The organism is Paramagnetospirillum kuznetsovii, from assembly GCF_003284725.1.
GTDB lineage: Bacteria > Pseudomonadota > Alphaproteobacteria > Rhodospirillales > Magnetospirillaceae > Phaeospirillum > Phaeospirillum kuznetsovii.
In genome coordinates this window covers 1-85,250 of record NZ_PGTO01000016.1, presented here as the reverse complement: position 1 = coordinate 85,250, position 85,250 = coordinate 1, and the positions used below count along the sequence as shown (strand labels likewise).

The following is an 85,250-nucleotide window of genomic DNA, read 5'->3' as shown; positions in this document are numbered from 1 at the left end:
GCATTATGTCTGCCCCTCACCGGGCGCGGCCCTCCGGCCGCTTGGCCGCGGCCTCAATGGCCGCTGATCGCGACGCGTCTGATTTGACGCACGCCGCTCTAAGCTCTACCTCGGAAGGGGAATAGCGCATCCTTTGTCCATGGCGCATACTCCGTGGCGTTGAGGCGTCATGCCCGCCGCCACCCGGACATGATGCGACCGTGAGGAGCCTGCAAGACCATGACCGACAAGGTTGCATTATTTCTCGCCCATGCCGTGGCGATGGAACAGGAAGCGGCGGACCGCTACGAGGAACTCGCCGATACCATGGACGTGCACAACAACGCCGAAGTGGCCGGCCTGTTTCGCCAAATGGCTAAATATTCAAGCCTCCATGGCGCTACGGTGATCGAGCGAGCCAAGCCCTATACCCTGCCCAAACTGAAATCCTGGCAGTTCCGCTGGAACATGCCCGAGCCGCCCGAAGTGGGTGACTTCCTGGGCGGCCATTATCTGATGACGCCTTATCACGCCCTGGAATTCGCCCTGGACAACGAGCGGCGCGGCCATCAGTTCTATGCCAGCGAGGCCTCCCGCAACGATGACCAGACCGTGCGCGCCATGGCCGCCGAAATGGCCGCCGAGGAAGTGGAGCACGTCTCGGAACTGGAAGCGTGGCTGGCCCGCACGCCCAAACCCGAAGCCGACTGGGCCGAAGACACGGACGACGCGGTCGTGGTGGATTGACCACCGTCAATCCCGCTGACATCAGCAAATCATAATATATCCTTCGCCGACTTGGGTCGGCGAAGGAGACCGCCTCATGCCCTTGTCGCCCGCGCTCGACCCCGAAGGCTATCTGACCGACCCCGCCGATTGGAGCGAGGAGGTGGCCGGGCATTTGGCCGCCACCGAAGGCATCACCCTGACCGAGGAACATTGGATCGCCATCCGCTTCATGCGGGCTTGGCTGGATGATCGCCAGGTGGCTCCCGACGTCCGCCACGTGATCAAGCACCTCACCGAGACCACCGGGGCTGGCCGCAACCGCCTGTTCGAGCTGTTCCCCTACGGATATGTGCAGCAGGCCTGCAAGATCGCCGGCATGCGGCGCCCCCGCTCGTGGAGCACGGGATAATCCACCCCGGCGATCGAGGGACAAACCTGGGACCAAGCGACGCTCAGGCTGATAGGCCAAGACATGGGCCACAGATGGGCACAGATCCCGCTACGCGGGACACAGATAAAAAATCTCTCAATTCATCTGTGCTTATCTGCGTGCATCTTTGGCAAAATTTTCTACCGAACAGATATTCCGGCCAGAAATCAGCCGCATTCCCCGAATGCCGATACAACCTATTTCCCAATGATCTTGCCGAGGAAGCGCCGGGTGCGCTCGTTGGCGGGGGAATCGAAGAATTGCGACGGCGGCGCGATCTCCACCACCCTGCCCTCGTCCATGAACACCATGGTGTCGGCCACGGCGCGGGCGAAGGCCATCTCGTGGGTGACGCAGATCATGGTCATTCCCTCGGCCGCCAGCGACGACATGACGTCGAGCACCTCGCCCACCATTTCCGGGTCCAGCGCCGAGGTCGGCTCGTCGAACAGCATGACCGCCGGTTTCAGGCACAGGGCGCGGGCGATGGCGACCCGCTGCTGCTGGCCGCCCGAGAGCTGACCGGGAAATTTGGACGCCTGCTCGGGGATGCGCACCCGTTCCAACAGAGCCATGGCGGTGGCCTGGGCATCCTTAGGCGCGATGCCCGCCACCTTGACGGGGGCCAGGGTCAGGTTTTCCAGCACGGTGAGATGAGGAAACAGATTGAAGCTCTGGAACACCATGCCCACTCGGCGGCGCACGGCGTCGATGGCCTTCAGATCGTCGCCCAACGCGATGCCGTCGACCACGATGCGGCCGGATTGATGCTCTTCCAGCCGATTGATACAGCGGATCATGGTGGACTTTCCCGAGCCGGAAGGGCCGCAGACAACGACCTTTTCCCCCTTGGCGACCTCCAGGGTCACGTCCTTCAGCACATGGAATTCGCCGTACCACTTGTTGACGTCGCGAAGCTCGATGATGGGGGCGGCTGCGGTCATCTCGATCCCTTGGCCAGTTCGCGCTCCAGCCACTGACTGTAGCGCGACATGAAGAAGCAGAAGCAGAAATACACCAGCGCCGCCGCCAGATAGCCTTCCACGAAGAACGGCCGCCACGCGGGGTCGTTGAGCGAGGCCTTGGTGGCCGCCAGCAGGTCGTAAAGCCCGACGATGGTGACCAGCGAGGTGTCCTTGAAGCAGGTAATGAACTGGTTGACGATGGGCGGAATCACCAGCCGCAGCGCCTGGGGCAGGATGATCAGGCGCATGGTCTGCCAATAGCCCAGGCCCAGGGCGTCGGCGGCCTCGAACTGGCCCTTGGGGATGGCTTGCAGACCGCCGCGCACCGCCTCGGCCAGATAGGCGGCGGTGAACAGGGTCATGCCCACCAGGGCGCGCAACGCCTTGTCGATGGTGATTCCCTCGGGCAGGAACAGGGGAAACATCACCGAGGCCATGAACAGCACGCTGACCAGCGGCAGTCCGCGCACCAGCTCGATATAGCCCACCGACACCGCCTTGATGGCGGGCAGTTGCGAGCGGCGGCCCAGGGCCAGCACGATGGACATGGGAAAGGCGATGACGATGGCGAGAACGGCAATGACCAAGGTCAGCGGCAATCCGCCCCACTGCGCCGTCTCCACAGTGGCCAGTCCCAGCACGCCGCCCCACATCAGCACGCCGATCAGGACCACGGCCGCCGCCCAGAGAGCCCCCAGCCAGGGGCGCCAGCAGCGCCGCTGGGAACTGATGGCAAGCAAGGCGACGAATAGCAGCATGGCCAGGAACGGCCGCCAATGCTGCTCATAAGGATAAAGACCGAACAGCATCAGCCGATGGCGCTCGGCGAGCAGGGTCCAGCAGGCGCCGCCCGCCTGCCGACAGCTCTCGGGCGTTCCCGCCCCCCAACTGGCATGGATCAGCGCCCAGCCGACGAAGGGCGGCACCACCTGCCACAGCAAGGCCAGCCCCAGCAGGGTCAGCACCGTATTGGCGGGCGAGCCGAACAGGTTTTTCTTCGCCCAGGCGGCAGCCGTGGTCATTTCGTCACCAGCGCGACGCGCTTGTTGTACCAGTTCATCAGCGCCGACAGGCCCAGGCTGATGCACAGGAAGACCCCCATCACCAGGGCGACGCCTTCGACCGCCTGGCCGGTCTGGTTGATGGCGGTATTGGACACCGCCACCAGATCGGGATAGCCGATGGCGATGGCCAGGGGCGAATTCTTGCAGATGTTGAGATACTGACTGGTCAGCGGCGGCACGATGACCCGCAGCGCCTGGGGCAGCACCACGAGGCGCAGGATCTGCCCCCGCGACAGCCCCAGCGACAGGGCGGCCTCCACCTGGCCCTTGGGCACCGACAAGATGCCTGCCCGCACGATCTCGGCGATGAAGGCGGCGGTATAGAAGGTCAGTCCGGCCAGCAAGGCGGCGAATTCCGGCGACAGGGTCAGGCCGCCGGTGAAATTGAACCCCGCCAGATGGGGACTGTCCAGCAGCGGCCAGCCATGGCTCCAATCCAGGGCCGGGATCACCAGTCCGCGATTGCTGAGAAAGACCCCCGGCAGCGGATTGAGCGCCTGTCGGGCGCCCGGCAGCGCGGTGACCAGGCCGTACCAGACGAACAGCTGCAACAGCAGCGGCACGTTGCGGATGGACTCCACATACAGGGTCGCCAGCCGCCCCAGCAGCCAGTTGCCCGACAGCCGAACCACCCCGACCACCGTTCCCAGGACGGTGGCCAGAACGATGCCCAGCGCCGAGACAAGCAGGGTGTTCAGCAGCCCCACCACCAGGGCGCGGCTATAGGTATCGGCGGGGGTAAAGGCGATGAGGCTTTCCGAGATATCGAATCCGGCCTCGCGGCCCAGGAAGCCGAAGCCGGTGGCGATGCCGCGAATTTCCAGATTGGTCAGGGTGTTGCGCAACAGCCAGGAGCCCAGCGCCACCACGCCGCCGATCACCAGCGCCTGATACAGCACCCCGCGAAAGCGAGCGCTGCCCCACAGGCCGGTGACGCGCATCCTTACCTCACCGAGGCGGCATGGCGTACATCAATCCGCCATTGGTGTAGAGCGCGTTCAGCCCGCGATCCAGCTTCAGGCGGGACTCCTTGCCCACGTTGCGTTCAAAGCTTTCGCCGTAATTGCCCACCTGCATGATGATATTGAAGGCCCATTTCTCGTCGATGCCCAGCGCCTTGCCGTTGCCGACGGTAACGCCCAGCAGGCGTTGCAGATCGGGATCGGGCGACTTTTGCGCCACGGTCACCGTCTTCGAGGTCACTCCCTTCTCTTCCGCATAGACCATGACGTATTGCGACCAGCGCACCAGATCGGTCCATTGGGAATCGCCCTGGCGCACCGCGGGAGTCAGCGGCTCCTTGGAGATCAGTTCCGGCAGAATGACGTAATCGTCGGGATTGGCCGCCTGACCGGCGCGCACCCCGGCCAATTGCGAGGCGTCAGAGGTCAAGGCATCGCAGCGTCCCGAGAAAAAGGCGCTGTTCAATTCCTCGTTCTTCTCGATCACCACCGGCTTATAGGTCATCTTGGCGGCACGGAAGTAATCGGCGAGATTCTGTTCGGTGGTGGTTCCCGGCAGCACGCAGACGGTGGCGCCGTTCAGTTCCTTGACCGATTTGACCCCGATCTTCCTGGCCACCATGAAGCCCTGGCCGTCGAAATAGTTAGGGGTGGTGAAGTCCAATCCGTTGGCGGTGTCGCGAGTCAGCGTCCAGGTGGTGTTGCGGGCCAGCAGGTCCACCTCGCCCGCCTGGAGCGCGGGCAAGCGCTGCTGCGCCGATAGCGGCGTGTACTTGACCTTATTGGCGTCGGCGAACAAGGCGGCGGCGATGGCGCGGCAAACATCCACGTCAAGCCCGGTCCAGTTCCCCTTGTCGTCCGGCGCCGAAAAGCCGTAAAGCCCCAGATTGACGCCGCATTGAACGAAGCCCTTGGCCTTCACCGCGTCCATGGTGGCTCCGGCACGGGCGGGTGGGGCCGCCCCCATCAATGCCAAGGCGGCGACGGCGCCGATCGCGTGGGTAAGCTTCATGGGACATCTCCCCAGATCGTCCATCCGTCGGCAAGCGTGATGCCAGCCGCCAAGACGACGTTCAGTGACGGAACAAATGGCTGCGGCCGACCAGCAGCCGCCCAATATGCCGCCCGACCACCTTCATCAGGGAGAAAGTCGGCCGGACGAATTCGATGGCGACCCAATCTTCCTTGGAGGCGCGGACGACGGCGATGCCCTTGGCCAGGGGATTGGGATCCTCGTAGGCCGAGCGAAGTTCGAAGGAGAATCGACGCCCAGGAGCCAGATCGAACGGCGGCCGCTTGAACTTCAGGCCGCCGACCGAAATATCGACCACTTCGACCAGATTATTCTCGAACACCATGAACAGGCCCTCGCCCTCATGGCGGTCATCGACGCGTCGATCGTTATTGGAGCTCTTGCGACCCGGCACCTGACAATTCCCTGTCCATGAATGGTAAGAAACAGTCTATGCGGAACCTTGATTGAAGCCAAGGGCAAGTGGCCGCGCACCACCACTTATTGTCAGCGGTCCGATCCTGGGCCATCCTATTGTCCAGGTAGAGGAACTGGAGCGGCGGATGACCCTGGTGCATGTGCTGAAGCGAACCGCCGGTCTGGGCGACGTGCTGATGCTGCAACCGGTGGCAAGGGCGCTCAAGGCCCGCGACGGTGGCGAAACCGTCATCGCCACCGACACCAAGATCATCCGAAGCCTGGACGGTCCGCCGCTGCCGGAGATCGACCGATTGGTCGACGCCGAACACCTGGATCGTTTCATCGCCGAGCGCGGAGACGGCGTGCGGGTGCACGACATGAACCATCCCCGCCACTCGCTGCAAAGGGGCCACCAGATCGATTCGTTCCTGGCCGCGCTGGACTTTGATCCCGCCGCTTGCGACAAGTCCATCCGGCTTCCCGCCAACCCGAAGGCGCAGGCCATGGTGGACTTCTACCTGGACGAGGCCCCCGAGCCAGAGCATCCGATAGGCCGGGTATTGCTGCATCCGGCCTCGGGCGCCATGAACCGCACATGGCCACAAGCCAAGTGGCAGGGGCTGGCCGACCGGCTGAGCGCGGCGCAAGTCCAGGTCTTCGTCATCGGCAACCGCTCGGCCGCCACCGGCAAGGGCGCCTTTGCCCTGGAGGTGGATTCGCGCCTGGACGTGGTGGACAAGTTCGGATTTTGGGAAACCATCGAATTGATGCGCCTGTCCGACTGCCTCGTCAGCACCGACAGCGCCCCGGTGCAAATGGCCGCCGCCACCGCCATCCGTATCGCGGGGATCTACTCCATCACTCGCGGCGAATGGCGGCTGCCTTTCCGGGCGGAGGGCGTGGCCAAGGCCATCGAGCCCAGCTGCCGCTTCTTTCCCTGTTACCCCCTGATGTACGAACCCGAGCATTTGGGCAAGGCCCGCGCCCATTTCGACGCCATCCGCGTCCCCCAGCAGAACATGCTCTATGAATGGTGCTGCGACGACTATTCCTATGACTGCCTGAACCGGGACATGGCGGTGGACGCGGTGTTCGAGGCGGTGATGTCGCTGCTGCCGTCCCCGGTGAGCCCATGAGCGGCTATGCGGACATCCTGGCGGCGGCCAACGCCGCCCTGGGCCGCGACCCGGCCGACGAAGCCGCCGCCCATGCCATGGCCCAGGCCCTGGTGATGCTGGGACGCGCCGCCGACCTCCATCGCCTCGCCGAGCATCTCAATATCGCCGCCGGTCCCGGCAAGGGCTGGGTGGTCCTGGCCACCGCCCTGCACGGATTGCTGGCCGAGCGGCGCTACGACGCATTGATCGCCCTGTGCGAGTCTTCGCCTCCCGACACCCCCGGCTATATCCTGACCGCCTATTACGGCGGTTGCTCGTCGATGATGGACGGCGACATGGAAGCGGCCATCGCCCGGTTCGACTGGTTCCGCCGTCATGTCCGTTTCTATGCCGGACACATCGCCTTCGTGTCGCATCCGCTGCTCAGCATGATCTATCGCCAAGGCCGGATGGTGGCGGCCCCCGACGAAATCGATCATCGCCTTGCCGCCCCAGTCGTCCTCCCGGCCTTGGAGACCTTGGGCGAATTGTCGGCGGCGGCCGACGGCGAGGCCGCCATCTTCACCTGCCTGGACGATCAGTACTTCAAGCTGTTCGGCGAAAGCTTCGTCGCGGCCAATCTCGGCCTCAATCCCACCATGCCGCTGATTCTCCACGTCATCGGCCCCGGTGACGAGACGCGGGGAGAACTGCTGGACCTGACCCGGCGCTGGCCCGGCCGCTTCGCCGCCACGGTGGAGGCCAAGCCGCTGTTCACCACCGTGACCTATTACGCCTCCGCCCGCTTTTTCGTGGTGGACCAGATGACAGAACGGTTCGGCCGCCCCATGATCTCCCTGGACGGCGAGTTGCAGGTGCCGGTGGAAAGGCTGAATTTGGCGGCGGCCTGCCGCGCCCAGGATTTCGCCTGCTTCGGCACCGGCCGCGACGAGCCGGGCTCGGTGTGGCAGGCGTCGGTCATGTGGTTCGGCCAAGGTGCGGGCACCGGTCGGCTCACCCGTGCCCTACGGGCCTATTGCCAGCCCGAGCTCAACCATCCCAGCCTGATGACATGGCAATTGGATCAGGCGGCCCTGCTGGCCTGCCGTCACTATTTCGAGATGCGCGGCCCGCCGCTGGCCTTCGCCGATTTGCGCGACCTGCTGGGCCTCGGCCTCGCGGATGTGGCCAGCGACGTCCCCAAGGCCGAAGCCAAGGAAAGCAATAAGCATGGCAAGATGACAGGCGAAGTGCAGATCCTCGGTCCGCGCCTGGGCGATCTCTACGCCAGTCTCTAGAAAGCCCGAAGGGACGTCGACTTGCGCCGACGTCCCTTCATTGTGTATCCAGAAAGTGGAAACGCCGCACTGTGCGGGCGGCGTCTCCCTGCCGAAGGAGGGTGGGGATGGGCGGGAAGGCCCCCCTTAGCAGATTTCCCGGATCCGGATGGGGAGGCAGCGCCTCCGTCCGTTTCACAGTTAATAGACTAGCAAAGTATTTCTGAAATTTAAACAGGAAGATCACCCGCTCAATTTTATGAAAATGAAGCATCAACTATATGTTTATTTAACAGCGTATTTTTATAAAATTTTATGGAAATCCAACGAATTTAGGAATTCAGCGCCTTCCAGCGGGGAAGGATGGCCACAGCCAATGGGAGCCATCCCCCGGAATATGCAGGAAAGCGAACAACCCCGGAAACAGCACGCCTGATTTTTTTCCTATATTTCTTCCGCTTTGAATTTTTCAACGACAGAGCGCACCATATGAGAATTATAAAAAGGAACGTTCCGATGGCCCTTCGAGTCTACTTCTCCATAATCGCGATCATGGCTTTGACTATGTCGGCTGCCCTGGCCGACGGCGTCACCTTCGGATGGACCAAGCTGGAGGTGATAACCTCCGACGCCAAACATCATATGTTCAAGGTGGAGTTGGCCGAGACGCAGGACCAGTTGTCCCAAGGGTTGATGTTCCGCAAGACCTTGGCGGCGGATACCGGCATGCTGTTCAACTTCGCCCGTGCGCGGCCGGTATCCATGTGGATGAAGAACACCCTGATCCCGCTGGACATGCTGTTCATCGACCGGGCCGGACTGGTGATCCATGTGGAGGAATTCGCCGTGCCCGGCACCTTGGAGCCGCGCGGCCCGTCACAGCCCGTTCTCGGCGTGCTTGAACTACCGGCGGGCACCTCTCGGCGATTGGGAATCCGCCCCGGCGACCGGGTGGACCACGCCATCTTCACCCCGCGCCCCTAGAGACTTGTCAATTCCGCGGAAACCCCTTAGTTTCCGGCCGACGGGGTGTAGCTCAGCCTGGTAGAGCGCCAGCTTTGGGAGCTGGATGTCGGAGGTTCGAATCCTCTCGCCCCGACCAATTCAGACATCTTGTCGCATCCCAGGGACGTCACCGGTCAGGGGCCGAACTTGGCCACTTTGACGTAGATGCTGATGTTAAGCAGGGCCGCGACGCCCAGCAGCAGGAAGAATGCCCACCATTTGCCGATCACCGGCGGCCGTCTGTCTTCCATGTCCATTCATCCTCACGGGAAGGCCCCCGCCTCGCCCTCACGGGCGAGGCGGGTAAGCTTTAGCGGGCGTAGTCGTAGGGCGTCCATTCCTTGGCCACTTCCGGATCCTGGCCGGGGAAGTTGCCGGGGCCGGGCGGGCTGGGGGCATGGGTCCATTCCAGCGACTTGGAGCGCCAGTGGTTTTCCGCCGCCTTGGGGCCGCGAATGGCCCCGTTGATCCAGCTGTAGAAGGTCAGCAGCATGCCGACCACCACCACCATGGCCCCCAGGGTCGCCATCTGGTGATAGGGCTCGAACTGCGGGAACTGCTCATAGGTGGCATAGCGCCGGGGCATGCCCTGCATGCCGATGATGAACAACGGCGTGAAGGTCATGGTGACGCCGACGAAGTTCAGCCAGAAGCCGATCAAGGCCGGTTTGGAATCCGCCACCCGACCGGTCATCTTGGGGAACCAGAAATAGATGCCGGAGAAGATGGAGAAGGTGGCGAACAGCGCCATCACGAAGTGGAAGTGGGCGTGGATGAAGGCCGTCTCGCCCAAATGCAGATCCAGCACCGTCATGGCCAGCGGAATGCCGGTCAGACCGCCCACCAGCAGCAGGAACAGGCAGGCGCAGGCATAGTGCATGGCCACATTATAGGTGATGGCGGCACGATACAGCGTGCCCCACAGCGATATGACCATCAGTCCCACCGGCACCGAGATCAGCAGGGTGGTGACCATCTGGCCGGTCCGCAGCCAATTGGGCATGCCCGCCACATAGAGATGGTGAACCCACACCTCGCCGGACAGCAAAATCAGTCCGAAAACGCCGCCATAGACGCAGGCCTTGTAGTTGAACACCCGGTTCTTGGCCATGGTCGAGATCACCTCGAACAACACGCCCATGGCCGGCAACAGGATCACATAGACCGCCGGGTGCGAGTAGAACCAGAATAGATTCTGGTACAGCAGAACGTCGCCGCCGCCGGTGGGATCGAAGAAGTGGGTGCCGAGATACTTGTCGAACAGCAGCATGGTCACGGCCGAGGCCAGCACCGGGATGAAGATCAGTTGCAGCACGAAGGCGCCCAGCACCGTCCAGACGAAGATGTTCATCTGGTTGAAGCCCATGCCCTTGGCCCGCATGTAGAGGATGGTGACCAGGAAGTTCACCGCGCCCAGGATGGACGAGAAACCCAGCAGATGAACGGTGAACACATAAAAGGCGGTATTGCCGACGGTGGTCACCGAATAGGGCGGATAGCCGGTCCACATGACGTCGGGACCGTCCGATACCATCAGGCTGATCAGCGCCAGGACGATGGCGGCGAAGAACAGCCAGACCGAGAAGGCGTTGATGCGGGGAAAGGCCACGTCGCGGGCGCCGATCATCAGCGGCACCAGATAATTGGCGAAGAAGCCGGTCAGTCCGGGAATCAGGAAGGCCAGGATCATGGCCGCGCCGTGGAAATAAAGCGCGATGTTGTAGTTCTGCGGGTCCGAGAACAGCCCGCCGCTGGGGCTTAGCTGATTGAGCCGGATATAGACGGCGGCGCAGCCTGCCACGCCGAACGCGGCCAGGGAGCCGATGAGATAGAGGATGCCCACCCGCTTATGGTCGGTGGTGAAGATCCATTCCGTGAGTTTGAAGTCAGACATGGTCGATCCCCCTAGCCCCTGCTGCTGTCGGTGGTGGCCCGCGCTTGGCGAACCTTCGATTCCATCCAGGCGTGGAACTCGGAGGCGGGAACCGCCACCACGTCGGAATACATCTTCGAATGGGCCAAGCCGCAATACATGGTGCAGGTGGCCACGGTCTTGCCCGGCTTGTCGGCGACGAACCACAGCCAGCTGACCCGGCCCGGCATGAGGTCTTCCTTGACCCGATATTCGGCGAGGCCGAAGGAATGGATCACGTCGGGCGACGTCATGCGCAACACCACCGGCTTGCCCACCGGAACCTTCAATTCCTGGGTCACGACACCGTTGCCGTAATCGAATTCCCAGTACCACTGATAGCCGGTGACCTTGATCTCCATGGCATCGGCGGGAGCGCTGCGATAGACCGTGAACAGCGACCAGCCCTTGGCGGCCAGGAAGAAGTCGTCGGCCATGAAGATCGCCGCGGGCAGCAAGGCCCAACCGATGGCCTGGGCCTTGGTCAATTTGGGACCGGTTCCCACGTCGTCGGGACTCTTGGCCCGGTAGCGGAACATCATCCACAGGGCGCCGAGGCCGAACACCACCCCGATCACCACCAGATCGAGCAGGACATGGCCCCACAGATGATCCCACTGGCTGTGCGGCGTGCCGCCGTTGGCCATGGCCGGAGCGGCGGCCATGGCCATGGGCACGGCCACCGCCATTAATCTGCGCAAGCTTGGCATGGTAGATCCTCCCCCTTCGGACGCCCGTTCGGACGATGGATGCGGCGGCGATAGACGGCCACCGAGATGATGAAAAGAATCACTCCCACGCCCAGCGAGGCGAAGCCGAAGAACATGGGAAGGTTCAGCTTGTAGCGCCCGTCCTTGAAGCTGTAGCTGTAGCAAAGGCTGAGGGCGAAATTGAGAATCTGGGCCGGACGGATCTGGTCACCCAGGGCGTCGGTCAAGGCCAGCTCCACGTCGCGGGGTTCCGTATTGGTGCTGTAGAGAAAGCGCACCACCCGCCCCTGGGGCGACAGGAAGACATAGAGCCCGGGATGCAGGAAGGCCCGATCCTGGGCCGACCAGAAATACTTGAACCCCACCGAATCGGCCAGACGCCTCGCATCGGTGGAATTGCCCGCCAGGGCGAAGCGCCAGCCCTCCGGCGCGCCCTTGGGCAGATCCAGGGTCTTGCGGAACTTCGCCAGGGTTTCCGGGCCTTCCTCGGCATTGAAGCTGACCGTCAGCACCGAATAATCCGCGCCCAGGCGCCACTGCTCGACCTGGGCCAACTGGGCGGCCAGATCGGCATTCACCACCGAACAGGTGCCGTCGCAATTGTAATAGGACAGCACCAGAATGACCGGCTTGCCGCCGCCATAGGCCCCCAGGGTGGTGGGCGCCCCGGTCTCGTCGCGCAACGGCGTGGCGGGGTCGGGCTTCACCCCCAGGAACTTGGCTTCCTCCACCCGGAACAGGCCGGTATCCACCTCGGAGAACGGCACCCGCCCATACTCGGCCCAAGCCTCGGCGGTGGCCAGGACCACCAAAAGACTGGCGAGCACAAGGCTGCGCATGAGGTGAAGCCGTCCCGTATCCACGCGGCCGACTACCAGAAATAAATCTGCGAGACGACAAAGAACCAGATCACATCCACGAAATGCCAGTAGATCGAAACGCATTTCAGGAAGGTGGTGCTGGTCCGTCCCTTCAACGCTGGCAGCAGCACCGCCACGAAGGCCGCCAGCCCCAGGAAGACGTGCGAGGCATGGAAGCCGGTGACGGTGAAGAAGATCATGCCGAAGGAATTGGTCCCCGGCGTGAAATGATGGGCGAACAGGTGGCTGTACTCATAGACGGTGCAGCCGAGAAACAGGCCGCCCAGCACCAGGGTCTGGACCAAGGGCTTGATGAAGCCCTTGGTGTCGCCGTGCTCCAGCTTCTCCTCGGCGAAATGAATGGTCACCGAGGATGAGACCAGCAGGACGGTCATGATCAGCGGCAATCCCACCGGCATGTCGGGAGACCCCGCTGGCGGCCAAGCCTCGGTGGTCAGGCGGGTCAGCCAGTAGGTGGCGAACAGGGCCAGGAAGATGAAGGCTTCCGACACGATGAAGACCGGCATGGCGATCAGGGAAAGACCGGGCACCAGCGGGGCATGGGTCAGCCCCTCGGTCGTCCAGCGGGCGACGCCGAACACCAGCAGCGGCACGCCGATGCCCAGCAAGGCGATGGTCAGCAAGGTGTTCTGGTAGACGAAATACGCGGAAAAACCCAAGGGCAGCGCCAGGAAAATTCCTGCCACCACAGCGAACGGCGCGACGGACGTTTCCCAGTGATGGGCATGCGACGTCTGCGTGAGCGAGACCTGGACACTCATGCGAATTCCCCCCTTGACCGAGCAACCGACTTTACATTCGTAAATTTTTGCGGGTTCAATTGACAGGAGTCAACGATTGAATAATGATTCTAAAAAACGCGCTAAATATTGTAAACTTCTTATATTGCGCCGCCGCATGATGATTTCAGGCGAAATTCATCGGCTTCGGCTCCATGATGAGCAAGCAACTGCAAGGGAGGACACGATGACGATGCCAAACGGAGCGAACCCGCCGACCATTCGGCGGCTCACCTCGGATCAGGCATCGGGCTGGCTCGCCGCCGGATGGCGGGACATGGCGCGAAATCCGGGCTTGAGCCTGGGATTCGGAGCCGTCTTCGCCGTGATCGGCCTCGTCATGGCCTATGGCCTTGAACGGGAAGGGCTGGGATCGCTGTTGTTGCCGGCCTGCGCCGGTTTCGTGTTGATCGGCCCGCTGTCGGCGGTCTTCTTCTACGAGATCAGCCGCCGCAACGAGATGGGCGAGCCGGTCTCGCTGTCCCTGGTGGTGTCGTCGGTCTTGGCGCGTTTCGGCCAGATCGCCCAATTGGGCATGGTGCTGGTGCTGTTCATGATGGCCTGGCTGCTGTCGGGCCTGGTGATCTTCGCGATGTTCTTTCAAGGCGCCCCGCCGCCCTTGGAGAACTTCGTCATGGATATCCTGTTCGGCAGCGGGTCGCGGATCTTCCTGGTGGTCGGCATGGTGGTGGGCGGCCTCCTGGCCGCCATCGCGTTCTCCATCAGCGTCTTCGCCATGCCCATGCTGCTGGACCGCGATGTCGGCGCCTTCACCGCCATGGTCTACTCGGTGCGCGCCGTGCGGCTTAATCAGGCCAGCATGATCGGCTGGGGCGCCACCATCGCCATCATCACCTTCTTCGGCATGGGCTTCGCCTTTGTGGGGCTCGTCGTGTCGCTGCCGCTGGTGGCCCATGCCAGCTGGCACGCCTATCGCGACGTCAGCCGGGGATGAATGCCGTTCGGGTGTTGGGAACGCTGTCGGCGGCGGCTGTCGCCTTCGGCTTGCTAGGGCTGTTTTTCGGCAGGCCAAGCCAGGATCAACCGCCGCCGCCGGGCGTTGCGGCGATTCCCGCAGGTGAACGGGCAGCGATTCGCCCCTTCAGCATGATCGACGGCGATGGAGGTTCCGTTGCCTTCGCCGACCTGCGCGGAAAGCCGATGCTGATCCATTTCTGGGCCACATGGTGCGGCCCCTGTGTCGCCGAGATGCCCCAGATCGACGCCTTGCAGCGCCGCTTCAAATCCAGTGGATTCAAGGTTCTGACCATTTCGGTGGACCGCGGCGGCCCCGACGTGGTGAAGCGCTATATGAAGAACGCCGCCCTGACCAATCTGCCGGTATTGCTGGCGAGCGAGGACACGCCGCAGCCGCCGGTGGTGCCGACCTCCTTGCTGGTGGACAAGACCGGGCGCGTCGTCACCACCATAATCGGCCCCGGGCAATGGGATCGGGCGGAGACGAATGCATCCATCGCCGCCCTACTTGCCGAATAGCAACAATAACACTGTTCGGCCGATGGAGAAAGCGGCCGGGACGGCAGCGCTCCGAGTATAGCGCGCCGTTTGGAGCGCGGGCGTCTCGCCCGCCTTGCGGGCCTATTTCACCTTGTTGAGATCGGCCCAGACCGGCTCGGCGTCACTGGCAGAGAACTCGATGGCGGCGCGCCGCACGCCCAGACTCTGGCGCGAGCCCAGATCGGCGGAGACGCGATATTCGCCGGGTGGGAAGGTGCCGACCGCGAAGCGGGCGATGGAGGCCCCCACCGCCGTGTCATGGCGGAAGACGCCCCAGGCGCTGATCTCCTTGCGCACATTGCCCTGGCCGTCGATCACCTTGACCACCGCCTTGGCCATGGTCTCTTCCGAGGAATCGGGGCGGCGGAAATGCAACACCATGACGCTGTCGCGCGATGCCGCATTGACGCCCGCGAAGGACTGGTGGAAGGCCAGGATCTCTTCCTGGGGAGCGGCGGCGACCGGGGCCTCCGCCTTGGGGGCCGGACGGTTGGCCAGCCAGCGCTTGGGCGCCTCCAGATCGCCGAACCGCAACCAGGTGGATATTCCCGCCACCACGATGAACAGCAGGATCAGCGACAATTTGCGGATGATGGACACCTGTCCTCCAGCATTTCTAGATCACCGGCGGAACAAGACTGCCACAGAGCCAGAAGATTCCGCGAGCGATAATGGCGCCGCCGTTATATCATTGTTTGCTGATCGACGGGGAGATTGACCCATGAAACGCCTGCTTGTCCTGACCGTCCTTTTGGCCTGGAGCACCATCGCCACCGCCCACGAGACCAAGATGGGCGACGACGGGCTGCATAAGCAGGACTGGTTCCTCAACAGTTTCCTCGACCTCAAGGACGACCTCGCCGAAGCCACCAAATCGGGCAAGCGCTTCGCTATCGTCTGGGAGCAAAAGGGCTGCCCCTATTGCGCCGACATGCATGTGATCAACTTCGCCGACGACAAGCTCCGCACCTGGATCAAGGACCATTACGTCGTTCTGCAACTGAATCTGTGGGGCTCGCGCGAGGTTACCGATTTCGACGGCCAGGTGCTGCCGGAAAAGGAGCTGGCGCGCAAATACCGCATCACCTTCACCCCCACCGTGCAGTACTTCCCCGAAAGCGTGGCCGAGATGGCGGGAAAGAAGGGCGCCGACGGCGAGGTCGCCCGCCTGCCCGGCTATTTCCGCAACGGCCATTTCCTCGGCATGTTCGAATATGTCTGGGACAAGCGCTACGCCAAGGGCCAGGACTTCCAGCGCTATATCATCGAGAAGTCGGAGGCGCGTCAGCCCAGCCGCTGAAACGCCGGGACGGTTTCCATCAGCCACTGCCCCACCTCGTTGAGGCGGCCCAGCATGATCAATGCGCCGGTGGCGATCAGCAGACCGCCGATTCCCATTTCCACCATGCGCATGTAACGGCGGAACCGGGTCAGGAATCCCATGAACGGCCGCGCCGCCAAGGCGGCCAGCAGGAACGGCACCCCCAGCCCGGCGGCATAGGCCGACAGCAACGCCACCCCCTCGCCCACCGAATCCTTGCCCGCCGCGATCATCAGGATGGTGGCCAGGATGGGACCGACGCAGGGCGTCCAGCCGAAGGCGAAGGCCAGACCCAGCACATAGGCGCCGAGCAGTCCGGCCGGCCGCGCCTCCACCTGCACCCGCTTGTCGTAATTCAGGAAGGACAGCCGGATGGCGCCCATATAGTGCAGGCCGAAGATGATGATCACCACGCCCGCGACCATGGACAGCCAGGTCATATTGTCGGTGATCAGGCGATTCAGCGCCGAGGCGGTGGCCCCCATGGCGATGAACACGGTGGAAAATCCGGCCACGAAGGCCAGGGCGGCCGGAATCACCCGCCGCCCCGCCCCGGCGCGGACCTCGTCGAGGCCGACCCCGCCGAGAAAGCACAGATAGGCCGGAATCAGCGGCAGCACGCAGGGGCTGAGGAAGCTGAGCGCCCCCGCCATCACCGCCCCGGCGTAGGAAATCTCGAAGGGGTTCATGTCATCCCTCTTCCGCTGTCATCCCGAGCGAAGCATTCCATGGTTTCTTACTCTCCGTCATAGCCGGGCTTGAGCCGCGGCTGTCCGGTTTAATTCCTGGCGGGCGGCTTGGTGGTTGGCGCCGACGATTCACCACCAAGGCACCAAGGACACCAAGAGGATTTTTCCTTGTTCTCGTCATGCGCGGGCTCGTCCCGCGTATCCACGCGGCACCGCCCGAACGCCGCATGACTCAATGAATTCGTCTGATCGGCGTGGATGCCCGTGACAAGCACGGGCATGACGGAGAGCAAGAAACCGTGTCGGCTCCTTGGTGTCCTTGGTGCCTTGGTGGTGAATCCACCGCTTAAACCGGACATCTGCGGCTGATGGCGAACGAGCGCATGCCTCACCCGCCGACCACCTTGACGCTCCGGTTCTCCGGCAGGTTGACCTCACCATGCTTGGCCAGATGGCCCATCACCACGTCCCATACCGGCGGCCCCTGGGTGTCGGGATTGACGCTGGCCCAGCCGCTGACCACGTAGCTCTTGGCCGCATCCAGCTTTTCGCCGGTCTTGATCAGCCGCATGTCGGAGATGCGTTCGCCCACCGGCTTGGCGGGGTCGATGGCATAGCTCATGCCGCCGACCCGGACCATGTCGCCGCCCTGCTGGTAATAGGGATCGGGATGCAAAAGGTTGTCGGCCACGTCCTCCATGATGTCCTTCATCATGGCGCCGGTCATCTCGGACCGGTAGGCATTGGGATAGGTGATGGCCGTCTGGTTATAGACGTCCTCCACCGTGATGTCCTGGCCCGGCAGCAGCGACGAACCCCAGCGGAATCCCGGCGACAGGGCGATCTGGGCGTCGCGCTCGGACAGCAGGGCGTCGCAGATCAGGTCGTCGAAGGTTCCGTTGAAATTGCCCCGGCGGTAGAGCAGCCCCTTGGTGCGGCCAACCACCCGGCCCAATTCGGCCGCGTGGGGGGCGCGGATGCGCTCGATCAGGGCCGCCATCTCGGCATCGGGACGGATGGCGTCGGAGAACACCGGGATCAGGCGGAAGGAATGGGCGGTCACCTTCTTGCCCTTGACCTCGAGATCGAGGCGGCCAAGGAACTTGCCGTGGGAGCCCGAGGCCACCAGCAGGGTATCGCCGACCCGGATCAATTCGGGAATGGCGTCATGGGTATGGCCGGTCAGCATGACGTCGATGCCCTTGACGCGGGACGCCATCTTGCGATCCACGTCAAAGCCGTTATGGCTGGCCACCACCACCAGATCGGCGCCCTTGGCGCGGGCGTCGTTGACCCGCTTCTGCATGTCCTCCTCGCGGATGCCAAAGCTCCATTTGGGCATCATCCAGCGGGGATTGGCGACGGGGGTATAGGGGAAGGCCTGCCCGATCACCGCGATCTTGACGCCGCCGCGCTCGAACGCGGCGGTATGGGCGAAGGCGTCTTCCTCCCACTCGTTGTCCTTCACATTGCCGCACAGGAAGGGGAATTTCAGCTTCTCGACCAGTTCCTTGACCCGGGCCTCGCCATAGGTGAATTCCCAATGGGCGGTCATGGCCTCGACGCCCAGCAGGTTCATGGCGTCCACCATGTCCTCGCCGCCGGTCTTGAGCGCGGTGTAGGAGCCCTGCCAGGTATCGCCGGAATCGATCAGCAGGGTCTTGCCCGGCCGCTCGGCGCGGATGGCCTTGACCAGGGTGGCCATGCGGTCGAGACCGCCCACCTTGCCGTAGGTCTTGCCCAGTTGGGAGAAGTCCTCCGAGGTCAGGGCATAGGCCTCCGCCCCGCCGCCCTTGAGGCCGAACCGCTTGAGGAAGTCCTTGCCGGTCAGATGCGGCGGCAGCCCCTTGGCGGCGCCGACTCCCAGATTGACGCTGGGCTCGCGGAAATACAGCGGCTTCAACTGGGCATGGATATCGGTGAAGGCCAGCAGGGTCACCTGCCCTACCGGCTTGAAGCGCAGCAGGGAGTCCTGGGTGATGGTCTGGGCGGCGGCGGCCTGACCGAGAGGCGCCCCGGTCATGGCGGCGGCGGCGGCGGCCACCTGCAGGAAGTCGCGGCGGGTCAGCATCTCTTCAGACTCCTTATTTGCGGACCGAAGGCGTCTCCACCTGCAACCCTTGAGCACGCCACGCCAGATACAGTTCCAGATCCACGTATTCCCGCGATCCCAGCGGATAGGGCTCGGCGCGGATTTCCTCGTTGCAGCCCGCCAAACGACGGTGCAGCGAGCCAAGCTTCTGCCATTTCAGGCGATAGGTGGGAAAGCCGTTGGTCATGCCCTGGGACAGCAATTCGGTCCGCACATGATTGCCCCAGTTGTCCTCGTGGCAATGCTTGCAGGCGAGATCGTTCATGCCGCGCCGCTCGTAGTAGAAACGGCGGCCATTCTCGAAATAGGACACGGCGGGGCCGTCGATCTGCACCTGCACCGGCATGCCGCGCGACTGCATCTTGACGAAGGTGGTCATGGCCAGCAGCGGCTCGGATTCATACTTCCACGGCGTCGCCGCCATGTGCTTCTCGCGGCACATATTGATGCGCTGTTCCAGGTTGATCACGGTGCCGGCATGGATGTCGTATTTGGGATAGACCGAGCCGACGCCCTTCATGTTGTCCTCGGCCTTGCCGTGGCAGGACGAGCAGGAACGGTTGGCCTTGCCGTCGGGCTTGGTCCACAGGGCCTCGCCCTTTTCCACCCAAAGCGAAGCGGGATTGAGGAACTCGTCGTCCTGCATGGCGCGGGTCTCGGGCTCGGCGAAGGTGTAGCCGGACCGCTTATCGCCCGAGATATAGGGCGCCATCTTCGGATCCTTGGGATCGAAGGGCGGGTCGGCCTGGGCGGCCGAGCCGGCCAGGGCCACGAACAAAGCGGCAAGCGCGATCAGCGACGTCTTCATGGCCCCTCCCCTTCGCCGTCAGTTGACGGTCAGCTGGCGGCTGATGGCATAGACCGAACCGTCATCATCGAACCACTTGAACTCCATGGTCCCGCTTTCGGTGGCGGTAATGAAGAAATTGGTGGCCGGATTGGCCGAGACGGCGCCATGCATTTCCGCATGGAACAGTTCCTTGCCGTTCAGCGTGCAAATGAACTTGTTGACGATCTTGCGCGGGATGAGCTTGCCGTCCTTGTCCTTGCGCTGACCCGATTCCATGTCATGGTCGATCATGGTCTTGATTTCGAGGATTTCGCCCTTGGCGGCGGTCTCGTTGAATTTGACCTTGGGTGTCGGCATGTCTCTCTCCTTGTTCCCTTTTAGCCCCTCAAGCGGCGGGCGGGATTCTCCGAATCCCTCGCCTCCCGCGCCACGAGGCGCGCGACCGCCTTGCGGTCGTTCAGCCGCCGCAGCCGCCGATGGTGACCTTGACTTCCTTCTTGCCCTCCCAGGCGCTGCCGTCGGACAGAACCGCCACGGCGCGCACATCCTGGGTCTTGGCCAGCCGCATGCGGCCATAGACCTCGGCCTTGCCGGTGGGCTGTAGGAAGTAGCTGACCACGCCGGGAGCGGGATTGCCCTCGGCCATCACATGGATGGCCTTGACGTAGTTGGCCTCGGTCATGGGATTGTCCACCACCACGGTGAAGGGGACCGTATTGCCGTTCTCGGCGATTTCGGGAAGCTTCAACGTCACCTTGCCCGCCTGCGGCTTGGCGCCGCCGGTCAGCTTGGCGAAGGCGTCGTTGGCCTCCTCGCGGGTGGCGTGCGCCACGGACGGCATCAAGGCCAAGGCGGCGGCGCCAGCCCCCATGCCCAACAGCACGCCGCGGCGCGACAAATCGGAATTCACGTCCTGGGACATCCCAAATCCTCCGTTACTTCAGCGTCGACAGATAAGCGACAACATCCTCCACCTCCTGGGCCTCCAGGAAGGTGGTGCCTTCAAGCCCCTTGGCCACGCGGTTGAGCGTGCTTTTGTAGAAGGACGGCATGATGGTGTCGGGATTGAGCACCTTGGGATCGACCACCCGCATGCGCAGTTCGGCCGGCGTATAGCGCGAGCCCACGGTGGCCAGGGGTGGCCCGATATCGCCATGGTCGGCTTCCTCGGGGATGGGCATCACATGGCAGGTCAGACAACTGCCTTTCTTGATGACGATCACCCGGCCACGGACCGGATCGCCCTTGACCTCGGTCAGGGGGGCGCGGCGGGTCGGCTCCCAAATGGAGGGATCGGCGGGCTTTTTCCGCTGGGCGGCATCGGCGGCGCCGACGACAGCCACGGTCAGCGCAAGCGCCAAAACGGCGCGCGGCAAGGACGTCCCCATCATGTGACCTCCCGGGTCATTCTTGTGCCGATCATTATTCGACCGATCCTCTTTATAGTTAATCAAACTCGAATATAAGGCAAGCCTTCATGAGGGCATACTCATGCATCGAGGCCTATGCCGAGGGCATTAATACGTTCATAGAGCGAAGCCGTGGAAATTCCCAGCCTCCAGATGGGACGCGACCATGGCCTTGGTGGTGATCGCCGCCCACTATCGGGCCGGTTTGGTCTAATATGGACGCGAAGAACGGCGGCGGACCAACGTCGCCTCGGATCGGCAATCAATGCCGACGCGCCATCCTGGGAGGATTCCGACCATGCCGCTCATCAATCACCCCTTTCTCGGCTCTGGCCGTAATCAGGCGCGGGGCAAGGTGGTCACCGCCGAGGCGGCGGTGCAACTGATCCGCGACGGCGACACCGTCGCCACCGGCGGCTTCGTCGGCATCGGTTTTGCCGAGGGCATCGCCGTGGCGCTGGAAGAGCGCTTCATGACCACCGGCGCCCCGCGTGATCTCACCTTGGTCTATGCCGCGGGCCAAGGCGACGGCAAGGAGCGCGGATTGAACCATCTCGGGCACGAGGGGCTGCTGAAAAAAGTCATCGGCGGCCATTGGGGCCTGGTTCCCAAGATCCAGAAGCTGGCCATGGATGGCAAGATCGACGCCTACAACCTGCCCCAGGGCGTCATCACCCATCTGTTCCGCGACATCGCCGCCCACAAGCCGGGGCATCTGTCCCGAGTCGGGCTGGGCACCTTCGTCGATCCCCGCTTCGGCGGCGGCAAGATCAACGAGCGCACCACCGAGGATCTGGTCCGCCTGATGCCCATCGATGGCGAGGAGTATCTGTTCTACAAGACCTTCCCCATCCATGTGGCCATGGTGCGCGGCACCACCGCCGATCCCGACGGCAACATCACCATGGAGCGCGAAGCCCTGACCCTGGAGGCGCTGGCCATCGCCATGGCGGCGCGCAATTCCGGCGGCGTGGTCATCGTCCAGGTGGAGCGGCTGGCCGAGCGCGGCTCGCTCCACCCCCGCCACGTGAAGATTCCCGGCATCCTGGTGGACTGCGTGGTGGTGGCCAAGCCGGAACACCACTGGCAGACCTTCGCCGAACCCTATAGCGCCGCCTTCAGCGCCGAGCTGAAGGTTCCCATGACCTCCATCGAGCCCATGGAAATGAGCGAGCGCAAGATCATCGCGCGCCGCGCCGCCATGGAATTGGAGGTCAACGCCACCGTCAATCTGGGCATCGGCATGCCCGAGGGCGTCGCCGCCGTGGCCGCCGAGGAGAAGGTCATCGACCTGCTGACTCTCACCGCCGAGCCCGGCGTGGTGGGCGGCATTCCCGCCGGGGGCCTGAATTTCGGCGCCGCCGTCAACCCCCAGGCCATCATCGACCAGCCCTATCAGTTCGACTTCTACGACGGCGGCGGCCTCGACATCGCCTTCCTGGGCCTTGCCCAGGCCGACCGCGAGGGCAATCTCAACGTCAGCAAATTCGGCCCCCGGCTGGCCGGTGCGGGCGGCTTCATCAATATCAGCCAGAACGCCAAGAAGGTTGTGTTCGTCGGAACCTTCACCGCCGGTGACCTCCAGATATCATTAGGCGACGGCAAGCTTTCCATCCTTAACGAGGGCGGCTGCGTCAAATTCGTCGATCAGGTCCAGCACCGCACGTTCTCCGGCTCCCTGGCGGCCAAGGCGGGGCGGCCGGTGCTGTTCATCACCGAGCGTTGCGTCTTCCGCCTGGTGACCGGCGGCCTGGAATTGATCGAGGTGGCGCCGGGCATCGACCCCGAGCGCGACATCTTCCCCCATATGGCGTTCCGCCCGGCCATCAGCCCGCATCTCGCCCCCATGGACGAGCGCATCTTCCGGGCCGAGCCCATGGGCTTGCGCGACGATCTGCTGAGCGTGCCCATGGACAGCCGCTTCACCCTGGATCTGGAGCGCGGCATCATCTTCATCAACTTCGAACGTCTCAGCGTGCGCACGCTCAAGGACGTGGAAGCCATCCACCGTCAGGTCGAGGCTAAATTACAGCCGCTGGGGCGCAAGGTGATGGCCATCGTCAATTACGACGAATTCGTCCTCGCCCCCGAGGTCGAGGCGGAATACCTGGACATGGTGCGCGACGTGGTCAGCCGCTTTTACACCCACGTCACCCGCTACACGACCAGCGCCTTCCTGCGCATGAAGCTGGGCGACGCTTTGTCGCGGCGCGGGGTCTCCCCACATATTTTCGAGACCGTCGACCAAGCGACCGAGCATTTGGAATGATCCACCTCGGGCGGACTCTCTTTTACGGCTTCTTCTTGGTGCCGTATTGGAGCACTTGGACCTTTTCCAAGGTAACCAGTCCGCTGCCGATCATGCCGTCCAGCAAGGGCAGGAAGCTATCGATCTTGTCTTGGGTATCGACGATCTCGATCACCACCGGCAGATCGGCGGACAGATCGAGGATCTTGGCGGTGTGGATGCGGGTGGAATGGCCAAAGCCCAACGGCCCCCGCAGCACGGTGGCCCCCGCCATCTGCATCTCGCGTGCCTTCATCACCACCGCCTCGTAAAGCGGCTTATGACCGCACTTTTCCTGTTCGCCGACGAAGATTCGCAGCAGCACCGCGTCCCGAGGCAATTCCATGGCGGTCCTCCTAATCGTTCAGAAGCATGGCCCCGGCATGGCCGAGCCAGACGCCGAACAGGCAAAGGGCGACGGATAGCAGGATATTGATCCCCGCCCACAGCCATTCGCCGTCCTGCACCAGAGTCAGGGTCTGAAGACTGAAGGAGGAAAAGGTGGTATAGCCGCCGCAGACCCCCACCATGAAGAATTGGCGCCATTCGCCGGGAACGAACACCCGCCCCTCCGGCCCGGTCAGGGTTCCGAACAGCCCGATGGCGAGCGAACCGGTGACGTTGATCACCAATGTCCCCCAAGGAAAGCTCTGCCCCACCCAGACCGCGATCATACCGGACAGCCAATAGCGCAGCGTCCCGCCCAGAGCGCTCCCCATGGCCACCAGAAGATAGGTCATCGCGTCCCCTAAACTCATCCCGACAGCGACGCGTTCGCGCGCTTCCATGCTCCATCGGGCGCAAAACTCTAGGCTGTCGGGCATTGACGGTCAAGAACGCCCCCGGTCGGAACAGGCTCCGCTCTATTCCGGTTCGACGCCCAGACGGTCGCATTCGATCTTGGGGCAGCGGTCCATCACCACCGTCAGCCCCGCCGCCTCGGCGCGGGCGGCCGCCTCGTCGTTGCGCACTCCCAACTGCGTCCACAGCACCTTGGCGCCGATGGCCACCGCCTCGTCGGCAACCGCCCCCACCTGATCGGAATGACGGAAGACATCGACCATATCCACCGGCTCGGCGATTTCGGCCAGACTGGCCCGCACCGTCTCCCCCAGAATCTCCTGCCCGGCGGCGGCGGGATTGACGGGAATGACCCGGTAGCCCTTGGCCTGAAGATATTCCATCACCATGTGGCTGGGGCGGTTGGATTTGGAGCTGGCTCCCACCATGGCGATGGTCCGCGTATGAGCGAGAATGCGCCGCAGCAGGGCGTCGCTGTAAACGAGTGGGGGGCTGTCGGTCATGGGAGGTCTCTCACTGGTGCCGAGGAAATCGGCAATACCATAGCACGGCGTCTCGCCGATAACCCCCATCTCGGACGCGCCGAATGGACATGGCGACCATCTGGCGGCGGCGGCTTTTCCCCTGGTCGAGGAAATAGCGCGGACCATCCGTAAGTTCATGACGAGGGACCGGAGCGAATGCTATACAGCGACCCCAGAATTGATCAACCGATGCCTTCGTTTGTGCCAGCAAAGAGAAACCGCCGATGCTGATCGTCTTGACCTTTCCCTTGTGGATGCAAGCATTGCTCACCATCGGCGGCGCCCTGGCGGTAACGTTCACGCTGCGGCTGACGATATCTCGCCTACCGGTCGGCCCCCGCCTTGATCGCGCCCGTGACGCCGCCAGCGCCCTGCGTCAGCCCGCCACCGCCTTTGTCGCCCTGACCCTGGCCATGAGCGGCGTCGAGGTTATCAACGAATATCACCGTGCTGGGGCCGATGCCGGTCGCGAGGCCGGAGTACTCGAGCGACTGTATCGGGACTCCGAGGCCTACGGCGGAGCCGAGGCGTCCGCGTTCAGCACCGCGCTGGTGACCTATGTCCGGGCGGTCATCGACGACGAATGGGCCGCCATGCAGGAGATGCATGAACACCCCGGGACCAAAGCGCTGTTCGACCAGTTGTTCGCCACCTCGCACCAGATGCATGCCGCGGATTCCCGCGAGCAGATCTGGTTGAACGATATCATCGGCCAGCTCAACCTGGCCGCCGATCTCCGCCGTGCCCGCATTTCCCACGCCCAAGCCAATATGCCGTGGATCTTTTACATGGTCGCCATCGGCGGTTCGATGGTGGTGCTGTGTTATGCGTCGTTGTTGCCGCCCGGCCCTGGCGCCGAACCGGTCCTGGCGGGCTATGCCCTGGTCATCGGCTTGACCATCCTACTGGTGGTCAGTCTGGACCTTCCCTTCAGCGGCACGCACGGTGTCAAGGCCGACGACTTCAAGGCGGTGCTAGAGAACATATGTCTAAAAACAAGCTGTTAGATTCAGCCCGCGCCCAGGCTCGTCTTGCCGCCCCACATTGTCCCTATGCGGATTCTTCCAGCAAGAGCGCCATGCGGACCAAGGCCGACAGGCTTTCCGCCCCCATCTTATCCATCACCCGTGCCCGATGGATTTCCACCGTCCGGACGCTGATATTCAACTCCGCCGCCGCCGCCTTGTTGGAGAGGCCGCGCACGATGAGCGCCATCACCTCGCGCTCTCTTGGAGTCAATTCGCCCACACGCATGTCGATATCGTCGCGCCGCTGACGATCGCGAAACGCCCGCTGCCCCCGGTTCAGGGCGTCGCGAACATTGGCCAGGAACAGCGAATCGTCGAACGGCTTTTCGATGAAATCAGCGGCGCCCCCTTTCAAGGCCTGCACCGCCATGGCCACATCGGCATGCCCCGTGATGATGATCACCGGCAATTCCGGCGCCCGATCCCGAAGAACTCTCAATAGATCCAGCCCACTCATGCCCGGCATGCGCACATCGGCCACCACGCATCCCGGATCGGACAGGTCCGCCCCGGCGAGAAAGCTCTCGGCGCTGGAAAAAGAGCGCACCGCCAGACCGGCGGAATCCAGCAGCATGGCGAGGGAATCACGCACGCCCTGATCATCGTCGATCAAATGAACCATGACTTCGGCCATCACACCTCCCCACTGGCTATGGCAATCTTCGGAAACGCAAAGCGAAACACGCAACCATCCGCGCTGCTGGCCGCAAGCCAGAGCCTTCCCCCATGAGCCTCAACAATAGTACGACTGATTGAAAGCCCCAAGCCCATACCCGTCGATTTTGTCGTGGTGAACGGCTGATACAGGCGTGAGAGCTGATCCTTATCCATTCCGGGACCGCTGTCGGCCACTTCCATCAACACCTCGCCCTCGGGGGTGACCAAGGCCGACAGGACAATCCGGCGGCGCGGAGAATCCGCCGCGACAATGGCATCGACAGCGTTGCGCACAAGATTGACCAAGACCTGCTGGATCTGGATAGGGTCCACATTGACCATGGGAAGCTGCTTGTCGAGCATCACCTCGATGTCGATCCCGGCCGCCAAGCATTCCGGCGCCACCAGTCCGATGGAATCGTTGAACAGGCTACCCACGGATTGCGGACGAATATCGAGTTCGCCTTGACCGATGAATTCGCGCAGCGTGCGGATGATCATTCCCGCCCGCTCGGCCTGGGCCGCGGCCCCGTCCATGGCGGCGCGGACCTTGTCCTTGTCCATGTCAGGCTTCGACAACAGCCGCTGGGCCGCCCGCGTATAGTTGACGGTGGCCGCCAGCGGCTGGTTGAGCTCGTGAGCCAAGGCCGCCGCCATTTCACCCGCGGTGGATAGCCGAGAGGTCCGCGCCAATTGATCCTGCTTGATCCGCAGTTCTTCCTCGGCGCGGCGCCGCTGGCTCACGGCCGATCCCAGGAACAGGGTGGAGATGGTCAGAGACAGCATTCGGTATTGATAGGCCATCACCGCCTGGGGATCGGTGACCACCACCATAAAGGCCACCGCGATGGAACATTGCATCAGCACATTGATGGCCGCCGCGCCGCGCAGGCCGAAACGGGCCGCCACCCAGATCCCCGGCAGGAACATCAGATAGAATAGCTGCAAGCCTCCGCTGGACATGCGGCCGAAGTTCAACCCCAGGACAACCGCCGTCACCGCGATCTGAAGCGCGATTTCGATCAGGGATCGCGGCGACGGGTTGCCCCACCCACGCCGCAGGACCAGGACAAGTGGGGTCACCACCATCACTCCGATCATGTCACCGACCCAACTACGGGCGATTTCACGTCCGACCGCCTGCCCTTGGGGATTGTCGGCCCACATATGGGCCAGCACATGACCGCCCGCTTCCACCATCGCCGCCATGGCGACCACGACGATCATGACGAACAAATCGTACTGATTGGTAAGCCGCAGATTCACATGCCGCCTTAGAAAGGCGGCGGCCGCCGCCCAAATGGTGGCAACGATCAATGGCTCCACCAAGGGAACAAGGCCGACAGTGTCCTGGAACACCAAATCGCCGACCTCGCCCATGAAGACCAGAGGCAGGAACTTCATTCCTCCCAATAAGAGGGCGGCGAAGGCTAGGCCGATGAAGGGATCCCACGGCGCGCCAGAAGTGCTGCCATGGGCATGGGTATAGCCGCCCCATTCGGCCATGCCGTAGGCAATCAACAGACCCAAGGCCATCAGCAATATATTTTGGTTTTTCATCCGCGCTTTTGCGACATCAGTTGGGCCAGTTCCACCGCCGTCCTGACTCCCATCTTCTCGAACACATGGGCGCGATGAACCTCCACCGTGCGCATGGTGATTCCAAGATCGTCGGCGATCACCTTGTTGAGCTTGCCCGCCAAGACGAGGTCCATCACCTGGCGCTCGCGCAGGGTCAGACTGGCCTCGCGGGCGGCGACCGACGCGGCGCCCGCCTCGCTTTCCCTCTGCTTGGCGTCCCAGGACAGGGCATCGATGACGCGATCGACCAGATCATTGTCGTTGAACGGCTTTTCGACGAAGTCGCGGGCACCCTTCTTCAATGCCTGTACCGCCATGGGCACATCGCCGTGACCGGTCAGGAAGATCACCTGCAAGCGCGAGCCCAGTTCCAGCAAACGGTCGAACAGTTCCAACCCGGTCATGCCGCCCATGCGGATGTCGAGCACCAGACAGCCGCGCCGCTGAGCATTCCAGCCCGAGAGAAAGTCTTCGGCCGAGGCGAAGCTTTCCGCGACGATGCCGCGCGATTGAAAGAGCCAGCTCAGGGCGTCCCTGATGGCGTCATCGTCATCGACGATATAGACCGATCCCACCGTCATGACGAACTCTCCGGCAAGGTGAACAAAAAGACCGCACCGCCATCGGGATTGGGCTCGAACCACAGCCGTCCGCGATGGGATTCGATGATGGACCGGCAGATATTCAACCCCATTCCCATGCCTTCGGCCTTGGTGGTGAAGAAGGGGGTGAACAGGCTTTCCGCCACGTCCACCGGGATACCGGGGCCGTGATCGGCGAAGCGCACATGGGCGATGCCATCGCGCGATTCCACCGAGACGCTCAGCAATCGGTTGGACCTGGAGGACTGCCCCATGGCCTCCATGGCGTTGCGGGCGAGGTTGAGGACCACTTGCTCGATCAAGATCCGGTCGGCATCGACCTTGGGAGAGGCCGGGTCCAGAGCCAGATCAACCCGAATGGAGCGCTTGCGCGCCTCGGCCTCCAGGAAGCCGATGGCGCCTTCGACCACGTCGTTGATGGCGCACGGCGCCACCAGGGGGTCGCTCTTGCGCACGAAGTCGTGGATGCGCCGGATGATATGCCCCGCGCGTTGCGCCTGCACGCCCAACTTGGTCAGCGGCGTGGTCAGTTCATCCACCTGGGCATCACCCGCGGCAAGGCGATTGAGGCAGCCGGTCGCATAGCTGGCGATGGCCGAAAGCGGCTGGTTCAATTCATGCGCCAAGGTCGAGGCCATCTCGCCCATGGTGATCAGCCGCGATGTCCGTTGCAGCTTCTCCTGATGCTGGCGCCCGAGTTCTTCGGCCCGCTTGCGTTCGGTGACGTCGAGAACCGAGGCCATCCAGCCGGTATGGCTGCCGTCGGCGTCGATCAGCGGCGCTTCGTAGATCAGGGCGTTGAAGCGCTCGCCGTTCTCGCGCTGGAACACCATCTCGAAGCCGTCAGGTGGCGCGTCGCCCCGCAGCACCGCCTGATGCAGCGCGAAAGCCTGCTCGATATCCTCGGGAACCCAATAGGGCATGGGCGGCAATCGCCCCACCAAATCCTCGGCCTTCCACCCCACCATGCGGCAAAAGGCGGGATTGACATAGGTGATGCGACCAGCCAGGTCGCGGGCGCGCATGCCCACGGTCAGCGAGTCCTCCATGGCCTTGCGGAAGGCATGTTCCGCCCGCAGGGCCTGTTCCGCCGCCAGACGTCGCCGCAGATGCCGCCGGACCGCCCACAGGCTCCATACCGCCGACAGCGCCAGGGCGAGAATGGCCGCCGCCAGGATATTGCGCAGCAGATGGGGATCGCTGCGCTGGACGGTGGCGACCAGGGTCAGCCCCTGGCCCGGCGGCTCGAAGCGAAGCGAATGCGACTGGCCGGTCTCGGCGGCCTGAACTTTCGACCTGCCCGCCAGGATGGCGCCGTTGCCGTCCATGACCTCCAACTGATAGGTCTGGGCGAACCACCACGGCACATGGTGGGCCAACAGCGCATCCAGCGAGAAGACGCCGACGACCGCGCCGACGAACTGCCCCCCCCGGAATACCGGAACCTGGGCCTCGAACAAAGTGCCACGCCCCTCGTTGAGATAGGGCGATCCAAAGACCTCGCGGCCCAAAGTCCTGATCAGGGTGAAGGTATTGCGCCATTCCGGATCGGTTCCCTTGTCGGGATCGCCGTCGCCGGGCGGCACCGTCCGGAATGCCGCCCCGTCGGCCTGACGCAGAATGATCCTTTCCAGTTCCGGGCTGTTACCCAAAAGACTGCGGGCCTGAAACCCGAAGGAATCGGCGCCGAACCCTTCCCGTCCGGCCAATTCCGCCAATTGCCCCAGACGCTCCACATCGGATTCCAGGTTGAAGTGCAGGTTCTGCTCCACCCACAGAATATCCTGGATCAGGGCGCGGTATTCGTCCTCCATCTCGTTGTGATGCAGCAGCCACAGCAAGACGCCCAGCAGCATGACCACCAGGCCCATGGCGATCAGCGGCATGATCTGAATGGCGTCCCGGCCACGGAAAGGCTGGAGCGATATCATCGAAATCCCATCTGCGCGCCCCTAGCCAAAAGCCCCAATGGCGACGATATGAGAATCATATATAGTTGGGGAAAATAAGCCAAACTGGATAATCTGGGAGGAGTCCACAATGAAGCGAAGCACTTTCCTTGCCTGCCTTACCGCCGCCCTCATGTTAAGCGGCACGGCCATGGCACAGCAGGCCCCGCCCATCGTCATCAAGTTCAGCCACGTGGTGGCCCCCGACACCCCCAAGGGCAAGGCCGCCGAGTTCTTCAGGAAATTGGCCGAGGAACGGACCAAGGGCCGCGTCAAGGTCGAGGTCTATCCCAATAGCCAGCTTTACAAGGACAAGGAAGAGATGGAGGCCCTGCAACTGGGCGCCGTCCAGATGCTGGCCCCGTCCCTGGCCAAGTTCGGCCCGCTGGGCGTCAAGGAATTCGAGGTCTTCGACCTGCCCTATATCTTCCCGTCCAAGGACGTGCTGCGCGCCGTCACCGAAGGCCCGCTGGGCCTTAGCCTGCTGAAAAAGCTGGAAGGCAAGGGCATCATCGGCCTGGCCTATTGGGACAACGGCTTCAAGATCATGAGCGCCAACAAGCCGCTGAAGAAGCCCGACGACTTCAAGGGCGTCAAGATGCGCATCCAGTCCTCCAAGGTTCTGGATGCCGAAATGCGTTCGCTGGGCGCCCTGCCGCAGGTGATGGCCTTCTCCGAGGTCTATCAGGCCCTGCAGACCGGCGTGGTCGACGGCACCGAGAACCCGCCGTCGAACATGTTCACCCAGAAGATGCACGAAGTGCAGAAATACGCCACCATCTCCAACCATGGCTATCTCGGCTATGCGGTGATCGTGAACAAGAAGTTCTGGGAAGGATTGCCGTCGGATATCCGCGCCACCCTGGAAGGGGCCATGAACGAAGCCTCCCGCTTCGCCAACGCCATCGCCCAGACCGAGAACGACGACGCCTTGAAGGCCATGCAGGCCTCTGGCAAGACCGAGTTCTACACCCTGACCGCCGACGAGGCGGCGGCGTGGCGCAAGGCCATGCTGCCGGTCCATGCCGACATGGAAAAGCGGGTCGGCAAGGAGCTGATCGACGCCTTCTACAAGGAAGCCGCCAAGCTGGGCTTCAAGAACTGACGAGAAGAAGCGGCCCGAAAGGGCCGCTTCCCGCCGGTCATGTTCAGTCCACTCGCCTTGGGAGGGGCCCGTGCTGAAAGTTCTCGATCACCTCGAGGAATGGTTGATCGCCTTCCTCATGGCGACGGCGACGGCCATCATCTTCGTGGCCGTCCTGCAACGCTACGCCGCGGGCACATCCCTCCTTTACCCCTTGGTCGGACACTGGGATTTTTCCTGGGCGCAGGAACTGTGCATCATCATGTTCGTATGGATGGCCAAATTCGGCGCCGCCTACGGCGTGCGCACCGGCATCCATGTGGGCGTCGACGTGGTCATCAACCGGCTGTCCACTCCCTGGCGATTCAAGTTCATCGTCTTCGGCCTGCTGGCTGGGGCGCTCTTTACCGGAATCGTCGCCACCATGGGCGGATCCTTCGTGTGGGAAAACGGCGCCCATTACGCCTTCGTCAAAGCCTTTGGGCTGCCCATCGGTGATCTGTATGAAGGCCCCATCACGCCGGACATGGAAGCCCCCACCTGGATCGTCTATTCCGCCATTCCGCTGGGTTCCGCCCTGATGTGCTTTCGCTTTCTCCAGGTCTGCGTCGCCTTCGTGCGCACCGGCGAGTTGCCCCACCATGACCACGGTCATGTGGAGGGGCTGGAGGAGGATCACGACGATCCCCAGCGCGCCGCCCAGGATATCAACTGGTTCGAGATGGCCGACAACCTGCACCCCAGAGGCTTGACCGACGAGGGCGGCGATCCATCGCTGGGAGAGGGTGACGGCGCCAGGGCGGGTAAGAGCCGCCGCCCCATGGAAGGCGGCGACGCCTCCGCCAAATCCGGGGAGGACTGCAAATGAACGCCGCCATCATCTTCGGCTTGCTGACGGTGCTGATGCTGACCGGCATGCCCATTTCCATCTCGCTGGGCCTGACGGTGCTGACCTTCTTGTTCACCATGACCCAGGTTCCCATCGAATCCGTGGCCTTGAAGCTGTTCACCGGCATCGAGAAGTTCGAGATCATGGCGATCCCGTTCTTCATCCTGGCCGGCAACTTCCTGACCCATGGCGGCGTGGCGCGGCGTATGATCAATTTCGCCTCCGCCATGGTGGGACATTGGCACGGCGGCCTTGGCTTGGCGGGCGTCATGGCCTGCGCCCTGTTCGCCGCCGTCTCGGGATCGAGTCCGGCGACGGTGGTGGCCATCGGCTCCATCATCCTGCCCGCCATGGTCCGCCAGGGCTTCCCCAACCGGTTCGGCGCCGGAGTCATCACCACCTCGGGCGCCCTGGGTATCCTGATCCCACCCTCGCTGGTGATGGTCATGTATGCGGTGGCCACCAACACCTCGGTGGGCGCCCTGTTCATCGCCGGAATCATTCCCGGCCTGATGCTGGCCACCGTGCTCGGCGCCGTGACCTGGTACCTTGCCTGGCGCAATGACTATCCACGTCTGAAGCCCGCCAGTTGGACGGAGCGCATCCGCACCTTCCGCGAGGCCATCTGGGGACTGGCGCTGATCATCATCGTCATCGGCGGCATCTATAGCGGCATCTTCACCCCCACCGAAGCCGCCGCCATGAGCGCGGTCTACGCCTTCTTCATCGCGGTCTTCGTCTACAAGGACATGCCGCTGAAGGGCGTGCCCAAGATTTTGCTGTCCTCGGCCTCCATGTCGGCCATGCTGCTCTACATCATCACCAACGCCGTGCTGTTTTCCTTCGTGCTGGCCAACGAGAACATTCCCCACGCCATCGCCGATTGGATCGTCGGCAAGGATCTCGGAATCGTCGCCTTCCTGCTGGTGGTCAATGTGCTGCTGTTGATGGCGGGCAATTTCATGGAGCCCAGCTCCATCGTCCTGATCATGGCCCCCATCCTGTTCCCGGTGGCCATGAAGCTGGGGATCGACCCGGTGCATTTCGGCATCCTGATCGTGGTCAACATGGAAGTGGGCATGTGCCACCCGCCGGTCGGCCTTAATCTCTATGTGGCGTCCGGCATCACCAAGATGGGCATCACGGAATTGACCATGGCGGTCTGGCCATGGCTGCTGGCCATGCTGGGCTTCTTGTTGATGATCACCTATATCCCCATCATCTCCATCTGGCTGCCCAAGACCCTGGGCGTGATGTAGCGCTTGCCCCCCGGCTTCGGCCGGGGGTCATTTCTTTCGCAGATGCTTTTCCATCTGGGCGCAAGGCTCCTCGCGCGCGGCCTTGCCGGTGAACCAGACCGCGTCGAACGGCGCGGCTTGTCCGTCGAAGCGGGACGCCGCCGCCGCGTCGGTCTCCGTGTCGTCCACCTCCAGGAACGCCACCGCCAGAATCCGAATACTGGGAACCATGTCGCGCAGCCGCGCCGGAGCCCCCCGATCGGACCGAACATGGCCGGACCCCGCGATCAGCACCACCGGCCCCACCTCGGGCCTTGTGGCCTGCATGGCGACCGCCTCTGCCAGGGCGGCGTCGCGGGCCCGCTGCACCCTGACCATGGGGGCCACGGAATCCTCGGGCAGCAGGTTGCAATGGCCGTCGCGAATCTCCTTGGCCATGGCCGCCTGGACGGCGGCGGAGGGAGCCTCGTCGAGGCCGTAGCGCGCCCTGGTGTCGGCACTGTCCTTGCCCTTGGCGATGTCGCGGGTGGTCGCCAGCGGCAGATTAGCCGCCACCAGACCGCCACCACCGCCCAGGATCGCCTCGGCGATGGGCCGATAGAGCGACCAGTCGGGCCAGCCGCGCTTTTCCCAATCCAGGGCTGTACCCAGCACCGCCAAGTCTCCGGAATTGGCGTCCAGATCACCCTGCCGGTCGGTATCGACCATTTCGAAGGCGGCGACGGGGCGCCGTCCGGCGGCGACGAGGCGGCGGACCACCCAGGCCTGAAGGGCATGGTGGTCGGGATTGTCGTGGCTTTCCCCCAAGGCCACGATTCCCGCCGACAACGCCTTGGCGGCCAGTTCCTCGGCGCTGACCATGCGACGTTCCTTGGGCAGCCAGATTCGTCCCGCCAGGGGCGACGCGCTTGTCAGACCGGGAGCGGGCGGAGGCTCCGCCGCCGCGAGGGCAAGGGGAAACAGGCACAACAGAGCCGACGCGATGAATCGAACAAGCGTTCGCGTCGGCTGGTCAATCGGATGGGCTTGCGTTATGGTCATACCAAACCCTTCTAAAGAAGGACACTATCCTTGGGAGGATACATGAACAGGTTCGCACTCGCGGCGATTCTCGCCGTCTCCGTCGTACTGCCCGCCAAAGCCGAGCAGTTCGTCAACATCCTGACCGGCGGTACCAGCGGCGTCTACTACCCCATGGGCAATGCCCTGTCGTCCATCTACGGCAAGGCCATTCCCGATGCCCGCGTCACGGTCCAAGCCACCAAGGCCTCGGTGGAGAATCTCAACCTGCTTCAAGCCGGTCGTGGTGAACTGGCCTTCACCTTGGGCGATTCCCTGACCCAGGCCTGGGAGGGCGTCGAGGAAGCGGGCTACAAGACACCGCTGAAGAAGCTGCGGACCATGGCGGCCATCTATCCCAATTACATCCAAATCGTCGCCACCGCCGATTCCGGCATCAAGACCCTGGCCGATCTCAAGGGCAAGCGGGTGTCGGTCGGCGCCCCGAAATCGGGGACCGAACTGAACGCACGCGCCATCTTCAAGGCGGCCGGCATGAGCTATGCCGACATGAAGGTGCAGTACCTGCCCTTCGGCGAATCGGTGGAACTGTTGAAGAACAAGCAGTTGGACGCCACCTTGCAATCGGCCGGTCTCGGCGTTTCCTCGCTGCGCGACCTCGCCAGCGGCGAGGACATCGTCATCGTTCCCATCCCCGCCGACACCATCGCCAAGACGGGCGATCCCGCCTATATCGCCTCGGTGGTTCCCGCCAATACCTATCGCGGCCAGACCGCCGACGTGCCCACCGCCGCCGTGCGCAATTTCCTGGTCACCCACGAGGGCGTTCCTGACGCCGTGGTCTATGCCATGACCAAATCCATGTTCGCCAACATGGCGGAATTGCAGTCGGCCCATGCGGCGGCCCGCGAAATCATACCCGATCAGGCCGCCAAGTCGCCCATTCCGCTCCATCCGGGCGCGGCAAAGTACTACCGCGAGGCGGGACTGTTGAAGTAGGCCAAGCAGCGGACAGGGGGAGAGGGCGACGTGAACAGCACCGACGACGTCATCGATGCGGCTGAGATCGACACCAAGGGCGAAGTCTTTGGGCACGGCGTGGAAAGCCGGGCCATGTTCTGGATCGCCATCGTCTTCTCCACCTTCCAGATCATCACGGCGGCCTATGCGCCGCTGTCGAGCCTGCCGGTGCGCTCCATCCATGTGGGCTTCCTGGTTCTGATGGTCTTCGCGCTTTATGCCGCCAAGGAACGCGACCAGCCGTTGAAGGCAGCCTGGAGCTGGCTGCTGGGCGCCACGGCGGCCGCCACTTCGCTCTATCACCTGATGTTCGAGGGCGATCTGGTTCAGCGCTCGGGCGATCCCTCGACCGCCGATCTGGTGGTCGGCGCCGTCGTCATCGCCCTGGTCTTCGAGGCGGCGCGGCGCCTGATGGGCCTTGCCCTGCCGCTGCTGTGCGGCGGCTTCGTGCTCTATGCCATGCTGGGGCAATACCTGCCCGCCCCGCTGAACCACCGGGGCTTCGGCTTCGATCAGATCATCAACCAGTACTTCCTGGGGACCGAGGGCATTTACGGCATCCCGTGCTATGTCTCGGCCACCTATATCTTCCTGTTCATCCTGTTCGGCAGCTTCCTGGAACAGGCGGGTATGATCCGGCTCTTCACCGACGTGGCGCTGGGCACCGTCGGCCATACCAAGGGCGGCCCCGCCAAGGTGGCGGTGATCACCTCGGGCCTGATGGGCACCATCAACGGATCGGGCATCGCCAATGTGGTGACCACCGGCCAATTGACCATTCCATTGATGAAGCGTTTCGGCTATCGCGCCGAATTCGCGGGCGCGGTGGAGGCCACCGCCAGCATGGGCGGCCAGATCATGCCGCCGGTCATGGGCGCCGTCGCCTTCATCATGGCCGAGACTCTGAACATCTCCTATGCCGAGGTCTGCAAGGCCGCCGCCATCCCTGCCCTGCTCTACTATGCATCGGCCATCTGGATGGTCCATCTGGAAGCGGGCATCGCCGGACTGCACGGCATTCCCAAGGACCAATGCCCCAGCGCGACGGCCGCCCTGAAGCGCCAGTGGTATCTGGTGGTGCCCATGGCGGCGCTGGTCTATCTGCTGCTGGCCGGGTTCACGCCCATGTATTCGGGCACCGTCGGCTTGGCGCTGACCGCCATCGTCATCCTGGGCAGCTCGGTGGCGGCCAATATCGGCGGCATGGCCGGTCGCTTCATCTTCTGGGGCGTACTGGGCGTTGCCTGTTCCATGTTCTTCAAGCAGGGCATCAACGCGGTGGTGCTCACCGTCGCCCTGCTGGTCGCCGTCAACTTCTTCGTCAAGGGCGGCCGCGAGACGGTGGGAATGACCGTGCGCGGGCTGGTGGAAGGTGCCCGCAGCGCCGTTCCGGTGGGCGTCGCCTGCGCCCTGGTCGGCACCATCATCGGCACCATGACGCTGACCGGCATCGCCGGAAGCTTCACCCAGGGGCTGGTCAGCCTGTCGGGCGGCTCGCTGTTCCTGACCTTGATCTTGACCATGATCGCCTCGCTGATCCTGGGGATGGGCATTCCCACCATCCCCACCTATATCATCACCTCGTCGCTGGTGGCCCCCATGCTGTTGAAGATGGGCGTGCCGCTGGTGGTGTCGCATATGTATGTGTTCTATTTCGGCATCCTGGCCGATCTGACGCCGCCGGTCGGCCTTGCCGCCTTCGCCGCCGCCTCCATCGCCCGCGCCCAGTTCTTCACCACCGGCTGGTGGGCGGTGCGAGTCGCCATGGCAGGCTTCGTGGTGCCGTTCATGGCCGTCTACGACCCCTCGCTGATGATGGTCACCGGCAGCCTTGGCGACACCGCCTATATGGTGGTCAAGGCGCTGGTCGCCATCGGGCTGTGGGGCGCCGCCACCATCGGATTCCTGCGGGAGCGTCTTGCCCTATGGGAGCGCGCCATCGCCGTGACGGCGGCCTTCCTTCTGGTGGCGGCAATCCCCTGGACCGACGAGTTGGGATTCGCCCTGGCGGCGGCATTTGCCGCCTGGCATTGGTGGCGGACCAAGGCGGCGTGAGCGGCCTGTGCGCCATCCTGGCGGGCGGCTTGGCGGTTCTGACGGCCTCGGACTCGTTTCAACTGGCGTGGAACCACTCCGTCGAGAAGGTGGAGTGGCGCGAGGACTGGCGGATCGAAGGCGGCATGCTGCGGCTTGAACAAGCCTCGGTCATGGGATCAGGCGCGGGCATGGAACCGCCGCCCGAGGCCCACCGGCATGGGAACCGCTGGGTCTGGTCCCCCAAGGTCGAGCAAAGCGAGATCCTGCTGGCCCTGTCGGACTTCACCGCCGATTGGCGGCTTTGCGCCGACGGGTCATGCCGCGCGTTGCGCGGGCTCATGGCCGGGGAAACGGCGCGGCTGGTGGCGTGCCCCTAATGATACGGCTCGCCCTTCAAACCGATGCTCCCTGTCATCCCGAGCAAAAGCGAGGGATCTCCGCTTGAGATGGCGGTTCAGTATTGGAAAAGCCTTGCCAGAACGAGACCCCTCCTCCCGATGGTCGTCGGGATGACGGGTCATTTCGTAGGCGGCTTCCGCCTCTAAAGTCCCCGCTCGAAATCGGCGGGCGCGCGCAGATAGGCGTTGAAGATGTCGGGCAGCTTCTTGCGCAGATCCTCGTCGGGATCCTCGGCATCCAGCTTGGCGACCTTGATCTTCTCGCAGAACATCTTGATCAGCTTGTTATTGCCGGGAATGCCGAAGATCTCGGCGAATTTCTCCTCGCCCAGCCTCTCGCTGCCCACTTCGAGGATGATAGGGATCTGGCTGAACTGTAAAAAGCGGACGAACTGGTTGATGGATTCGCCCGACAGGATGTGGAGATGCGACGCCATCTGTTCCAGATCCTTGGCGTTCTGGACCTCCATGGCTTCCAGGCGTTCGCAATCGACGCACATTTCCCAGAATTTCTCGCCCATCTTGTCATAGACGGTGCCGTGCAGATAGTCGTAGCGGTCCTTGCCCAGGAAGGCGACACCCTTGGCGGCCAGCGGCTGGGTATCGAGCATTTCGCGCATCATATCGTCGGACAGGATGCGCTTGGCGGAATCCATGCTCTGGCGGCCGATATCGGCCAGGGCGGCGATGCCCTCGGCGGTGCGCAGCGTTGTCACGCCACGCCCCATCTCGCGGATCAGCTTCACCGGCAATTCAGCGAAACAGGGAATCAGCGGCACCTGCCAGTCGAAATCCAGGTAGTCCTTGATGGCGTCATAGAAGGTATCGGCATGGGTCGGCGACGGCTTTGGGACTTCCATGTCGCCCCATTTTCCCGAGACCAGGGCCGATATCTTTTCCAAGATGGTCTTGGGCTCGGATTTGACCGGAGCGGCCTTGGCCTTGGCGGCTTCGGCATCCGCCGGAGCATAGCGCTTGGTGGCATAGGCCTTGGCACCGGACCGGACCACCATGGAGATGATCTGATCGACGCTGCGGCCGCAACGCAGCGGCTTGTCGTCCTCGGGCACCAGATTGCCCGCTTCGTCCACCAGGAACTCGGCGAACATGTCGCGCCGCGTCTTGACCAACTGCATGCAGGCATACAGCAGATCGGGCGTCGCCAGCACCGAGTTGTAGGGATTGGGAAAAGCGGCCAGCGCCGGGATCAGCTTGGTGACCTTTTCGGTGATGGGCCCCTTGATGGTGGTAATGATCTCCTTGCGGAGCGCCGCATCCTTATCGACGGGCTTCGCAGCCTTCTCCCCCGGCTTGGCAGCCTTTGGGTTCGTTGCCATCGTTGTCTTTCCCTCCCGCCCGCTCACTCGCCCAATTCGGTGCCGGGAAGCTGGTTCATCTTCGCCAGCAGATATTCAAGATCGTCGTTCTCGAACTCGACGCCAAGGTCACCATACTGGGTCAGAATTCGTTCGATCATCCGCCGCGAGAACCGCTCCCGATCATTGGGGCGGCCGTCATACTCCATCTGATAGGAGACGTCGATGGCGGCGCGCATGGCGGCGTAGAACGCCTTGGGCAGGCTGGCCTTCTCGAACAGGGCCTCGAAGCCGCGCTTACCGGCGTCATGGATGAGAGTGCGGCAGTTTTCCACCTTGATCTTGGCCAGTTTGGCCAGCGCCACCTCGAAGAAGGTCAGATCGCCCATGCAGACGGCGCGCAGCATGATGGAGGGCGTCAGACGGCCGACGCTGGCCAGATGCCCCACCAGTTCGACCACGTCGCTTTCCGAGTTGGACAGACCGAGGACGGCCAGTTCGCGGGCCTGGATCATCATGGCGGCGGCGGCTTCGGGCGTCATGTCGGGACGCGACATCAGGTGCTGGCGCAGATTTTCCGACACCTTGGCCATCAGCCGTTCGGCCACCGAAATGGGAAGTGTCTTGCGTTCCACCAGCGACTTGCCGATGGCTTCGTTCTCGCCGTAACGGTCGGCCACGTGAATCAGGGTGGTTTCCGTCAGCACCGCGCCTTCGTTGGACACCAGGGTGGCGACGGCGCTTTCGTTGCCGGTTTCCACCAGCGCGTCGGCCAGCGAGGCCGACACCGTCTTGCGGCCGGCGACGGCAACCTGCTTTTCCGGGCTCTGACTATGGACGATCTCGATGAGATCCTCGTCGGTGAGCGCCTCGGAGAATTGCAGCATGGGAAGCGAGACGTCCTCGACGTCGCGGGCCAAGGCCAACGCCACGTCATGGGGAACCGTCGGGTTCTCCTTGAGCTGGCGCGACAAGGCCTCACGCACGCGCACCTCGGCGTCGCGCACCATCAGGCGGAAGATATCCTCGGCCAGCTTGCGCTCGCCGGGGCTCAACCCCTGGTGTTGCGACGCGATCTTGCCCGCTATCTCGGTCCGCGTATCCCCGGACGGATTAGACAGGAGGCGCTTGACGTCCTCTTCGTTGAGCTTCTGTTCCACGGCGTCTCTCTTACCCCTTCGGCCGGACTATACAACGCTTCCCGCGAGGTGAACAGGCGGGAACCCGAGCCCGAACCCTAACCTAGCACTATATCAGATAGAAATCGGGTCAGCACCTCAGGACCGCATTCTTCGAGCGCCGACGCGCAACGCCGGGTTTCCGCCCGCAACGCCGGAACCGACAGTCCCGCGACACTGGAAATTTCATTGGCGTGGCCGATGAACCACCGTTCCAGGCCCAGTTCGGTGGCCTCCACATGGAATTGCAGGCCCACCGCCGCCTTGCCCCAGCAAAACGCCTGGTTGCGGGTCACCGGGGTGGAGGCCAGCAGGGTCGCGCCGTCGGGCAAGTCGAAGGTATCGCCGTGCCAGTGCAGAACGGGCACGCCATCCAGCACCGCCAGCGACGAGGATTTCCCCGCCTCGCTCAGGCTCAGGGCGGACCAGCCGATTTCCTTGACGCCGCCATTGGGATAGACCTTGGCACCCAGCGCACGGGCCATCAGTTGCGCCCCGAGGCAAATGCCGATGATGGGCTTGCCCGAGCGCAGCCGGGCTTCGATCAGGGCCAGCTCGTGGGCGATGAAGGGATAGGCCTCATCCTCGTAAGCCCCGATGGGGCCGCCCAGAACCACCATGAGATCGGGGCTCAGCGGATCGACGGCGTCAAGCTCGTCCCAACCCGCCTCGCGATATTGGATAGCGAAACCTGCGTCTCCCAGCGGCTGCTCGAAGCTTCCCAAATCCTCGAACGCCACATGGCGTATGGCAATGCAGGTTTTCATCTCGCCCCACCATCGGACTCGCCCCCTGGAAAAGTCATACCCGAGCCATGAGCCCGCGTCGAGGTCGAAGACGGCTCCACATCCATCAGGATCGCGGTACTGTCGCAGCCCTTGCCGGCGGCGATCCAGCGAAATACCAGCGCCCGCCCCAAAGAGGCGGGCAACCAGCCGAGAAAGCGCTTGGGATCGGCCAACACGCCGCAAACATAACGGGAATATTCCGACTGCCAGCCCAAGCCCGGGCAAGGCCCCTTGCGGCGGCGGAACAGCAAAAGCCCGAGCGGACAGGTTTCCACGGCGCAACACACGCCGCAGCCGTTGCAGGGGCCGCCGACATCGGGCTTGCCCGGCGCCCGAGCGTCGAGGGAAACCAAGCCGTTCAGCGTCTAAAGCACCACTTCGTGTTCGAAATAGTCCTTGTTGCGGATATCGGCGCCGGATTTGGTGCGATCCACATAGATCACCCGCCAACCGGGCGCCTCTTCCTTGACGCGGCGCGCCACGTTCATGGCGCGGGTGGAAAACACCTCCACATCCCCGACCGAGACGGACTCCACATTGTCGAGCGAGGTCTTCCAGGCGACGATTTCGGATTTGAGCGCGGGACTGAGAGCCAGGGCGGCCACATCGGCTTTCTCGTCGTCGCTGTTCCAGACGCCGTTGGTACCGAAATAGAACATCAGGCGGACCCAGACATTGCGGTCGCCGCCCTTGCCCTGCCCCGGCCCGCCGATGATGGTCATGGCGGACAGGCGCTTGTTCTCGCCGCGCAGACGCTCCAATTCCATGGCGCCTTCGCGCAGGATGGCGAAGAGGCAATGCGGATCGTGACGGCCGGTTTCGGCCACGCGGGCGCCGCAGCGGCATTCGGGCGCCGGAAAGGCCCGCATGCGGGCGAGGATGTCATTTTCGGCCATGGCCTATTCCCCTTATGGCATCGTCTGGGATTAAAAAAACATATCAGGTCGAAGCCCCCGCCATCCCCGCCATCTGGGCGGGACCGCCATGCGCGCCGCGCGACAGCCAGTCTTGCGTCCACGCGAGGGCGGCCTCCAGATTGGCGCGGGCCGACGGGCTCAGCGGCGTGCCAAGTTCGAACGATTCACCGGCGATGGCGAGCAGATGGCACGGCGGCGCCGGCCGGGCCTTGAGGTCTTCGTAAACATGCATGACGCCCTGCGGCGACAAGGCATGGGTGGTGAAACTGGAATCGCGGGCGGGTTCCAGCAGGCTGACCCGAAACGGCGATTCCTCGGACCGCGCCGAGGCATCCACGAACAGCACCCGCTCGCGGCCGTCCAGATCAAGCGCGTGTTCCACCTGCAATTGGAAATCGGTCAGCACCTCGACCTCGCCCCATTCGGGATGATGGGCCAGCGCCGCCTCGATGCGATCCAGCAAGGCCGGACCCAGGGCATCGTCGCCCCGCGACGGATTGCCCCAGCCGAAGATCAGGGTGGGCACGGTCATGGACCAACCCTCGCCCCTTGTGGGAGAGGATGGCGAGGCAAAGCCGAGCCGGGTGAGGGATGCGAGCGTCCGCGAGCCACATGACTCGTGTCCGCGCTGACGCGCGTAATTCCCCCACCCCATCCCTCCCCGCAAGGGGGAGGGGGATATGATTGTGCCGATCCGCTCACTTGGTGATCTCGCCGCTCTCGCTCTTGACCATGCGGTCGATCTCCACGCCGTCCGCATTCACCAGCGACACTTCCAGCGGCATCTTGCCGATGGCGTGGGTGGCGCAGGACAGGCAAGGATCGAAGCAGCGAATCGCCACCTCGATATGGTTGAGCAGACCCTCGGTGACTTCGTGGCCGGTCAGGTAGTTCTTCGCCACGTCGCGCACCGCCACATTCATGGCCGTGTTGTTGTTGGTGGTCGACACGATCAGATTGGCATAGGTCACCACGTCGTTTTCATCGACGCGGTAATGATGGAACAAGGTGCCGCGCGGCGCCTCGATGACGCCGATGCCTTCTTCCGCACGTGGGCCGCGGGTCACGATGTCGGCCCCCATGATGTCGGGATCGACCAGCAATTCCTTGATGGTCTCGGCGGCGCACAGCATCTCGATCATGCGCGCCCAGTGGAAGCCCAGCGAGCCGTGCATGGGCTTGGACCCGCCATAGGCCATGAACTGCACCCGCTCTTCCTCCGCCTGGGGCGTCGGAATGCGGTCGCAATTCTGGATGCGGGCGAGCGGCCCCACCTTGTACCAGCCCTTTTCGTCGCCCAGCGCGGTGATATAGGGGAACTTCATATAGCTCCACGGCTTGACGCCCTCGGTCAGCAGGGTGTTGTAGCCCTGATAGCTGACCTGATCGAACATCACCTCGCCGGTGACGTCCCTGGCCCGCAACGCGCCGTGGTAGAAGTCCAGTTCGCCGTCGGCCCCGATCAGGCTCATCATGGTCGAGGGAACGGCGCCGAAGCTGTCGTAAAGCGCCGGATTGGCCATGTGCAACTGCTTGATGATGGTTACCGCGTCGCGGCTCCAGGCCACCATCTGGTCGGCGTCCTTCAGAAGGTAACCGCGCTCCTCGGCCGTCAGCGACTTGTTGACGCCGCCCGGCACCGAACCGGTTCCGTGGACGCGCTTGCCCGAGGTGACGCGGATCACCTCCTGGCCGAACTTGCGCAGCAACACACCCTTCTTGGCTACGTCCGGATTGGCGGCGGCGACGCCGACGATGTTGCGCTTGGCCACGTCGGAGTCGAAGCCGAACAGCAGGTCGGGCGAGGACAGATGGAAGAAATGCAGCGCATGGCTTTGCAGCATCTGACCGTAATGCATCAGGCGGCGGATTTTCTCGGCGGTCGGCGTCAGCTGGGCCGCGCCGACGATCATGTCCATGGCCTTCGAGGCGGCGAGATGGTGCGACACCGGGCAGATGCCGCACAGGCGCTGGACCAGCACCGGAACCTCCCAATAGGGCCGTCCCTCGATGAATTTCTCGAAGCCGCGGAACTCGACGATATGCAGGCGCACCTGATGCACCTTGTTGTCGTCGTCGAGCAAGATGGTGACCTTACCGTGACCTTCCACCCGCGACACCGGCTCGATGACGATGCGCTTCAAGGCTCCAGGGTTCTGGGCGGTCTCAAGTTCGAATTGATGCATCATGGCTGATGATCCCTTGCGTTCAGTCGTAGTGGATCAGGCCGTGGCCCAGGGTGGGCGTGCGGCCGGCCAGCAGGTCGGTGAGGAATTTCCAGATGGCGTCGCCGCTGGGCGGGCAGCCGGGCAGGAAGTAGTCGATCTTGACCACCTCGTGCAGCGGATGCACCTCGTTGAGCAGCAACGGGATTTCCGGATCGTTGGGGATGTGGACGCCGCGCCCCGGCTGGGCGTAGACGGCGGCCAGGATATCGCGGATATCGAGCGAGTTGCGCTGGGCGGGCAGGCCGCCGTTGATGGCGCAGGCCCCCATGGCGATGAGGATCTTGCAGTTCTTGCGGAACTCGTGCAGCACGTGGACGTTCTCGGCGTTGCAGACGCCGCCCTCGATGATGCCGAGGTCGCAATTGGGGCTGCAATGCTTGATGTCGGTGATGGGCGAGCGGTCGAAGTCGACCAGCTCCACCAGATCGAGGATGCGTTCGTCGATGTCGAGGAACGACATATGGCAGCCGAAGCAGCCCGCCAGCGAGGTGGTGGCGACCAGCAGCTTGCGCTTGGGAGGGGGGGCGGAAGCGTTCATCACACCTGCTCCTTGACCGGCGCGTATTGAACCGCGTTATCGCTGATGGGGGCCTTGTCGAAGCGGCGCTGGCCGTAGGGCACCTCGAAGCCGTGCCGCTTGTGCAAGATGACGCCCACCGGACAGACATTGGCGGCCTTGTCGGTGGCGGCCAGATTGGTGTCGCCCAGCATGCCGCTTTCACTGTTGCAGATCAGGTGCTTGGTGTTGCCCCTGCCCGACAGGGAGAAAACGTTCTTCTTGTCCATTTCAGCGGAGGCGCGCACGCACAGCTCGCACAGGATGCAGCGGTTGAAATCCAGCAGGATGTCGGCGTGGCTGGCATCCACCTCGCGCTTGGAGAAATACTGAGGGAAGTGCGGGTCCATGACGCCAAGGTCATAGGCGAGGCCCTGCAACATGCATTTGCCGCTCTTCTCGCAAGATGGGCAGTAGTGATTGCCTTCCACCAGCAGCATCTGCACCAGGGTGCGGCGCAGATCCCTGAGTTCGTCCGTCTCGCTTTCCACATGCTGGCCCGCCTGGGCCGGGGTGGTGCAGGAGGCGGCGGCGCGGCCGGGAATCTTCACCGTCTGGCCGTCCTCGGTGGTGATGGTGCGCGAGTCGATGCGCACCGTGCACAGCTTGCACGACCCGTGCGGCTTGAATTCCGGGTGGTAGCAGAGGTGGGGGATGTATTTCCCGGCACTCAGCGCCGCCTGGATGATGGTCTGGCCCTCGGCGAAGGGAATTTCCTCTTCGTCGAGAAAGAAGGATTCATTGCTCATGACGCGTCTCCCCCCTTGGCCCCGACGCCCGATTTCGATTTGCGGTGCGCGATATGGAAATGCGCGCCCGGATCGTCGCGTCCGGTGACCTCGCGCATCTTGGACAGCGCCGAGTCGAGATCGAAAGCCGGTTCGAAATCGCGGACATTCAGCCGCAATTCGTAGCTTGGCCGGAATTTCTGCAAGGTGTCGGCGACGCAGTTTCCCGCCGTCTGGCCCAGACCGCAATGGCTGGCGGTCTTCAGGGTGCGGATGATGCGCCAGGCGTCGTTGATGTCGTATTCGCCGCCATGGCCGTCGCTGATCTTGTCCATGACGTTCTTCAAAAGCGTGGTGCCGACCCGACACGGCGTGCAGAAGCCGCAGCTTTCATCCACGAAGAAATGGACGAAGTTGCGCGCCACTTGGAACATGTCGCGCGAATTATCGAAGACCATGAACGAGCCGCCGGTGGGAATATCCTCGAAGGCGATCTTGCGGCCGAATTCGCCCGGCGCCACGCATAGCCCCGAAGCGCCCGCGATCTGACAGGCCTGAGTATCCCTGGCGCCGCAATCGGCCAGCACCTGGGCCACCGTCACGCCATAGGGATATTCGTAGATGCCGGGGCGCTGGCAATCGCCCGAGATGGACAGGATCTTTGTGCCCGACGACTTGGCGGTGCCGATGGCCTTGTACCAGGCGGCGCCCTTGGCGGCGATCAGTGCCGCCGAGGCCAGGGTTTCCACATTGTTGACCGCCGTCGGCTGGCCGAGATAGCCGCTGCTCACCGGGAAGGGCGGCCGCTTGCGCGGCACGCCGCGCTTGCCCTCCAGGCTTTCCAGAAGCGCGGTCTCCTCGCCGCAGACATAGGCTCCGGCACCCAAGTGGATTTCGATGTCGAAGTCGAATCCCGTCTGGCCCAGGATGCTTTGGCCCAACAGCTTGGCGGCGCGGCGCGCCTCCAGAACGGCATTGAGCTTGTCCAGCAGGAAGCGGTATTCACCGCGCAGATAGACCAGGCCCTTCTTGGCGCCGATGACATAGCCCGCGACGGTCATGCCCTCGAACACCAGATCGGCGTAGGAGTTCAGCAGCACCCGGTCCTTGAAGGTGCCGGGCTCGCCCTCGTCGGCGTTGCACACCACGTAATGGGCCGCATTGGCGCCAGTCCCCACGGCGGCGCGACAGAACTCCCATTTCTGGCCGGTGGAGAAACCGGCGCCGCCACGCCCGCGCAGGCCGGATGCCTTGATGGTATCGACCATCTCCTGCGGGCTTTTCAGGGCGCGCAATGCGTCGCCGGGGGCAAGGCCGTTGTCCAGCAGGGCATCCTTGCGGCGGATATTGTCCTCCACCAGGAAGTACTCGGACGGCCATTCCTCCAACGGTACTTTCTTGCGGATCAGATCGACGATCTTGTCGACCCGGTCGGCGGTCATGCGGGTGATGGGGCGATAGTTGACTAGCAGGGCAGGCCCCTGGTCGCACATGCCGGTGCAAGACGTGGTGCCGACGCTGACCAGCCCATCCTCGGAGACATCGCCCGGCTTCAGCCACAGCTTCTTGCACATGCGGGCCATCAGGTCGGCATTGCCCGCCATGCGGTCGGTGATGTTGTCGCTCCACAGCACGCGATAGCGGCCCAGCGACTCGGTGTGGAAGAAGTGGTAGAAGCCCGCGACACCCTCGACCCGTGCACGGGGAAGTTTCAACCCGTTGGCGATGGCGGTGAGCACGGCGGGCGACAGCCATGTCAGCCCCTCCTGTACTTCCCGCAGAATCTGCATCAATCGGGAGGCATCGTGTTTGTGCCGGGAGAGAACGGCTTGGACCGCGCCGCTGTCATCGGGGCCGATGCCGTTGGAAGTCACGTTCCCCATCGCAAATCCCCCACATGGTCAAAGTTCGCCTGTGTGATCGCGATCAATGGTACACCCCAGATTAAACGACGCAACGCTCCTTTTCATGCCATAGCCGCGACCGGCTCCGACCAGCCATGCGCCAACGACGGTTTGAACAATCGTCATTGTCTTCAAGGCATTCCTGCACTAAAACTGCTAAATCAGGTGGAGAGACGCTCGGCATGGCAAATTCTCAGACCAAACAATCTGAAAAGAAGTGCGTGGTCCGCCTCGCCAAAGCGGCGGACATTCCGCAAGTGATTGACATCGACGCCGAAAACACTGGTCTGTTCAAAGACGAGTATTGGCAAGATCTCTTCGAGCGATACAACAATCGCGCCGCTGATATCGACGATGACGTTCAACCTAAATCCGTAAAACGGTACCGATTTTTCTTGGTCGCCTGCGATGGCGATACGGTACTGGGGTTTATCATCGGAGAAATTCGCGCCTGGGAATTCGGATCGCCGCCCTGCGGTTGGGTATTCGCCATCGGCGTGCGCAACGAAATACGTCAGGCCGGTGTCGGCAACACGCTGTTCGAGGCGCTGAACGACCGGTTCCGCAAGGCCGGGGCCAACAAGGTTCGCACCATGCTGGCCCGCGACCACACCCTGATCATGAGCTTTTTCCGCAGCCAGGGCATGATGGCCGGGCCGTTCATCGAACTGGAGAAGGATCTCTGATGAAACTCCAGAAGGCTACCCGCTGCGCCCTGTTCGCCGTGCTTGAACTGGCCGCCGGTCCCGACCGCCAATTGTCGGCCAATGAAATCGCCGAGAAATACGGCATCTCCACCAATCATCTGGCCAAGGTTCTGCGCTCGCTGGGCCGGGTCGGGCTGGTGGAGGCAGTGCGCGGCGCCGGTGGTGGCTATCGCTTCTCGGGCAACCGGCGGCGCACCACCTTGCTCGACATCATCCAGCTGTTCGAGACCATCGACCCCATCCGCAACGGCGAGCGCGAGGACGGCGACGACACCGCCGAGGGCAAGGCCCTGTGCCAGGTGCTGATGGAAATCGAGGACACGGCGCGGGCGACCTTTGCCTCGCTGACGCTTGACACCATGATCAAGCTGGTCGAGCGCAGCCGGTAATCATCCCGGCTTGTCATCCCGAGCGGATGCGAGGGATCTCCGTCTGATCCGCCGATGCCGGTTCTGAAATGCCGGTCCAGAATGAGATTCCTCCTCCCGCTGGTCGTCGGAATGACAGGTCGTCTGATTGGCCTGCAACGAACTAGCCAAGCACCGATTCACCGCCCGGCGTCGCCAGGGCCGCGATCACCGGAACCCGCTTGGCGCCGCAAACCGGGCCATCCGGCAAATTTTGCCCACCGGAGGCGGCCGACTGGGGCGATTTCTTCCCACCGTCCTTGTCCTCCTTCATGGCCTGCTCCATTTCGCGCATGACCTGTTCCTCGATCTGCTTTTCGATGGACTGGCGCACTTTGTCGTTCAGGGCGGCCAAGGATTTCTCATCCAGCCCCATGGCGGCCATGACCTTCTTGCGGATTTCCGCTTTCAGCTTCTCGATCCGCGTGTCGCGAACCCAGGCGCTGAATCCCTTGGCCTTGATGGCGTCCAGGGTATCGGCCTGATCGCGCAGGCTGGCCTCGGCCCGCTGCTCCGCCGCCAGGGCGGCACTGAAATCGCCGGTCTTGGCGGACGGCCCCGCGGCCTGCGAGCCAAGGATGGCATTGGCCCCCGGCGGGCTGGAATCGACGGTCATGGACATGGGTTATCTCCCCGAGAACGAAAGATCGAGGCGATCACCATGCAAGACGCGAACCAGGGACGAAACCTATTGCACCGGCTTTTTCGGGGGCTTGGCGGAGGGGGGGGGCGCCTTGGGCGGCTTGGGGGGCTGGGCGGGCGCCGAGCCCGGCTTGCCTCCCGGTTGGGTCAAGTCCTCTGCCCAGCGCATGGGGCATTGGGCGACCTCGCGGCCATGCCAGTCCTTGACCAGGACGGTACGCAGTTCCTCGGTCAACCGCCCCTTGGCGTCGCGAATCACCCGGCGCAGATACAGGTTGATGGACGGGCCGTGATTGGTGTCGAAGCGAAAGCTTCCCTGAACCGGGGAAAACTCCGCCCGCCGCACCCCGTGGCGCACCGCCTCGCGGTCGGTGGTGCGCCCCGAGGTGAACTTCATGGTCGATTCCAGCAAAAGGGCGGCGTCATAGCCCTGCGCCACCCACGAGGTGGCGGGACGGCCGTATTCCAGTTCGAAATCGGTCACCATGCGCTTGTTCAGCGGCGTGTCGAGATCGGGGCTCCACGGCGCGATATTCAGAATATCCAAGCCGTGATCGGCCAAGCCCGGCAGCATGGGGCGCTCGAATGCCGTCCACGGCCCCACCAGGGGAATGTCGGACTTCAGCCCGGCGGTGGAATAGTCACGCACGAAGGCGACGCCCATGCCGCCGGTCAGCACCGTATAGACCGCGTCAGGGGCCAGTTCGCGCAGTCGGGCCACTTCGGGAGCAAAGGTCAGGGCGCCGCCCTTGACCCGCAACACATCGACGATGTCGCCGGTCCAATTACGCCGGATGGCGGCCACGGCGGCGTTGGTGGCGGGAGCGTCGGGACCGACCACCACCAGCTTGCGATATTTCTCGGCCGCGAAGAACAGCCCCGCCGCTTCGTTGATGGCGTCCGGCGAGACTCCCATCTGGAACAGCGACGGGTTGCAGTCCGGCCCCAGCAGGCTCGGCGGCCCGGCATCCAGATTGATGACGAAGACCCGCGAGTCCAGCAAGGGTTTGATGATGGCGGCCAGGGAGGGCTGTGACACCGCCGTCAGCACGAAATCCACCTTCTCCCGTTCCAGCAGCCGACGGGTGACTTGGATCGCCGTGTCGGGCGAGCCGCGATCATCGACCACCACGACGCGCACTTCCTGATTGGCGAAACGCCCGCCCATCTGCCGTAGCGCCGTGGTGAATCCGTCCACCGAATCCTGTCCCGCCATGGCCCCCGCCCCGCCGAGGGTGGCGATGATGCCGACCACGATGGTGGGATTGCCGGCCGCCGTGGTGACCGGCAGGGCGTGAACCAGTGTCGGACAGAGCAACAGCAACAGGGCGGCGGCGAGACGGCGCATGGAGCTACTTGCCTCCCCTGGCCTTGGCGAAGGCGGCGGCCAGGGCGCCGCCGCCGTTGTCGGCGACGGCCTTGGGCATGGCTTGTTGCGGGCGCGGACGCCCGTGCTCCGGCTCTCGTCTCGGTTCGTCCCGTTTCGGGGCAGGCTGCTCGTCGAGCCGCATGGACAGGCCGATGCGCTTCCTCTTGATGTCCACTTCCAGCACCTTGACCCTGACCAGATCACCCGGTTTGACCACCTCGTGGGGATCCTTGACGAAGCGGTTGGCCAGCAACGAGATATGCACCAGCCCGTCCTGATGGACGCCGATATCCACGAAGGCGCCGAAATTGGTGACGTTGGTGACCACGCCTTCCAGCACCATGCCGGGTTCCAGGTCGGCCAGAGTCTCGACGCCGTCCTTGAAGGTGGCGGTCTTGAATTCGGGGCGCGGGTCGCGGCCCGGCTTTTCCAATTCCTTCAGGATGTCGCGCACGGTGGGCTCGCCGAAGCGCTCGTCCACATAGTCGCCCGCATGCAGCGAGCGGATGAAGGTCGCGTCGCCGACCAAGGACGTAACCGGCTTGCCGGTGGATTTGACGATACGCTCCACCACCGGATAGGCCTCGGGATGCACCGCCGAGGCGTCCAGCGGGTTGACGCCGCCCACCACGCGCAGAAATCCGGCGGCCTGCTCGAAGGCCTTGGCGCCCAGGCGTTCCACCTGCTTCAAGGCGTCGCGGCTGGCGAAGGGACCGTTCTTGTCGCGGAACTCCACCACGTTCTTGGCGACGGTGGAGCTGAGTCCCGCCACCCGCGCCAGCAGGGCCGCCGAGGCGGTATTGACCTCGACGCCGACGGCGTTGACGCAGTCCTCCACCACGGCGTCCAGCGAGCGGCCCAGCCGGGTCTGGTCCACGTCGTGCTGATACTGGCCGACACCGATGGCCTTGGGGTCGATCTTGACCAGTTCGGCCAGCGGGTCTTGCAAGCGCCGGGCAATGGACACCGCGCCCCGCAAGCTCACATCCAGATCGGGGAATTCCAGCGCCGCCACTTCCGAGGCGGAATAGACCGAGGCGCCCGCCTCGCTGACCACCAGTTTTTCCAGCCCCAATTCGGGATGGCGCTTCATCACGTCAACCACCAGCCGGTCGGTCTCGCGCGATGCGGTGCCGTTGCCGATGGCGATCAGCCTGGCGGAATGCTTGCGGGCCAGATGGGCGATGGCGGCCAGCGATCCCTGCCAGTCGTTGCGCGGCTGGTGGGGATAGATGGTGGCGGTCTCCACCACCTTGCCGGTGGCATCGGTCACCGCCACCTTGACGCCGGTGCGGATGCCGGGGTCGAGGCCGATGCAGGCGCGCTGCCCGGCGGGCGCCGACAGCAGCAGGGCGCGCAGGTTGCGGGCGAAGACGCGGATGGCCTCTTCCTCCGCCGCCTCGCGCAGGCGGCCCATCAGCTCTAACTCCAGATGCAGGTGAATCTTGATCCGCCATGCCCAGCGCACCGTCTCGGCCAGCCAGGCATCGGCCGGGCGCTTGGCGTCATGGATGCCGAAACGCCGCGCCACCCGGGGCTCGCAGTCTTCCGGCGCTTCCAGTTTCACCGTCAGAACGTTTTCGTTACGACCCCGAAACAGCGCCAGGGCGCGATGGGACGGAATCGCCTTGATGGCCTCGCGGTAATCGAAATAGTCGGAGAACTTGGCGCCCTCCTCCGCCTTGCCGTCGGCGACGGCAGAGACCAGAGCCCCCTCGTCCCACAGCTTGGCGCGCAGGCCGCCCAGCAGTTCGGCATCTTCCGCGAAACGCTCCATCAGGATCTGGCGCGCCCCGTCCAGGGCGGCTTTGGCGTCGGGAACGCCCTTGTCGGCATCGACGAAGGCGGTCGCCGCCTGTTCCGGCACCTGGGTGGGGTCGCCCAGCAGCAGATCGGCCAGCGGCTCCAACCCGGCCTCGCGGGCGATCTGGGCCTTGGTGCGGCGCTTCTGCTTATAGGGCAGGTACAGATCCTCCAGCCGCGCCTTGGTGTCGGCGGCCGCGATCAGTCCGGCCAGTTCCGGGGTCAGCTTGCCCTGCTCCTCGATGGATTTGACGATGGCGAGGCGGCGGGCCTCCATCTCGCGCAGATAGCCCAGCCGCTCCTCCAAATTGCGCAACTGGGTATCGTCGAGGCCGCCGGTCGCCTCCTTGCGGTAGCGGGCGATGAAGGGGACCGTGGCCCCTTCGTCCAGCATCTGGACGGTGCTGGCGACCTGGGCGTCGCGTACCCCCAACTCTCGGGCGATGCGGCTGGAAATCTCGGCGGACTGGGACAGGGACATGCTCTCTCGATTGCTGGTGGGAAGCGACGTCCGGTTTACCGCAAGGCGGCGCGGGGTGAAAGCGGCAATTTCTTGCATTTTCCACCTGCGATACTACATACTGTGAATGCTACAGCGCTGGAGGTCAATATGTTGACCATTGATTCCAATGACATAGCCTGTGCCGCCCGCCGCATGATGATCTGCTATGGTGCCCATGCGGTGGATATCGCCCGCGAACGGGCCATGGAAACCGGCCACGCCGCCGATATCCGCCAGCGCGACATGGCCTTCCTGGTCCTGAGCGAAGTGGAAAAGTTGGCCCGCAAGGGGCCCCACACTCAGTGACCGCCGCTCACCAGGGTGGTGAACGCGGTCAGGGCACGGTCGGGAATGCTGGACGGATTGGCGGCCAGCAGTCCGCCGACGACGACAGCCAACAAGACCAGATACATCCAGGGAGGATCCCTGTGGTCCAGCCGTTCGTGGGCGCCTTGGTGACGCAACGGGTTCGGTTCGGGCGCCATGGCCCCCTCCTGCATCCTCCGCCAGTAGCGGTCACAATAGGAGGGGGGGCCCCGGTAATGGAACTATCCGAACGGGCACGTCACTGAAAATTCACAATCGGCCCCGCTTCCCCTATTCCCTGGCCACATAGGTGTAGAAGCGAATCCGGCCATCGGCCTCGATCTCGCGATACATCCCCTGGATTTCCGCCTCGAAGCCGGGAAACAGGTTGGCGCTGCGCTCGAACATCTTCAGATAGTCCAGCATGGGCTTGGCCCGCTCGCACAGGCGCTCACCGGGAATGATGGTGGCGATGCCGGGCGGATAGACCACCCACAAGGTGGTGGCGATGCGGCCATCGATCTGGTCGATGGGCAGATAGTCCACCTGATTGCGGGTCAGCATGCGAACCGCGTCGTTGGGCCGCATGACCATATGGGGGCGATGCTCCGGTGAGAACTGGGCGCGCTGCAGGGCGCTGACATTGCGCTCGCGGAAGAAGGCGTGCATGTCGCGGCACAGATCCTGGACGCGGATGCCGGAATAGCGTTGGCGCCGCTTGGCGACGAATTCGGGAATGGTGTCGTCCAGCAGGGCGTTGTCGTCATGGCGGCGCTTGAAGGCCACCAGGGTGGACAGCAGGGTTCCCGCCTTGCTCGACTCGATGCCGGGGGTCAGCAGGAACAGCAGCGAGTTGAGATCGTTCTTTTCCGGAACCACGCGGTTCTCGCGCAGGAACTGGGCGACCACCGGGGCGGGAATGCCGTAATCGGCATAGGCCCCGGTCAAGCGGTCGAAACCAGGGGTCAGCAGGGTCAGCTTGTTGGGATCGGTCATGGCATAGGCCGGCCGGTCCACCGTCTTGAAGCCGTGCCAGGCGGCGCCGGGCGAGAGCTCCCAATAGCGGACATCGGTGGCGATGGCGTCGGTGGGGACATGCTCCCAGGCGATATCGGCGCCGTTGGCGTTGGTCACCCGATCGGGAACGAAGGGGTCGAAGAACCAGTGGCGGACCGGATCCTTTTCCTTCTCCATGAACTCGGCCTTGATGGCCCGGATCTTCTTGCGCAGCTCGATGCCGAGGCGAACGGTATCGTCCCACAGCACCTCGCCCGAACGCCCACGCATCATCTGGGCGCCCACGTCCAGGGACGCGAACAGCGGATAGAACGGCGAGGTCGAGGCGTGCAGCAGGAAGGTCTCGTTGAAGCGACGGTGCTCGATGCGGCGGCTCTGGCCTTTGATATGGCGATCGCGCACATGGATCTGCGAGGCCTGGGAGAACCCGGCCATCTGCTTGTGGGTGGACTGGGTGGTGATGATGCCGGGCGAATCCTCGCCCAGATTCTCCAATCCCATGCCGTAGCGGCCGCGGAACAGCGGATGGAACTTCAGGAATCCGGCCCAGGCCTCGTCGAACAGGATGTAGTCGCACAGATGGCCGATGCGCTTCAGGATCATCTCGGCGTTGTAGATGGTGCCGTCATAGGTGCACTGCTCGATGACGGCGACGCGGAACGGCCGCTTGCGCGTCCACGCCTCCGGATCCTTGACCAGGGGATTGTCGCGGATCTTGGCGCGGATCGCCTCTTCCTCGAAGGCATGGGCCTGGATGGGGCCGATCAGTCCCTGGGCGTTGCGATCGGTCTCGAGAAAGATCGGAATGCCGCCGCCCAGCAGCAGGGCGCCGTGATGGGCCGCCTTGTGATTGTTGCGGTCGAATAGCACCAGATCATCCTCGGCCACCAGGGCGGACAGCACGATCTTGTTGGAGGCCGAGGTGCCGTTGAGCACGAAATAGGTTTTTTCCGCCCCGAAGATCTTGGCGGCTTCCTTCTGCGCCTGAAGCGCCGGGCCTTCATGGGTCAGCAGGTCGCCCAGCTCCAGGATGGAATTGTCCAGATCGTCGCGGAACACCGCCTCGCCCAGATGCTCGACGAAGATCCGGCCGATGGGGCTGCGATTGTAGAAGATGCCGCCGTTATGGCCGGGACAGGTCCACAGCTGGTTGGCTTCCTCGGCATAGTCCACCAGGGCGCCGAAGAACGGCGTCTTCAGGGTGTCGCCGAACTGCTTCAGGCGGCTGATCAGATTCTTGGCGATGAATTCCGGGGTTTCCTCGGCCAGGAAGACATAGCCGTCGATATAGTCGAGGACTTCAACGGGAATGTCCTCGAAGCGCTCGCCGCGCACCAGGATGACGATGGGCATTTCCAGGCCCCGGCGGCGCATCAGATCGATCAGGGCGGTGGCCTTGCCGTCCACGTCGCGCGCCCAATCCACCAGCACGCAGCCGATGGCGGCATCGGTCTGCACCGCGATCTCGGCGTCCTCGATCCGGCGCGCCCGCACCACCTCGAAGCCAAGGCGTTCGACCTCGGTGATGATCTGCTGGACGCGAGCACCTTCCAGGTCGCCGGAATCAAAGGCCGGAGCGCAGACCAGAAACGTCAGCCGCCGAAAAAACTCCATCACGCGCTCCCTCGAAATCGCGACTCGCCAGGCAGGAGTCGATTGCGCCGCAGACTAAACGGACCAGCGTCCCGGTTCCATGCCCAGGATCGGACGACGCCGAAATTTCATGAATGCTTTCTGGCAGGAAATATTCGTCCGTCATAGCGCAAACAACCCGAAGCGCACAGTATTTTGGACCAAAGGCAAAGAGACATCGCCCCGCCCGGAGCGCCGACACCTCGCCCGCCCTTGGGTCACATCAAACGACGAACGGCATGACACCACCAAAAAGAGTTATTGACGCCTGCCCCACGGCTTGGTGTAACAGAGCATTCCATTTGCAAACAACAAGCGACACAATTTGACATGACTCTAAATACTGAGAACTTTGTTCCAGAAACGCATTTTGGCGATTGGTTCATCAAGTCCGATACATGGAAGACCCATGTGCTTTGTCGCGCCATGAATGATCTTCAGCGCCTTATCCCAGTTCAGGCCGGACCGTTTCATAAGGTGATCGATGTCGGGTGCGGCTTCGGACACTCCTTCGACGAACTGGCGCGACGCTTTGCCCCCAAACATATCATCGGCATGGACGCGGTGCCCGACATTCAAAACCGGGCCCAGGCGGCAGCCGCGCGTTGCGCCGTCCCCGTCACCCTGCATTCGGGCAGTGCGTCGCGCATGGATTTTCCCGATGATGAATTCGACATGGTGTTTTGCCACCAGACCTTTCACCACCTGGTCGACCCCGACCCCGCCATGTCCGAGTTCTTTCGCGTCCTGAAGCCGGGCGGCATCCTGCTCTTCGCCGAATCCACCAAGCGCTATATCCACTCGCTGCCCATCCGCCTGCTGTTTCGCCACCCCATGGAGGTTCAAAAGACAGCGGAGGAATATATCGCCTTGATGCGCCAGGTCGGCTTCGACCTGCCCGCGGAGCGGATCTCCCAGCCGTATTTGTGGTGGAGTCGGCCCGATATCGGCTTCCTGGAATGGATTGGCCTGCCGGTCCCGGCGGAACGGGAGGAAACCCTGGTCAACGCCATCGCCATGAAGCCGTCGCGGTCCTGATGCCCGTGACCGGCCTTCAATTTCATATAGTCTTCCACGAGAACATCTCGTATTTTGATATTAAGCATGAGCCTCGTACATCCATCGGAGGCATCCATTCCCATATCCGCCGAGGGTCGAGATGAAATTTCGTATGGCCGTCCTGGGTTTCGCCGTCATGCTGATGGCTTGCGCCAACGAACCCATCTATGACGTCCGTTCTCATCCCGTCCCCGCCAAAGCGCAAACGCTGTCTTTGGACCGGATCGAAACGGCTATCATCGACGCCGGGCGGTCACGGGGCTGGCGCATGGAGCGTAGCGGCCCCGGAAAGCTACGCGCGGCCCAAATCCAGCCGAAGTTCTCCGCTGAAGTGGAGATCGCGTTCGATGCCAAGAGTTTCAGCATCATCCACGCCGGATCGAAGGGAATGAACGAAAACAACGGCAGCGTTCATCCCCACTACAATTTTTGGATCCGCAATCTGGAAAGCGATATCGATATTTGGCTGACCAACGCTCCGCTGACCAAGTGATTCTTTCCGGCCTAAACCCGCCGGAAAATCAATGAGGTGTTGATGCCGCCGAACGCGAAGTTGTTGGACATGAAGTGCTCCACCGCCATGGTCCGCCCCTCCCCCATCACATAGTCAAGCGGAGCGCAGCGCTCGTCCACGCTCACCAGATTGGCCGTCGGGCAAACCCAGCCGTCCTTCATCATATTGATCCCCAGCCAGGCCTCCATGGAGCCGCAAGCGCCCAGGGAATGGCCGAAATAGCTTTTCAGGGAATGGATGGGAATGCGTGGCCCGAACACCTTGGCGGTGGCTTGGGATTCGGCGATATCCCCCCATTCCGTGGCCGTGCCATGTCCGTTGACCAAGGCGATGGCATCCGGCGCCAGACCGGCATCCTCCAGGGCCAGACGCAATGCCACTTCCATGGTTTCGGCCTGGGGCTGGGTGACGTGATTGCCGTCGGAATTGGTTCCGAACCCGACCAGTTCGGCGTGGATCACGGCCCCTCTCGCCTTGGCGCGCTCCCACTCTTCCAGGATCAGGGTGGCGGCGCCTTCGCCGATCACCAGACCATCGCGATCACGGTCGTAAGGCCTGGGAGCCTGTTGGGGAGTGTCGTTCTTGGTCGATGTCGCGAACAGGGTATCGAACACGGCGGAATCGGTGATGTCCAACTCCTCGGCACCGCCCGCGATCATGACATCCGCCTTGCCCATCCGGATGGCCTCGGCGGCATAGCCGATGGCTTGGCTGCCCGAGGTGCAGGCGCTGGAGGTGGGAATCATGCGGCCCGTAATCCCGAAGAACAGACCGATATTGACCAAGGCGGTATGGCTCATCATCTGGATATAGGTGGTGGCGTTCAGATTGCGCGACGTCCCGTTCATCTTCAGCTCGAAGAAGCCCAGCACCGCGTCGGGGCTGCCGAAGGATGATCCATAGGCCGCTCCGGTCCGCCCCGACGTCACCACCGCATGCCCCAGAAGACCGGCGTCGGCCAGGGCCGCCTCGCTGGCGGCCACCGCCATGGTGGCGACCCGTCCCATGGTCCGCGTCTTCTTGCGCGGCCAATGATCCGGCGCGACGAATCCCAGGACCGGCGCGGCCAGCCTTGTATTGATCCCGGTGAAGCGATCCCATTCCGGCACCATCGCCCGCACGCCGGTACGCTGGTCCCTGAACGCCGCTTCGATGGTGGGCCAGTCATTGCCCAGCGCGGTGATGCCGGCCATGCCGGTAACGGCCACTCGGCGCATCACACCATCCCTCCATTGACGGAAATGACCTGCCGGGTGATGTATCCGGCGGAATTGGAACACAGGAAGGCGACCAGATCCGCCACCTCTTCCGACTTGCCCAAGCGGCGCATGGGGATCAGCTTCATCACTTCGTCCAGCGGCACGCCGCTGATCATCTGGGTATCGATCAGGCCCGGCGCCACGCAATTGACCGTGATGGCCCGCTTGGCCAGTTCAAGGGCCAGGGATTTGGTGGCGCCGATGATGCCCGCCTTGGCCGCGGAATAATTGACCTGGCCCCGATTGCCCACCAAGCCGGAAACCGAGGACAGGGTGACGATCCGCCCGCCCTTCCTGGCCGATACCATGGGCATCACCGCCGGGCGGAGGACATTGTAGAAACCGCCCAGATTGGTATCGACGACCAAGTCCCAATCCTCATCCTCCATGGCGGGAAAGGCGGTGTCGCGGGCAATGCCCGCATTGAGCACGATGCCCCAATAGGGGCCGTGGGCCGCCATGTCGGCTTCCAAGGCGGCGCGGCATCCGTCCCGATCCGCGATGTCGAATTGAATGGAACGCCCCCTGCCGCCCATGGCGGCCAAGGTCGCTTTCACCCCCGCCTCGTCGGAGTGGTAATGGGCAAGGACGGTAAAGCCGTCCTCGGCCAATCTGCGAGCGACGGCAGCGCCGATTCCCTTGCTTGCCCCGGTCACGAGGATGGTGCGCGCCGTCATGCGTCCCCCACTTCCAGTCCATCCCCATCCGGCTGATAGACATTGATCTGCGCCTCGGCGACAGGCTTGCCCTCGACCATGATCCTGCATTGGAAGACGCCCATGCCCTGATCGCGAAACAGCAATTTGGCCTGAATATCGAGGACATCGCCAAACCGGAACCACGACCGGTCCACCGTATAACGCCGCGTCCCCAGCAGATAGCCGACGCGGACCGGCTCTGCTTGCTTGCGGGCATTAAGCCCGGCCCAGGCACCACAGGTCTGGGCCATCAATTCGATACCGACATGCCCAGGAACGCCCTCGGATGTTGCAAAGGGATGATCGGGCCGGATGGTGACCCGGGTGGCGACGCAGTCGTCGCCATGGCTTAGGGCGTCATCCAGCAGCAGCATGGGCCACGCATGGGGAAGCAGGCTCTCCATGGGCCAAGGCAGACTCATTGCCCGTCTCCCCGACGCAGGGCGACACAGCAATTGCTGCCGCCAAAGGCAAAGGAATTGCTGAGTGCGGCCGATGCTCCAACCGGCAAGCGCGCCCCAGGGAGGGCCATGGCCAAGGGCGGCAGGGCGGGATCGGCAATGCCATCCCACGGATGGGGCGGAACCAACCGATCGGGGTTCCAGTCCCGTGAAAGCGTCATCCACAGGAAAGCGGCCTCGACCGCCCCCGCGGCTCCCAAGGTATGGCCTGTCATGGCCTTGGTTGAACCGCAGGTCACGGGGAAATCGAACAGGGCGGCCACCGCCTTGCTCTCCATGGCATCGTTGAGCGGTGTCGCCGTGCCGTGCAGATTGACATAGCCGATTTGGGTCGGCGACAGAGCCGCATCGGCCAAGGCGGCGGTCATGGCATCCAACGCCCCCTTTCCGTCGGGATCGGGGGCACTGACATGATGGGCGTCGGAGGTCTCGCCGATTCCCGCCAGGACCACCTCCGCCGGATCGGGAGTCAGCAGGAACAAAGCGCCGCCCTCGCCGATGGTGATCCCGGAGCGGTTGACGCTGAACGGATTGCATGGTTGGGACGACAAAGCCTCGAGCGAGGCGAAACCGGCGACCGTCATGCGGCACAGGGTATCGGCACCACCGGCTATGGCCGCATCCACGACGCCGGCCCGGATCAGGCGCCGGGCGCTGGCCAGTGCCTTCGCGCTTGAGGAACAGGCGGTGGCAACCACATAGGCCGGTCCGGATATCCCCAGCAATTGGGCCAGGAAAGCCGCGCCGCTTCCGGTTTCCTGCCGACGATAATGAAAGCCGTCCGGCCAAATGCCGGTGGCCTGGTGGGTCGCGACGGCGGCTTCTCCTTCTGCGATGCCCGAGGTGCTGGTGCCGATCACCACCGCGATGCGATGGGGGCCAAAGCGGTCGATGGCCGCCGTGATCCCGTCTTCGATTTCCAGGGCCAACGCGGCCAAAAGGCGGTTGTTCCGGCTGTCCCACTTGGCAAATTCGCTGGGCAGCGGACCAGGCTCCACCGCCAGTCCGCCCAGGGGAACCGATCGGCCGGGCAGGAAATCGTCGCGTGACCGCAGCCCCGCGCGGCTGCCCGCCATCAGGGGGTCAATGGTGGCGGCCTTGCCGTGCCCCAGGCAGGTTGATACGGCCATGGCCGGGAGATAAAGGGTCATGGCCCGACCGTCACGGATTGGATGTCCAGATCATAGCCCCAGGGAATATTGCGCAGGCGACTGCCGCCGGACCAGGGTTCGCCCTGCCAGGAAACAAGAATCGCGTCCCCCACCCTGCGGTTCCCCGCCCATTGGGTAAGCTCCGCGCCCTTGATGGCGTTGCGGACCACCGCTTCCGGCCAATAAAGCAGCACGATATCGGCCAGGATGTTTTCAGGCCGCAAGGTTTCGGGCAGCCATGAGGCGCGCTCCACCTCGACCTTGCCCGCCTCCCAGGTCACCGTCATGGCGCGGCGCCCCATGCTGTCGCTGCCGACCAGAACCAGACGATCGGGCCGGATCAGCAGTCTGCCTTCGAAAACGAAGCTTTCGCCATCGTGCCGGGCGGTGACCAACTGCACCACCTCGACCGAGCGGCCGAGATCCGCCGGGCTGGGCAAATCCAGCGTGATGCCCGGCGCCACCAGCACCTGTTCACCAGACGTCGGCGCGGCAGCACATCCCGGCAATACGACGCATAAAAGGCAAAGGGCGAAACGACGCATGGCACTTCGGTAAAAGGAATAATTGGCGAAAGATAGCATCACCTTACCAAGGCGAGAAACCGGGAATCGCCGGATCAAGGCCTGCGTCCGGCGGAAGGCGCCAAAAGGAAGGCCGTCAAGACGCCGACCAGCATGGTTGCTCCGAACGCCTTGACGGCGGCGACATCGCTGAGCGCAAGCAGGCCGAAGGACAGCAAGGTCGTGATCATGGCCAGCCACACCGAGACCAGGGTGACCGGGTCATGGACCTTGTCCTCGGCGCAAAACACGCCGTAATCGGTGCCGATGGACAAGACCAGGACAAGCGCCATGGCGCCAAAAAAGCTGAAGCCTAAACCGGCAAGCGCCAATAGCGGCGGCGTGGCGATGATGGCCGCCAAGGCCGGTGCCAGCACCCTGACCGCCCCACTTCGCCCATAGCGCCAAACCAGGACCGGCACCATCAGAACCGTGGAGACCGCCAGCAACATCAGGGCACGGTGCCGATAGGCTTCCAACAGCCGGCTGATATCGCCGACCGGATCGATCAACCGCACACCCTCCAAGCCCTGGGCGGCCATGCGAAGCGCATCCGTGTCGGCTCCGCCGTCCAAGATGACCGCATGCATCGCATCGTCCAGGATCAGGCTGTCAAGAATGGGCAAGGCCCCGACGCTGCGGATCATAGCCAGATCGAGAGGTGTATCGGAGACGGCGACCGCCTCTATCTCCGCCATGCCCAACCGAGCCCGATAGGCGGCGAGATGGGGATCGATCAGCGCCGTTTGGACCAATCGCGCATTGTCCGCCTGCCGCCGGAAAGACGGCACGAACCGGGCGGCGGACTGCCAGCCGGTCAAACCGGAAAGTCTGTCGCCCAAGGCTTCTTCCCGTTCCAGCACCTGCTGTTCTGATTCCCCTTGCACCAGAAAGAAGCGGGTATTCTGGCCCAGACCGGTCAGACGCTGGATGGCCGACTGCTCGGCCACCAGGACCGGGGACAAGCCTTGCTGACGGCGGACATCGTCGTCGGGTTCAATCCGCGTCATCCCCCAGACGGTCAGCAAAGCCAGCAGCGCCAAGACCGCCTTGCGGGCAACTTGGAAACGCGCCTCGGACCAAAACCGCCACAGCGCCGCCGCCATGGCCGCCGCCTTGGAGTTCAAGGACCGGCCTGGGGCGCGGTCCAAGAGCGGAAACCAGAGCAGGACGGTCAGAAAGGAGCCGATCAAGCCGACGGCGGAAAGCAGAGCCACCTGCTTCAATCCTGGAAAGGGCGACAGCGCCAGGCTTCCATAGCCGATCACCGTGGTGACCATGCCCAAGGTCAGGCCGGGAAGCACATGCTTCAATCGCTGTGACGGTGCGGTACGCACCGTGAAGACCTGCCCGAAATAGAGCAGGGCATAATCCACACTGATACCGATCAGGCTGGCGCCGAACAACTGGGCCGCCACATGGACCGATCCGAACAGCCACAGACATGCCGCCAGCGCCGTCAGCAATCCCGTCCCGATGGCCAGCACCGACAGAACCAGGGGACCGACGGAGCGGAAGGCCAGCAAGACCAGCAAGACCGTCCCGGCCATGGATATGGCCCCGACCCGCGAGGATTCGGCGGTTGCCTGTTCCGCCCCGGCCTGGGCGAAGAACACCGCCCCCAGGCGAAGCAGCGCGACGCCGGACGGGGCCTGGACCGCCTCGACAAAGCGACGCTGAAAATCCAAGGCATAGGGCTCGCCCGCCAACATCACGCTGACCAGAACCCAGGTGATAGGACCATCCGCCACGCTGGGCATTCCCCCGTCCATGACCAGGCGATTGGCCGGAACCGGAAGATCGCCCAGGAAAGCGGGAAACAGCATGAAGGGATCTCGGGCAAGCAGCCGGGAATCCGCGACGCCGCCAAAGCCGAAAATCTGCGATAAGGCTCGGGTCACCAACGGCTCGCCCTGCCCCGCCCCCAGTCGTTGCCGGTCCGGCTCGGACAGCAGTCCCGCCCGATGGGGGAAATAGGCGGCGCCCAGGCGCCGGATGGCGTCCTGATCGGGAATGTCGGTGTTGGGCTTGATCAGGCCCGATCGCAGCAAATTCCGGCGCAGGTTCAGGGCCTCGGCCCGCGCCACCTCCCGGCTTGGATGTCCCACCAGGATGACGGCCCGCCCCGCCAGGTTTTGCGCCATGCGATCCTTGGCCGATTGCAAGACGGGATCCTGGTCCTCGCGGGGCAGCAGCGCCAGGATATCGGTTTCCAATCGCAATCCCTGGACGGATTGCACCGCCACATAGCCCAGGGCGGCCAGTACCACCAGCAGCCAGATCAGGGCCAGAACCCGTCTCATTTCAGCAAACCCGCCTCGGCGGCATCCAGGGGGCGGGTATTCAGAAGTTGATCGCTAAAGCGCAGCCGGTCGAAATCGCCATTGGGCTTTCGGATCTCCACCCCATCGACGAAGCGGCCCAAAGTGGCGGTGATGCCCGCGATCTGGGCGCCGGTGCGGTCATCGTCTCCCTTCGGTGTCAACGTCACCGTATTGCCCGCGCGCCCGACGACGAAAACCCCATCAAGGGCATGCCAATCCCCGGCCAGGGCACCGGCCATCATGTCGTAGAGCCGTGACAAAAACGGCAGCCGGGACGCGGCCAGACGGGTGGTTTCCGTCCCATTGACCGATTGCACCAGCCCGGCATTGGTCACCACGGTGGTGACCGCGAAGGGTGTCTGTGCCCGCCAGATCAAGCCGCGTCCCGGCGCCACCACGAAGTCCCCCTCGGAACGGATGGGATTGGCGAATCCTTGCATGTGGCGTTCCTGGACAAAGCGTCCGCGCAAGATATCGCCATCCTTGAGCACCGCCGGATCGGCCAGGACCGGACCGGATATCAAGAGCAGAAGCAGCGCCAGAACAGCCCTCATGGCAGCAACCTCTTCACCCGATCGACCAAGGCGGCGGGACATTCAATGCACAATTCCTGGGTCTTGGCCGCCACCGCCAATTGGATGGTACTGGCCTTGGTCAGGACTTCGCCCGTTGCCTGATCCCGGATGCGGTAGTCGACCCGCAGGCGATTTTCGTATTCCACCAGCTTCGCCTCCACCGTCACCGTCTGGGCGAAGCGGATGGGCCGCACATATTTCAGCCGCATATCCACGATGGGCCATAGATACCCCGACTGTTCCATTTCCACGTAGTTGTAGCCGATCAGGTTCAGCAAGGCGCAGCGGGCCTCTTCCAGAAATCGCGGGTAATTGCCGTGCCAGACCACCTGCATGGGATCGAGGTCGTAGAACTGCGCCGTCACGGTGATTTCCGCCGTTATCATCGGGCTTGGCCTCCGGCCCAGAAGTCGAAGAAATTGTACCACTGCCAGGGTTCCTCGCGGCATTCCCGTTCCAGCCTGCGGGCATAGCGCGCCGCCAATTCAGCCATGGCGGCCTCTCTGTGCCCCCGAACCAATTCCACCTTGGCGGCGAAGGGTTCCAGCGCCAGACGCCAATGTCCCGGCCGGTCGCGCCGACAAAACAGCAGATGGACAGGGCATCCCAGCAGACCGGCCAACAGCCAGGGGCCTTGCGAGAATTCCGCTTCGGCACCCAAGAAGGGTACCCGAACCGTGCGCCCCGCCGAAAGGACAGGAACCCTGTCACCGGCCATGGCCACCCATTCGCCCCGCTCGATGCAATCGCGCAGCATGATGGCGGTTTCCGGGCCGATCTCGGTGACCTGGATCATCCGGGCCGCCGCCTCGCCCCGGTGGCGGGCCAGCAGCCGGTTATAGTTCTCGGCATGACGGGTATGGACCAGAACGGTCAACCTTCGCCGAATGCACGGGTCCATCAGGGCGTGAGACAACTCGGCATTGCCGTGATGGGACACCACCAGCAGAGCGCCCCTCGGATCGGCGACCATGGCGGCCAGCCGCGCGGGATCGTCCACCGACATGGCATCCGGGCCAATGGCGCCGGTCCAGGCGGCAAAGGCATCCAAGGCCCGCCCGGCGAAACTCATGGCATGGCGCAAGCCGTCCACAAGACCGGGTTGCCGCCCGAGCGCCCGAGCAAGATAGTGCCGCGATGCCCGGCGCTGCGACGTCCCGGTGGCGAAGAAGTAGGCGACAATGGGCGCCATCACCCAGGCGCAGGCCGCACGCCCAAGAACGCGATAGGACAGCGCGACGAATCGCAGCCCCCACAGGGCTCCGCGCTCCCCCAGCTTGGCCCAGTGGGAGCCTCCGATCACGGGCGGACGATTGGCCAGCACCGACGGCAAATGAGTCAGCATGTGGAAGACGAGCTTTGTGTGCATCCAACTGATCCGCGCATTGTCCTTCCAGACATGGAAGTTGGATGTGTTGTCGCTCGGATAGGTCACCTTCACCGGAATCATGACAGGCGCCACCCCCCGCCAGAACAGCCGCACGATGATGTCGGTATCGAAATCCATGCGCTGGCCGACCCGCTCTTTCGCCAGCAAATCCATGCAGGGCGACAGCGGATAGACCCGGAACCCGCACATGGAATCCGTAATCCGCAGTGACAGGGTTTCCACGAAAACCCACAGATGGGTGATCCAGCGCCCGATCTGGCGGCCCTTGGGCACCGTCCCATCATAGACCGGCGCGCCGCTGACCACGGCCGCCGGATTGGCACGGGCGGCTTCCAACAGCCGGGGCAAGGCATCCAGGTCGTGCTGGCCATCGGCATCCACCTGGACCGCGTGGCTGTAGCCCCCCTCCACCGCCAGGGCGAATCCGGCCAGCACGGCGACACCCTTGCCGCCATTGACGGCCAATCGCGCAACCACCACCCCTTGGGCCGGATCGTGAAGGGCTTTGATGGCGGCGGCGGCCTCGGCCTTGCTGCCGTCATCCATGATGAAGACCGGCAGGCCTTCGTCGCGCAGGCGCGCCACGATGGCGGGCAGGGCCTTCCAGTGATCATGGCTGGGGATGACGGCGCAGAATTTCATGACAGATAGACCGTGCCGCTGGAATAGCGGATGGCGCGATCACGATATTCGAAGGTCAAGCGCCCCTTGGCCCGGTCATGGCGCAGGATCAGGGTCGGCGTGTCGCCCGCCGTCATGACGGCCTTGAACTTGATCTGAAACTCACGGGCGGCGGGCAGATCAAGCATCAATTCCGTCCGGGCGAAGTGGAGCGCCCAGTCCACTTGCACCACCCCGGGCAGAATGGGATGGCCGGGAAAATGCCCCTGGAACCAAAACAGGTCCGGGTCCAATTGAAGGTCGATCTCCACGTCGTCGGCCCCGGTTGAGCGGAGCGCTGAAACGGGGGGGAGGCGGGGCGCATCTTCGAACAAGGCCGCCATGTCGCGAGCGCGCCGCTTGCCCATGGTGGCCATGGGCATGGTCTCGACGAATCGCCAGCGCCGCGGCAGGCCCGCCGGTTCCAGACCGGCCGCCGCCGCCTTGCGCAGCAGACGGCTGAACCTGAAGGCGCCAAGCCTGTCCAGATGCTCGCGCCCGGCGTCACTGGGCACCACGACGGCGGCCAGGGCGGGTTGATGGCCTTCGAGGACAAGAACCGATGCCGATTCCACCCCCTCCAGGGCGCCCAGGATGCGCTCCACATCATCCAGGTCGATCCGCTTGCCCTCGATCTTGGCGATCCTGTCGGCGCGTCCGCGCAAATGAAAGCGCCCATCGGCCTCCAGATCGATCCGGTCGGCCAGGGTGACGGTCTGGCCAAAGGCATCCAGTTCCAACAATCCGGCCCCATCGCGCCGGACACCATAGCCCGGAAGAGCGCTCCAGGCCCCTTCCCTCCCGTCCCTGGTCCGGGTGGCGACGGCGCCGGTCTCGGTACTGCCATAGATCTCGGTCACGGGCACCCGCAGCAGACCCCGCGCCGCCGCCGCCGCCGCCTCGGGCAAGGGCGCACCGGCGGACAAGACCAGACGGGGGGAATGCGCCACCGGCTCCAGCCCGCCCAGGCGGGTCAAGTGGGATGGGCTGGTGACCAGAATGGCGCCGGGCGGCAGATCGGCCAGCACATCTTCCCACAGATCATGCTGACGCGTGAAAAATGGCCTTCCGGCCGCCAAGGGCCACAGCAATTTGAAGGTCAGCCCATAGACGTGCTGATGGGGGACCGTCGCCAGGGTGGGCGCGCCCGCCAATTGCCTCCCCCACAGGGACTCCAGGGCGGCGATCTCCATGTCCATCTGAGCGAGACTGCGTCCGATACGCTTGGCCGCACCGGTGGAACCGGAGGTGTGGAACTGAAGCAGCATTCGGTCCGCCACCGGGGCCATGCCCCATTCACCCAGGCTTGGGACGAAACCGTCGTCGATGATCCGGTCCACCTCCCCGGCGAGTGCCGCCAGGGTCTCCGGCTGGGTATTGGCCGCCACGATCACGCTGGCGCCATTGCTCAGAAGCGCGAAGAGGCACACGGCGAAGCGCCAGCTGTCCTGGCATGCCAGCGCCACGCTTCGGCAGGCGGCAAGCTCATGGGCGGCACCGCCGACCTCGGCCTTGAACCGCCCCCAGGTCAGACGCTCGCCCCCCCGAAACGCAACCACTTGATCGGGCAGGAACGGCGCCGCGTGCAATCGAGCCAGGGGGGTCATGACGATGTCAGCCTTCGCCGCACCAGGACGTCCCCCACGAACAGCGCCCCCATCAGGATATAGCTGATCAGTCCGTTATAAAGCGCCCAAATCACCGTATCGCCCCAGGCCAGGGTCAGGCCCGAAATCATGGCGTTGGCCACCAGGAAGGCGGTCCAGACCATGGTCAATTTGCGCATGTAGCGCCGGGCCGACGGGCTGGGATCGGGATTGGTCAGACTGGCGAACAACTCGATCAGGCTGGGACCGTCGCGCAGGGAAAAGCCAAAGGCGGCGGCCATGCCCAGGCTCATCAAGATGGGATAGGCCAAGGCCGCCAGGGTCGCGTCCGCCAGGGCCAGGCCACCGGTGGCGACCGCGACCGCAATCAATATGGGCACCAGAAAGCGGGTGGCCGCGGCGCCCCGGACCACGCCGAGTCGCGCCCCCACCAGAGCCAAGGCCATCATGACGATAGCCAAGGCCGGGACACGGCCCAGCAAAAGATAAACCATCAGCGGATAGGCCGCCCCCAGAACGGCCAGGATCACCGGAATGACGGAACGGCTATTCGGTAAGAAGGTCATGAACGCGGTCCACCACGTCGGAGACCGTGCGCACCGTCTTGAAGGCCTCGGGCGAGATCTTCTTTCCGGTCAGGTCTTGCAGGCGCACCACCAGATCAACCGCGTCGATGCTGTCCAGGTCCAAATCCTCGAATAACTTGGCCTGCAAGGTGACGCGCTCGGCCGGGACTTCGAACATCTCCTGGAGATAACCGGACAGGGTGGTGAAGATTTCGTCTCGGGTCACGGCGCATTACCCCCATTGCTCCGAATGAAGGCGGCCAGCGCACGGACAGTCGCGAAATGCGCCCGTACCTCATCGGAAACGGTTTCGATCTTGATGCCATAGGTCTTGCGGATGGCGACGCCCAATTCAAGGGCATCGATGGAATCGAGCCCCAAGCCCGCATCGCCGAACAAGGCCTCGTCGCTGCCGATATCCTCGGGCGCCAAGTCCTCCAGCATCAAGGCCGAAACGATCAACCGCTTCAGCTCACTCTCCAGATCATCCATGCCCCAGCACTTCCCGGTAATGAGTCTCGATGAAGGATACCAATTTACGGACCGCCACCGACCTGTACTGCTGGTCCAGGAACTGACGGATGTCCAGGCATTGCCCCACGGTCAGCCGAAACACGGTCCGCCTCTCGGCCACCTTCCACCACGGGTTGCCTTTGTGCAGGGCCGACGGCTCGCAGTCAATCCTCAGCAACTGCACATCCGCCCTGGCCAGGGTGGCGATATTGGCAAATCCTCGGTGAAACGGCTTCCAGTGTCCCTTGATCGTCCGCGTGCCTTCGGGAAAGACGATCAGATTATTGCCCGCCCGCAAGGTGGCGACACAGGCCGCCATCAGAGCCTCCGGCTCCAGATCATTGGGAATGTAGCCTGCGCCCTGGACGGTAAGGCGGAAGAATGGATGGCGCAACAGCCCGGCCTTGACCACGCATTGGGCATGGGGCAAGGCGGCCATGATCATGACCACGTCCAGCAATGACGGGTGGTTGGCGATCACCAAGGCGCCGCGCAATTGTTCCAATTGCTCCGCCCCGATCACTTCGATATCGGCGACGCGGAAGGCCTGGATCGCGGCGCAATAAAGTTTGAAACTGGCACGGATCACCGATTGGATACGCCGCTGCCGCGCCAGGGGATCTCGGACGAAAAGCACGATGACGGGAAACACGGTCAGGGCCAGAAACGAGCCGCCCAGGCCGATCACCGCCAGGAATAGTCCCGTGCCCAGGCACCGCCAGCCCCGATCCAGTCGTTCAAGCAACACGGCGCCAACTCCAACGCCCGGATCGGCGCGCGGATTCGCCTGACCCAAGGAAATCCAGGAACTCTTGCGCGATGCCCTTTTCGGCGGCGATACCATCATCTTGAGCCCGCACCATGGCGACGGCCTCCCCGTCGCCGCCCGGAGTCAGCAAGACCGCCAAAGCCATGGCGGGTGGGTCGGACTCGCTGATGGCCGCATAGCACGCGGGCAGCGGCTCGTCGAAATGGATCAACAGGACGGGCGCCATGTCTTGACCGACGGAAACGGCGGCTTCCAACAAACCATAGGCAAAGGACTCCTCACCGGCCGCGATGGCGGTGTGACCGGCCCGATTGGCCGTGGCGATGGACAGCAAGCCGACCAGTGCATGGTGGACCGAGAGGCTGAATTCCGCAGGAGAAACACTGCCATCCTCGGCGAGGGATATGAGCAATCCATAGGTCCGCTGATACTCACCATGGCGCGAACTCAATACCAGCCTCGGGGCCGCGCCCTGGGGCAGAACGGCCCATGCGGCTTCCAGCGCCTTACGTCCGCAGGCGCTAACCCGCCGCTTCAAGCTGGCGGGAACCGCGTTCCGCTCCTCGTCCTGGACGGTTCCGGACAAGGCCCAGGCATCGCCTGTCCAAGCCGCCCAGCCTGCTATATTAAAAGTGATATGGTCAGCCATGTTCCGCATGAGGCAAAGCGCGAGAAGCGCCGGAACGGTAGCACGGCAAAGGGAATGAGTGAAGTCATGACCCTCCTATACATCCATTCGGTGGGCAGTTCCGAGGCATCCGTCTTGGTTGAAAGCCACGCCACCCCCGCCGACCGGACTCGCCATATAGGGGCGAAGGCTCAACAGAGCGTGCTTGGACGTGCCATGGTACGCCGCCTGATCGAAGATACGACAGGGCTATCGGGGCGGGACTGGATCATCAAGACCGATGGCAATGGGCGCCCTTTTGCCGTTGACATCCACGGTCGGCCTGGGCCGGATTTTTCCATCAGCCATTCCGGCCCCTGGGTCGCCTGCGCCGCCACGGATCGCGGCCGCATCGGCATCGACATCGAGGTGCTTGGCGTCGACCGCTCAGTTCAGGAGATTGCCGCCACCTTCTTTTCGCCGGAGGAGCAGGATCTGATCGAAATCGAGGGACCGACCGCCTTTTATGATTTCTGGACCATCCGAGAAGCCATCGGCAAGGCCGACGGAGGAGGATTGGCCGCCGCCATGGCGGTCAATGGCGCAGCTTTGATGGGGGCTCGCCATCAGACCTCCCGGCTCGAGATGGACGGCACGTGCTGGTCAATCCACCATTCCCACCGCCACGGCCTCAGCATCGCCCTGGCGACGACGGTCATGGACGGAACTTGGGACATGGCAGATGGCCATGAGGCGCAATAGATCGCCAACGGGCTGGCGATGGCCGGACACCGCCTTGATATGAGCGACGAGGTCGGCGACCATGCCCCCCTCGATGGACTGCCGCTGATGATTCCCAGCCACTTCACGCACCCCATAAAAATGCGCCATTGCAACCCAAATGAAAGCCGGTTGACGAGATCGCCAATCAATACCTATCGCCGTGCATGGCGTTTCTTTTCGTTACAATTATTTCCATTCACTTGGTGATATCACTATCATGTAAATGACCATGACCGTTTCGTCCGGTGGGGAGTGAATGGGGAAAGAGCAGAAAGTGACAGATGGCCAGCCCGGCGCCCGTTTGGGGCAGCCGCAGGAAGCCTATGTCGCCTTCGCCTTCGCCGCCGCCGACCTGTTGATGGAGTCCGATCATTCCGGGCGCATCATCTTTGCCATCGGCGCCTCCATGTCCCTGGTGGGACGGCCTGCCCGCCTGCTGGCCACCATGACGCTGCCGGAGCTGATCTGCCCGGAAGATCAATCGCGCGCCTCCAACGCCCTGAAGCGCATGGCAAAGGGCGAGCGGGTCCGCCATACTTTGTTGCATGTGGCGCTGCCCGACGACGGCGGCAGCGTGCCGGTGGCGTTGTCCGGCTATCCCCATCCCGACCATGAGGGCCGCCTGCTTCTTGTGCTGACCCATAGCGGCACCATCATGTCGCCCTCCATCAAGCGCAACGAGGAAGGCTTGCTGGGCCGCGAGGGCTTCGAGGCCCTGGCCGGCAGCCTGATCAAGGAAAGCGCCAAGGACGACGATGATTCCTATCGCATGACCTTGCTGGATCTGCCGGAACTGGCCGATCTGCGCACCAAGGTCGGGGCCGAGGCCACCGCCGGTTTCATCAACCGCTTCACCGAATATCTGCGCCAGTGTTCGGTGGGCGGCGATGCCGCCGCCGATCTGGGAGATTCCAAATACGGGCTGATCCACGGCCCCGACGTGTCGTCCCTGGATATCGAAGCCACCATCGCCGATCTTGCCAGTTCGGTCATGGGGGCCAAGTTGCATCCCTCGACCACCAGCGTCCAATTCAACACCGACGGCATTTCCTCGCAAGAGGCCACCAGCGCGCTGATCTATACCCTCAACCGCTTCAGCCAGGACAGCGGCGCCACCATCCAGGAACTGTCGAAGATGGCGCAACCGTCGCTGTCGCTGACGGTCAGCAAGATGCGCGAGGTCAAGCAGACCATCGGCAGCGGCGACTTCCAGCTGTATTTCCAGCCTATCGTCGATCTGTGGAGCAATGCCGTCCACCATTTCGAATGCCTGGTCCGATTTGGCGGCAGCGGCGCCTCGCCCTACAATACCGTCGTTTTCGCCGAGGATACCGGCCTGGTCGGTGAACTGGACCTCGCCATCCTGACCCGCGCCATCGCCTTCATGCGCGAGGGCGTCGGCGCCGAGCCCAGCATGCGCTTCGCTGTCAATCTGTCGGGGCGCACCCTGTCCAGTTCATCCCTGGCCGGGCGGCTGCTGCGTCTGATCATCGGGGCGTCGGACCTTCGTGGCCGCCTGCTGTTCGAACTGACCGAATCGGCGGCGATCTCCGACCTTGTGGCGGTCAATGCGGTGATCCAGGAAATCCGCGGACGCGGCCATCCCGTGGGAATTGACGACTTCGGTGCGGGTGCCGCCGCCTTCCATTATCTGCGCGGCCTCAAGGTCGATCACGTCAAGATCGACGGAAGCTATGTGCGCGAGGCCTCCGGCAAGGGCGACAGCCTCCCTTTTCTGCGCGCCATCACGCAATTGTGCCGCGAGCTCAAGATCGCCACCATCGCCGAGCATATCGAGGACGAAGCCACCGCCAATCTGCTGCGCGTCTACAACGTCCGCTACGGCCAGGGCTATTTTTTCGGCAAGCCCATGCAGCCATCCAAGAAGCAACCCGGCAACAAGGCCCCGTGGATGACGCCCGTCACCCAATGGCGCAACGGCCTTTTGTTCTTCAGCGGAGGAAGCGGAGCGGGATCGGGATCTTCCAGCGACGGTTCATGATTGATCGCCGCGTCACTTCGGAGTATGTGGAATTACGTAACCAGAGAGTGCCCTGAATTGGCCTGGACCCCGGACCTGAGCGTTGGAAATTCCGTCCTCGACCAGCATCATCAGAAGCTGTTCCTTCTGCTCGATGAAATCATCAAGGTCGAGGAAAATGCCGCAGGCTTCGATGCCATGGCGAATATCATCTCCGAGTTGAACAGCTACATCAGCTATCACTTCACCGAGGAAGAGGGGATGATGGCGAAGGCGAATTTTCCTTTTCTGGACCTTCATCGCCATTCCCATCAGACCATCGCGCAGCGGGTCTTGGAAATCGCCGGCCTGCTCACCCCCGACAACTACCGTCGCATCGCCGCCGAACTGCATACCTTCATGACCGGCTGGCTGGTGCATCATATCGAAATCGAGGATTTCGAGTACCGTCCCTATATCTGCACGCCTTGATCCGACGCCAGTCGAAGGTCACATGGCCGCCCCGCCCCTGGCGCGGTTGTGCGCCCATGCGGTTTGTGGCACCGTCACTAGACCCGACGTTTCATGAGGTGATTGATGTTCGATCCGACGGACAGGAACAATGCCATCGACCTCGAAGTGAACGAAAGGCTGCGGCGCACCCTGGCTTTGGTGCTGGCCGGCGGCCGTGGTTCGCGGCTGATGGATCTCACCGACTGGCACGCCAAGCCGGCCATTCCCTTCGCCGGTAAATTCCGCATCATCGACTTCACCTTGTCGAACTGCATCAATTCCGGAATCCGCCGCATCGGAGTTCTGACCCAGTACAAGGCCCATTCCCTGCTGCAGCACATCCAGCGCGGCTGGGGCTTCCTGCGCGGCGAGTTCAACGAGTTCATCGAGCTTCTACCGGCCCAGCAGCGCACGGTCGGCGAAAACTGGTACAAGGGCACCGCCGACGCGGTTTACCAGAATCTGGACATCTTCCGCGCCCACAAGCCCGAACATGTTCTGGTGCTGGCGGGAGACCATGTCTACAAGATGAACTACGGCAAGATGCTGGCCCAGCATCTGGCCAGCCAGGCCGATGTCTCGGTCGCCTGCATCGAGGTGCCGCTGGAGATCGCGCGCGGTTTCGGCGTCATGGCGGTGGACGACGACGACCGCATCATCCGCTTCGACGAGAAGCCCGCCCATCCGCAACCCATGCCGGGCCGCCCCGACATGGCCCTTGCCAGCATGGGCATTTACATCTTCAACGCCCAGCTTCTGTTCGACATGCTGGGCCACGACGCGGTCAATCCTGGTTCCACCCATGATTTCGGCAAGGATCTGATTCCGGCCCTGGTCAAGACCCATAAGGTGGTGGCCCATCACTTCCAGCATTCCTGTGTCATGCATGACGGCGCCCGCGAGCATTATTGGCGCGACGTGGGCACCATCGACGCCTATTGGGAAGCCAATATCGACCTCACCACGGTGACGCCCGCATTGAACGTCTACGACGAGAACTGGACCATCTGGACCGATCAGGCCCAGTCGCCTCCCGCCAAATTCGTCTTCGATTCCGACCATCGGCGCGGCATGGCGGTGGATTCCCTGGTGGCGGGCGGCTGCATCATATCGGGCGCCACCGTGCGCCGCGCCATGCTGTTCTCCAATGTGCGGGTCAACAGCTATTGCGTGGTGGAGGATTCCGTCATCCTGCCGGGCGTCGATATCGGCCGCCATGCCAGATTACGGAAATGCATCGTCGATCAGGGCTGCGTGGTGCCGCCGGGCCTCGTGGTTGGCGAGGACGCCGCCCTGGACGCGGCGCGATTCCACCGCACCGAAAAGGGCATCACCCTGGTCACCCAGGCCAAGCTGAAGGCTTTGGAGGGTTAGATGTTTAGAGTTTTTCGCACTTAAAAAGTCGAAAACCTCTCAAGCCCGAGCGGCGCGTGAAGCGTTCAGGCACGGCTGCCCGGATTTTGCGGGTGTATTTGGATCACGTCACCATCTCCGCCACCTTGGCGATAATGCGCTCCGGCGACGGGGTCGGATTTTCGAGATGGGGATAGGCGCCGGGCGAGCGGTCTTCCAGGCCGATGGCATGGACCATGATCCCGGACGCCTCCATCAGGTCATAGGCGATGGAGCGCGCCGCGCCGCAGGTCTGGTAGGTGGCGTCCACCACCAGCCCTCGGCCACAGGCTCGCAGCGCCGCCAGGGCCTGGGGCGATGGGGCGAAGGGCTTCAGCCAGACCAGATGGATCAGGTTGCAGGCGATGCCCTGGGCGGCCAATCTTTCGACCGCCTGCAGGGCGGTGAAGCGGGCCGAACCCATGGCGAAGACGGTCAGGACGGCGTCCTCGCGGATGATATCCGGCAATTCGCGCTCGGTCTTGTAGCTGGCCCGATGCTCGCTCACCAGCACGGGATCGTCATGGGTGATGAAGTGATCCCACACCGACTCGTATTCACCCGGCGTCATGGGGGCGGCCACCGGCAGTTCCGGCGCATGCATGAAGATGGAATGGAAGGAATGGCTGTGGACCGGGCCGGTTCCGCTTCCCTCGGCGGCGATGGCGCGCACGAAGACCGGGCAGCCATAGCCGAACATGGATTTGGACTTGGCGGCGTAATTGACCAGCGGGCTGGCGTTGAGCCACAGGAAGCTTTGGAAGCGCAGAACGAAGATGGGCCGCCGCCCGGTCAGCGCCATGCCCACGGCAAAGCCTGCCCCGGCCACGTCGGTCATGGGCAGTTCCACCATGCCCTCGGCCTGGGCCGGCACCGTATTTTGCACCCAACCCACCGCCGATAGGCACTGGCCCATGACCACGCCGTTATTGTCGGCGATATGCGCCCGCGTCAGCTCGCGGATCGTATCCGCAACCGTTCTTGCCATTTGGCCTCCACCAAATCACGGGCCTCGGCCTCGATGCGAGCGGCCTGCTCGCCGAGGCCCAGTGCCGCCAGCTTTTCCCTTACCAGATCGAAGCGGTTCCACTCTGGCGCGCCGTCGCTGCCGATGCCCACATGCCAGACGTCGCGGCAGGTCCGTACATTGATCAGGGCGGGCAGCCGGACCATCAGGGTCTCGGCCCAATGGGCCACCAGCCAGGGATCGTCGGCGATGTCGACGGCCTCCAGCCCGAACCCCCGCGCCACCTGGGCCAGATCCCAGCCGCGCCGGTCGCGCGTCGGGGTCAGCACCGACAGGTCGTTGTCCTCGCAGACGAACAGGATGGGCAGCTTGCGGCTGGCCGCCGTCCCCAGGCTGGCCAGCACGTAGTCCTCCTCGGCCGCCCCGTCTCCGAAGAAGGTCACCACCTTGCGCGCCTCCCCCGCCATGGCCATGCCGACCGCGACGGGCACCTGATCGCCGATCAGGCCGCTATGGCCGACGATGCCCTTTTCCATGTCGTGGATGGGCGGCGAGCCCCCCATGCCGCTGCTGCAGCCCGAGGGCATGCCGAGCAATTCGTCGATCAGCCGCTCCATGTTGCCGCCGAACGACAGATAGGTGCCGTGGCCGCGATGCTGCCCCAGAACCCAGGCGCCCTCGGCATGCATGGAAATTCCGGCGGAAATGGCTTCCTCGCCCAGGCACAGATAGATCAGGGTGCGGACATCCTGGTCCGCCTGGGCTTGGCGGGCCCGAGTCTCGAAGGCGCGGGTCAGCGCCATGCGGCGAAACAGCGCCAGCGAGAACTCAGGGGTTGCCCGCTCCGCCAAGCCTGGGATGGCGCCAAAATTGGGGGTGCGCGGGGAAGACGAATGGGTCATGGGTCAACCGGCAAGGTGATGGGCGAGATTGATGATGTCGTCGTCGAGGATCAGCTTCTTCTTGGCCGCCATGTCCTTGAACTCGGCATAGAAGCGGTCGAAGGACGGGGCACTGAGATCGATGTGAAGCGCGTCGAGGCGCTGCTTCAGGGCATGCTTGCCCGACAGCTTGCCGAGATCGAGATTGGCCGCGGGCGCGCCCACATCCTCGGGCCGAATGATCTGATAGGTGTCGGCATTGCAGATCATGCCGTGCTGGTGGATGCCCGAGCCGTGGCGGAAGGCATTGCGGCCGACGATGGCCTTGTTGGGCGCCACCGCCATATGGGCGAGCCGCTCCACCATCTGGCTGGCGGCGGTGAGATGGGTGGTGTCGATATCGGCCTCGACGCCCCATTGGCCCGGCCGGGTGCGGATCGCCATGATCACTTCCTCGAAGGAGGCGTTGCCGGCGCGCTCGCCGATGCCGTTGATGGTGCATTCCGCCTGTCCCGCCCCGGCGGCCAGACCGGCCAGGGTATTGGCGGTGGCGAGGCCGAGATCGTCATGGCAATGCACCGCGATGGTGGCCCGGTCGGCGCCGGGCACGTTCGCCAGCACGCCGGAAACGATGGCGGCGTAGTCCATGGGGGTGGCGTAGCCGACGGTGTCGGGGATTTCCAATGTCCGCGCCCCATTGTCCAGCGCCACCTTGAAACAGGTGTAGAGGAAATCCCGGTCGCTGCGGGTGGCGTCCTCGGCGGCGAATTCCACGTCGTCCACCAGCGAGCGGGCATAGGCGACGGTGTCGGCGATGCAGGCCAGGGCCTGATCGCGGGTCATCTTCAGCTTGGCTTCCAGGTGCAGGTCCGAGGTCGCCAGAACCACCTGGATACGCGGCCTTGCCGCCGGGCGCAGCGCCTCGAAGGCGGCGTCGATATCCTTCTTCTGGGCGCGGCACATGGAGCAGATCACCGGCCCACCAGGGCCACCCAGCTCGCGGGCGATCAGGTTGACGCCCTTCCAATCCGACTCGGAGGAGACGGCGAAACCCGCCTCGATGATGGGCACCCGCATGGCCGCCAGTCGGCGGGCGATCTCCAGCTTCTCCTCGGGGAAGAAGTTGACGCCGGGCGACTGCTCGCCGTCGCGCAGCGTGATGTCGTTGAAGGCGATCTTGCGCATGGCCATGGGGCGTCTCCTCACGCGCTCTTGCGGTCGTGGTGACGGCGGCTCAGCGTGCTGGCCGTCATCTCGCGCACATGGGCCATGACAGCGGGGCCGAACTTGCGCTCCACCAGACGGAGGTAGTCGGGATTGGCGAAATACTCGTTGAAGGCGGCATCGCGGAAGTCGAGCACCTGGATCGCCGACAGGGTCTCGGTGGGCAGCGGCAGGCAGTCATAGGAATGCTGGGAATAACCGATCCAGCCGGGACCGCCGGGATCATCGGGCAGCGCCCAGCCCTTGGCCCGGGCCACCTGGTAGAGCGGCGAGCCGGGATAGGCCATGGCGCAGTAGAAATTGGCCCATTCGGTGTTGAGCGACAGGGCGAGGTCCAATGTCTGGCGCATGGTGCCCAAGGTGTCGTCGGGCAGGCCGAAGATGTAATTGGCGCCGATATTGATGCCGGTATCGCGGACGCGGGCGATGGTCTCGACGATGTCGGCATTGCCGAAGCGGCCCTTGGTGACACCGTCGCGCACATGGTCGGAGGCCGATTCCACCCCGATGCCCAGCCAGTTGAAACCCGCGCGGCCCAGCTTCGCCACCATTACCGGATCGTTGAGGGTATCGACGCGGGCATAGGCCCAGATGTTGAGCCCGTAATTCCGCTCGATCAGCCGGTCGCAGATATCCTTGATGCGGCGGGGATTGAGCACGAACATCTCGTCGGGAATCTTGATGTTGCGGATGCCGTAGCGCTCCACCAGCAGGTCGATCTGGCCGATGATGGTGTCGGGACTCCACACCCGAAGGCCGGAACCGCCGAAGGGCGCGTTGATGCAGCAGAAACCGCAGCGGAACGGGCAACCCAGGCTGGTCTGCAGCGAGGCGTAGGAGCCCCGGCTGCCGAGATCATGGAAGCAATGCCAGTTATGGGCGCGGTAGCGGCTCATATCCAGCAGTTCCCAGGCCTGACGCGGCAGTTCCGCGTCGAGATCGGCGATCACCGGGGCGCTGGTGTTGCCCCGTAGCGCATCGCCGTCGCGGTACCACAGGCCGGGCACGGCGGCGAGCGCCCCCCTGCCCTTCAGATGCTCCAGCAAGGCGAGAATGGTGTGCGGCCCCTCGCCCGCGCAGACATAGGTGTAGGGTTCCTCGCGCAGGGTCCGCTCCGGCAGGGCCGAGGCATGGGTGCCCAACACCAAGGTGGCGCCGTCGAAGCCAAGCCGGGTCAGGGCATCGGCCACCTTGCGCGCGCCCGGCATGCATTGGGTCGACGCCGAGGGCTGCTGGCCATAGACCACGAAGACGGTCAGGCGGGCGTCGGCCTCCGCGATGCGGGTCGCGGTCTGCTCATGGGTCAGCCCCTCCGCCTCGGCGTCCAGCATGGCGACCTCGCAGCGCCGCAGCAGCAGGAACTGGGCAATCAATCCCGACCAGACCGGCGGCTCGATGGCGGCCAGATCGCTCGCCAAGCCCTGATAGACCTGGAGTCGGCTGGGCGGCGTGACCAGCAACACGTCCATCACAGCGTCTCCGCCAGGGCGACGAGCCGCCTGACGCCTTCATGCACGTCGAGCACCGAACCGCAGGTGGCGATACGGATATGGCTGCGAAGACTGGGATCGAAGCTGCTGCCCGGCGTCACCGCCGTCTGCTGCTCCTCCAGCAGCCGCTGGGCGAAGGTGAGGTCGTCAAGACCGCAGGCCGAGATGTCGAGGAAATAGTAGAAGCCCGCCTTGGGCGGCACGAAGCTGATGCGGTTGGTGCCCTGCAGCGCCTGATCGCACCACTCGGTCATGGAGACGCATCGCTCGCGCACGCTGGCGGTATAGTCCTCGATGCAGTCCAGCGCCGCGACGCAGCCCAGTTGGGTGAAAATGGGCAGGCACGATACCAGGGTGGAGACCGACAGGGCGAATTTCTCCGCCACATCGGGATGGGCGATGACGAAGCCGATGCGGTAGCCGGGCACCGAGAACAGCTTGGAAAACGACGACATCACCACCAGCCGGGGAAGCTCCAGCCCGCCCAGGGAATGAAACGGACGGCCAAAGCTGATCTCGCCATAGGTCTCGTCGGACAACAGCCAGATGCCCAAACGGTCGCATTCGACGGCAAGGCGCTCCAATGGCTCGCGTCCATAGACGGCGCCGGTGGGATTGTTGGCGGAATTGACCACAATGGCCTTGGGGCGCGCCGCCAGGGCGCGGGTGATCGCCTCGTCGGTCAGGTCGTAGCCGGTTACGAGGTCCAGCGTCACGCCTTCCACCTGCAGCCCCATATGGGTGGCCGCCGCCCAATAGCTGGGAAAGGCGGGGGTGAAGAACACGACCTTGTCGCCGGGATCGCAGACCAGATCGAAGAACTGATTGATGATCAGATTGGCCGGGCTGACCACCACATTGGCCTCGGTGATCGTGTGCCCCCAGGCGCGCTCTCGCAACTGGGCAATGGCTTGGCGCAGGGCGGGATGACCGGCCGATTGGGTATAGCCGACCTCCTGCTCGATCAGGGCCTGGACGGTGCGCGACAGGATGGCGGGCGGCGGCGGCAGGCGGGGATTGCCCAGTTCCAGGTGATAGACCTTGGCGCCCTGGCTCTCGATCCGGCGGGCCTGTTCCAACACGGCGAACATCTTCTGGCCCATGAGAGCCCGTCCCCGTACCGAGAATTGCAAACTGGCGTTCACCTTGGCTGCTCCAAATGCCTCCTGTCGCATTATATGGCTGCAATTTATTAACGAACTTACCAATAAAGTCATTCGTGATGGCATATAGATTATATTTTTAAAGTCATATTCAGCGTACTTATAACATTCGTATATACTAAAGGACAAGTAGAGGAATGGTGACGCGACGGTTGATAACGTCCATCTTCAAGGACAGCCCGGTTCGGAGGGTCATCCTGATCGCGCCGCCGGACGTGGAAGCGTCGCTGTTCAGCTTCGCCACCTGCAAGCGTGGCCGCTACACCAATTACGAACCCTATGGGCTGGGAATGCTGGCCGGGCGGCTGCGCGACATCGGCATCGAAATCCGCATCCTCAATCTGGCGTCATCGGTCCTGCGCGCCGCACGGCTGGCCGAGCGGGAGAGTGATTTCGACTATGACGCGGTTTGGCGGGGCGATCTCGCCGACGCCGTCAGCGATTTTCAGCCCGATCTGGTCGGCGTCACCTGCATGTTCAGCCAGACCCATCCCATGCTGGTTCGGGTCTGCGCGGACGTGGCCGCCCTGGCCCCAGCCCTCCCCATCGCCGTCGGCGGCGTCCACGTCACCAACGCCTTGGCGACTCCGGCGACGCGGGCGGCACTACTGGCCGATCTGCCCATGGTCTCTCTGTTCTTCCGCCATGAATGCGACGAGGCCTTCCCCACCTTCGTCAGGGTGGTCAACGGCGAATTGCCCGATGATTCGCTGGCCCAGGTGCTGCTGCGCCATGGCGAGGAAGAGGCGGACTTTTCCCAACGTCAACGGCCCGGAGTGGAGACGCTGGACGCGCCGCCCGCCCACGACCTGATGCGCCCCGACGAATTGTCGCGCTGGGGCAAGGTGGGGGCCTATTTCTACATGCTGCCGCCCGAGACCCGCTTCGCCACCGTGCAGTCCAACCGAGGCTGCCGCGCCCAATGCACCTTTTGCAGTGTGCGAAATTTCAACGGCATGGGGGTGCGGCGGCGTTCTCCCACTTCGGTGGCCGACGAATTGGAATGGCTGCGCGATGATTTCGGGGTTCGCCATGTCATGTGGCTGGACGATGATTTCCTCTACGACAAGCGGGCGACCCTGGCCCTGTTCGACGAGATGGTTCGGCGCAATCTTGGCATGACCTGGGATTGCACCAACGGCGTCATCGCCGCGTCCTGCGACGACGAGGTGGTCGCCGCCGCCGCCGCCAGCGGCTGCATCTGCCTGTCGCTGGGCATGGAATCGGGTAACCGCGAAATCCTCAAGCGCATCAAGAAACCCGGCACGGTGGAGAACTTCCTGGCCGCCGCCGAGGCCATCCGCAAATTCCCCCAGATCTACAGCCGGGTCTTCCTGATCATCGGCTTTCCCGGCGAGACTTTCAGCCAGATTGCCGACACCGTCACGGTCGCGCGGCAGATGGGGCTGGACTGGTATCAGATCCAACTGTTGCAACCGCTGCCCAACACGCCGCTGTTCGATTCCATGGTCGAGGACAAGCTGATCAAGCCAGAGGATTTTAGCGGCGTGCGTTATGCCGGCGGCACCTTCGGCAAGAACGCAGGCAAATCGGCCGGTGGCCGCGACATGCTGGCCCGCGACTTCGACGGCGTCTTCAGCTCCCACCGGCTGGACGAGGTGCCCTCTCCCGCCGACATGGAGGATATCTGGGCCTATATGGTGGTCCACCTCAACTATCTGCGGCTGGAGGCCGAGGACCGCCCCATCAAGCTGGAGCAGTATCTCGGCAATCTGGAATATGTCAGCGACGTGGTGGCGCCGGGCGACGCCCTGGCGCTGCACTTCCGCCAGCACCTGCTGGCCAAGCTGGACCGCCCCGCCAGCCCGGAGATCGCCGCCCGCCTGCGGAACTTGCTGACCACCCAGCCCTACTGGCAGGAGCGCTTCGCCCAGTTCGGCTGGCCGATGGAGATAGCATCGTAATGCCCACAGCCGCCGTTCTTGCCGCCGTCGCCACCGGCTGGATCTATGACGAAGTGGCCGAAAGCGTCCAGCCTCGGATGCTGGCCTGGGTGGACGACTGGTTGACCGGTTCGGATCAATCTTCGATCATGCTCTGGCTTCCGCTGGCGAATTGGCTGAAGGGTGTTGGTTGCTACGACGCGGAAATCCATCTCTGTCGGCAGGCTCTTTCCATTGAAGGCGATCTCATTCCCGTACAGCTAAGGCTGGCGGAGGCCTTGATCCGGATGGGAACAACGCCGAAGCCGAGGCCCTGCTGCGCAGGCTAAAAGGCCCTCTCGGCCTTCGCCTGGAGGTTCTGATTCTCCTGCTTCGACTGCCCGGCCTTGCCGATGCCGACTCGCTGCTGGACGAGTGGGAGGCATTGGCCGCGGCCAACGGTGACTGGAGCGACCGTCATGGCGATTTGGTGAAGCGGCTGGTCGGGCTCGGCCAGGGTGACCGCGCCAAAGCCTTCCTGTCCCGCTGGACCGAGCGCTGGCCGATCTCTACCGCCCATCTGATGGATATGGGCGTCATGGCCATGCTGACCGGCGCCAGCGCCATTCTCAATATTTCGGCCCACAGCCCCAAGGATCATCTGATCACGGGGCGCGTATGGGAGACGCTGGCCGCCGGCGCGCTGCTGGTGGAACAGGACAACCCCTCGACCGCCAAGTTCTTCCCCCCCTATCGTCACTATCTGCCCTGGACCAATGTGGAAGACATCGTCCACATCGCCAAATTCATCAAGCGGCGGCCGGATCTGGCAAGACGGGTGGCTGACGAAGGACACGCCTGGGCCAAGCGGCATTACGGCGTGACGGCGTTCTGGACCGCCCTGCTCGGCCACGCCCTGCGCCCGAGGAGCGAAGCGGACATGGCCGGGGAGTTACAGGCGGCTCAGGACTGGTTCGCCACGTTGTTTTCCTGAATGCTCGACGCACTGCCGAGATGTTGATACGTCGGCGGAGTTTCCATGACGGAGACGAGGTCGGTGCTGATTTCAAACCAGCCGCCCACCATGATGCCGTCATCGGACTCGAGCACCTGGCGACAGCATCGCGCGGCATCGACCAGACGTCCTTCAGAATGGGCGGCCATGCCCGCCCGCAATTCCGTTTCCAACTTCATCGCCTGCGACCCGCCCCTGACGGTTACGCCGGAATGGTCGGCAGCAGGGCCTCGATATTGGCCCTCATGGAGGTTTCCTTGGCAAAGCGACCGAACAACTGGGCGGCCCGGGCGGCCCGTTTGGTCTCGTCGGCCATCAGGTCCAGGCAGGTTTCGGCCAGGTCTCCATAATCCGCCGCCTGGGCATAGCGATAGAGGCTGGCCAGAGGACTGGTGTCGAAAGTCTCGGCGACCACCAGTGTCCCACAATGCAAGGCGGCGCAGATGCGCGACGGCGACATGTACCGCACAACCTTGCCTCGACGCATGTCCAGGACCATCTTCGATCGCCCCAGCATGTTCCAGCGAATGTATTCCGGCATGTCGCCGAAGGTGGCCTGGACGCGGGCGCCTTGCTCAAGCAAGGTCTGCACCACCGGGCCGCGCCAGGCGTTCAACTTGCCGTACAGCATGACGTCGATGCCCAGGTGGCGGGTCGGCGCCAAGGTCAGGGTCGGACAATGTCCCAATGGCAGGAAATGGGCCGGCTGGCAGTCGGGAAACAACCGGGCGTAATCATCGACCGGCACGATCGACCAGATGAAGTCGAATAAGGGCATCGCCTGGCGCATATTGTCCAGGCGGGTTTGTTCGCCCGCTTCACCCATCGAGATGGTGTCCGACAGATCTTCGGTGCCGATCAGTCCCAGCACCAGATCGCGGCCGAACTGACGCCTGGCTTCGGCCAATTCATCGACCAGCGTCATGTCGGGGAAGTACTCGAAAATCAAGTTGACCCATGGCCGTGGCAGCAGATGCTCGTATTCGAACTGGACTTCATGACCGCCTTCGATCATCCCGGCACAAATCGGACGGATGATGTCCTCAAGACTGGCCAGCCCGGTAACGTGATGGTTCTTAAGAAAAATATTAAAATGCATGGGGGTAT

Annotated in this window: 89 protein-coding genes and 1 tRNA gene; 29 read left to right on the top strand and 61 right to left on the bottom strand. The window is 63.5% G+C overall.

Annotation, left to right across the window (positions count from 1 at the left end):
• Window positions 1-219 precede the first annotated feature (219 nt).
• Both CU669_RS16555 and CU669_RS16550 read left to right on the top strand, forming a co-directional pair.
• The gene (locus CU669_RS16555) at window positions 220-726 is read left to right on the top strand and encodes a ferritin-like domain-containing protein (RefSeq protein WP_112146707.1); all 507 of its coding nucleotides are present in this window, start codon (window positions 220-222) and stop codon (window positions 724-726) included.
• A 76-nt stretch (window positions 727-802) separates the two neighbouring features.
• Window positions 803-1,117: a TusE/DsrC/DsvC family sulfur relay protein gene (locus CU669_RS16550; RefSeq protein ID WP_112146706.1), complete on the top strand. Its 315-nt coding sequence runs from the start codon at window positions 803-805 to the stop codon at window positions 1,115-1,117.
• 218 nt (window positions 1,118-1,335) lie between these two features.
• Here CU669_RS16550 and CU669_RS16545 read toward each other — a convergent pair whose 3' ends face one another.
• From CU669_RS16545 to CU669_RS16525, 5 genes are all read right to left on the bottom strand, one after another.
• Window positions 1,336-2,082: an amino acid ABC transporter ATP-binding protein gene (locus CU669_RS16545; RefSeq protein WP_112146705.1), complete on the bottom strand. Its 747-nt coding sequence runs from the start codon at window positions 2,080-2,082 to the stop codon at window positions 1,336-1,338.
• Window positions 2,079-3,125, bottom strand: a complete 1,047-nt coding sequence (locus CU669_RS16540; protein ID WP_112146704.1) for an amino acid ABC transporter permease — start codon at window positions 3,123-3,125, stop codon at window positions 2,079-2,081. The genes CU669_RS16545 and CU669_RS16540 overlap by 4 nt, the downstream gene beginning before the upstream one ends.
• Window positions 3,122-4,108 (bottom strand): amino acid ABC transporter permease, encoded by a 987-nt coding sequence (locus tag CU669_RS16535; RefSeq protein WP_112146703.1) that lies wholly within the window; start codon window positions 4,106-4,108, stop codon window positions 3,122-3,124. The genes CU669_RS16540 and CU669_RS16535 overlap by 4 nt, the downstream gene beginning before the upstream one ends.
• A 7-nt stretch (window positions 4,109-4,115) precedes the next feature.
• The gene (locus tag CU669_RS16530) at window positions 4,116-5,141 is read right to left on the bottom strand and encodes an amino acid ABC transporter substrate-binding protein (protein ID WP_112146702.1); all 1,026 of its coding nucleotides are present in this window, start codon (window positions 5,139-5,141) and stop codon (window positions 4,116-4,118) included.
• A gap of 61 nt (window positions 5,142-5,202) precedes the next feature.
• The gene (locus tag CU669_RS16525) at window positions 5,203-5,556 is read right to left on the bottom strand and encodes a PilZ domain-containing protein (protein WP_239988753.1); all 354 of its coding nucleotides are present in this window, start codon (window positions 5,554-5,556) and stop codon (window positions 5,203-5,205) included.
• A gap of 148 nt (window positions 5,557-5,704) precedes the next feature.
• On the opposite strand from CU669_RS16525, the gene CU669_RS16520 reads away from it, so the two are divergent.
• The 4 genes from CU669_RS16520 to CU669_RS16505 all read left to right on the top strand — a co-directional run bounded on the left by CU669_RS16520 (window position 5,705) and on the right by CU669_RS16505 (window position 9,037).
• Window positions 5,705-6,697, top strand: a complete 993-nt coding sequence (locus tag CU669_RS16520) for a glycosyltransferase family 9 protein (protein WP_112146701.1) — start codon at window positions 5,705-5,707, stop codon at window positions 6,695-6,697.
• Window positions 6,694-7,956, top strand: coding sequence for a hypothetical protein (locus CU669_RS16515; protein WP_112146700.1), 1,263 nt, complete (start codon window positions 6,694-6,696; stop codon window positions 7,954-7,956). Before CU669_RS16520 ends, CU669_RS16515 begins: the two co-directional genes overlap by 4 nt.
• 543 nt (window positions 7,957-8,499) lie before the next feature.
• Complete coding sequence (locus tag CU669_RS16510) at window positions 8,500-8,919, top strand: DUF192 domain-containing protein (RefSeq protein ID WP_239988752.1); 420 nt, start codon at window positions 8,500-8,502, stop codon at window positions 8,917-8,919.
• Between the two features lie 41 nt (window positions 8,920-8,960).
• Window positions 8,961-9,037: transfer RNA gene (locus CU669_RS16505), tRNA-Pro, on the top strand.
• Between the two features lie 213 nt (window positions 9,038-9,250).
• On the opposite strand, the gene CU669_RS16500 is transcribed toward CU669_RS16505, so the two are convergent.
• Genes CU669_RS16500 through CU669_RS16485 form a run of 4 tightly spaced genes read right to left on the bottom strand, consistent with a single transcriptional unit; the run spans window position 9,251 to window position 13,204 of the window.
• On the bottom strand, window positions 9,251-10,834 hold the full coding sequence (locus CU669_RS16500) for a cytochrome c oxidase subunit I (RefSeq protein WP_112146698.1): 1,584 nt from the start codon (window positions 10,832-10,834) through the stop codon (window positions 9,251-9,253).
• Between the two features lie 11 nt (window positions 10,835-10,845).
• Window positions 10,846-11,562, bottom strand: a complete 717-nt coding sequence (locus CU669_RS16495; RefSeq protein ID WP_112146697.1) for a cytochrome c oxidase subunit II — start codon at window positions 11,560-11,562, stop codon at window positions 10,846-10,848.
• Window positions 11,541-12,401, bottom strand: coding sequence for an SCO family protein (locus tag CU669_RS16490; RefSeq protein WP_112146696.1), 861 nt, complete (start codon window positions 12,399-12,401; stop codon window positions 11,541-11,543). The genes CU669_RS16495 and CU669_RS16490 overlap by 22 nt, the downstream gene beginning before the upstream one ends.
• 32 nt (window positions 12,402-12,433) lie before the next feature.
• Complete coding sequence (locus tag CU669_RS16485) at window positions 12,434-13,204, bottom strand: cytochrome c oxidase subunit 3 (protein ID WP_112146695.1); 771 nt, start codon at window positions 13,202-13,204, stop codon at window positions 12,434-12,436.
• A gap of 205 nt (window positions 13,205-13,409) precedes the next feature.
• Between CU669_RS16485 and CU669_RS16480 the strand changes: the two genes are divergently transcribed.
• Together CU669_RS16480 and CU669_RS16475 are read left to right on the top strand one after the other, a co-directional pair.
• A complete protein-coding gene (locus CU669_RS16480) occupies window positions 13,410-14,177 on the top strand; it encodes a DUF2189 domain-containing protein (protein WP_112146694.1) in 768 nt (255 codons plus the stop codon).
• Entirely contained in the window at window positions 14,174-14,719 is a 546-nt protein-coding gene (locus CU669_RS16475; protein WP_112146693.1) for a TlpA disulfide reductase family protein, read from the top strand. The genes CU669_RS16480 and CU669_RS16475 overlap by 4 nt, the downstream gene beginning before the upstream one ends.
• A 102-nt stretch (window positions 14,720-14,821) precedes the next feature.
• On the opposite strand, the gene CU669_RS16470 is transcribed toward CU669_RS16475, so the two are convergent.
• Window positions 14,822-15,340 (bottom strand): hypothetical protein, encoded by a 519-nt coding sequence (locus CU669_RS16470; RefSeq protein ID WP_112146692.1) that lies wholly within the window; start codon window positions 15,338-15,340, stop codon window positions 14,822-14,824.
• A gap of 121 nt (window positions 15,341-15,461) precedes the next feature.
• Between CU669_RS16470 and CU669_RS16465 the strand changes: the two genes are divergently transcribed.
• Entirely contained in the window at window positions 15,462-16,040 is a 579-nt protein-coding gene (locus CU669_RS16465) for a thioredoxin family protein (RefSeq protein WP_112146691.1), read from the top strand.
• Here the strand turns inward: CU669_RS16465 and CU669_RS16460 are convergent.
• The 6 genes from CU669_RS16460 to soxX all read right to left on the bottom strand — a co-directional run bounded on the left by CU669_RS16460 (window position 16,025) and on the right by soxX (window position 21,023).
• Window positions 16,025-16,750 (bottom strand): cytochrome c biogenesis CcdA family protein, encoded by a 726-nt coding sequence (locus tag CU669_RS16460; RefSeq protein WP_112146690.1) that lies wholly within the window; start codon window positions 16,748-16,750, stop codon window positions 16,025-16,027. The two genes, CU669_RS16465 and CU669_RS16460, sit on opposite strands and share 16 nt — an antisense overlap.
• A gap of 388 nt (window positions 16,751-17,138) precedes the next feature.
• On the bottom strand, window positions 17,139-18,821 hold the full coding sequence (soxB, locus tag CU669_RS16455; protein ID WP_112146689.1) for a thiosulfohydrolase SoxB: 1,683 nt from the start codon (window positions 18,819-18,821) through the stop codon (window positions 17,139-17,141).
• Window positions 18,822-18,834: 13 nt separating this feature from the next.
• Window positions 18,835-19,650 carry a sulfur oxidation c-type cytochrome SoxA gene (gene soxA, locus CU669_RS16450; RefSeq protein ID WP_112146688.1) on the bottom strand — a complete coding sequence of 272 codons (816 nt, stop codon included), beginning with the start codon at window positions 19,648-19,650 and terminating at the stop codon, window positions 18,835-18,837.
• Window positions 19,651-19,668: 18 nt separating this feature from the next.
• Window positions 19,669-19,989 (bottom strand): thiosulfate oxidation carrier complex protein SoxZ, encoded by a 321-nt coding sequence (gene soxZ / locus CU669_RS16445; RefSeq protein WP_112146686.1) that lies wholly within the window; start codon window positions 19,987-19,989, stop codon window positions 19,669-19,671.
• A 100-nt stretch (window positions 19,990-20,089) separates the two neighbouring features.
• The gene (gene soxY / locus CU669_RS16440) at window positions 20,090-20,554 is read right to left on the bottom strand and encodes a thiosulfate oxidation carrier protein SoxY (RefSeq protein WP_112146685.1); all 465 of its coding nucleotides are present in this window, start codon (window positions 20,552-20,554) and stop codon (window positions 20,090-20,092) included.
• Between the two features lie 13 nt (window positions 20,555-20,567).
• Window positions 20,568-21,023 carry a sulfur oxidation c-type cytochrome SoxX gene (gene soxX / locus CU669_RS16435; RefSeq protein ID WP_112146683.1) on the bottom strand — a complete coding sequence of 152 codons (456 nt, stop codon included), beginning with the start codon at window positions 21,021-21,023 and terminating at the stop codon, window positions 20,568-20,570.
• Window positions 21,024-21,339: 316 nt separating this feature from the next.
• Between soxX and CU669_RS16430 the strand changes: the two genes are divergently transcribed.
• Window positions 21,340-23,310: an acyl CoA:acetate/3-ketoacid CoA transferase gene (locus CU669_RS16430; protein WP_112146682.1), complete on the top strand. Its 1,971-nt coding sequence runs from the start codon at window positions 21,340-21,342 to the stop codon at window positions 23,308-23,310.
• Between the two features lie 22 nt (window positions 23,311-23,332).
• On the opposite strand, the gene CU669_RS16425 is transcribed toward CU669_RS16430, so the two are convergent.
• From CU669_RS16425 to CU669_RS16415, 3 genes are all read right to left on the bottom strand, one after another.
• Window positions 23,333-23,674 (bottom strand): DUF190 domain-containing protein, encoded by a 342-nt coding sequence (locus tag CU669_RS16425; RefSeq protein WP_112146680.1) that lies wholly within the window; start codon window positions 23,672-23,674, stop codon window positions 23,333-23,335.
• Window positions 23,675-23,684: 10 nt separating this feature from the next.
• A complete protein-coding gene (gene crcB, locus CU669_RS16420; RefSeq protein WP_112146678.1) occupies window positions 23,685-24,068 on the bottom strand; it encodes a fluoride efflux transporter CrcB in 384 nt (127 codons plus the stop codon).
• Window positions 24,069-24,191: 123 nt separating this feature from the next.
• A complete protein-coding gene (locus CU669_RS16415; protein ID WP_112146676.1) occupies window positions 24,192-24,632 on the bottom strand; it encodes a CoA-binding protein in 441 nt (146 codons plus the stop codon).
• 245 nt (window positions 24,633-24,877) lie between these two features.
• On the opposite strand from CU669_RS16415, the gene CU669_RS16410 reads away from it, so the two are divergent.
• Window positions 24,878-25,660 carry a bestrophin-like domain gene (locus tag CU669_RS16410; RefSeq protein ID WP_112146674.1) on the top strand — a complete coding sequence of 261 codons (783 nt, stop codon included), beginning with the start codon at window positions 24,878-24,880 and terminating at the stop codon, window positions 25,658-25,660.
• Window positions 25,661-25,703: 43 nt separating this feature from the next.
• Here CU669_RS16410 and fixJ read toward each other — a convergent pair whose 3' ends face one another.
• From fixJ to CU669_RS16390, 4 genes are read right to left on the bottom strand one after another with little or no spacing between them, the layout of a single operon-like run.
• Window positions 25,704-26,315: a response regulator FixJ gene (gene fixJ, locus CU669_RS16405; protein ID WP_112146672.1), complete on the bottom strand. Its 612-nt coding sequence runs from the start codon at window positions 26,313-26,315 to the stop codon at window positions 25,704-25,706.
• Window positions 26,315-27,898, bottom strand: a complete 1,584-nt coding sequence (locus CU669_RS16400) for an ATP-binding protein (protein WP_112146670.1) — start codon at window positions 27,896-27,898, stop codon at window positions 26,315-26,317. Before CU669_RS16400 ends, fixJ begins: the two co-directional genes overlap by 1 nt.
• The gene (locus CU669_RS16395) at window positions 27,895-28,500 is read right to left on the bottom strand and encodes a response regulator transcription factor (protein ID WP_112146668.1); all 606 of its coding nucleotides are present in this window, start codon (window positions 28,498-28,500) and stop codon (window positions 27,895-27,897) included. Before CU669_RS16395 ends, CU669_RS16400 begins: the two co-directional genes overlap by 4 nt.
• Window positions 28,497-30,452 (bottom strand): sensor histidine kinase, encoded by a 1,956-nt coding sequence (locus CU669_RS16390; RefSeq protein ID WP_112146666.1) that lies wholly within the window; start codon window positions 30,450-30,452, stop codon window positions 28,497-28,499. The genes CU669_RS16395 and CU669_RS16390 overlap by 4 nt, the downstream gene beginning before the upstream one ends.
• Window positions 30,453-30,561: 109 nt before the next feature.
• On the opposite strand from CU669_RS16390, the gene CU669_RS16385 reads away from it, so the two are divergent.
• The 3 genes from CU669_RS16385 to CU669_RS16375 all read left to right on the top strand — a co-directional run bounded on the left by CU669_RS16385 (window position 30,562) and on the right by CU669_RS16375 (window position 33,702).
• Window positions 30,562-31,575, top strand: a complete 1,014-nt coding sequence (locus CU669_RS16385) for a TRAP transporter substrate-binding protein (protein ID WP_112146664.1) — start codon at window positions 30,562-30,564, stop codon at window positions 31,573-31,575.
• Window positions 31,576-31,645: 70 nt separating this feature from the next.
• Window positions 31,646-32,422 (top strand): TRAP transporter small permease, encoded by a 777-nt coding sequence (locus tag CU669_RS16380; RefSeq protein ID WP_192884629.1) that lies wholly within the window; start codon window positions 31,646-31,648, stop codon window positions 32,420-32,422.
• On the top strand, window positions 32,419-33,702 hold the full coding sequence (locus CU669_RS16375; RefSeq protein ID WP_112146662.1) for a TRAP transporter large permease: 1,284 nt from the start codon (window positions 32,419-32,421) through the stop codon (window positions 33,700-33,702). Before CU669_RS16380 ends, CU669_RS16375 begins: the two co-directional genes overlap by 4 nt.
• Window positions 33,703-33,729: 27 nt before the next feature.
• Here CU669_RS16375 and CU669_RS16370 read toward each other — a convergent pair whose 3' ends face one another.
• On the bottom strand, window positions 33,730-34,722 hold the full coding sequence (locus CU669_RS16370) for a ChaN family lipoprotein (protein ID WP_112146661.1): 993 nt from the start codon (window positions 34,720-34,722) through the stop codon (window positions 33,730-33,732).
• A 42-nt stretch (window positions 34,723-34,764) separates the two neighbouring features.
• On the opposite strand from CU669_RS16370, the gene CU669_RS16365 reads away from it, so the two are divergent.
• Genes CU669_RS16365 through CU669_RS16355 form a run of 3 tightly spaced genes read left to right on the top strand, consistent with a single transcriptional unit; the run spans window position 34,765 to window position 38,135 of the window.
• Window positions 34,765-35,700: a TAXI family TRAP transporter solute-binding subunit gene (locus CU669_RS16365; RefSeq protein ID WP_112146659.1), complete on the top strand. Its 936-nt coding sequence runs from the start codon at window positions 34,765-34,767 to the stop codon at window positions 35,698-35,700.
• A gap of 30 nt (window positions 35,701-35,730) precedes the next feature.
• On the top strand, window positions 35,731-37,776 hold the full coding sequence (locus CU669_RS16360; protein WP_205119478.1) for a TRAP transporter permease: 2,046 nt from the start codon (window positions 35,731-35,733) through the stop codon (window positions 37,774-37,776).
• A complete protein-coding gene (locus CU669_RS16355) occupies window positions 37,773-38,135 on the top strand; it encodes a DUF1850 domain-containing protein (RefSeq protein WP_112146710.1) in 363 nt (120 codons plus the stop codon). The genes CU669_RS16360 and CU669_RS16355 overlap by 4 nt, the downstream gene beginning before the upstream one ends.
• Before the next feature lie 164 nt (window positions 38,136-38,299).
• Here CU669_RS16355 and CU669_RS16350 read toward each other — a convergent pair whose 3' ends face one another.
• The 10 genes from CU669_RS16350 to CU669_RS16305 all read right to left on the bottom strand — a co-directional run bounded on the left by CU669_RS16350 (window position 38,300) and on the right by CU669_RS16305 (window position 47,750).
• Complete coding sequence (locus tag CU669_RS16350; RefSeq protein WP_112146657.1) at window positions 38,300-39,493, bottom strand: hypothetical protein; 1,194 nt, start codon at window positions 39,491-39,493, stop codon at window positions 38,300-38,302.
• Window positions 39,494-39,516: 23 nt separating this feature from the next.
• Window positions 39,517-40,632, bottom strand: a complete 1,116-nt coding sequence (locus CU669_RS16345; RefSeq protein WP_112146656.1) for a DUF2336 domain-containing protein — start codon at window positions 40,630-40,632, stop codon at window positions 39,517-39,519.
• Between the two features lie 77 nt (window positions 40,633-40,709).
• Complete coding sequence (locus CU669_RS16340) at window positions 40,710-41,417, bottom strand: glutamine amidotransferase (RefSeq protein ID WP_112146654.1); 708 nt, start codon at window positions 41,415-41,417, stop codon at window positions 40,710-40,712.
• Window positions 41,414-41,791: a hypothetical protein gene (locus CU669_RS16335; RefSeq protein WP_205119477.1), complete on the bottom strand. Its 378-nt coding sequence runs from the start codon at window positions 41,789-41,791 to the stop codon at window positions 41,414-41,416. Before CU669_RS16335 ends, CU669_RS16340 begins: the two co-directional genes overlap by 4 nt.
• Window positions 41,792-41,803: 12 nt before the next feature.
• The gene (locus CU669_RS16330) at window positions 41,804-42,334 is read right to left on the bottom strand and encodes a hypothetical protein (RefSeq protein WP_112146652.1); all 531 of its coding nucleotides are present in this window, start codon (window positions 42,332-42,334) and stop codon (window positions 41,804-41,806) included.
• 43 nt (window positions 42,335-42,377) lie between these two features.
• Entirely contained in the window at window positions 42,378-42,887 is a 510-nt protein-coding gene (locus tag CU669_RS16325) for a hydrogenase maturation protease (RefSeq protein ID WP_112146651.1), read from the bottom strand.
• Window positions 42,888-43,053: 166 nt separating this feature from the next.
• Window positions 43,054-44,544, bottom strand: coding sequence for a Ni/Fe hydrogenase subunit alpha (locus CU669_RS16320; RefSeq protein ID WP_112146649.1), 1,491 nt, complete (start codon window positions 44,542-44,544; stop codon window positions 43,054-43,056).
• 19 nt (window positions 44,545-44,563) lie between these two features.
• Window positions 44,564-45,121: an NADH-quinone oxidoreductase subunit B family protein gene (locus tag CU669_RS16315; RefSeq protein WP_112146648.1), complete on the bottom strand. Its 558-nt coding sequence runs from the start codon at window positions 45,119-45,121 to the stop codon at window positions 44,564-44,566.
• Entirely contained in the window at window positions 45,121-45,888 is a 768-nt protein-coding gene (locus CU669_RS16310) for a 2Fe-2S iron-sulfur cluster-binding protein (RefSeq protein WP_112146646.1), read from the bottom strand. The genes CU669_RS16315 and CU669_RS16310 overlap by 1 nt, the downstream gene beginning before the upstream one ends.
• Window positions 45,885-47,750, bottom strand: a complete 1,866-nt coding sequence (locus CU669_RS16305; protein WP_112146645.1) for an NAD(P)H-dependent oxidoreductase subunit E — start codon at window positions 47,748-47,750, stop codon at window positions 45,885-45,887. Before CU669_RS16305 ends, CU669_RS16310 begins: the two co-directional genes overlap by 4 nt.
• Window positions 47,751-47,953: 203 nt before the next feature.
• On the opposite strand from CU669_RS16305, the gene CU669_RS16300 reads away from it, so the two are divergent.
• Both CU669_RS16300 and CU669_RS16295 read left to right on the top strand, forming a co-directional pair.
• A complete protein-coding gene (locus CU669_RS16300) occupies window positions 47,954-48,457 on the top strand; it encodes a GNAT family N-acetyltransferase (RefSeq protein WP_112146643.1) in 504 nt (167 codons plus the stop codon).
• A complete protein-coding gene (locus CU669_RS16295) occupies window positions 48,457-48,867 on the top strand; it encodes an Rrf2 family transcriptional regulator (protein ID WP_112146641.1) in 411 nt (136 codons plus the stop codon). The genes CU669_RS16300 and CU669_RS16295 overlap by 1 nt, the downstream gene beginning before the upstream one ends.
• 142 nt (window positions 48,868-49,009) lie before the next feature.
• Here CU669_RS16295 and CU669_RS16290 read toward each other — a convergent pair whose 3' ends face one another.
• From CU669_RS16290 to CU669_RS16280, 3 genes are all read right to left on the bottom strand, one after another.
• On the bottom strand, window positions 49,010-49,507 hold the full coding sequence (locus CU669_RS16290) for a hypothetical protein (RefSeq protein ID WP_112146640.1): 498 nt from the start codon (window positions 49,505-49,507) through the stop codon (window positions 49,010-49,012).
• 66 nt (window positions 49,508-49,573) lie between these two features.
• Window positions 49,574-50,875 carry an ABC transporter substrate-binding protein gene (locus tag CU669_RS16285; protein WP_112146638.1) on the bottom strand — a complete coding sequence of 434 codons (1,302 nt, stop codon included), beginning with the start codon at window positions 50,873-50,875 and terminating at the stop codon, window positions 49,574-49,576.
• Between the two features lie 4 nt (window positions 50,876-50,879).
• The gene (locus CU669_RS16280; RefSeq protein ID WP_112146636.1) at window positions 50,880-53,180 is read right to left on the bottom strand and encodes a Tex family protein; all 2,301 of its coding nucleotides are present in this window, start codon (window positions 53,178-53,180) and stop codon (window positions 50,880-50,882) included.
• Between the two features lie 129 nt (window positions 53,181-53,309).
• Here CU669_RS16280 and CU669_RS16275 point away from each other — a divergent pair, with 129 nt between their 5' ends.
• Complete coding sequence (locus CU669_RS16275; protein ID WP_146747760.1) at window positions 53,310-53,507, top strand: hypothetical protein; 198 nt, start codon at window positions 53,310-53,312, stop codon at window positions 53,505-53,507.
• Here CU669_RS16275 and CU669_RS16270 read toward each other — a convergent pair.
• Complete coding sequence (locus tag CU669_RS16270; protein WP_146747759.1) at window positions 53,501-53,686, bottom strand: hypothetical protein; 186 nt, start codon at window positions 53,684-53,686, stop codon at window positions 53,501-53,503. The two genes, CU669_RS16275 and CU669_RS16270, sit on opposite strands and share 7 nt — an antisense overlap.
• Before the next feature lie 112 nt (window positions 53,687-53,798).
• Window positions 53,799-56,138 carry an Orn/Lys/Arg family decarboxylase gene (locus CU669_RS16265; protein WP_112146630.1) on the bottom strand — a complete coding sequence of 780 codons (2,340 nt, stop codon included), beginning with the start codon at window positions 56,136-56,138 and terminating at the stop codon, window positions 53,799-53,801.
• A 348-nt stretch (window positions 56,139-56,486) separates the two neighbouring features.
• On the opposite strand from CU669_RS16265, the gene CU669_RS16260 reads away from it, so the two are divergent.
• Together CU669_RS16260 and CU669_RS16255 are read left to right on the top strand one after the other, a co-directional pair.
• Window positions 56,487-57,194: a class I SAM-dependent methyltransferase gene (locus CU669_RS16260; RefSeq protein ID WP_112146628.1), complete on the top strand. Its 708-nt coding sequence runs from the start codon at window positions 56,487-56,489 to the stop codon at window positions 57,192-57,194.
• A 133-nt stretch (window positions 57,195-57,327) separates the two neighbouring features.
• A complete protein-coding gene (locus CU669_RS16255) occupies window positions 57,328-57,708 on the top strand; it encodes a hypothetical protein (protein ID WP_112146626.1) in 381 nt (126 codons plus the stop codon).
• 11 nt (window positions 57,709-57,719) lie between these two features.
• On the opposite strand, the gene CU669_RS16250 is transcribed toward CU669_RS16255, so the two are convergent.
• From CU669_RS16250 to CU669_RS16180, 15 genes are all read right to left on the bottom strand, one after another.
• Window positions 57,720-58,946 carry a beta-ketoacyl-ACP synthase gene (locus tag CU669_RS16250; protein WP_112146625.1) on the bottom strand — a complete coding sequence of 409 codons (1,227 nt, stop codon included), beginning with the start codon at window positions 58,944-58,946 and terminating at the stop codon, window positions 57,720-57,722.
• A complete protein-coding gene (gene fabG, locus CU669_RS16245; RefSeq protein ID WP_112146623.1) occupies window positions 58,946-59,665 on the bottom strand; it encodes a 3-oxoacyl-ACP reductase FabG in 720 nt (239 codons plus the stop codon). Before fabG ends, CU669_RS16250 begins: the two co-directional genes overlap by 1 nt.
• Window positions 59,662-60,108, bottom strand: a complete 447-nt coding sequence (locus tag CU669_RS16240) for an ApeP family dehydratase (RefSeq protein ID WP_112146621.1) — start codon at window positions 60,106-60,108, stop codon at window positions 59,662-59,664. The genes fabG and CU669_RS16240 overlap by 4 nt, the downstream gene beginning before the upstream one ends.
• Window positions 60,105-61,298: a beta-ketoacyl-ACP synthase gene (locus CU669_RS16235; protein WP_112146619.1), complete on the bottom strand. Its 1,194-nt coding sequence runs from the start codon at window positions 61,296-61,298 to the stop codon at window positions 60,105-60,107. Before CU669_RS16235 ends, CU669_RS16240 begins: the two co-directional genes overlap by 4 nt.
• The gene (locus CU669_RS16230; protein WP_161539690.1) at window positions 61,295-61,843 is read right to left on the bottom strand and encodes a DUF3261 domain-containing protein; all 549 of its coding nucleotides are present in this window, start codon (window positions 61,841-61,843) and stop codon (window positions 61,295-61,297) included. Before CU669_RS16230 ends, CU669_RS16235 begins: the two co-directional genes overlap by 4 nt.
• Before the next feature lie 74 nt (window positions 61,844-61,917).
• Window positions 61,918-64,164 carry an MMPL family transporter gene (locus CU669_RS16225; protein ID WP_112146615.1) on the bottom strand — a complete coding sequence of 749 codons (2,247 nt, stop codon included), beginning with the start codon at window positions 64,162-64,164 and terminating at the stop codon, window positions 61,918-61,920.
• The gene (locus CU669_RS16220) at window positions 64,161-64,739 is read right to left on the bottom strand and encodes an outer membrane lipoprotein carrier protein LolA (RefSeq protein WP_112146614.1); all 579 of its coding nucleotides are present in this window, start codon (window positions 64,737-64,739) and stop codon (window positions 64,161-64,163) included. Before CU669_RS16220 ends, CU669_RS16225 begins: the two co-directional genes overlap by 4 nt.
• A complete protein-coding gene (locus tag CU669_RS16215) occupies window positions 64,736-65,146 on the bottom strand; it encodes an acyl-CoA thioesterase (RefSeq protein ID WP_112146612.1) in 411 nt (136 codons plus the stop codon). The genes CU669_RS16220 and CU669_RS16215 overlap by 4 nt, the downstream gene beginning before the upstream one ends.
• Window positions 65,143-66,792, bottom strand: coding sequence for a glycosyltransferase family 2 protein (locus CU669_RS16210; RefSeq protein ID WP_112146610.1), 1,650 nt, complete (start codon window positions 66,790-66,792; stop codon window positions 65,143-65,145). Before CU669_RS16210 ends, CU669_RS16215 begins: the two co-directional genes overlap by 4 nt.
• On the bottom strand, window positions 66,789-68,417 hold the full coding sequence (locus tag CU669_RS16205; RefSeq protein ID WP_112146608.1) for an AMP-binding protein: 1,629 nt from the start codon (window positions 68,415-68,417) through the stop codon (window positions 66,789-66,791). The genes CU669_RS16210 and CU669_RS16205 overlap by 4 nt, the downstream gene beginning before the upstream one ends.
• Window positions 68,414-68,983: a COG4648 family protein gene (locus tag CU669_RS16200; protein WP_146747758.1), complete on the bottom strand. Its 570-nt coding sequence runs from the start codon at window positions 68,981-68,983 to the stop codon at window positions 68,414-68,416. The genes CU669_RS16205 and CU669_RS16200 overlap by 4 nt, the downstream gene beginning before the upstream one ends.
• Window positions 68,964-69,209, bottom strand: a complete 246-nt coding sequence (locus CU669_RS16195) for an acyl carrier protein (protein ID WP_112146604.1) — start codon at window positions 69,207-69,209, stop codon at window positions 68,964-68,966. The genes CU669_RS16200 and CU669_RS16195 overlap by 20 nt, the downstream gene beginning before the upstream one ends.
• Window positions 69,206-69,475 carry a phosphopantetheine-binding protein gene (locus tag CU669_RS16190; RefSeq protein ID WP_112146602.1) on the bottom strand — a complete coding sequence of 90 codons (270 nt, stop codon included), beginning with the start codon at window positions 69,473-69,475 and terminating at the stop codon, window positions 69,206-69,208. Before CU669_RS16190 ends, CU669_RS16195 begins: the two co-directional genes overlap by 4 nt.
• Complete coding sequence (locus CU669_RS16185; protein ID WP_161539689.1) at window positions 69,468-70,244, bottom strand: lysophospholipid acyltransferase family protein; 777 nt, start codon at window positions 70,242-70,244, stop codon at window positions 69,468-69,470. Before CU669_RS16185 ends, CU669_RS16190 begins: the two co-directional genes overlap by 8 nt.
• Window positions 70,234-70,914, bottom strand: coding sequence for a beta-ketoacyl synthase chain length factor (locus tag CU669_RS16180; protein WP_275667821.1), 681 nt, complete (start codon window positions 70,912-70,914; stop codon window positions 70,234-70,236). The genes CU669_RS16185 and CU669_RS16180 overlap by 11 nt, the downstream gene beginning before the upstream one ends.
• Window positions 70,915-70,980: 66 nt before the next feature.
• Here CU669_RS16180 and CU669_RS16175 point away from each other — a divergent pair, with 66 nt between their 5' ends.
• From CU669_RS16175 to glgC, 4 genes are all read left to right on the top strand, one after another.
• On the top strand, window positions 70,981-71,634 hold the full coding sequence (locus CU669_RS16175; protein WP_161539687.1) for a 4'-phosphopantetheinyl transferase family protein: 654 nt from the start codon (window positions 70,981-70,983) through the stop codon (window positions 71,632-71,634).
• 295 nt (window positions 71,635-71,929) lie between these two features.
• Window positions 71,930-73,657, top strand: coding sequence for an EAL domain-containing protein (locus CU669_RS16170; RefSeq protein WP_239988751.1), 1,728 nt, complete (start codon window positions 71,930-71,932; stop codon window positions 73,655-73,657).
• A 57-nt stretch (window positions 73,658-73,714) separates the two neighbouring features.
• Window positions 73,715-74,107 (top strand): bacteriohemerythrin, encoded by a 393-nt coding sequence (locus tag CU669_RS16165; protein ID WP_239988750.1) that lies wholly within the window; start codon window positions 73,715-73,717, stop codon window positions 74,105-74,107.
• 105 nt (window positions 74,108-74,212) lie between these two features.
• Entirely contained in the window at window positions 74,213-75,502 is a 1,290-nt protein-coding gene (gene glgC, locus CU669_RS16160; RefSeq protein WP_112146591.1) for a glucose-1-phosphate adenylyltransferase, read from the top strand.
• A gap of 103 nt (window positions 75,503-75,605) precedes the next feature.
• On the opposite strand, the gene CU669_RS16155 is transcribed toward glgC, so the two are convergent.
• Genes CU669_RS16155 through CU669_RS16135 form a run of 5 tightly spaced genes read right to left on the bottom strand, consistent with a single transcriptional unit; the run spans window position 75,606 to window position 81,185 of the window.
• Window positions 75,606-76,508: a transketolase C-terminal domain-containing protein gene (locus CU669_RS16155; protein ID WP_112146589.1), complete on the bottom strand. Its 903-nt coding sequence runs from the start codon at window positions 76,506-76,508 to the stop codon at window positions 75,606-75,608.
• Window positions 76,472-77,389: a thiamine pyrophosphate-dependent enzyme gene (locus CU669_RS16150; RefSeq protein ID WP_112146587.1), complete on the bottom strand. Its 918-nt coding sequence runs from the start codon at window positions 77,387-77,389 to the stop codon at window positions 76,472-76,474. The genes CU669_RS16155 and CU669_RS16150 overlap by 37 nt, the downstream gene beginning before the upstream one ends.
• Before the next feature lie 3 nt (window positions 77,390-77,392).
• A complete protein-coding gene (locus CU669_RS16145) occupies window positions 77,393-78,559 on the bottom strand; it encodes a 2-isopropylmalate synthase (protein WP_112146585.1) in 1,167 nt (388 codons plus the stop codon).
• Window positions 78,560-78,570: 11 nt separating this feature from the next.
• Window positions 78,571-80,061: a B12-binding domain-containing radical SAM protein gene (locus CU669_RS16140; RefSeq protein ID WP_112146708.1), complete on the bottom strand. Its 1,491-nt coding sequence runs from the start codon at window positions 80,059-80,061 to the stop codon at window positions 78,571-78,573.
• Entirely contained in the window at window positions 80,061-81,185 is a 1,125-nt protein-coding gene (locus tag CU669_RS16135) for a pyridoxal phosphate-dependent aminotransferase (protein WP_161539686.1), read from the bottom strand. Before CU669_RS16135 ends, CU669_RS16140 begins: the two co-directional genes overlap by 1 nt.
• 212 nt (window positions 81,186-81,397) lie before the next feature.
• Between CU669_RS16135 and CU669_RS16130 the strand changes: the two genes are divergently transcribed.
• The 3 genes from CU669_RS16130 to CU669_RS16120 all read left to right on the top strand — a co-directional run bounded on the left by CU669_RS16130 (window position 81,398) and on the right by CU669_RS16120 (window position 84,122).
• A complete protein-coding gene (locus CU669_RS16130) occupies window positions 81,398-83,170 on the top strand; it encodes a B12-binding domain-containing radical SAM protein (RefSeq protein WP_161539685.1) in 1,773 nt (590 codons plus the stop codon).
• A complete protein-coding gene (locus tag CU669_RS16125) occupies window positions 83,170-83,478 on the top strand; it encodes a hypothetical protein (RefSeq protein ID WP_112146579.1) in 309 nt (102 codons plus the stop codon). Before CU669_RS16130 ends, CU669_RS16125 begins: the two co-directional genes overlap by 1 nt.
• Before the next feature lie 95 nt (window positions 83,479-83,573).
• Window positions 83,574-84,122: a glycosyltransferase gene (locus CU669_RS16120; RefSeq protein WP_146747757.1), complete on the top strand. Its 549-nt coding sequence runs from the start codon at window positions 83,574-83,576 to the stop codon at window positions 84,120-84,122.
• Here the strand turns inward: CU669_RS16120 and CU669_RS16115 are convergent.
• Window positions 84,092-84,322: a hypothetical protein gene (locus tag CU669_RS16115; protein WP_112146568.1), complete on the bottom strand. Its 231-nt coding sequence runs from the start codon at window positions 84,320-84,322 to the stop codon at window positions 84,092-84,094. The genes CU669_RS16120 and CU669_RS16115 overlap by 31 nt on opposite strands.
• 23 nt (window positions 84,323-84,345) lie before the next feature.
• On the bottom strand, window positions 84,346-85,250 hold a 905-nt coding region (locus CU669_RS21400), incomplete at its 5' end, for a CgeB family protein (RefSeq protein WP_161539684.1).

Bases quoted from the DNA above. Each gene is read 5' to 3' on its own strand.
- CU669_RS16260 (WP_112146628.1), top strand. From the start codon at position 56,487: ATGACTCTAAATACTGAGAACTTTGTTCCAGAAACGCATTTTGGCGAT.
- CU669_RS16180 (WP_275667821.1), bottom strand. From the start codon at position 70,914: ATGGCTGACCATATCACTTTTAATATAGCAGGCTGGGCGGCTTGGACA.
- CU669_RS16410 (WP_112146674.1), top strand. From the start codon at position 24,878: ATGCTGATCGTCTTGACCTTTCCCTTGTGGATGCAAGCATTGCTCACC.
- CU669_RS16240 (WP_112146621.1), bottom strand. From the start codon at position 60,108: ATGAGTCTGCCTTGGCCCATGGAGAGCCTGCTTCCCCATGCGTGGCCC.
- CU669_RS16350 (WP_112146657.1), bottom strand. From the start codon at position 39,493: ATGGCAACGAACCCAAAGGCTGCCAAGCCGGGGGAGAAGGCTGCGAAG.
- CU669_RS16480 (WP_112146694.1), top strand. From the start codon at position 13,410: ATGACGATGCCAAACGGAGCGAACCCGCCGACCATTCGGCGGCTCACC.
- crcB (WP_112146678.1), bottom strand. From the start codon at position 24,068: ATGACCTATCTTCTGGTGGCCATGGGGAGCGCTCTGGGCGGGACGCTG.
- CU669_RS16295 (WP_112146641.1), top strand. From the start codon at position 48,457: ATGAAACTCCAGAAGGCTACCCGCTGCGCCCTGTTCGCCGTGCTTGAA.
- soxZ (WP_112146686.1), bottom strand. From the start codon at position 19,989: ATGCCGACACCCAAGGTCAAATTCAACGAGACCGCCGCCAAGGGCGAA.
- CU669_RS16300 (WP_112146643.1), top strand. From the start codon at position 47,954: ATGGCAAATTCTCAGACCAAACAATCTGAAAAGAAGTGCGTGGTCCGC.
- CU669_RS16465 (WP_112146691.1), top strand. From the start codon at position 15,462: ATGAAACGCCTGCTTGTCCTGACCGTCCTTTTGGCCTGGAGCACCATC.
- CU669_RS16135 (WP_161539686.1), bottom strand. From the start codon at position 81,185: ATGGGCCAGAAGATGTTCGCCGTGTTGGAACAGGCCCGCCGGATCGAG.
- CU669_RS16340 (WP_112146654.1), bottom strand. From the start codon at position 41,417: ATGAAAACCTGCATTGCCATACGCCATGTGGCGTTCGAGGATTTGGGA.
- CU669_RS16250 (WP_112146625.1), bottom strand. From the start codon at position 58,946: ATGCGCCGAGTGGCCGTTACCGGCATGGCCGGCATCACCGCGCTGGGC.
- fixJ (WP_112146672.1), bottom strand. From the start codon at position 26,315: ATGGCCGAAGTCATGGTTCATTTGATCGACGATGATCAGGGCGTGCGT.
- CU669_RS16495 (WP_112146697.1), bottom strand. From the start codon at position 11,562: ATGCCAAGCTTGCGCAGATTAATGGCGGTGGCCGTGCCCATGGCCATG.
- CU669_RS16535 (WP_112146703.1), bottom strand. From the start codon at position 4,108: ATGCGCGTCACCGGCCTGTGGGGCAGCGCTCGCTTTCGCGGGGTGCTG.
- CU669_RS16540 (WP_112146704.1), bottom strand. From the start codon at position 3,125: ATGACCACGGCTGCCGCCTGGGCGAAGAAAAACCTGTTCGGCTCGCCC.
- CU669_RS16270 (WP_146747759.1), bottom strand. From the start codon at position 53,686: ATGGCGCCCGAACCGAACCCGTTGCGTCACCAAGGCGCCCACGAACGG.
- CU669_RS16200 (WP_146747758.1), bottom strand. From the start codon at position 68,983: ATGACCTTCTTACCGAATAGCCGTTCCGTCATTCCGGTGATCCTGGCC.
- CU669_RS16145 (WP_112146585.1), bottom strand. From the start codon at position 78,559: ATGGCCATGCGCAAGATCGCCTTCAACGACATCACGCTGCGCGACGGC.
- CU669_RS16390 (WP_112146666.1), bottom strand. From the start codon at position 30,452: ATGATATCGCTCCAGCCTTTCCGTGGCCGGGACGCCATTCAGATCATG.
- CU669_RS16175 (WP_161539687.1), top strand. From the start codon at position 70,981: ATGACCCTCCTATACATCCATTCGGTGGGCAGTTCCGAGGCATCCGTC.
- CU669_RS16325 (WP_112146651.1), bottom strand. From the start codon at position 42,887: ATGACCGTGCCCACCCTGATCTTCGGCTGGGGCAATCCGTCGCGGGGC.
- soxY (WP_112146685.1), bottom strand. From the start codon at position 20,554: ATGTCCCAGGACGTGAATTCCGATTTGTCGCGCCGCGGCGTGCTGTTG.
- CU669_RS16210 (WP_112146610.1), bottom strand. From the start codon at position 66,792: ATGAAATTCTGCGCCGTCATCCCCAGCCATGATCACTGGAAGGCCCTG.
- glgC (WP_112146591.1), top strand. From the start codon at position 74,213: ATGTTCGATCCGACGGACAGGAACAATGCCATCGACCTCGAAGTGAAC.
- CU669_RS16205 (WP_112146608.1), bottom strand. From the start codon at position 68,417: ATGACCCCCCTGGCTCGATTGCACGCGGCGCCGTTCCTGCCCGATCAA.
- CU669_RS16285 (WP_112146638.1), bottom strand. From the start codon at position 50,875: ATGCGCCGTCTCGCCGCCGCCCTGTTGCTGTTGCTCTGTCCGACACTG.
- CU669_RS16315 (WP_112146648.1), bottom strand. From the start codon at position 45,121: ATGAACGCTTCCGCCCCCCCTCCCAAGCGCAAGCTGCTGGTCGCCACC.
- CU669_RS16530 (WP_112146702.1), bottom strand. From the start codon at position 5,141: ATGAAGCTTACCCACGCGATCGGCGCCGTCGCCGCCTTGGCATTGATG.
- CU669_RS16415 (WP_112146676.1), bottom strand. From the start codon at position 24,632: ATGACCGACAGCCCCCCACTCGTTTACAGCGACGCCCTGCTGCGGCGC.
- CU669_RS16490 (WP_112146696.1), bottom strand. From the start codon at position 12,401: ATGCGCAGCCTTGTGCTCGCCAGTCTTTTGGTGGTCCTGGCCACCGCC.
- CU669_RS16375 (WP_112146662.1), top strand. From the start codon at position 32,419: ATGAACGCCGCCATCATCTTCGGCTTGCTGACGGTGCTGATGCTGACC.
- CU669_RS16320 (WP_112146649.1), bottom strand. From the start codon at position 44,544: ATGATGCATCAATTCGAACTTGAGACCGCCCAGAACCCTGGAGCCTTG.
- CU669_RS16330 (WP_112146652.1), bottom strand. From the start codon at position 42,334: ATGGCCGAAAATGACATCCTCGCCCGCATGCGGGCCTTTCCGGCGCCC.
- CU669_RS16125 (WP_112146579.1), top strand. From the start codon at position 83,170: ATGCCCACAGCCGCCGTTCTTGCCGCCGTCGCCACCGGCTGGATCTAT.
- CU669_RS16475 (WP_112146693.1), top strand. From the start codon at position 14,174: ATGAATGCCGTTCGGGTGTTGGGAACGCTGTCGGCGGCGGCTGTCGCC.
- CU669_RS16305 (WP_112146645.1), bottom strand. From the start codon at position 47,750: ATGGGGAACGTGACTTCCAACGGCATCGGCCCCGATGACAGCGGCGCG.
- CU669_RS16425 (WP_112146680.1), bottom strand. From the start codon at position 23,674: ATGGAATTGCCTCGGGACGCGGTGCTGCTGCGAATCTTCGTCGGCGAA.
- soxB (WP_112146689.1), bottom strand. From the start codon at position 18,821: ATGCTGACCCGCCGCGACTTCCTGCAGGTGGCCGCCGCCGCCGCCGCC.
- fabG (WP_112146623.1), bottom strand. From the start codon at position 59,665: ATGACGGCGCGCACCATCCTCGTGACCGGGGCAAGCAAGGGAATCGGC.
- CU669_RS16280 (WP_112146636.1), bottom strand. From the start codon at position 53,180: ATGTCCCTGTCCCAGTCCGCCGAGATTTCCAGCCGCATCGCCCGAGAG.
- CU669_RS16255 (WP_112146626.1), top strand. From the start codon at position 57,328: ATGGCCGTCCTGGGTTTCGCCGTCATGCTGATGGCTTGCGCCAACGAA.
- CU669_RS16520 (WP_112146701.1), top strand. From the start codon at position 5,705: ATGACCCTGGTGCATGTGCTGAAGCGAACCGCCGGTCTGGGCGACGTG.
- CU669_RS16265 (WP_112146630.1), bottom strand. From the start codon at position 56,138: ATGGAGTTTTTTCGGCGGCTGACGTTTCTGGTCTGCGCTCCGGCCTTT.
- CU669_RS16230 (WP_161539690.1), bottom strand. From the start codon at position 61,843: ATGCGTCGTTTCGCCCTTTGCCTTTTATGCGTCGTATTGCCGGGATGT.
- CU669_RS16225 (WP_112146615.1), bottom strand. From the start codon at position 64,164: ATGAGACGGGTTCTGGCCCTGATCTGGCTGCTGGTGGTACTGGCCGCC.
- CU669_RS16545 (WP_112146705.1), bottom strand. From the start codon at position 2,082: ATGACCGCAGCCGCCCCCATCATCGAGCTTCGCGACGTCAACAAGTGG.
- CU669_RS16555 (WP_112146707.1), top strand. From the start codon at position 220: ATGACCGACAAGGTTGCATTATTTCTCGCCCATGCCGTGGCGATGGAA.
- soxA (WP_112146688.1), bottom strand. From the start codon at position 19,650: ATGAAGACGTCGCTGATCGCGCTTGCCGCTTTGTTCGTGGCCCTGGCC.
- CU669_RS16460 (WP_112146690.1), bottom strand. From the start codon at position 16,750: ATGAACCCCTTCGAGATTTCCTACGCCGGGGCGGTGATGGCGGGGGCG.
- CU669_RS16275 (WP_146747760.1), top strand. From the start codon at position 53,310: ATGTTGACCATTGATTCCAATGACATAGCCTGTGCCGCCCGCCGCATG.
- CU669_RS16485 (WP_112146695.1), bottom strand. From the start codon at position 13,204: ATGAGTGTCCAGGTCTCGCTCACGCAGACGTCGCATGCCCATCACTGG.
- CU669_RS16515 (WP_112146700.1), top strand. From the start codon at position 6,694: ATGAGCGGCTATGCGGACATCCTGGCGGCGGCCAACGCCGCCCTGGGC.
- CU669_RS16400 (WP_112146670.1), bottom strand. From the start codon at position 27,898: ATGAAAAACCAAAATATATTGCTGATGGCCTTGGGTCTGTTGATTGCC.
- CU669_RS16500 (WP_112146698.1), bottom strand. From the start codon at position 10,834: ATGTCTGACTTCAAACTCACGGAATGGATCTTCACCACCGACCATAAG.
- CU669_RS16310 (WP_112146646.1), bottom strand. From the start codon at position 45,888: ATGAGCAATGAATCCTTCTTTCTCGACGAAGAGGAAATTCCCTTCGCC.
- CU669_RS16155 (WP_112146589.1), bottom strand. From the start codon at position 76,508: ATGGCAAGAACGGTTGCGGATACGATCCGCGAGCTGACGCGGGCGCAT.
- CU669_RS16395 (WP_112146668.1), bottom strand. From the start codon at position 28,500: ATGACGGTGGGATCGGTCTATATCGTCGATGACGATGACGCCATCAGG.
- CU669_RS16510 (WP_239988752.1), top strand. From the start codon at position 8,500: ATGTCGGCTGCCCTGGCCGACGGCGTCACCTTCGGATGGACCAAGCTG.
- CU669_RS16190 (WP_112146602.1), bottom strand. From the start codon at position 69,475: ATGGATGATCTGGAGAGTGAGCTGAAGCGGTTGATCGTTTCGGCCTTG.
- CU669_RS16365 (WP_112146659.1), top strand. From the start codon at position 34,765: ATGAACAGGTTCGCACTCGCGGCGATTCTCGCCGTCTCCGTCGTACTG.
- CU669_RS16370 (WP_112146661.1), bottom strand. From the start codon at position 34,722: ATGACCATAACGCAAGCCCATCCGATTGACCAGCCGACGCGAACGCTT.
- CU669_RS16140 (WP_112146708.1), bottom strand. From the start codon at position 80,061: ATGGACGTGTTGCTGGTCACGCCGCCCAGCCGACTCCAGGTCTATCAG.
- CU669_RS16430 (WP_112146682.1), top strand. From the start codon at position 21,340: ATGCCGCTCATCAATCACCCCTTTCTCGGCTCTGGCCGTAATCAGGCG.
- CU669_RS16290 (WP_112146640.1), bottom strand. From the start codon at position 49,507: ATGTCCATGACCGTCGATTCCAGCCCGCCGGGGGCCAATGCCATCCTT.
- CU669_RS16150 (WP_112146587.1), bottom strand. From the start codon at position 77,389: ATGACCCATTCGTCTTCCCCGCGCACCCCCAATTTTGGCGCCATCCCA.
- CU669_RS16235 (WP_112146619.1), bottom strand. From the start codon at position 61,298: ATGACCCTTTATCTCCCGGCCATGGCCGTATCAACCTGCCTGGGGCAC.
- CU669_RS16215 (WP_112146612.1), bottom strand. From the start codon at position 65,146: ATGATAACGGCGGAAATCACCGTGACGGCGCAGTTCTACGACCTCGAT.
- CU669_RS16385 (WP_112146664.1), top strand. From the start codon at position 30,562: ATGAAGCGAAGCACTTTCCTTGCCTGCCTTACCGCCGCCCTCATGTTA.
- CU669_RS16550 (WP_112146706.1), top strand. From the start codon at position 803: ATGCCCTTGTCGCCCGCGCTCGACCCCGAAGGCTATCTGACCGACCCC.
- CU669_RS16115 (WP_112146568.1), bottom strand. From the start codon at position 84,322: ATGAAGTTGGAAACGGAATTGCGGGCGGGCATGGCCGCCCATTCTGAA.
- CU669_RS16220 (WP_112146614.1), bottom strand. From the start codon at position 64,739: ATGAGGGCTGTTCTGGCGCTGCTTCTGCTCTTGATATCCGGTCCGGTC.
- soxX (WP_112146683.1), bottom strand. From the start codon at position 21,023: ATGATGGGGACGTCCTTGCCGCGCGCCGTTTTGGCGCTTGCGCTGACC.